Origin of the sequence: Magnetofaba australis IT-1 (assembly GCF_002109495.1) — a bacterium.
Taxonomy (GTDB): Bacteria; Pseudomonadota; Magnetococcia; order Magnetococcales; family Magnetococcaceae; genus Magnetofaba; species Magnetofaba australis.
In genome coordinates this window covers 162672-278014 of record NZ_LVJN01000020.1, presented here as the reverse complement: position 1 = coordinate 278014, position 115343 = coordinate 162672, and the positions used below count along the sequence as shown (strand labels likewise).

Sequence of the window (115343 nt, the reverse complement as noted above, 5' to 3'; positions counted from 1 at the left end):
GGCCCCAGTCGCATCTATCAAATAACTCATCCACCATCTCTCAAAATTAGCAATATGAGAATGATAAGAACTATCTGCAAACCAAGCGACTTGAAAAACAACGCACTCCTCAAGCTTCTGTTTTCATGTGAATCATCAAGCTCTCCAGTATGCGGTGAAAAAACTGTTAGACCAAACAAACATCGGAAAATATAATTCAACTGGTGAGTGCTCGCATAAATTATTCCTGAAAGAGCAAAGCTCTCAGACAGATCCATCTGAGAGCTTTGCGCAACCAAAAGTCCCAAAACAGCTAAGATGGTACTTAAGGCTATAAGAAGTCGATTAGCGGGCATTTTTATTTACGATCGCTCTTTCGGGGATTTTTCTATTGCTTGGAGGGAAAAACATCGATCGAACCGCATTTTTTGTAGACCAGATGAGGCCAGCCTGAGGCGCTCCGTGATGCTGTAAATTACCGATAACAGAAGGCGCTATTTGGTCGGCCACTTCCATAGGGCTTCCTCCGCTGGCGTGTGTACGAGCTGCGGATGCGCTATCCGCTGCTAAAGACTGCATCGCACCAGCAAGCCTTTTTGCTGGCTCTTTTGCAAGAATCGCAGCTTTTGATCCACCTAAACTAATTGCAGAAAGCGCTGCATCAACAGCCCCTCCTCTTATTCTGCTCCACTCGGCTTCATTCTTCAAGTCATCCATGTAGGCGCGCGCGGAATCATCATCCTTAAACGTCTCATTAGTGAAAGGGTTCTTCCAGCTTTTATCATCCTGTTGCTCCAGGACAACGTACTCTTTGCCGTTATCATCAATCCAGTTGAATTGCGCCTGACCATTGAGTCGGCTGAAGAAATATGGCTCTCGCTCCCCTGGATGATCCAGAATCTCTTTCCGCTTCTCTTCATGCCAGCGATTTCCCCGTTCGATACGCTCCTGCTCCGGGGTGAGCGGCGCTTGAGGAACTACGGTCTGAGGTGTGCGCTTTGGCGTTGGCGTAGCACGAACTGGCCCCTGACCTTGAGCCTGACGCTGCTGCAATTGATGGAAATTGTTCAGTTCGACCTTATTTGTCCCATTCGGACGCTGCAATTGCCAGGGCGATCCATACAAGGGATCCGCAGTCTCTTGTGCAGGCGTCACAGGCGATTGCGGGACAGCTTGGGGTTGTGGAACGGCGCGCGGCTGGGTCACCGAGGCAAACGGTAGGGGCGGTTTGCCATTGGGATTACCCGCTAACGGATTCCCCGGCATGGGCGCATCGGGCAGTTGCGTTCGCGGGCCATAGGCTGAAATCGGCCCGGCTTGGGGTTGTGGCGTATTAAGCAACGGCGTTGACGGTTGTGCTTGGGGCCAGGCGGGCGAGGCCAGACCAGGGGTCAATGGCGTGGGCTTGGCCATTTGATTCGGAATCGTGGGAAGACGACCAGGCGCATTGGCGTAGCCGTTCACGCCACCGGTGTCTGGCTGTTCAAAGCCCATCGTGACCGCCCCATCCGGATTCATCCGCAGACCCGAACCAGCCGATGGGGAAGCCTGCCGCCCCTCCAGACCGATGATGCTCAGAGAATCTTGCGCCGTGGCCTGCGGCATGAGGTTGTTAGTCGGCGTAATTGTGAGGCCAGAGGGCGCGACTCCCGCCGGGCGCCCACCATTGACTTCAAATCCACCACGCACAGCGCCTTGCAGATTCAAACCCGGATCGCGCATTTGAGAATTGGGCGCAGCGTTAATCCCCAGACGTTCTGGCGTGATGTTTACATTGGGGGCAGAACGCCCACTGCGCACCACTGGGGCCCACTCGCTATCGAAATCCTGCTCCAATGCGCCATACCCTCCGACGCCTGGCATCATTCCAGGTTGCTCATAACCGACCCCGCCGCCGCTGAGCCCCGTTTCCCCGCCGATTGCAGCGCCGCCGCCTTGGTCACGACGATCCGAGCCGCCAAAGCCTCCTCCTGCTCCCATGCCGCCGCCAGCCTCGCTATCGGACGCATAGGCAATACGGTTATTTACATCATCCCGCCCAATCCGATAATCCATGGTCTCAGGCTTGGCGTAATCCCGCTCTGGGTAATACTCCATGGTCTGCCTGAAATCCCGTCCCTGCGGATCATTGGGATTCATGTGACCAAGCGCCGTCATGGCATGGGGCGATTGACTTTGCCCCGTCACCGACGCAAACGGCAGCGGCGGCTTATGGGCTTGGTGCGGACTCACGCCCAGATTGGATTGCGCGCCGGGGAACCCTTGCGCCATGCCCGGCTGAATCGCGCCGGGTCGCACGATGGAGTCATAGTCCGGCACATGGTAGCCGCCGGTTTCCAACTGCGTCTTGGCGGCGGCGGGGTGCAGGCCCGGGGTGAAAGTCGAAGCCCCCACCTGTTGCAGAAAACCGCCCATGCGGTCCAGCGCCTCGGTCCCGGCCATGGGCGGCGCGGTCCCCTGGTCATGCAGATTGCTGGGGATCATGCTGGGATCCCACGGCGCGCCGGTCTCTTCATCCAAACCGAAGGTGTTGCTGATGAGGCTGCGATTGTGCGCATCCTGCTGCGCCCACTGGGTCTGACGCTGGGCCAGATCGTTCAGCGTGGGCGTATGCCAGTTGCCGGTGAACCACTCCTCACGCGCCTTGGAGCCTGCGCTCATGCGGTCGTGGGGCGTGGTTCCATAGCGGTTCTCATTGGCCATGAGATCGTCGCGGCGCAGGTCGATATATTTCTCCCGGTTCTCCGGGTTGACCACGTCGCTCACTGAAAACGGCGCGCGGGCGCGCGGCTGGCCCAGATAGCTCACCGCCTGATTGATGGTGTTGCGCGCCAGCCGATTGGCCATGGGCTCCACCAGGTATGGGTCCGGCTCATCGTCGGGCGCGCGATAGCCCGGCGCCGCCATGGGGTCGCTCTCCATGCGCTCAGCGATCACCTGCCCCATGTAGTCGTCGGGGCCGTTCATGGCGGCGCCGTTGTCAGAATCCCATTGCCAGCGGCGTTCGGCCTCCCGCCGATTCTCCCAATCCCATTGATTGCTTTTCTCCTCGTTGCCAACCCCCCAGGTGTCAAAGGGGTTTTCAAACGAGAAGTGATCGCTGAGCGAGGTCAACCAGTTGCTCATTGTGCACACTCCTATTATTGGGGAAAAACATGCGCGCTGGAGAGACCCGAGGCGCGCCATTACACAGATTTATATCACATCAATACTTATCTTTAAATATCTTTATGATTTGCTTGCGCCGGGCCGACTCTGGACCTCTCCGGATATGTTTGGCACAATTTGAATGGAGTTGAGCGGTTGAAAGCGTAAAGAGACTGGGGCGTTGCCCCAGACCCCACAAGGGCGCCGCCCTTGACCCGCCAGGGCTTTGCCCTGGACCCACCAGGGAAATGATTTCCCTGGACCCTCGTAAGTTGACACAGCGCATGCTGATAAATTTGAGCGCCAAGGCACATTCACCCGAGCGTTAACAGCTCTTACCCCTACCCAAAGCGCTATTCCCATGGACCACACAATCCTCGTCGACATCACCCTCATCTTCACCTTCTCGGTGTTTGGCGTGTGGCTGTGCCATGCGCTGCGCATCCCCACCCTGCTGGGGTTCCTGGTCTCCGGCGCGGCCATGGGCCCCCACGGATTCGGACTGGTGGCCTCGGTGCACGAGGTGGAGCTGCTGGCGGAAGTGGGGGTGATGCTGCTGCTGTTCACCATCGGCCTGGAGCTGTCGCTGGGCAAATTGATGGAGATGCGGCGTCTGGTGCTGGTGGGCGGCGGCGCGCAGGTGGGGTTGGCCATCGTCGCCGGCGGACTGGCCGCGCTGGCGCTGGGGCTTCCCATGAACAGCGCGGTGTTCATCGGCTTCCTGGTCTCCCTCAGCTCCACCGCCATCGTGCTCAAGGTGATGCAGGAGCGCGGCGAAATGGGCGGCCCCCACGGTCCGCCCACCCTGGGCGTGCTGGTGTTTCAGGATCTCATCGTGGTGCCCATGCTGCTGATGATCCCGCTGCTGGCCGGACAGGCGCAGGACCCCATCAAAGAGCTGGGCATGTTCGTCATCAAGGCCATCGGCATCGGCCTGCTGGTGTGGTTTGGCGCGCGCCGCTACGTGCCCATGGCGCTGGTGCGGGTGGTGCGGCTGCGCGACCCGGAGCTGTTCCTCATGACCCTGCTGATGCTGGGGCTGGGCATCGCCCTACTCACCGCCCAAGCGGGGCTGAGTCTGGCGCTGGGGGCGTTCCTGGCCGGATTGGTAGTGTCGGAGTCGGACTACGGCCACCATGCGCTCTCCATGGTGATGCCGTTCCGCGACGTCTTCACCAGTCTGTTCTTCGTCTCGGTGGGGATGTTGATGGACGCCGGATTCTTCGCCGCGCACCTGCCCCAGGTGCTTATCGGCGCGGCGCTGCTCATCGCCATCAAGGCGCTGCTCACCGGCGGCGCATCGCTGCTGGCGGGAACCACCGTGGCGGCGGCGGCGGGCGCGGGCATCGCCCTGGCGCAGGTGGGCGAATTCTCCTTTGTGCTGGCGCAGGCGGGCATGGACGCCGGTTTGATGGATGACGAAGGCCGTCAATACTTCCTCGCCATCTCGGTGGCCACCATGGCGGTCACCCCGGTGCTGGTGGCGCTGGCGGGCGGCTGGGGGCGCAAAATCGCCAGCATCCCGTTCCTGAAAACCCAATTCGCCGAGCGCGAGGATGATATCGACGCCCCGTTCTCGCCGCTGGGGCACCTGCTGGTGGTGGGCTTCGGCGCCAATGGGCATGCGGTGTGGGAGTTGGCGCAGCGGCAGGGCATCCCCTGCCGGGTGCTGGAGACCAATCCCGACACCGTGCGCCGGGAGCGCGCCAACGGGGTGGACATCCACTTTGGCGACGCCTCCCGCGAGGATGTGCTGCACCATGCGGGTTTGGACAAGGCCCTGGCGCTGGTGGTGACGGTGCCGGCGGCCTCCGCCACGCAGCACGTGGTGGCGGCGGCCAAGGCGGCCTGCCCGGATATCCCGGTGGTGGCGCGCACGCCCTTCTTCACCGAGGGCGAGACGCTGCGCGAGTTGGGCGCCGAGCACGTGGTGGTGGTGGATCGCGAGGCCTCGGTGGCGCTGATTACGCGCATCCTCAAACTCACGCGCGCCACTCCCCAGGAGATCGCCGAAGAGACCTTGTGGGTGCGGCGGCATGAGGACTATGACGCCTAGCCCCTCCCCCCGCCGCCGCTGCTGACAGGCTGGCGCGATGTGGCGCTGCTGCTGGGCATCGTCGCCTTTGGCGTGATCATGCGACTGTGGGACGCGCCGCATCTGGCGCTGCCCACGGAGCAGACCCATCTGCATGGCGAACCGATCATTCACGCCGCCGACGGCTACTACCTGCTGGATCTGGCGCAAGCCCTGCGCGAAGGCGACTACCCGGGCGGGCTGGAGGCCTCCGGTCCGCCGCTGACCATCCCCGCGCCCACCGTGGCGCCGCTGTCGGCGCATCTGCTGAATCTCCTCTCCAGCGCCCTGGATATCCCCCTGATGCGGGCAGGATTCCTGCTGCCTGCCCTGCTCGGTCCGCTGCTGGCGATTCCGCTGTTCCTGTGGGGACGCGCCCTGGGCGGATCGCTGTGGCTGGCGGCGGGCGGCGCGCTGCTGGGGATGGAGGCGCCGCGCACCTTCATGCGCAGCGGCCTGGGCTGGTTGGATACCGACCCCCTCAACGGCGCGCTGCTGCTGGGATTGGCGCTGACGCTGTTTCAATTCGTCCAGCGCAGACACGCGCGCGCGCTGATCGTGGCGCTGATCCTCTATTGGTTGTTCCTGTGGTGGTGGCCCAACGCCGCGCTGGCGGTAACAGGCGCACTCCTGCTGTTTATGCTGGCGGCGTGGCGCAATGACCGACGCCAATGGCGGCGACTTGGGGGCGCGGCTCTCATCGCCCTACTGGGCGCGACGCCCTGGCTCCCGGCCCCGGCTCACCTCTTGGGAGAAACGGCGCAACTCATCCAACTCATCACCCAGAGCCACGCCGCCGACATCCCGCCAGCAGCGGCGGGCATCGCCGAATTCTTCCCCCCGGACGCGGAGCTGTTGCTGTATGGAACAGTTGGGCATCCGCTGCTGCTGGGGCTGGGCGCAGTGGGCGCAGTGGGCTTGCTCATCACGCGACGTCGCGCGGCGCTGTATCTCTTGCCATGGGTGACGCTGGGGATGTGGGGCGCAGTGGGCTCGCAGCGCCTGCTGATCTTCACCGCGCCGCTGTTGGGCTTTGGTCTGGCGGCGTTGCTGGAATTTTTCTGGCGCCGCTGGGGCCACGCCTCGCCACGGGGCGCTGGGGTTGGATTGGCCGTGGCGCTGTTGCTGTGCGCGGCGATTGAGCATGAACATCTGTTGCGGGTGGCGCGGGCGCCCACCTTCGACGCCCGCGAGCTAGCCGCCTGGGAGCAGGTTGCCCACCATACGCCGCCGGATGCGCTGATCTGGAGTTGGTGGGATATCGGCCACGCGCTGCGCCATATGAGCCGACGCGCGGTGGCGGCGGACAACCATGTGCACGACGCCGACGCCGGAGGGCGCCTAACGGCGCTGGCGCGTCCGCTCTACCATGCTGATCCGCAAACAGCGGCGCGATTCATGCGCTTTTACGCCCACAACGGCTATGCCGCCATCGACGCATGGCGCAAGGCGTTGAATGGCGAGTTGGCGGCGACCTTTGCCCTGCTGGAGCAGAGCCTGCGCGCTGGCCCGCCGGACGCGGCGGCTCTATTGACGCAAGCGGGGTTGGATGCTGGCGAATGGACGCCGCGACTCTTTCCCCAAACCTCCCGTCCGCTCTATCTGCTGATCCGCGACAGCCTGGCGTGGAATCCCGATGCGTGGCAACGACGCTATGCAACGTGGGATTTCGCCGCACAAGCGTTTGGACAGGGCAAGGGGATGGTTGTTGCCAACGTCACCCCCCAAGGCCAGAGCTGGCGCGGCGGCGGCTGGTTATTCGATTTGAGCCGAGGAGAGTTGCAGGTCAATGGCGGCGGCGCGCCGCTATCGACGAGCGTGGTGATCTCTGCGCGGCATGCGCCGCAGGTCAAACGCTTTGGCGCCGACGGCCCGGCGGTGATGCTGGACGCCGCGCGCCATCGGGCGTTGGTTCTGCCCGCAGCGGAGATGGACGAGCTTACCCGCCGCCTGTTCTTCCTCAACGATGGCGGCGGCGCATTTGAATTGGCGCATCGTGCGCCGGGTTCTTATCAACTCTGGCGCGTCATCCCTGAATCCGACACAACACACTCGCGGTGAACAGGACGCAGAATACTATAGTCGCCGCAGAAGAGAATGAGACATTTGAAGCGAGAAGATATCGAGGGCTCCGCCCTCGAGCTCCTAAGATCAACAGCTACACCGTGATTCGGACCATCCCTGGTCCTCACCCTTCGGGCTCGCTGCGCGAGTCCGATTTGGCATTCCTGCCAAATCGTGGGCTCCGCCCATGTATGGTCCGCTCCGCCACGGCAAGAGAAAATGTCCACTGATGTGTGAGGCTTAGTCGCGCCCATGTATCCGGCCTGTTGATGAGGGGCTTGTCGCCCTCTGGCCCTGATGGAATTTGCGCGTGGCCCTCCTCAACACACCCTCGGCCTCAATGGGCCCTTGGGCGAAACAGGTTCTTGACCACGCAGGGCTATGCCGTTTCACGCCATCAATCTCGACTCTCTCTCGCAACCTGGCTGGTGGGATCTCTTTCTCTTTCCTTATCGGCCTGTTTTTCTTTTAGAGTTGTATTGCGCTCTCTCTACACAGCGGCGCTGGCCCCATAGGCCTCCTGCTTCACCAGCATCGCCCACGCGCTGCGCGCCATGCGGTTGGCCAGCGCCACCACCGCTTTATTCGCGCCGCGACGTTCCGACACCGACACTGCCCACTGGCTGCGGCGGTCCGGCTTTTTCTCCGCTACACGCAACACCGCCCGCGCCCCATGAATCAACAGGGTGCGAAGATAACCGTTTCCCCGCTTGCTGATCCCCGTCAGCCACGCCTTGCCCCCTGTGGAGTTCACTCAAAATCAGCACAATCGCCCGCCGCGCCTGTTTGATGCTCTTGGGAAAGACAATCCCATACTCGGCAAGCAGTCCGCGAATCTGGTTCACCAACGCCGTGCGGTTCTTCACCGCCAGACTGCGTATCCGATGCAGCGACAATATCTCTTGCTGGGCAACGCTTTTGATCCCCACAAAACGCATATTCGGACGCTGTACCGCTTCACATATCGCCTCAGCGTCCACGCTGTCGTTCTTGTGCCGCTTCACGTAGGGCTTCACATATTGCGGCGCCATCAAACGCACATCATGCCCATATCCCTGAAATTTCCGCGCCCAATGGTGGGCGCCGCTACTGGCTTCCATCCCCACCAGGCGCGGCGGCAGTTGCGCCATGTACTCCAGGAGCTCGTCTCGTTTCAGTCGCTTCTTGAGAACGCTTTTGCCGCGCGCATCGACGCCATGCAACTGAAACACGCTCTTGCCCAGATCAATCCCCAGTACCCGTACCTGTCCGTTTTCGATATGATTGCTCATGGTCCGCTCCGACTCCGTTTAGATGGAAAAACACACCACCATCTTGGCCCATTGCGAGGCCGTTTGGGTAGCGGAGCGGACCATTCCATTACACACCCGCTTAAGGGTCACAGACCCTATGACGATTTGGCAGGATTGCCAAATCGGACTCGCGCAGCGAGCCCGCAGGGTGAGGGCCATGGATGGCCTGAATCAATCCCGCCTCCGGCTGGCCGGAGGCCAATAGTCAGCGCAAGCTTTACCTGTGTCACACAAACATTGAGGAGCCTGTGCAATTCCGAATTGCGGTGACTATATTGCCAGTTGAATTCATAATTGGGCATTGGCGATTTTGGCGATGAAAGATATCGAGGGCTACGCCCTCGAGCTCCCAAGATCAAAAACCACACCGTGGGGCTCCGCCCTGAATTGCACACCTTTGGCCGCTGGGGGCGCGGCCCCCAGACGATTCGGCAGGATTGCCGGATCGGACTCGCGCAGCGAGCCCGAAGGGTGAGGGGGCCGGCGGGGTGGATGGCCCGAATCACCCCGCCGCCGACCAGTCGGCGGCCAATAGTTCGCGCAAGTCGGCTCTACGTCACGCAAACATTGGCCGTTCTACGCCATTTTGGTTTCCCATGACGAGACCAAGAGGCTGGAGCCACGCTCCAGCCTCTTGTCCCATACCCAGGCGTCAATATCAGGCGCAATAATCCACAGACTTGCCCAAACGCATGCCGCGCGCGCTCATCTCGCCCACGAACGCCTCGCCCAGCGCCTCAAAGGTGGGCACATTGCTGGCGGTATCCTCCAGCAGCACCAGTTTGCTCACCTGATCGGCGCCCAACGCATCGGCGATGTCGCGCACGGTGTTGGCCACGCAGTGGGAAAGCGCCTGTCCGCTCACGGCGATCTCATCGGCGGCCGACAGCGCCTCGATCAGCTCGCGGTTGACCATGGTGTGCGGGTCCGCCGGATCCGCCACTTCCGCTTTGACCGCACTGTAGTGCTCGGTGCGCCGGTTCATCCCCTTGAGGACTTTGTGGGCGCGCTTGCCCGTGGTCAGCTCCCAACGCGCCACCGCTGCGGCCACTGGGGCGTAGATGGTCCCGCCCGGCTCGCCAATCAAACAGTGGTAGGGCCAGATCACCGGCGCGTAGCGATTGCCCGACGCCAGCGTGTGCACATACTCCAACGCCCACGCGCGCATCTCAGGGTCAGCAGGAGTCCAGCGCCCCTCCAGCAGATCCTCCTCGCTCAACACCACCGGGAATTTGCCCGCCGGAATGTCCACCTCCGGGTGGTTGCCCTGGGCGTCCACCCAGAACAGCGGGTGGCCGATGTCGTCACGATAGTGCGCGTCCATGGTCACATGGATGGAGTCGAAGCCAGCGCCGACGCGATCCAGCAGAGCCGCGAGCCGCTCGGAGTCGTTCTCGGCGCCCGGCACATACAACGAGCCGGTTTGCGCATCGCAGAAGTCCGTCTGTGGGTCGATAATCAGCAGAGCGATTTTTTTGTCCATAACGTTCTCGCTGTGTCAGTTCTTATAGAGACAGGGATGATAAAAGAGACTGGGCCTTCGGCCCAGACCCAGCCAGGGCTCCGCCCTGGACCCTCGTGAGTTTTAGTCCGCGTGTAGCTGCGCCTTTATTCAGCGCGTCAACTCTATAGCGAGTCAAAACCAAAACTGCACAGAACGGCCAATGTTTGCGTGACATAGATTGAGCTTGCGCTGACTATTGGCCGCCGACTGGTCGGCGGCGGGGTCTGGGGGCCGCGCCCCCAGCGGGTGTGGGCGGAGCCCACGATTTGGCAGGATTGCCGAATCGGACTCGCGCAGCGAGCCCGAAGGGTGAGGGCCATGGATGGCCCGAATCACGGTTTGGATTTTGATGTTGGGAGCTCGAGGGCGGAGCCCTCGATATCTTTCATTACCAATACCCAAACTGTCCGATTCTGATTTCAACTGACAATATTATATGGCCACGCCGATGGGCTGACGCACATCGAACGCCTGCGCCAGTTTTTGCAGATATCCCGCATCGTCGCACAACGTCTTGCCCGGCTCGTCGGAGAGCTTGGCCACAGGCTGACCATTCAAACGCACCATCTTCAGCACAATGCGCAGCGCCTCCACCCCCACATCGTTGGTCAGGCTGGTGCCAATGCCAAACACCACCTGCGCCCGTCCGCGGAAGTGATCATAGATCTGCAGCGCCGAATCCATGCTCAAGCCATCGGAGAACACCATACGCTTGGTGGTCGGATCGATGCCAAACGACTCATAGTGCGCAATCAGCTTCTCGCCCCACTCGATGGGGTCGCCGGAATCGTGCCGCGCCCCCGCATAACGCCGCGCCAGATCGGCGTCGAAATCGCGCAGGAAGGCGTCCATGCCGCACACGTCGGACAGGGCGATGCCCAGTTGCTCGCCATACTCCTCCAGCCAACTGCGCAGGGCGTAACGCTGGCTTTCAGCCAATGACGGAGCCAACGCCTGACTCCCTTGCAAAAACTCATGCGCCATGGTGCCGATGGGGGTTAACCCCATCCGCCGCGCCATATCCACATTGCTGCTGCCCACGCATGATTGCGGCAGATGCTGGGCAAAGGCGGACACCACCTCCTCCTGCCACTGACGCGACAGACGACGGCGGGTTCCGAAGTCGCTGAAGTGAAAACCGTCGGCATGGGGGTGGCTCTTGACCGCTTCGATCTTCGCCTGCAGCCGTTTACGCCCTTCGCTCAGATCCGGCGACTCGCCCAGCATCTGGCGAAAGTGCAGTTCGTTGACCACCGCCAGCAGCGGCGTCTCCCACAGGATGGTGCGCAACCAGGGGCCGCGAATGGTCAAGCAGAGTTGATCATCAACGCTCACATGCACATCGCTGGGCTTGAGCTGAAACCCGCGCAGCGCATCGATGAAGTCGGCCTGGAAGAAAGGCAACCCGGCCAGATATTCCAACTCCGTATCGGTGAAGCGCAGATCGCCCATGGCCTCCGCCTGCGCCCGCACCTGCCCGGCAATGGGGCGCAGATCCACGCCGTGTGAACGATTATGAAACCGATACTCGGCCTGGGCGTCGGCAAAGCGGTGAAACACCGCCTGCATCATGGTGAGTTTGTACAGATCCGTATCCAGCAGCGATGGGATCATCATCGTTCGGCTCCAAATTGAGGGCGGCGCCCACTTAGTGTTCCTGTACCACTAAGTTATCCTTGACGCGCGGCTTTGCAAAGTAAAAAATCAATCCAGCCCCACACAGCGATGCATTTAGCGATGAATTTTAAATTGCGCGAAACGAGTTGGGCTTTCGCATTCCATTCGTTGCGCGCGCAAAACCAAACTAACGAGGGTCCAGGGAAATCATTTCCCTGGCGGGTCACGGGCAGAGCCCGTGCGGGTGCAGGGCAACGCCCTGGCGGGGTTTGGGGCAGCGCCCCAACATCTTTCATCTTCAGAACGATGCCACTCCAGGAACAAGAGAGCCGTGATGGATGAAGCCGCATTTTTAGAGCAGTACGACATCACCGCCTACCGCGCGCCCATCGCCACGGTGGATATGGCGATTTTCACCGTGCTGGAGGAGCAGTTGCAGGTGCTGCTCTACCGGCGCGGCGAGCATCCGCACAAGGATCGCTGGGCGCTGCCGGGAGGGATTATTGATGTGGGTGTGGACGTCGACCTGGAGGCCGCCGCGCGGCGCAAATTGCACGGCAAGACCGGCGTGGCCTCGCCCTATCTGGAACAAGTCGCCACGGTGGGCAATGGCGGTCGCGACCCGCGCGGCTGGTCGTTGAGCGTGCTTTACTTCGCCCTGCTGCCCGCCGAGGGGGTGACCCTGAGCCACGGTTGGGGCGCGGCGCAGGCGCAGTGGCGGCCGGTGACGGAGGATGGCGTGGATATGCCGCTGGCGTTCGACCACACGGAACTGCTCACGGCGGCGGTGCAGCGCCTGCGCGGCAAAGTGGCGTATACGGCGCTGCCCGCGCATCTGCTGGGGGAGGAGTTTACCCTGTCGGAGCTGCAGCGGGTGTATGAGATTCTGCTGGGCCGCAAAATCGAGAAGAGCGCGTTTCGCAAACGCATACTCGACGCCGGGGTGGTGGAGAGCGCGGCGGGCCGCAAGCGCACTGGGGCTAATCGTCCAGCGCAACTCTATCGCCGCCGCCAGAGCGCTTCGTCGCATCTGTTCCCGCGCAATCTGGCCACCGGCGATCTCTAAACGCGCGGGATCTTTTCTCTCCTCCACCGACTCCAAGCGCCATGTTCGAACAACTTCCCCACGACGAGCGCGAGGCGTTGGCGCGCATCCGCAACAAAACCTGCGTGCCCAGTCTGTTGTGGCAGCGCATCGCCGCCGCCGCGCCCGATGGCGACAGCGAACCGCTGCTGCTGCGCCGCGCCGTGATTGCGCGCCTACAACCGGCCCTGGATCTTCTGCAAACGCGCGGCTACTTCCAGCAGGTGCGCATCAATGCTGAACCCGGCAAACCGGGCTGGGCGCAACTGACCCTGCAAGGCGTCTCTCCCCGCTTTCTCCTGTTGCACTAAAACGCCGCGCCTCCTGGTCAAGCGCCGCGTCGTGCGCTAGGGTGATTTTTTCGTTTACTCCAACGCAAAGCGAAACACTCCCCAGGCATGGCGCACTCCGCTGACCGCATGGACGCCAACTATGGCGTGCTGATTCAGAACGAACCCACCAGCTATCTGGTCGCGCGACTGGCCGCCTTCGCCGCTGCGCCCGGATTCCCCAACGTGCGCGTCTTCTTTATCGGCGCCAATCTGAGCCAGAATTGGGGCATCGACCTGCCTGAAGAGATCGCCCAGGTGTTGCCCAATCGCCGCAGCGCCGCCGTGTGGCGACTGGCGCAGGCCATCTTTGACCGCCGCTGCCGATTCATCCACATCGCCGGTTGGGGCGGCTCGGCGCTACACCTGCCTGCGCTGCTGCTGATTCTGCTGTCGGGCAAGCCCTTCACCATGGAGTCGGACACCCCGGAGATGGGCGAGCGGCGCCATTGGCTCAAAGCGCTGCTGCGCCGCGCTTGGTTGCGTCTTCTGTTCGCTCGCGCGCTCTGGCTGCTGCCCGCCGGTTCGCCCCAGGCGCGCCTGATGCGCAATATGGGCGCCGATCCGGCGAAGATTCACCCATCACAATTGACCGTGGACGTGGCCGCCATCCGCCAGCGCCGGGAGGCGTTCTCCAGTGAGGATCGCGCGCAGATCCGCGCCCGCTACGGCGTTGCCGACGCTGATCCGGTGATTCTCTACGTCGGCAGGCTGGAACCCTATAAAGGGGTAATGCTGTTATTGGACGCTTTCGAGCAGCTCGCCGCCCAATGGCCCAATGCGCGCCTGCTGGTGGCGGGCGGCGGCTCATTGGAGGCGGAGGTTCAAGCGCGCGCACAGACCAATCCGCAGCTTATCGCCCTGGGCCGCGTGCAACCTCACGAGGTGATGATGCTGATGTTCAGCGCCCACATGCTGGCGATGCCCTCGCGCATCGAGCCGTGGGGGTTGGTGGTCAACGAAGCCATGGCCGCCGGATTGCCGGTAATCGCCTCGGAGTGCGTGGGGGCGGTGGAGGATCTGATCAGCGATGGCGTCACCGGCCTGATCCGTCCTCACCATGACGCCGCCGCCTGGGCCAACGCCATGGCGCAAATGGCTCGCAACCCCCAGCTCCGCGCGCAACTGGCGCAAGCGGCCGACCAGCGCATCGCTCACTGGACGCTGCAGGATCAGGCCCGCATCTTCCAGGACCATTGGAGCCCGCTTCTCCGAGGCGACGCCCCATGACGCCCCCATCCCGCCACGGTATGCTCAGGACCATGTGCCGCCAAACATCGCCCGCTTGCGCCCACTCTGGGGCCTCCGCCCGTTTTCTGTCCGCCACGCTCCTGGCGTTGACGCTGCTGCTTGGCGGTTGCGCCTCCCTGCCCGGCAATATCGACGACGTCTGCTCCATGTTCCGCCAAAACGAGGATTGGTACGACGCCGTCAAGGCCAGCCAGAAGAAGTGGGGCGCGCCGATTCACGTGCAGATGGCCATCATGCACCAGGAGTCGAAATTCCAGCACGATGCGCGCCCGCCCAAGGAGTACATCCTGTGGGTTATCCCCTGGGGTCGCGCCTCCTCGGCGCTGGGCTACGCCCAGGTCCTCGACAGCACCTGGGCGTGGTACAAAAAATCCACCGGCAACCGCTGGGCCAGCCGCACCAACTTCGACGATGCGGCGGATTTCATAGGCTGGTACATGAATCTCACCCACAAAAAGAACGGCGTCTCAAAATGGAACGCCGAGCATCAATATCTCGCCTACCATGAAGGCCACGGCGGCTACGCCAAGAAGTCCTACCGCAAGAAACCCTGGCTCATGCGCGTAGCCAAAAAGGTGCAACGCAACGCCTCCCGTTATCGCAGCCAACTCAAACGCTGTGAAAAAGATCTCGATAGCGGCTGGGGCTGGCTGCCGTTTTTCTGATTCCCGCCCGTTCGCGCCGCAACGCCCTCGCGCAAGCAGTTGAAACGGAAATTGTTCACTGCCCTGATGAAAAAAATGTGATAGCTTGCATAAGCGCGCATAATGGTGGTGCGCAATTGCTGTCTAACCACAGCAATAAACCCATAAATCCCATCCGTTCGGAGCGCTTGCGTGAAAGAGGGTCTGGGAAAATTCGATTTGAACCTATTGGTGGCGTTTGACGCCCTCATGACCGAACGCGGCGTGACCCGCGCCGGACGGCGTCTGGGCATCACCCAAGCGGCCATGAGCAATACTCTGCGCCGTCTGCGCACCGCCTTTGATGACGCCCTGTTCGTCAAGACCGGCGCGCGCATGGAGCCAACCCCGCGCGCCCTGGAGCTGGCGGGCATGATCGAGTCGGCTCTGGATCTGGTGCATGAGGCGCTGGACCAGGATAGTTTCGACCCCGCCACGTCGCGCTACGTGTTCCGCATGGGCATGGTGGACTACACCGCGCCGCTGGTGTTTCCGCCGCTGCTTGAGCAGATGGAGCGCAACGCCCCCAACGTCACCCTTGAGGTGGCCAACACCGGCGACTTTCACGGTGAGATGATCGAAAGCGGCGAAGTGGATCTGATCCTCTCCCGCGTGGAGGATCTGCCGCCCAACGTGCACCATCGCCTGGTGCGCGAAATGCCGTTTGTGGTGCTGTTCCGTCCCGACCATCCGGTGTTGGCCCATGGCGGCGCCACCCTCAAGAACGTGCTGGCGTGCAAACATGTGCACTACTACCCCCCCGGCATCGAAGAGTCCTTCATCGACGTGGCGTTGGATAAAATCAACGCCCATCGCGACATCGCGGTCAAACTGGAGTCCTTCGGCATGCTGCCGACGCTGGTGTCGCAGACCGATCTGATCGCCACCATCAACAAAGCCGCCGCCGACGTGGTGGCCCCGGCCATGGGTCTGACCAGCGCGCCGCTGCCGTTCCCCTGCCCGCCGCTGCAGTTGGCCATGGCATGGCACGATCGCACCGAACACAGCCAACCCAATATCTGGTTCCGCGAACAGGTGCAGCAGGCGCTCAACGCGCCGCGTCCCCAGTGACCCGACCCCAGCCGCGGGAAGATCGCCGATGAAGCGCAATCTGAACAAGTTCGATCTCAATCTCCTGGTGGCGTTCGACACCCTGATGATGGAGCGGGGCGTCACCCGCGCCGGGCGCGCCCTGGGCATCACTCAGGCGGCCATGAGCAATACGTTGCGTCGCCTGCGCGAGATCTTTGACGACCCCTTGTTCGTCAAAAGCGGCGCCCGCATGGAGCCCACTCCGCGCGCTTTGGAGTTGGCCGAACCGGTGGCCCTGGCGCTGCAGAAGATCCGCGTGGCGTTGGACCAGGAGCGTTTCGACCCCTACGGCTCCAAGCGCACCTTCCGCATCGGCATGCTGGATTATTTCACCGCCATGTTGATGCCGGAGTTGACGCAACTGCTCAGTCGCGTGGCCCCCGGCGTGGTGGTGCGCGCAGTGGATGTGGGCGGCGAAGATGAGATCAGCGCCCTGGAGCGCGGCGATGTGGACATCATCTTCTCGCGCTTTCAATGGGTGCCTCCCAAGGTGACGCTGAATCGTCTGCTGGAGATGGAGTATGTCTGCCTGCATCGCAAAAACCACCCTTTGGTGGGCGATGGCAAGCTGACCATGGAGGCGCTGCTGGAGGCGCGGCATATTCAGTACTACCCGCGCGGCATGGATAACACGGTGGTGGATGAAGCGCTGGCGGAGCGGGATCTGCATCGACAGATCGTCTGCCGGTTGGGTTCGTTCGGCATGCTGCCGGCGCTGGTGGCGGGCAGTGATTTGATGACCTGCATGCCCGAAGGGGCGGCGCGGGTGATGGCGCGTCAGGCCAATCTGCAGGTCTCGCAACTCCCCTTCCCCACCGCCAAATTGCGTCTGGCCATCGCCTGGCATCCGCGCACCGAACGCGATCCGGCGCACATCTGGTTCCGCGAGCAGGTCAAGACCACCATTGAACGCTCGGAGTGGCGTCGCCAGCCGGAGTAATTTTCTGACCCACCTGACCGCCCAGCCCACACGCTCTGCGGGCTGGTGACGCGTGTTCCCGACACACAGCTATAGCCAGTCAAACCGAGAATCGGACAGGCTCGGATTTTGGATAATGGAAGATATAGTCGCTAGCATTCAAAAGTGCACATATAGGCGCTGAAAGATATCGAGGGCTTCGCCCTCGAGCTCCCAAGGTCACAAAATCCAAACCGTGGGCGCTGCCCACACCCGCTTAAGGGTCACAGACCCTTAAGAATCCCGCCAAATTTCCGTTGGAAATTTGGCCCATAGTCAGCGCAAGTCCGGCCTACGTCACGCAAACATTGGCCGTTCTGTGCAGTTTTGGTTTTGACTCACTCTACAACTTTACGGGTTCTGCGCGCTCTCTCCCGCATACACGTAGGGCGCCCAGTAGTAGGGATGCTCGTAGCCTGCGGCGCGCATCTCCTGCTGGGTGGCGCGCAGCGCCTCCTGCGGCGTCATGCGCGCCAAGTTGGCGTAGTAGGCCAAGATGAACTGTTGCGTCGCGTCTGGCTCGGTGCGCCACAGCGAGGTCAGTACGCCGCGCGCCCCGCCATACAACCACCCCGCCTGAAACGCCGCCGCCTCCAGCCCCGTATCGGCGCCATCCCGCCAAGGGAAATAGACCCCGGAGAAGGTGGCCACGCGCCAACGCCAGGGGTGCTGGAACAGCTCCGGCAGCAACAAACGCCCATCCTCGCCGCCGCCCGGCAGCAGATTCAACCCGGTCTTGCGCCACTGCTCGGCGTCAAAACGCCCATCCAGCGCCACATGCAGATAGCGATAACTCTCGCCTGCGCGCACCAGCCCCGCTTCGGTGGCCTTGGCGCCGGTGAGCACCCGCGCCTGATCACGCACCGGACGTCCCGCCATGGCCAGCGCCACCGCCTCCTGCCGCGCCAAAGCCAGCGCCTGACGCTGCGCCGCGCCCTCCTGCCCCGGATCCACATCGGGACCAGCGTGCCCCACCGCCAGCAGTTGCCCCTCAGGCTCAGGGCCGGTTTGCTGCTGATTTAGCCACACTGCGGCGTAGAAGCCCGGCAAGCGACGCATGGCGAAGCGGCTCATGAGCGGCTCGGCGCTGCTCTGCGGGTCGATGAGCGCCCCTAGAGGCACCCCGTGAATCGCCCCCGAGGGGATGGTCAGCAGCTTATCCGCCCCCTTCAACTCATCGGCCAACGGCCCGATCAGACGTTGATAGAGCGCCTCAGCGGCGTCCTGATAGCCGGACTTGTCTGGATTCTCCAAAATCGAGCGGAACAGCGCCGCCAGTTTCTGTAGATTGTCCCCACGCAGCGCCACCCCTTTGACCCGACCATCGGCATAGGCCACAAAGCCCCACAACTTGTCGCCGTCGCGGAAGTAGACCAAGAGACGCTCGCGCGGACTCAACTGCGCCAACAGCGGCGCCAGAGAGGGCTTGCCCGCCCCCACCAACGGGGCCATGCGCGGGTACTGCTTGGCGATGCGCGCGCGGATTTGCGCCGGTTCGGCGGCCTTAGTCTGCACCGCAGCGCCGTCGGCGAGAAAATCCCGCTCCAGCAGACGCGCCTCGGCTTCATCTAACGCCTCCACCAGCGCCGCGCCCGCCTCGTCCACACCGGCAAACGACTGCTCCTTGGCCAGTAACGACACCAACCGCCGGTGCCGTCCGCGTTCGGCGGCCAACAGCGCCTCGGCGTCGCGGTGCTGTTCCAGCAGCAGCGCCACCAGATCCTTATATACGGCGCTGGGGTCGCTGGTGGCGAAGCCGGTCTGTGCGGTTTCGCTCTGAATCAGCGAGCGGCGCGACTCCCCCGCCGCCATGGCGCGGGTGAAGAAGTCGATGGCCCCGGCCACATCGCCCGCGCGCTGCGCCAGACGACCGCGATCATACAGCGCCGCCACCTCCAAACTGGGGTAGTTGACCCGGTAGGGGTTGGCCAGGAACAGATCATAGCTGGCCGCCGCTTCGCTATCCTGCTGGGTTTCAAACAGGGTTTTGGCGAACATGAAGAGCTGCGGCAAATAGCTGGCGGGAACCGATTTGATGCGCTCGGTGCGCTCAATGGTGGAGAGCGCCTCCATGGCGCCCTGCACCGGATTGATGAAAGAGACCGCCACCATCACCACGGCGAAGGGGTTGAGGGTGGTCTGTTCGCGCACCAACTCCAGCGCGGCTCGATAATCCTTCAAGGCGATGAGAATCTGCACCTGCGCCAAGGCGCGCAGGCGCGAAAGCTCTTGCATATTGCTGGGGCCGAACACCTCATTGGTGCGCTGAATGAATTGATAGGCCTGCTCGCGTTTATCCAACAGGGCGTAGGCCAAGCCCGCAGCACGATAGACATCCAGCGTCAGGAAGGCCCACTCGTCCACCTCTTTTTCGATGCCGACCCACTTGTCACGCACCTTCTGCAGCTGCGCATTGGCCTCCAAGGCGTCCTTAAGCGCCGCCTCATATTCGCCCAGATCGATACGCATTAGGGCGCGCCAGGCCAGCACCGGCGCCACTTTTTCGCCATAGGTGACGGGAATTTTCTCTTCAGTGAAGTATTGCGTGGTTTTGTCCGCCGCCACGCTCTTCAGATAGTGGTCGGCGCAGCGCATGAACTGCGTATAACGGCGGGTTTCGAAGTAGGCCTTGCACAGGTCCTGCAACGGCTCGTAGGAGAGCTCATCGGAGAGTTTATACTGGGACTCGAAGAAAGCGATGGCCTGATGGTGTTGGCCTTTGAGGCGAAAATGGCGCATCTCCCAACTGGGGTCGCTGGCGCACCCGGCCAACAACAGCGCCATCATCCACACCGCCGCTCCGAGCAGCGCGCGTTTAGCCATTCCCACCGCCATTGGCGTAGCGTCCAATCAACTCCAGCAACTCCTTTTTGCGCACCGGTTTGGGGATGTGCGCATCACATCCGGCATCGACACAGCGTTCGATATCTTCGGGGAAAGCGTGGGCGGTCACCGCAATCACCGGCGTGGGCGCAAGTCCCTGCTCAGCCTCCAGCTCACGAATCTCCCGCGTGGCGGTAAAACCATCCTTAACCGGCATCTGAATATCCATCAGCACCAGATCAACCGGTTGTTCGCGAAATGCGTCCACACCCTCTTGACCATTGCGCGCAATGATCAGTTCCACCGGCTGTTTGCCCAGATAGGCGCGCATCAGCGAAATATTATCCTCGGCGTCCTCCACCAGCAGTAAGCGCGCCGGTTGCGCATCAGCCTGAGGCTGCTGCGTTGGCGTGGCGGTCACGATCTGCTCGCGTCTCGCCTCAGCCGCGCTCGCCTCCACCGCCAGTTCCATCACCGCCTTGGGCAACGGAACAGTGAAGGTGAACACGCTGCCTCCGTTCGTCCCACCGCTCTGCATGGCGAGCTCGCCGCCCATCATCTCCACCAGACTACGACAGATGGAGAGCCCCAGTCCGGAACCGCCATAACGCCGCGTGATCGACTCATCCTCCTGGGCGAAGGGGGCAAAGATCTCCTGCTGATGCTCCTCCTGCACGCCGATGCCGGTATCACGCACTTCAAAGCGTATCAGATTGGCCTCGCCCGCAGCGCCGTCTACTTGGGCCGCGGACACGGTAATCTCGCCTTGGTCGGTGAATTTCACCGCATTACCCAGCAGATTACTGAGCACTTGGCGCAGTTTGTGGGTATCTCCCAGCACACGCTTGGGCGCGTTCTTATCCAGTCTCAACGTCACCGACAAGCCCTTCTCCTGGGCCAGATCCGCAATCAAACCAATCTCCGCGCGCAGCATCTTCTCCAGATCGAACGGGCGCAGCTCCAGCTTCAAGCGACCCGCCTCCACTTTGGAGAGGTCCAGAATGTCGTTGATCAGCCGCATCATGGACTCGCCAGCGCGGTGCAGCAGATCCAGACGCTTGCGCTGTTCGTCGTTCAGTTCGCTCTCGCTCAGCACCTCGGTCATGCCCAACATGGCGTTGAGCGGAGTGCGAATCTCGTGACTCATCACCGCCAGGAATTCGCTCTTGGCCTGGGAGGCCTTCTCGGCGTTATCCCGCGCTTTGGCCAGAGCAGCCTCGGTCTGTTTGAGTTCGGTGATGTCCAGGAACAGACCCACCATGCCTTCCGGCTTGTCATCAGCGCTGCGCCACACCCCCTTATGGAACACCACGTTGCGCTTTTGCCCATTGGCGTAGCGCACTTGAGCCTCATACTTCTGGCTCTCACCCGCCGCCAGCAACTCTTGATCGGCCTGGTGGTAGGTGATGGCCAGCTCCTGTGGCGCGATATCGAACACACTCTTGCCAACCAGGTCCATCTCACGCAGACCGATGTACTCGGAGAACGCCTGATTGCACCCCAGATAGCGCCCTTCGGCATCCTTGTAGAAAATCGGCGCGGGGATGGTTTCGATGAGAGTCTTGAGGAGGTTACGGCTCTGACGCGCGTGGGCGCGTTGACGGTGGGCGCGTTGCAGCACATGGCGTGTGTGTAGCCGCCAGTCCAGCAGACTCAGCGCACCGCCTACCAACAGCAGCGCCAAGCTGGCGCTCCCTGCATAGCGCGCCACATCGCCCAATGCGAACAGCCCGGCGGTGAGACCCGAACCCAGCAACACCCCGCCAACCAGCAAACGCCACCGATGGCGGCGCGGGTCCGGCGCGTAAGCTTCGTCTAACGGGAACATGGGTTGGGCCACCCTGACATTGGCGTCGGTTATGATATTCTACCAGTGGGATTGGTCTTGGAAGCAGCGGAATGGGCGCCCCCTCCAGAATTCACGCATTCTGACTGCTAAAGCGCTTCCAGGCGGCAACACTTTACCACGGAATATCCGAGTAGGGAAAATGTTCAAGAGGATTCTGCCCCGCGCGCTGCTGCGCGATGATGGACGGCCCCATTGGCGGCAGATCGCCGCCCATGGGACGCAGGCGATTTTTCTCCTGGCGGCGCTGGCGGCGGTCATCGTGATTCTGATTCTGGGCCTGCCCACCACGCCGGGCGCCGCGCTGCTGGCGGCGGCGATGGCGGCGACGACTCTGGGCATGATCGGCTGGGCTTTGCGGCGTATTATCCAAGGCCCGGAGCATACCCCAAAACCGCTCCCTTTTGGCCCCGACAGCTCCTTGCGCCAAGGTTGGAACTGGGCGATCAATCACCTCGTCCTACGCCTGCGCGCCTATCAACCGGGCTATTTTCTGGAGCCTCCCAAAGCGCAGACGGAGGCCAGTCAACGCAGTGGTTTTGCGCGGATTTTGACAGCGGAACTGGCCCAGGTTCGGCAACCGGAACTGGCCGCTGATCAGGAAGAGGCGGACTATTATGAAAGCCTGGAGCTGCTGGCGGCGGCGCGTGAGACCGAAGCTGACGAAGAGTTCCTGGCGGCGATGAATGGCGCATCGGAGGCGTTGCAGGAGTCTACATCAGAGCCGGGGCCAGAGCAGAGCCCCGAACCGCCGCTTGAGATCCCATCCCCACCGGCGCCGAAGCCACCGCCACCGCCGCAGGACGACTTCCAGGAGAATCCCGACTGGATGCAGCGGAAACAGGCGTGGTTGGAGCGGCAGTTGGAGAGCCGTCAGGCGCAATACGATGAGGAGATTGAGCGCGTCTACGCCGAGCCGATCAAGCCGCGCGCGGTGGGCGCCGCACGTCAGGAGGAAGCCCCGCCCTCGCCGCTGGAGCGGCTGCGCGAGGCGGGCATGACCCAACGTGATGAGGAGAGGCAAGCGCCAGAGCCCCCCACTGAGGCCGAAGCCTGGGACGATGAGGCGCTGTGGGAGGAGGATCCCGAGGATTGGGATGAATATGACGAACTGGCCGAGGCCAACACGCCGAAGAAGGGGTAGCGCACAAGCTTAGTGCGCCGAGCCGTTGACCTCGTCGTTGTCGGCGGCTTCGGCCTCCTCCTCGGGGTGGGCCACACGCATGATGTAGGCGGTCTGCGCCATCACGAACAGCAGCATCAACCCCATCAGACCGAAGAGTTTGAAATTGACCCAGGTTGCTTCCGAGAAGCTGTAGGCCACCAGCAGGTTCAACCCACCGGAGAAGGTGAGAAACAGCGCCCAGGCCACATTCAAGCGCCGCCAATGGATCTCATCCATGCGCACTTGCGCGCCCAGCATGCGTTGCGTCAGCGGCTTGTCGGTAAACAGCCCGGTGCCGATGAAGCCCAGCGCCAACAACCATTGCAGAATGGTGGGCTTCCACATGATGAACTGGGGATTGCGCAGAATCAGCGTGGCGCCGCCAAACCCCAGCACCAGCCAAAAGGTGATCTTCAGCATCGTCGAGACCTGTCCATGGCGAATCCACTGGAACAGGCACTGCAGCGCCACCAGAATGATCAGCGTCAAAGTGGCGGCATAGATGCCGTAGAGTTTATACACGCCGAAAAACGCCGCCACCGGCAGCAGCTCAAACAGCATACCCATGATTTTCCAAAGCCTTCCTTGCCATCGGAGTGGGAGAGCGCCATCCCTGGGCCAATGCGCGATTATTTCCTGCACAACAAGATGCATCCAACAGGCCAACGCATCCTGCCGCCTTATGCGCCAAAAGGCGAGGGTTGCTCGGGCGGCGCCCCGCGCAGCGGGTTGGCCAGCGCCCATATGCCCTGCGCCAGGAACCAGGCCACCACCAGCGCGGCGCCCAGACGCGCGGCCTCCACGCCGAATCCCGCCAGCACGCCGCAGAGCAGAAAAGCCAAACCGCGCCAACCGCCGCCCAATCCCAGCAGGCGTTGCGCATTATGACGTTTGGGCATGAGCGGGAGTTCCGTCCAGATCCATAGCGGGGCCAGAAACGCCACTGCGCCGGTGACCAACGGGAACAGAAATGCGATAAAGAAGTAAGGCAATAGGTTAGTGGGATCCACCCAGCCGAGCAGGGTGAACAGCCCCATCAGCGCCAACCCCGCCAGCCCGCCCACCGCGCACAGCAGCGATTTGGCCGCGCCGCGCCAGCCGCCCACGGCGGCGCGTTGCGTCCACAGGGCGCGAGCATAACGAACCAATGGCGCCAGCCAGAGAATCAATCCCACCACCGACAGAATCCGCCCCCAGTGGCCGATCCCCTCCACATGGGCCAACGCCCCGCCCAGCGCCATGCCAAGCACGCCGCCCGCCGCATAAGGCCAATCCCGTTGCAGCCGCGCCAACGCCCCGGCATCGCTATACCCCGCTACGGTGGGCAGCAGCACCTGCACAGTGCCCAGCGCGGTCAGGCCGACGAAGCCCAGCAGGTTCATATGCAGGTGCAGACTGCGCATGGCGTCCCAGCTCTCAGGCCACAGATGCCCCACGGTAATGGCGACAAGCCCGATCAACAGGCTGGCCAGGGCCAGTTCATACCAGCGCAAACAGGGGTTGGGCGCGCCCAGACAGGCGCGACGACTGCGCAGCGTCCAGTTGAGCGCCCCCAGCACGGCCAAAACGCCCACACCGGTGGCCATGGGCAGCAACAGGCGCTCTTCCGCCACCACATAAAACGCCAACGCACCGGCAATCAGCGCCAAAGCCGGCCAAACCAGCGTGCGCGACGCAGGCGGGGCGCTGCGGGTGAGCGTGGGGGCGAAGTAGAGGATATTGCCCATGATGAGAGGAAAGATCCCCACTGCCAGCACCGCATGGGCCAGCGCGGCGGGGGCATAGGCGTCGGTGAGCGCGCCATGGGCGATGAACGCCATCAGACAAAGCAGCGCCACGAAAGGCAGAGTACGATTGAGGAGTGCGCCTGTGTGCATCGGATTTATTTAAACGTTGGAGAGGGCTGATGAGAGGCGTTTAAAGATACTGGGGCTTCGCCCCAGACCCCGACCAGGGCTTTGCCCTGGACCCATGAGGGCTCTGCCCTCAACCCGCCAGGGAAATGATTTCCCTGGACCCTCGTGAGTTGGCTCCGTGCGCGCCGGAATCTCTGTGCGTGTACTTGATGGCCCGCGTGACGAATTCGTGATTATTGCTGAGGCTGCTCCGCACCTTCATTGCCAGACACAGCCTGGGCAATATACGCCACCAGCTGCGGCCCCCAGGCTGCGGGCAGATCCGTCGCCGCCAATTTCAGGCCATCGAGCAGCGCCGCACCCTGCTCCACCCGCAACGCCGCCCGCGCATCCAGCAGCGGCGCGCGATTGTGCTGCGGATCGCTCTCACCACCGCGCACGTCCAGATGCTCCGCAGAGCGCTGCCCGGCGCGCCACACAAACGCCCGCTGCTTGCCCAACGCCTCATAGGAGAGGTGAAAGCGAACCAGCGCGCCCGCATCATCCAGCCACACGAACAGATCCACCGAGCGGTTGCGCCACCACTGACGCTGGCCATTGGCTTCATCACGACGACCGCCAGCGATCTCCCGCAGTCTATCCATGCGTCAGCGTCCGCGCGTTGATGCGCATCAAGGTGAAGGGAAATTTACAATTTAGTGGAGATTGCCATCGCCGCCTTGAGCAGAACGCGGCTTTGCGCCACCGCTCGGCGCCGACGGCTCCAAGCCAGGAAAACGCAACTGCATGTCCCAATCGGCCTTGGCCACGGAGTCGCCAAACAGTTTGCACACATTGTGGAACAGCGACACCGTCATGGTCAGGCTGATCCCCTCCCCCTCTTCGGGATTGAGGGTCATGCGCACCGAGCCATCCTCCATATTCTGCAACGCGCAGGTCGCCACCAATGGAATCACCTCGCCCGCCTCGCGCTGACGCGCCTCCGGGGCGGCGTCGGAGGAGGCATTGGCCGCGTCCGCCTCAGGCGCAGGCGCGGCATCGCGCTCCTGATACGGCGTGGCGAAATCCCCCGCCGCATTGGCCGATTCATGACTGAACGCCATCATGGCGCGGCGCGACACCGGATCCACCGCGCCGCTCTGAGCCGCGCGCTGATCCAACAGCGACACAAATCCGCCCCACAACCGTTTGACCATGCGCCGGGTGAACCAGAACTTCAGCTCTTCGCGATCCGGCGAATTGATGCGCAGCAGCAGGCGATCCTCCAGCGGCGCATAGCGCAGTTGAATCTGCTGTTGCGGCGACTCGCTCATGCCGTGGCCTCCTTGGCGGCGCGGCGCAGAGCGCGGCCTTCGCTCCAGCGCATAAAGGTCAGATAGAGCAGCGGGGTCAAAAACAGCGTCAACAGGGTGGAGAAGGCCAATCCCCACACGATGGCGGTGGCCACCGGCCCCCACAGCAGCGACTCCCCGCCCAATCCGGTAGCCAGGGAGAAGAGACCGGCGATGGTGGTCAAACTGGTGATGAGGATGGGGATCACCCGCCGACGCGCCGCATAGACGATGGCGTGGCGCGCGCTCATGCCCAATTCGCGCCGGTCATTGGCCGCCGAGATCAGCACAATGGCGGAGTTGACTGCAATGCCCGACAGCGCCACCACCCCATAGAGGGTGTAGAGGCTCATGGGGTTGCCGCTCACATAGAGGCCGAACACCACCCCGGAGAAGGCCATGGGCACGGTGATGAGGATCAAGAACGGCTGGAAGTAGCTGCGGAACTGCGCCCCCAGGATCATGTACATCACGCCGATGCCGAACAGGAACAGCACGGCGATGTCGTTCTGGCTCTCGGTGATGTCGTCGAGAATGCCGGAGAAGTCCAAGTCGATGCCCGGATGGCGCGACTGCATTTTGCTCCAGGCGGCGCGGATCAGGTCGGCGGCCTGGGTTTCGTTGGTCAACTCCTTGTCCAGATCCGCCTCCACGGTGACCGCGCGACGATAGTTGAAGTGGGCGATATCGTCCACCCCGCGCTGAATCTCCGCCCGCGCCAGGGTTCCCAGCGGAACCGAGCCGCCGCCGGGCAGGGCGATGGGCGCGGCCAGCAGCGCGGCGGCGTCGGCCCAGTGGCGCTGGGCGGCGCGCACCCGCACCTCCACCTTCTCACCCTGATGCTGGAAGCTCACCGGGGTTTCGCCATCGGCCAGCAGACGCGCCACGCGCAGGGTCTCGGCGGGGGAGAGCCCGGCGCGACGGATGGCGTCGTCATCGGGAACCAGGGTCAATTGCGGACGCCCGGGCACGTAGTTGTCGGTGATGTCGCTGGAGCCGGGGATGGTTGTGATCATCTCCTTCAGGTCCGCCGCTGCGGCGAGAATGGCGTCAAACTCATCGCCGCGCACCTTCACCGACACCGGCTTGGTCACCGGCGGCCCGCCTTTGAGAATAAAGAAGGTCAGCTCCTCCGGCCCGGGGGTGGCCTCCACCGCCGCGCGCATGCCATCGACGATGGCGTCCATGCCGCGCTCACGCATGCGTTTGGGATCCAGCGACACCAACACCTGGGCGAAGCGGTCGCCGAAGAAGGGTTTGGTCTCGGTCATCATCAGGCCGGCATAGGGCACCGCCGCCACCAACTCGCCGGGTTCGGCGTTGGCCACCACGCGCCGCGCCGCCTCTTCGGCCACCGCCTGGCTCTGCGCCAACGAGGCGCTGGGGGGCATTTTGACGTTGACGTAGAACAGCGGGAAGGCGTCGAATGCGAAGAACTCCATGCGCACCTGCTGCGAGGCCACCAGACCGATGGCCCCCACCAGGGGCAGCAGACAGATGAGCAGAAAGCGCAGCGGACGCCGCAGCACATAGACCAAGCGACGGATATAGAACAGCCGCAGCTCCTGCATGATGCGCGAGCGGGCGCGTTGAATGCGATTGGGACGGGAGAGATTCAAACGCATGGCCGCCACGTGGGCGGGCAGCATCCAGTAGGATTCCAGCAGACTGAAGGCCAGCGCCAGGGTCACCACCATGGGCACCACCTTCATGAAGTTGCCCAGAATGCCCGGCAGCAGCATCAGCGGCATGAACGCCGCCATGGTGGTGAGCACCGAGGCGGTGACCGGCGCGAACACCTCGCGCAGACCATCGACGCAGGCGGTGAGGGTCTCGGCGCCGCGCTCGATGCGCACATGGATCGCCTCCACCACCACCACGGCGTCATCCACCAGCATGCCCAGGGCGATCACCACCCCCAGCAGCGCCATCACGTTGAGGGTCTCCCCCATCACAAACAGGGAGGCGAACGCTCCAGCCAGAGTGAACGGGATGCCCAACCCCACCAGCAGCGCAATGCGCCCGCCCAGGAAGATCCAGGCGGCGATCATCACCAGCACCAGACCCAGCAGCGCGTTGGTCTGCATCACCGACAACACGTCGCGCACAAAGTAGGTGGAGTCGTTGGCCAGGGTGAGTTTGACCCCGGTGACGTCGGTGAGCTTATTGTACTCCTCAACGTAGTCGCGCACCCGTTCGGTGAGCTCCAGCACGTTGACGTTGGCCTGTTTGGTGAGGTTGAGCAGAATGCCGGGCTGGCCGTTGATGCTGGCGGTGGCGGTGCTCACCGAGCGCGCGCGGCTCACGGTGGCCACATCGCCCAGGGTCAGCGCGCCCAACTGCGGCGCCGCGCCGATGCGGCGCAGGGAGTCGGGGATCGGCCAGCGCGCCAGGGCGTCGGGATCGCTGCTCACCCCGTGCAGACGCAGCACCCAGCTCTCAGAGCCAATGCGCGCGGAACCGGCGGAGAAGTCCTTGAAGCGCGCGGCGATCAGATCCGACAGCGTGCTGGGCGAGACCCCGGCTGCGGCCAGTTTGTGCACATCGAACTCAATGTGCAGCTCGGGCTCGTCGAGGCCCATGGCCTGCACCGCATCCACCCCGGACAGCCGCTCCAGTTGGCGCACAATGCGACGGGTTTCACGGCGCAGGTTCTCCCCCCGCGCCTGGCCCGAAGCCACCAGCGAGACGGTGGGGAAGCCGTTGGAGCTGGTGATCTCCAGCAGTTTGGGATCCTCCGCCTCCTCTGGCAGCTCGCGCTCTTTGTTCTGGATCTCACGGCGCAGGTCGGCCAGCCGCTTGTTGTAGACCAGGGGGTCCAGTTCGCGGAAGCGCACCAGAATGTTGGAGACCGAATCCCGCGAGCTGGAGATGACGAAACGGATGTCATCGACGCCCTCGATGGCCTCCTCCAGCACGTCGGTAACCAGCTTTTCGACGTCTTCGGAGGCGCCGCCGGGCAGCACCGTGGTGATGTCGATCCAGTTGAAGTTCATCTCCGGGTCCTGCTGACGCGGCAACAGGAAATAGGAGATCACGCCGATGATCAGAATCACGGCGAAGGTGAGATTGGCGAAAACGTGGTTGGAGAGAAAACCGCGCAGCATGGCCCGGACCTTACATCATCCCGCCTGCAGCCCCGCCCAGCGGAGCTGCGGGGGGTTAAGAATCATTTGAAAGGGTAATCGCGGCGCCATCGTGCAGCGCCTCACGACCGCGAATAATCACGTGTTCGTTTAACAAAGCGTCGGGGATGCGCGCCATACGCCCCTCCTCCGCCTGCGGCAGCGCATGAAACCGCGCCTGCTCGCCACTCTGGAGAAACACGCCCAATGTCCCGTCTCGGCGGGTGAGCAGGCGCGCAGGCAGATGCGGCGCATCGGCCTCCCAGGTCAGCACGCCGGAGGCCCCGGCCACCGGCGCGGCGCCATCAAAGCGCAGACGCACGCTCTGGGCGCGGGTGGCGGCGTCCTGTAGGGGCGTGACCGCGCGCAACGTCACCGCATAGGTCTGCCCTCCGCTCTCAAAGCGCAGCGCGCGACCAGAGCGCAGCAGCGCCAGTCGTCCGCTCTCCAACTCGGCGGTCAGCTCCAGCGCAGTGGGATCCACCAGTTCGAACTGCGGCTCGCCCGGCGCCGCCCACGCCCCCGCCTGCGCCATGCGCGCGGTGATCACGCCATCAAACGGCGCGCGCAGGGTCATCTTGCGCAAACGCTCGCGGGCGCTGCGCAGCGCCGCTAGCCCTTCGTCAATGCGTGCGGCGGTGACACGGCGTTCGCTCACCCGCTGATCCAACAACTCGGCGCTGGCCTGCCCCTTGGCTTTGAGCTGTTTGGCGCGGGCCAACTGCTGGTCGGCCAACTGGAGTTGTGCGCGCAGCACCGCCACCGCCGCTTCGGCCTGGCGCGCCTGCAGCTGAATTTCCCAGTCATCCAGTTGCGCCAATGGCTGCCCCTGTTTGACCGCATCCCCCACTTCAACCAACGTCTGCGCCACCGCGCCGGCCACTTGAGCGGTGAGATTGGCGCGACGCAGCGCCACCGCCTGAGCCGGAGCGCGGTAGGTGGGGGGTTCGATCAGTTCGCTGATGGCTTGGGTGGTGACGGCGACGGCGGCGGGTTGGGTCTTGGCCACGCTCGGCGCCTCTTCGGCGTGCGCGGCAAGGGGAGTCAGCAGCCACAGCGCGGCGCACAGCAGAGCAGCGAAACGTGACGATCCGGTTGCAGTCAGCGGCGCCGCCATGGCGACTTCTCCCTGTGGCCCGTAGGCGCTTAGTTGCCCGGCGTCAGCACGCCCGGTTTCAGACCTTCGAAGAAGCGCGCGAAGAAGGAGCCTTCATCCACTTCGGTGCGCAGACTGGCCAATTGGCTCTTGGAGATGCCGCCGCGCCCCTCCACCAGCGGCGGCGCCAGCGGGTAGAAGCGGCCATTGGGGAAGTTGTGTCCCAGCACCGCCGCATAGTTGCGCGCTTCGCCGTCCAGGCCGAGCTTTTTGGCGATCACCAGCAGTGAGAACAGCGCCTCCTCCACCAGCGGCGTGGCGCTATACTCCTTGGACTCCACCACCGCCGAGAAGCGGTTGTAGGCGGCCAGCCAGTTTTCGCGATCCAGATAGTAGCGCGCCACCACCATCTCCTGTTCGGCCATGCGATAGATGCAGTGATCGAGCATCTGCTTGGCCTCCCAGGCGTAGTCGGAGGTGGGGAAGCGGTTGACCACCTCGCGGAAGGCGGCGGCGGCTTTGCGGGTGCGATCCTGGTCGCGGTAGGCGTCCTTCACCTGACGATAGTGCGCCAGACCGCGCATATAGTAGGCGTAGGCCGCTTCCGGGTGACGCGGATGCAGGCGGATGAAGCGTTCGGCGTGGCTGATCGCCTCGGCGAACTCTTCGCGCTTGAAGTCGGCGTAGATGAGATTGATCTGCGCGCGCACCGCCCATGGCGAAAACGGATGGCGCTGATCCAGATCGCTGAACATGCGCGAGGCGTTGGTGTATTGGCCCTGCTTGAGCGCCTCGGTGGCCTGCCGGTAGAGGGTTTCCGGCGGCAGGTCGGGGGTGACGTCCTCATCGGGAGTGGAGCTGCACGCGGCGAGGGTGAGCAGAAGCAGAGCCGCCAACAGGGCGCGAAGGGTCATGGTCATCGATTCCTGAAAGCCAAAGGCGCGGCAAACCCGCGCGCTGTCATCAATCCGGCCAATCTACACGATGCGCCCGCCAGCGACAATGCGCCATGGGGCGCGCTCACCGGCTCCTACGCGCCGCCTGCTCCCCGCTGATCACCGCCCCCTCAATGGTGGCGGGCAGGCCGGTGTCGGTCCAGTCCCCGGCCAGATGCAGATTCTCCCACGGCGTGGCGGGGTCGGCGCGCGGCGCTTCGGGCCAGGCGCAGAAGGTGGCGCGCGCCTCTTTGATCACCCGCTGGGCGCGCAGCGGCGGCGGCGCGTCTCCGGTCACAGCGGCCAGATCCGCCAACACCGCGTCGACAATGCGCGACGACTCCCAGTGGACTTCACGATAGGCGGCGCTGATGGCGGCGCTGATGCGGTCCGGCGCCGGTTGGAACAGCCATTGGGAGACGCAGCCCGGCAGCCCCAGCATGGGCGCAGGCAGAGCCACCGGCGCGGCAAAGCGCAGATGAACCGACACAATGGGACTCTCTTCGCCCTCGGCCCAGGGTTGCGCGGCGCTCCAGGGGTTGAGCAGCTTCACCGCCGCCCGCCGCGGCGTGGCCACAATCCACGCGCCGTCATGGAAGATCGGCCCACGCGCCGTCATCGCCCCGCGCACCCGCTGGCCGCCCAGATCCAGCGCCATCACCCGTGCGCGGGTTGTGATGCGTCCGCCCAGACCTTCAATGGCCTGCTTGAGCGGCGCGATCAATGTGGTGTTGAGATCAGCGGCGGGAATCAGCGGCTGCGCGGCGGCGGGACCGGCCAGGAACAGTTCGCGCATCACCCGCGCCAGCAGCACGGCGTCGGCGGAACCGGGCGGTTCGTTGAGGGTGGCCAAACACAGCGGCTCCCACAAACGGCGGAAGAGCCCCTCCCCCTGCCCGGCGTTCTGCAACCAGTGGGTGGCGCTCAAACCGTGCAGCGCCCAAGGCCGCAGCATCCCCGGCAGCAGCCGCAGCGCCGCGCGCAGCGCGCCCCAGCCCATGCCCGGCATCCCCAACAGCCCCCCCGCCAGATGCGCCGGTGCGGGCCAACGCGCCAGATCCAGCCCATGCAAGCCGTGTTCGACGTCCCACAGCGGATAGCGGCGGCCCAGACTCTCATCGCATCTGAGCGGCGCGCCCGCATCACGCAGCAATTTGCGCGTCTGGCGATAGGCCCCCACCAACAGATGCGGGCCGTTGTCCAATGGCTGGTCGAAGTCGGGATCGTCAAAGCTGCGCGCGCGGCCGCCCAGTTGCGGCGCCGCTTCCAGAACCCACGGATTGGCGCCCCGCTGGGCCAGGCGGAGTCCGGCGGACAGACCCGCCACGCCGCCGCCGATGATGATGCAGCGGCAGTTTTCCGGGGGCGTGAAATGGGAGTTGGTGGACACGGAGGGAGACAACTTCTGCATGCTTTGAGATATTGAGGGCTATGCCCTCAAACTCCCAACTGCCAAACCGTGGGCGCCGCCCACACCCGCTGGGGCCACAGGCCCCAGACCCCGCCTCCGGCCAGCCGGAGGCCAATAGTCAACGCTAGCTCGCAGGCTTTCCCACACACACTTTTACTTTTGCGCGCGTTTTTCCTGCCGCCACGTGCGGAACGTGATCCACAACTTCTTCCACGGCGAAAACTCCAGCCGCCTGGAGAACACGTCATACTCCCGCGCCCGCAGCTCGCGCAAATAGGCATGGTAGATGCGGCTCATCACAATGGCCGGACGCAACGCAACGCGCTGATCCGGCGGCATCATCGCTTCCGCCTGCTCATAGTGGGCCTGCGCCACATCCGCCACCCGCGCCATGGCCGTCGCCACCTGCGGGGTGAACCGCCCCTCCAGCAGATCCTCCGGGCTTGCGCCGCACTCCAGCAAAATCCCCAGCGGCAGATAGACCCGACCCATAGCCGCATCTTCCCCCACATCGCGCAGAATATTGGTGAGCTGAAACGCCCGCCCCCAATGCTGCGCGCTGGCCGCACAGCGCACCGGATCAGCGCCGAAGATCGGCAACGCCGCCTCCCCCACCGCCGACGCCACCAGATCGCAATACTCCTCCAGCGCCGCCATGTCCGGATAGCGCGCCTCCTCCAGATCCATGCGCATGCCGTCCAGTAATTTGACGAACGGCTCTATGCGCAACGGGAACTGCTGCGCCGCCTCCTGCAGGGCCCGCGCCGCCGGATGGCGGGGCGCGCCGCCCTCGAACGCCTCTTTGAGTTCACCGCGCCAGAACAACAGTTTCAGATTGGCCGCCGCCGGGTCGCCGCGCCGGTCAACGATGTCGTCCACCTCGCGGCAATAGGCGTAAAGCGCCAACATGGCGTCACGCTGGGCGGCGGGCATGAGCAGCATCGGATAGTAAAACGAGCTGCCCGATGCGCGCGCCTTATCCAGGCAGTAGCGCTGTGGCGTCATAAGCTGGCCACGCGCCGCACGGCATTGAACAGGCAGCGGATTTTGGCTGCGCCGTCCAGCGAGGGCCGGGAACGCAGGGTGTTGCCGCCCATGGCCTCGATGCGCTCCAGAATCGCCACGCCCCCCTCCCAAGTCACCGCCAACTCCATGTTCAGCGGCCAGGCGACCCGCTCCAGCAGCGGCAGGCCGTTATCGAACAGCGCGCGGGTCTCGGCGGTGAGCGACAGCATCATCTCGGCGGCGGCGGCGGAGAAGCGGCGCTGCAGGATCATCGACTCCTCCACCCCAAAACGCGCCATCTCTTCACGCGGGATGTAGAGCGGACGCCCCTTCCAGGGATCCTGACCCAAATCCTGCCAGTGGTTGGTCAGTTGCAGCGCGGTGCAGATGGCGTCGGAATAGGGCAACAACTCCGGGTCGGTCTCACCCGCCAGGTGCAGCACGATGCGCCCCACCGGATTGGCTGAGAAGCGGCAGTAGTCGTCCAACTGCTCAATGGTGTCATACCGCTTGTTGGTGACGTCCATGCGGAACGCCACCAACAGATTACGCAACAACTCCGGCGGCAGCTCGGTCTCTTCCAGGGTGTGGGCCAGGGCGCGGAACACCGGATGATCGGCGCGCCCCTCGGTGGCGGCCTCCAGGCGGCGGTCCCAGTCGTCGAGCAGTTGCAGCTTGTCGTCGTCGCTGTGGCCGGGCATGTCGGCGAAATCATCGGCCAGACGCGCAAAGGCGTAGACCGCGTGCAGATGGTGGCGAATCGACTTGGGCGCCAGCATCGAGCCCACCGGAAAGTTCTCCGGATGGCTCTTGACCACCTGTCGGCAGTAGTCGAAATCCCCCGCCACCGCCGCCGGGATGCCGCCCCATGTACTCATGTCGCAACGGCCTCGGCGGCGGCGCCGCCATCCACGGTAACCTGATTGCGGCCGCCGCTTTTGGAGCGGTAGAGCGCCTCATCGGCGCGTTTGAGCAGCGCGGCGGGGGTGATCTCCCCATCCAGCAGCGCCAATTCGCTCACCCCAAAGCTGGAGGTGACGGTGAGCTCCTGCGCATTGGTTTTGAAGCAGAGCTTGGCCACGTCCTGGCGCACCTTCTCGGCGATGGCGGCGGCGCCGTGGGCGTCGGTCTCCGGCAGGATGATGGCGAACTCCTCACCGCCATAGCGGGCCAGAATGTCCGATTGGCGGATCATCTTGCCTGCGCGTTCGGCCACGGTGATGAGCACCTTGTCGCCCACCAGGTGGCCGTAGTTGTCGTTGACCTTTTTGAAGTGGTCCAGATCGAACAGAATAACCGACAGCGCTTCGCCATGGCGCTGGCAACGGGCGAACTCCCGCGCCAGATGCTCATCCATGGCGCGTCGGTTGGCCGCGCCGGTGAGCGGATCCTTCAAGCTCTCGGCGCGGGTGCGCTCCAGCTCCGCCTCCAACTCGCGCATGCGGTTTTGGGTCTCCACCAGATGCGCCTGATTGATGGCCAACTCGTCGGTGAGCGCCTCGGTCTCGCTCATCAGCGACTCGGCTTCGGAGAGCAGCACATTACGCAACTGCTCCAGATCGCTCACCTCATCGCTGCCGCGAATGCGGCTGATGGTCCCGCCCAGTCGACCGGTAAAGCCGCCAGCGGTCTCATGCAGCAGATCCAGCCGATCGGCCAACTCCGCCAGCAGCTCCAGCAGCATGCGCCGCTCGGCGCGGCGCTTCTCACGCAGAGCGTCGCTCTCTTCAAGCAGACGCGTGCAGAACGCCGCCAGTTGCAGATCCGCCGCCGCCGGATCACTGATCTCCAGCAGCGCCGCGCTCTCGCGCCCCACCCAGGTTTCGTCCCCATCCAGGGCCGCCAGGCCGCGTAGCAACTGCTCGATGCGTCCCCGCAACGCCTGCGTCGCGCCGTCAGAAGCCGATTCGCCGCCGCCTTCGGCCATGCGCGCGCGCAACCGCTCCGCCAGGGTCAGCAGCGTCTGCAGTTGTCCATCCAACTCTTTTTCAGCGCGCGCTTTGCGCAGCGTGCACGCCAGTCGGTCGGCCTCCGCCTGCCCCTCGTGGTCGCCGCGCAGCAGCGGCTTAAAACCCTTCTCCAGCGCCGCCAACAGCAGACGCCCCAGCGGCTGGGCGGCCACATCGGCCCCCAACGCCTCTTTAAAGATACGATCCTTGAGCAGGCGACGAGCGCGATCGCGATCCGAGTGCTTGCCGTCAAAATAGTCCAGCACGAACCCCAGATCGGCGTCTGCGCTTGCCGGCTCTTCCTTTTTGCGCCGCAACTTCAGAGGGAATTCCATCTCGCCAACTGCTCCCGCCACACAGCGAATACGCCGCTGCCGCCAAAATGAAACATCAACCACTCCAGCGGCGCATCGGGCCAACGCGCGCGCATGATCTCTTCCACATCATCGCCCACTTCGCACACCAGCACGCCGCCTTCGGTGAGATAATCCGGCGCTTGGCGCAGAATCGGCTCCACCAGCCACAAACCGTCCGCCCCCGCCTCCAAAGCGATGGCCGGTTCGCGCTTGAACTCCGCCGGCAACCCCGCGTACACCGCCGTGGGCACATAGGGGGGGTTGGTGACGATCAGATCGTAACATGCGCGGTGGGCGGCCTGAAACAGATTCGACGCCATCACCTGCACCCGCTCGCCCACGCCGTGACGTTCACAGTTGATGCGCGTCACTTGCAACGCCCCGGCGCTGATATCCAGCGCATCCACCTGCGCCTCAGGAAACGCATGGGCCAGAGCGATGGCCAGACAGCCGCTGCCGGTGCACAGATCCAGAATGCGGCGCGGTTTGCGTCCGTGGGTCAGCGCCAGGAACCCCTCGTCGTCATCCAGAATATTCTCAATGCGCGAACGCGGAATCAGCACGCGCTCATCTATATAGTAAGAGCGCCCGGCAAACCACGCCTGTTGCAACAGATAGGGCATGGGGATGCGCTCATCGATGCGCTGGCTCAGCAGCGCCTGCACGCGCGCGTCGGCGGCCGCATCCGGCGCCTCGCCCAGACGCGCATCCAGTTCGTCGAGGGTCAGCCCCAACACATGCGCCACCAACAGCTCCGCCTCCGCCAACGGCTCCTGCCAGCCATTATCGAAGCTCAGATCCGCCGCGTCCAACGCCTCAGCCACTGCGGCGACCCAGGCGTCCACCCGCGCGGCGCGCGGCTGAAAACGGAGAGAGGACGATGAATTATTGTTCAATTTACCCATAATGGCGCGCTTTTTGTATTTAACTTAATGTTGACGCCGTGCGGCCCCTATCATGGCCCATGCGCCAGGATGCGGGCAAGCGCTGGTCGACAACCGCGCAAACCCCAGCAAAACCGGGGCGGTTACGCAGTATGCGAAAAAAAATGCGTGTCTGCGTAATGAGCGGTTGCCGCAGTGGGCGCCGTGGCGTACTCTGGCGTTGGATTTTTGACAGCTACGCCATAACAAGACACAACAAGACACATTCTGGATGCAATGACGCCGTGCTCAGGGAACGAGCGTTGAATTCTTGACAAAACTGCGGCGTCCACGCCACTCGGCGATTTGGACCCATCGGGGGGATAACGTGTACGGCATTATCGGCAGCGCGCCCAGCATGCAGCAGCTCTTCAAACTGATCGAACGGGTCGCCATCAAGGACTCCACCGTTCTGATTCAGGGCGAATCCGGCACCGGCAAGGAGCTGATCTGCAAGGCGATTCATCAAGCATCCCCACGCAAGGACCAGCCTCTGATCGCAGTCAACTGCGGGGCCATCCCCGAAGATCTGCTCGAATCGGAGCTGTTCGGCCATGTGCGCGGCGCCTTCACCGGCGCGGCCAACACCCGTCCAGGCCGCTTTGAACTGGCCAATAACGGCACCATCTTCTTAGACGAAATCGGCGACATGAGCCCCAAGCTGCAGGTCAAGATGCTGCGGGTGCTGCAGGAGAAGGTGATCGAGCCGGTGGGCGCGGTGCAGTCCAAGAAGGTCAATGTGCGCGTGGTGGCCGCCACCCACAAGGATCTGGAGAAGATGGTCGCCGACGGCGACTTCCGCGAAGACCTCTTCTATCGCCTCAACGTGGTGCCCTTGCACGTGCCGCCCCTGCGCGAGCGTCTGGACGACCTGCCCGCCCTGATTGACCACTTCCTGGCCAAATGCGCCAAGAACCAGGGCCATGAGATCAATCTCGCCTTCGGCAAAGAGATCTACGAGGCCTTCAACCGCTATGAGTGGAAAGGCAACATCCGCGAGCTGGAGAACCTGGTGGAGCGCCTGACCATCCTCGCCGATGACGAGGTGGAGTTGACCGACCTGCCGCAGAAGATCGTCGGCGGGCAGGCGCGCCCGGCCAGTTCTGATGACCGCATCCCCGCCTCGGCGTTCAAGATTCAGTATGAATCCGACGGCAGCACCGACTTCAACCGCGAGGTGGAGTCCTACGAAAACCGCTTGATTCTCGATGCCCTGAACCGCACCGGCTGGAACAAGAACAAAGCCGCCCGGCTGCTCAATCTCAACCGCACCACCCTGGTGGAGAAGATCAAGAAAAAGGGGTTGGAGCGGGAAGAGGGCGCCCAGGAGAACGCCTGACATGCGCGCCCCTTCCGTCATCGCTGTGCGTTGGCCCCTGCTTGCGCTGCTGACGCTGACTCTGTTGTGCGCGCCGAGCCCGGCCTGGGCGCTGTTCACCAAACTCAGCCATACGCTGCTGCCCGGCGGCGCCGGCGACCAACTCAGCTTCCGCATTCCCAACGGCGCCAAACCGCCCAAATGGGAGTTGCTGCGTCCGCGCACCCTGCGGGTGGAGATCGCCGACCTGCTCTCCCTGCCCCACACCGAGGTCAACCCGGCGCGTTCGCGCTACGTCAACGGCGTGCGCATCGAACCGATCCCCGGACGTATGGGCATCTACCTTTATATCGATCTCAAAGCGCCGTTTCTGCTGTTCCGCGATGGCGTCGTCCAGCCCAAATTCGGCGCTGGCTCCCTCTACCATCTGACCATTGAGGCCAATCCCAAGCCCAATCCTCAGGAGGCCACCCGCCTGCTGGGCGCGCGTATTCTGCCCGGTCGCGACGGCACTTTGCTGGTGATTGAACACACCGGCTCAGGAAAATTGGCCGCACAGGAGATGGACCAGGAGAAACATGTCGTGCGCCTGCGCTGGAACGGCGCCGCTATCGACCCGCGCTGGCGCAATCTGGCTCCGCAGGGTTTGATCCAATCCGTCAGTCTGTATGAGTTTGCGCGCAATCAGGTGGAGATGGAGCTGGCCTTGGCGCCGGAAGCGGTCAAAACGCTGTTCCACGCCGACCCGGCCAGCGGCACATTGATCGTGGAGATGCGTCGCGAACGCTCATTGGGCCGGGATGAGGACGCCAAGGCGATTTTGGCCCTGCGCCGCTCCTCCCTGGAGCGCGGCGCGGCCCTGCCGCTCAACCGTCTGACCCCGGTGTTTCAGGTCACCGAAGAGCCGGTGGACGTGGGCGGGCAGATGCTCGACGAGGGCTTCTTCTACGACAACGCCGAGACCGCCGCCAAGGATCTGCGTTTTGACAAAGCGCGCGCGTTCCTCGACAAACTCACCGAAGTCTTCCCCAACACCGCCAACCGGGAGTTGATCGACTTCCGCAAGGTGGAGTTGGCGCAGCGCATGAACTGGCGCCCCGGCTGGCTGCTGGACGAGCTCAACACCGCCATGGCGCGCCACCCCAACAACTACCGCTACCCAGAGTTTCGTCTGCTGCAGTTGCAACTGCTCAATGACGCGCACCAGTACAACTCCGCCAAAGCGGTGGCCGACGACCCCAACCTGCCGCAGAATGATCCGCGCGTCACCTTGGAGCGCGGGCGCATCCTCATGGGCATGGAGATGCTCGAGGAGTCCGAGCGTTTCTTCAATCTGGTGGCGCGGGATCCGGACGCCTCCGACGCCACCCGCGCGCGGGCCAATCTGTATCAGGCCCTGGCCGCCAACAAGAGCGAAGAGTTCCACCGCGCCAGCATGATCGTGCGCGCCATTCCGCCGGAACAGCTCGCCCTGCTGAATAACGATCCGGTGGACGCCCTGGCGCTGGCGGATATCTACTACGCCAACCGCGACTATGGCGATGCGCTGAGCCTCTACACCCGGCTGATCACCACCTATCCCGACACCGACGCCGCCACCCCGTGGGCGATGCTGCGTGCGGCGCAGAGCCACCGCTATCAGAAGCGCATCCCCGATGCGTTGACCATGCTGGATGTGCTGGAGACCCGTTTCCCCAAATCCGGCGCCGTGCCCTGGGCGCGCATCTTCCGTATTCAGATTGACGAAAAGCCCTCCATTGAGGACCGCATCAAAGCCATCGACGAGCTGGTGAAGGATGTGCCCATCAGCGACGCCATCGCCGAGGCCTACCTGACCAAGGCGCAACTGCAAGGCGAAGGCGGGCAGTATCTGGCCAGCCTGGAGACCCTCAAACGACTGCTGGTCTACACCTCGCGCAAGAGCCATCTGCAGAAGGCCGACCGCCTCAAGCGGCTCTATTTGACCGAGGGCATGCAGCACGCTTTGGACAATCGCCGCCCCGAATACGCCCTGCTGCTGGGCGAATCCCATGGGACCGATTGGCGCGGTTTGAAATCCTATGAGCAGGCGCGACTGCTACTGGCTGAAGCGATGTTGCGCATGGGTCTGTATAGCGATGGTCTGGCCGCTCTGGGCGGCATGGTGCGCCCCCCAGCCCCGCAGTTGAGCAAGCTGGGCGAGGAGTTGCGCGCCAATCAGTTCATCCCGCTGATGGAGGATGCGCGCGGCCAGGTGGAGGTCGCTCCGGCGGCGGCGCGGGTGCGCTTGGATGAAGCGGCGCGTCAGCTCTCGGCGCAGAACTGGAAAGCGGTGTTGATGCTGCTGGACAAGATTCCGCCGGAATCGCTCAATCAGGATGAGCGCGCCGATCGTTTGCGCTATCTGGCGCGCGCCGAAGCGGAACGCGGTCGTTTCCCCCAAGCGGTGAACGCTCTGGAGCGACTGCTGTTCGGCAAGCCTGTGGGCGCTGGTCATGACGCCTATCAGTACGCCACCGTGTTGCAGGCGTGGAAGGGCGATGATAAGGCTCTACCCGCCTTTCAGGAGGCGGCCAAGGGCGAAGACAATGAGGTCCGCGCCTTGGCGCGCATCCGCATTGGCGATATCCTGCAGCGACGCGGCGACTTGGCGGGAGCGGAAGCCTCCTACCGCGAGGCGTCGCAGATCGACCCCAACGCCCCGTGGGGCAAGATGGCGCTGGAAAACGCCGATCAACTCAAACTGGTGTTACAGCAGGCGGCGCGTTAAGCCATGAGTATGGGAAGCGACACAATTTTGATGGTGGGCGGCGCCAACGCCGCCATGAACGCCCTGGCCGGGCAGGTGCGCGGCGCGGGCAAGAGCGTGGAGAACGCCGCTGACGGCGATGCCGCCAAGCAGAGCCTGCGCGGGGCCCAGAGCGGTCTGGCGGTGGTGTGTCTGGATACCGTGCCCGATGCGCTGGATCTGATCCGCGAGCTGACCTTCCTGTTCCGGGGTCTGCCGATTCTGGCCGCCAGCGCCGAAGCCACGGTGCATCTGGCCAAGGACGCTATCGACGCCGGCGCGGCGGATCTGCTGGTGCTGCCGGTGGATGCGCCCACTTTGAGCGCGGCGCTCAAACAGTACGCCGGGCGCTTCTTCGATCCCGAATTGGGTCGGGGGCGCAAGTTGGCCACCGCCGACCCGCAGATGCAGAAGATGCTCACCCAGGTGCGTCGGGTGGCCAAATCCAAGGCCACGGTGCTGATTCAGGGCGAATCCGGCACCGGTAAGGAGTTGATGGCGCGCTTCGTCCATCAGGTTTCCGACCGCGCCGAGCAGCCGTTTATCGCCATCAACTGCGCCGCCCTGCCGGAGAACCTGCTGGAGTCGGAGCTGTTTGGTCACGTCAAAGGGGCCTTCACCGGCGCCACCTCCGACCGCAAGGGCAAGTTCCTGCAAGCCAATGGCGGCACCATCTTCCTGGACGAAATCTCGGAGATGTCCCTGCCCCTGCAAGCCAAACTGCTGCGGGTGTTGCAGGAGCGCGAAGTGGATCCGGTGGGCGGCAAATCCCCCATTGAGCTGGATGTGCGCGTGGTGGCCTCCACCAACCGCGATCTCAAAAACTACGCCGCTGATGGCAATTTCCGCGAAGACCTCTACTTCCGTCTCAACGTCTTCCCGGTGCAACTGCCGCCGCTGCGTAAGCGTCCCAAGGACATCCTGCTGCTGGCCGAGGTGTTCCGCAATCGCTTTATTGAGGAGTTTGGCCGCAACGATATCACCTTCTCCGACGATGCGCGCATGGCTATGGCCAGCTACCCCTGGCCGGGCAATATCCGCGAACTGGAGAATGTGATTCAGCGCGCCCTGTTGGTGGCTGAAGGCAACCACATCAAGGCTGCGGACTTGATGATCGACTTCGAAGTCGCCACCCCCATCCCAGTAGGCGACACTTCGCCGATCCCGGAAGATCTGATCAGCGTGCCGGTGGGCGCCACGGTGCGGGAGATGGAGGAGATCCTCATCCGCCGCACTTTGGATGAAGTGGATGGCAACCGCACCCGCGCCGCCGAGATCCTTGGCATCAGCATTCGCACCCTGCGCAACAAGCTCAACGAGTACGCTGCGCGTCTGCCCGACGGCGCTGTAGACAACTACTATTGAGCGGCGTCGCGCCGCTCCGGTTTTTCGGGACGATGAAAGAGACTGGGGCTTCGCCCCAGACCCCGACCAGGGCTTTGCCCTGGACCCACGAGGGCGCCGCCCTCGACCCGGCAGGGCTCTGCCCTGCACCCGCCAGGGAAATGATTTCCCTGGACCCTCGTTAGTTTGCCTTGGGAGCATACTTGGATATTGTGTGCTAAATTTTGATATCCAATTCTCTTTTCCACAGGCTTTCAGGGACGCATTGCATGAGCGGCTCCTCCTCCCCCAGTAAGACACAAATTGCTTGTCGTTGCGCCGGTCGTATGGCCATCGGCGCGGTGGCGGCTGTTGTGGTGATATTCCTGCTGCAGTGGCTCACCTCCCCCGCCCCCACACTGGACCCGGGTTTGACCGAACGCGACAGCGTATTGCGCAATGCCCAACGGGTGCTGTTGCCCACCTCCTATTGGAACTGGAAGACTGAGAGTCTTGACGACCAGCTTGCGGCGGCGAAGGCGGAGTTTGAGTCCAAGCAGGCGGCCTATATAGCGCAAGCGCGTGAGCAGCGTGCGGCGATTGAGGCGGTGCGGGCCAAGGGGGCCAGCGCTGAGGAACGGGCGGCGCGCAAGGCGACATTGGCTGAGAATCGTGAGAAGACGACCAAGTTGCGGGATGCGGCGAGGGAGTCGGAGTTGATGGTCAGGGCCCTGGTGAAGCGGACGAGGCAGGCGAGCCAGGCGCTAAACGAGGCCAGATGGTAGGCAAAGGGCCAAAAGTGTTTGCGTGACAGACGAGACGCCAGCGCTATGTAACGTGCCGCCGACTGGTCGGCGGCGGGGTCTGGGGCCTGCGGCCCCAGCGGGTGTGGGCGGCGCCCACGGTGTGGCAGTTGTCTTTGGCCGTTTCCCCACAGAACAAACCGCGAGCCAGTACGCAGTGTGAAATGGGCGCGGAACGTGCAGCCAGCAAGGAGGTCGTCGGGGAAACGGCGGTGAGCGATATGTCGGCGCAGCCGACAGGAGCGAATGCCTTAGGGCTTTATATACAGGAAATACTTTGTGCTTATTTATAGTATCTTTTCACCACATTGAGACCATGAGCGCAATAACTGAAACAGACAATCCAAGAATCGATATTACTAAAGCAATATTGCTGCGCTTAACATTTGCTCTATAATCCTTAATAGCCCAGTTTCTTTCCGCCAGTGCGACAGGGTCAACAGAAGGACCCATACTGCTTATATACGGGTCGTCCCTATCATTCTTTGATCTAACATAGGCGCTTTTACAGTGCTTCCTTGATATACCATCCTTCTCTTCCTCATCATAAATTACCCATCCCCAATAAACACAGTATGAATTATGTCCATTAATTGAGCTCTTGATGCGGTAATGGCAGATTCGACAAGGCGGACCGCTACTATTCTTTTTTACTGCTTTCATATTATCATCCGACCTCATATTAATATGTTCAGATTTTAACAAGACTCACTTTTCGGAATTCGCTGGAATTCCGGGGACGAGTTCGCTGGAATTCCGGGGACGAGTTCGCTGGAATTCCGGGGACGAGTTCGCTGGAATTCCGGGGACGAGTTCGCTGGAATTCCGGGGACGAGTTCGCTGGAATTCCGGGGACGAGTTCGCTGGAATTCCGGGGACGAGTTCGCTGGAATTCCGGGGACGAATTCGCTGGAATTCCGGGGACGAATTCTCTGGAATTCCGGGGACGGGCGCCTAATTCAACCCCCGCCCGCAAACACTTTTCAACTTTTCCAAGCTTCGAGTCTTAGGGCAGTTCGCCGTCCTGCGGACGACGGCCCCTGCGGGGCCTGCTCACCTGCCGTTTCCCCATTTGCCTGCCTACGGGCTCCACGTTTCGCGCTTCACATCGAACTCTCTGCTGGCGCCAGCTTTGTTCAGTGGGGAAACGGCAACTGCCAAAGCAACTGCCACACCGTGGGCGCCGCCCACACCCGCTGGGGGCAGCGGCCCCCAGACCCCGCCGCCGACCAGTCGGCGGCCAATTTTACTCCGTTCTGGCCCGCTCACTGTCCCTGAAAATAGACCGGCGGCGGCGGCTTCTGGAACGACACCGGCGGCGGCGGCGGACTATCATTCCACCGCGTATAGGTCACCACCGACTCATCCAACACAGGCTCCCGCATAATCAAAATCACCGCCTCATACTTGGGCACATGGAACTCACTCTCCACCTTCTTACGCAGCAAGCCCTTTTTCACATGCCGCTCCACCAACGGCTCTTGCAGGATATAGCCATAGCAGCGGTCGCCCGCATCCACGCAGGTCAAAATGCCGTCCGGCTGCTCACTGCGCGTGCGCGGATCATAGTCGAAATAGGCGCGAATCTGCGCCTGATCAATCCGGTGCACGCTATTGCTCAACTGCGGGTCGATGCCCAGATTGTGCAGCTGCGCCAAGGTGGTGCTGAACGGAATCACGCGATCAAAATTACCCTTGCCGCGCCCGCCCAGATCCCACGGTTGAATGACCTCTTTTTCCACAGCCGTATCCTCGGACTTTTTCGAACCGCCGGTCATGGCGCAACTACTCAGCCCTAAAGCCAAAGCAGCCAGTGCAATCATTCGGCTCTTTCCGCTGATCCTCATAGAAATGCTCCATCCAAAATTTCATCATCCTCGACGTCATCACCTCCTGCCCACAATGGGGCACAAAGCTAAGCTAACGAGGGTCCAGGGAAATCATTTCCCTGGCGGGTCGAGGGCAGCGCCCTCGCGGGTCCAGGGCGGCGCCCTGGTCGGGGTCTGGGGCGAAGCCCCAGTCTCTCCACTCTTCTCAGCATTTCACTGCTTAATAAACGCAAACGTCCGCGCCAGTGTAACCGGCGCGGACGTCATGTGACCAGCGGGATTGCGTGGAATCAGCGCGCTTGCGCCGTCATCGCGGCGGGCGGCGGACCGACGCGCACCAGTCGGAAGCCCAACGACGCATGCTTCAACTGCGGCGGCAGACCGTGGCGACGGCTGGCGCGCAGCGACTCATCCCCCTGACTACGCCAGCTACCGCCACGCACCGCGCGGTTGGGGCTGTCAGCGTCGCCATGGGGGTTGCGCAGTCCGTCGCGACGACTGGCGATCTTGTGGAAATTCTCGCGGTAGCCGTCGGCGGTCCACTCCAGCACATTGCCGGACATATCATACAGACCCAACGCATTGGGGGCCTTGCCGCCCACCGGCTGGGTGCCCAACGGGGCATTGCCATTATGCCACGCCACCACATTGCTGGAGCCGCCGCAGGGACGATCCGCCGGACCGCCCGCGCGGCAGGCGAACTCCCATTCGGCTTCCGTCGGCAGACGATAGCGCGCGCCATCCGTGGACGCGGCATTCAAACGCCGCACGAACTCCTGCACGTCGCTCCAGGAGACCTGCTCCACCGGGTAGTTGGGACCGTTGCGAAATTGCGACGGGTTTTTCTTCATCAAGCGGGTCCACTGCTCCTGAGTCACCTCAAACCGCCCCATCCAGAAGCCATCCACACAAACGCGATGGGCAGGGGTCTCGGCGCGGGTGATCTCCGCGCCATTGGCGCCCATCTTATAGCAGCCGCCCGGCGCCCAGGCGAAGGTGACGCCCGAACGCGGCTCCTGGAATAGCGCCGCCATGGCCGCGCGCGGCGACGGCGCGGCGGGCTTGCTCTGCGCCACGGCCTTTCTCATCGGCGCAGGTTGCACGCGCGACGGCGTCACGCGCTGGGCGCGCGCCTGCTGCACTGGCGGCGCAACGTGGGTGGCGCGCGGAAATGAAAACGCCCCCGAAACGGGGGCGGCGGCGGCTTGCGGCTTGAGCGGAGCGGACCGGTTATGCCCCATGGTGGGCGGCGTAACCGATTTGCTCGGCGGCGCCGATCCCGGCGCGGCTTGCGCGGCGGGGATCGGGCCATCATAAGCGTCCGGCGGCGTCAAAGCGCCTTCGATGTTGGCGGCCGGGGCCGGCGGAACCGGCTCCATGGGCGCGGTGGGAACCACCGGCAGCAGCACTTCAGGCGCCGGAGCCGGAGCAATAGTTTCCGTCGGCGAGGAGACTTCCAAAGTCACCGAACGACCGGCGCGCAGCAGTTTCGATTCCGCCGTCTGCGGATCCCAGGAGCGCAGCGCGCCGTCAGGGCTCAGAGTCAGCGGCATGGCGGTCTCTTGTGCATCAAAGGCGACCACCGCCACACCCTCGGGAGGCGCTTGCAGGCTATACCAAGGCTGCCCGGTTTCGGCGTCCCACAGAGTGATGGCGTGATCACGATCGGCGGAGAGCAGACGCTTGCTATCGCGGGAGAAGGCCAGCGAAGCCACCGGGCCGTTGTGGCCTTGCAGCACGCTCACCGGCTCACGAGTGGTGGTGTCCCACAGGATGATGGCGCCCGCGCCGTCAGCGGAAGCCATGCGCTTGCCGTCAGGCGAGAAGATCAGGCGGGTGATGTGCCAAGTGTGGCCTTCGAACACGCCCACCTCTTCACCGCTCACCGACTCCCAATGGTGGATCAGGCGCGGATCGGCGGTATCCACCGACACCGCATAGCGGCGGTCGGGGGCGAAGCTGATCAGACGGGTTTCACGCGGTTGAATGCGCAGAATGCGACCGGACTTGGCGTCCCACAGACGCACCGTGGAGTCGGCCCCGCCGGTGAGCACAAAGCGCCCGTCCATGGAGAAGCTGACCGCCTGCACCACCCCGCCATGACCGCCCAGAGTCGCCTCCAGTTTGCCGGTGGCGGCGTCCCACAGACGCGCGGTGCGGTCGTTGCCGCCAGTCACCACGCGGCGACCGTCGGGGGAGAAGCTGATGGAGGTCACGCCGCCTTGATGGCCGCGCAGACGCGACAGCAATCCGTTGTTGGTCAAATCGCGCACCGCCACCGAGCCGTCGGGTTCGGCTTCGGCCAGCAGACGACCGCCGGGAGAGAAGGTGGCCGGGATATGCGCTTCCACAGGAACCATGGGCCCCAGGGGCGCTAACATGGAGGTCTGCTGCTGCATGCCCGCCGGGGCCAGACCATTGACCGGGGCCAGACCATTGGCGTGCGCCATCGGCGCGATAAGGGCCGCAGGCATCACTGCGGCGGCCACCAGAGTAAACAACCGTTTTAAGCTGACCATGGCGTCATGTTCCGGGTTGGTGGGCGCAACGTTTCGCGGACATTGCGCGCCGTTTTTACCGCGTTAACACGCTATCTGAGTGCGTCAGACAAGGCTCGTTTCGACACTTTTGCCGTCGAACTTGACGCATTTTTCGCATCTTATGCAAATCCGCTGGCGACCGCAGCCTGAACCGGCAGCCGCAAAATATTTAGCATATCCCATAAAATCATAAACTTAAACATATTCACTACAGGCGAACAGCGCCAATGCACCGTGCGCCTCGTCATATTGCGTATCAAGGATTGTGCCGATTTCTCATCGCTGGGGGCAAGCGAATTTTCCGTTACAGCATCGCCACAGCCTGTGCGCCACAAGACGCCATGCCTTTGGCGATGATTTCTGGCACACTGTGGCGCGCCATGACCGCCCTGTTTCCACTTGATGCGGCGCTGGCGGGGCTGTTCGCCTCCGCCTTCATCGCCGCCACCCTCTTCCCCGCCTCCTCAGAAGCGCTGCTGGCGGCGCTGCTGCTGCAGGACGCCCACAATCCGTGGCTGCTATGGGGCGTGGCCACCCTCGGCAACGGCCTGGGCTCGGTGGTCAACTGGATGCTCGGCGCGTGGCTGATCCGCTTTGCCGACCGGCGCTGGTTTCCGGTCTCGCCGCAAGCGCTGGCGCGCGCCCAGGAGCGCTTCGCCCGCTATGGGGTGTGGAGCCTGCTGTTCGCCTGGGTTCCCCTCATCGGCGACCCCCTCACCGTGGCCGCCGGCGCCCTGCGGGTGCGGCTCTGGCTATTTTGCGTGTTGGTATTTTTCGGCAAAGGGGCGCGATATGCTATCATTGCCGGTCTGTTCCATCCGGATGTGTCGTCCGGTCTGTTTGGCGCCTTCTGGTACTGAGCGCCGCTGAACCGTTGGGGAGTATCTTGAAGATGTCCGTCACCATCTATCACAATCCGCGCTGCTCCAAGTCGCGCCAGACGCTGCAACTGCTGCAAGAGCGCGATGAAGAGATCACCGTGGTTGAATATCTGAAAACCCCGCTGGACCGCGCCGGGCTGGAGCAGGCGTTAACAATGCTGGGGGAGGAGGATCCGCGCGCCATGATGCGGGTGAAAGAGGCCGAATATAAGGAGCAGGGGCTGGGCGACGCCGCAGTGACCCGCGAGCAGCTGCTCGACGCCATGGCCGCCACCCCCAAATTGATGGAGCGCCCGCTGGTGGTGAAGGATGGCAAGGCGGCTCTGGGACGCCCGCCGGAGAAGGTGCTGGAGATCCTGTGAACGCACGGCCCCACTGGCGCCGCCGCTGGACCCATGTGGGCGGCGCGCTGCTGCTGTGCGTCACTCTGAGCGCCTGCGGCAATATCAAAGAGGGCATCGTCGGCGTCGGCAAAGGGGTGGGTCGGGTGGCCAACTGGCTGCACCCGGACCAACCGCCCCTGCCCATCTCCGTCGATATTCCCCAGGAGTTGGCGCAGATGCCTCGCGCCATGCTCAAGCTAGGCGACAGCTCCGAATATGAGGGCACGGTGGACGCGGACGGGCTGCGCCACGGTTACGGCATGCAGGTTTGGCCCGACGGCGCGCGTTACCAAGGCGCGTTTGAACATGGCGAACGCACCGGCAACGGCGTCTTCGTCTGGCCCTCGGGCAGCCGCTTTGAGGGCGGTTTCCTCAATGGCAAGCGCCATGGCCCCGGCGTGTTCGTGTGGCCCAACGGCTCGCGCTATGTGGGCGAGTACGTCAATGGCAAACGCCACGGCCAGGGCAGCTTCTACCCGGCGGGCGAGACCGTGGTGGTGTGCCAGGAGGCCCCCCGCGAGGAGACCCAAACCTGGAATCGCGGCCAACTGGTGGCCCGCGCCCCCGCCGCCACTCAGCGCAACGCCATCGATCCCGAGCAGATGGGCCAGGCCGACGCCATGGGCTCGGCCTGGAGTCAGCGGGAGTTGACCCTGCCCCCACCCCGCCTGCGGTGATCGCTCTGCGCACCGAAGGTGAAACGGTGGAGCAACTGCCCCACGACCCCAACGCCTCCGCCCTGCCCATCCCGGCGCAAACAGAGATGCCCAGCCAATCGGCCCATGACGTCACCCGCCAGCCGCAACCGGCGCAGTCGCTGGGGATGCAGGCCAAGCGTGACGCCGCGCCGCAAGCGCAACCAGCCAGCGCCCCCGCATCGGGCCTGCCGGCGCAATCCGACGCCGATGCCTCCGCCAAACGCCCGCAATCCGAACAGGAGGCGGAGTTCGTCGCCTCCATGACCGCTGGGGATGAGGCGCTGGCGCAGCGCCCGGCGGCGTCGCTGGAGGAGCTGATGCAGCGCGCCGGTTCGGTGCAGGTGTCAGCGGCGCCCATCGCCACCCGCCCCCATGAGCGCGACGCCGCCAAAAGGCAGTCCAAAATGGTCGCCGATGCGCCGGATATCTCTGGCGTGTGGCGCTCCGGCCAGGATACAGCGCAGCCGCAGCAGCGCAATCTGTGGCACGACCCGCTCATCGCCATGGGCTATGTGAAGATCCCCGGCGGCTGCTACCCCATGGGCGACATCAATGGCCAAGCCAATGAGTTGCCGGTGCACGAAGTGTGTGTGGACGACTTCTGGATGGCGCGCCATGAGGTGACGCGCAAACAGTGGACCCGCGTGATGGGCAAGGCCCGCGCCAGCGATTCGGTGATTCAGAATCGCCAACAGAGGGAGAATGACGAGCAGGGCGACCACCCGGTCACTCAGGTCTCCTGGCACGATGTGCAGACCTTCATTGACCGTCTGAACAACTCCGGCGCCGGGCATTTCCGCCTACCCACCGAGGCCGAATGGGAGTACGCCTGCCGCGAGGGGGGACGCAAGCAGACCTTCTGCGGCGGCGAGGATCTCGACTCCCTGGCGTGGCACAGCGGCAACAGCGGACGCGAGAGCCACCCGGTGGCCACCCGTGCGGCCAACGCCTTTGGCCTGTTCGACATGACCGGCAACGCCTGGGAGTGGGTCAACGACTGGTACGCCAAGGACGCCTATCGGGTCTCGGCGCGACGCAACCCCACCGGTCCCGGCACAGGGCGCGAAAAGGTGTTTCGCGGCGGCGGCTATCTGAGCAACGAACGCTATTTGCGCGCGGGCGTGCGTTACTATTTCCCACCGGATCGCCGCTTCAATCTGCTCGGTTTCCGCTTGGTGCGCATGGCGGAACCGTTTACCGGGCAGTCCAAATATAGTCGCTAGCATTCAAAACTGAACATTTGGGCGCTGGAAGATATCGAGGGCTCCGCCCTCGAGCTCCCAAGATCAACAGCCACACCGTGATTCGGGCCATCCACCCCCGCCGGCCCCCACCCTCGGGCTCGCTGCGCGAGTCCGATTTGGCGTTCCTGCCAAATCGTGGGCGCCGCCCTGGATTGCACACCATTGGCGCTGGGGCCGCAGGCCCCAGACCCCGCCGTCGGCCAGCCGACGGCCAATAGTTAGCGCAAGCTGTACCTACGTCACGCAAACATTGGACGTTCTGTGCAGTTTTGGGTTTGACTCACTATATATCAGCAGAGCGCGCGCTGACTCTATTGTCGGAAAATTGACGAGTTCTCTCCCGCCATAAAACTGGCGCCGAAAAACTCTTCGCCACCGGTTGCGCGCCACGGGTATTTGCCAGAGTTTTGACAAACCCAACACGCCACCCGCTGCTTGTGTAGTCATTACGTCAAAGAGCCCCCATTTCTTGCGAGATGGGGGCTTTTTTATCCCTGTGCGCGAATGGATCAGAGACCCATCAGGCTCACAGCAGTTGGGCGCTCTCATCGGTCAAATTGCCCGCTTGAGTCTGCAGGGCTTGACCGCTGTTATTGAGCAGTTCATTAAGCACCTCATCCACCAGATCATTGATGGCGCGATTCACCGGTTCGCCACTGCTGATGGAGACGGTGTCGCCCGCCGCAGCGTGGGCCTGTTCACTGTCACGGGCGCCCATGGTCATGGCTTGAGCCTGGACGGAAGCGCTTTGCGCGGCGCTACTGCGCGGTGCGGTTTGCGGAATAACGGACATGCTTCACCTCGTCGTGTGCGTCATCAAATTAAGTGTGCGCGATCAGGCGTTGCGGCCATCGCCGGAGAGCTGCTGCAAACGCAGCGCGGCGGCTTGGAAATCGTGCAAGCGCAAACGCCAGGCGCGATAGTCGGCGGGCGCGGTCTGTTCGCGGCCGCTCTCCAAAGCCTGCGTCAATTGACGCGAGATGGCGGTTAGATCCAGTCCACGCGGGGCCGCCTCGGGCAGCGCGCCGCCCAGCATGCTCTGCATGGCTTGAATATCCGCCGCATCCATGCGGCTGGCCATCTCATCCAACAGCGATTTCACGCCTTCCGGGGCTTGGGAAAAAAATGGCTCCCGGGTCGAGGCGTCGTCCACAGCGGACGGCCCGGACACGGACCCGGAAGCCCCCTCGGAGCCCACTTCCGCGTCCCACGACGCGGTCAGTTCCTGCAACATCGCCATCTCCTCGCGATTGAGCGCCTGTTTCAGGTGTTCCGGCGCAAACCCCAGCGGACGCTCGCCAGCGGCGCCCAGATTGGGGTGGTAGGCGACCGAACGCCCCATGCCATTGGCGGCCATCATTGCGGAGGCCGCATTGAGGCTGGGATAGGCGGTATTGGGCGCAGACGCGTCACCGGCGGCGCGCGCCAACGCCTGGTCGAAACCGACCTGGGAAGCGGCGCCGTTCTTGACGGTGGCGGCCTCTGTGGGCCGGGGGCTTTTGTGCGCCCCGTGGGCGATGGTCAACATGTGCAACCTCCAGTGAGGCATCAGGTTTTATGGCGTTTGCGGCGTGACTGACTCAACGTCAGTTGGCGCCCGCTTCGCCCAGAGCCGCTTCGAAAGCTTCGAGCAGCATATGTCTTTGAATGTAGTCGCCGGGCTTGATCTGGCTACGCGTGTTTTCCAACTCGCGTCGCATGCGGGTCACATGGGCCCGATAGGCGAACTCCGGATTGCTGAAGTCAACGCTGGCGTCACGTTCGGTCCCGTTGATGGCCGAGGCGTAGAACAGACCTTCGAGCATCTTCATTTCGGTATCGGTGAACACCGAGGCCATGCGCTCCCAAGCCTGATGCGCCGCCGCTTCGGCTTGTTGCGGCGGAAAGCTCCATGCGTGTACCGTGCCAACCTCAAACAGCGAATCATCGCGGATCTCATCCACGGTCTGTTGCAGATCCTCATCGACCGGCGCCATGGGCTCGAAAATCCCGCCCGCCAACGGATTGCGCGCATTGATTGCGTCCATCGTGCGTACTCCCTGCTTCATCTTGTTGCCCTCGCCCAATGCTGCGGCGAGGCGGCCAGCCAGTGCGCTCGACTCTCTGGATTGGTCGCTTGTGCGCACGGCCTGTCGGGGAACGGAACGGATTAACAACACCGCCGTCAGCCCTGACAAAGCAATCGTGGCGCCACTCAAATGATCATTCCCGGTATATGAGGGTTATACATTGTTAATCAAAAGGTTTTCCAATCATTGGAATCTGTGTGCCTGCCCCTTGCGTCAAACTTCCGCCATCCTTTCCACAGCGGCGAAATGGCGCGCCACGGCCCCGGCGCAAGCGCGCCCCATCCTGGCCGCACAGCGGAAAAAGGCCGCAGATTTGGGAAAAAATGGGGGCGCTGCTGTCCAAAGTATTGAAGAATGATCGCATCAGAACCGATGCATGGAGGCATGATGCGTCACTTTGCGCGCGCTGAGGGCTGTCCGCGAAACGCCCGCCGCTGCGCCAGTGGCGTCACGCATAGACCAGGAGAGGTCGACGGCGCGCCGCGATGCGCCATCGGCCAATCGACGCCAGCCGCAGTGCGCGCTGGGGTCGCTCGGGAAGGGCTTCCCATGACCGTATGGTACTGTTTAAGCTGCGACTACACCTACGATTCGGAGCAAGGGTCATCCTCCGTCGGCGCGCCGCCAGGCACTGCGTTCGACGCGCTGCCGGACGATTGGCGCTGCCCGCTGTGCGGCATGTCCAAAGAGCATTTTCTCAAAGAGGGCGCCGCCTGCCCCAACGAACTGCCGGAGCTGCAGTGGGATGATTCCGAGGATGAGCCGGTGGATTTGCAAGAGGCCGACGAGGGCGAGACCAATGCGCTGCTGGCGCTCAGAGACGACGAAAAGGAGGAGTGACGCCATGAAGACGCCACTGACCCGCGCCCGCCTGCTGGGACTCATCGCCGCACTGCTGCTGGCGGGCTGCGGCCCCACCGAGATGCACGAATTGGAGATCCGCGGCGGGCTCTACTACAAGAAGGGCGAATCCTCCCCCTACTCCGGTCCGGCGGTGGCCTACTTCCCCACCCGCGACGAGGATGACGACAAGAAGATCTACAAGGAAGCGTTCTTCGCCAATGGCAAACCCGACGGCACCTGGGTGACCTACTTCCACAACGGCGGCCGCAAAGAGGTCAAATACGCATTTGGCAAGATAAACGGCCAAGTGCGGGTGTTTGACGCGCGCAGCAAGGTTCGCGAGGAGACCACCTACGTCAACGGACGCCGTCATGGCGGCCAGACCGCCTTCAACAAAGAGGGCAAACCGGTGGAGAACCACTTCTATAAAGACAACATCCGCCGCCCCTATCTGCAGCCGGGCGAACGCACCGAGTTCAAGGAGTCAGTCAAGGCGGAAATGGAAGCGACCGCAATGGAGAATCAGTAAAGCGCGCGCTCAGATCCAACCCGGCGCAGGGCGTACGGGTCGATCTGATGGCGATTTAGAGCCTCTAAAAATAACGCGCTGCTGGCGCGACCCACGCACCGCTGGGCCGTCGCGACGCCTTCATGTTGCTAGAGATTCTTAGAGGCTGAAGGAGGTGGAGCCGCCTTTTTTGCCCAATCCCAGCGCCTCGCCGCGCAGACGCTTGAGCCAGGAGGACTCATCCTGACGCATGCGCAGGGCGTATTCGCGCTGAAAGTCGGCGAACTCCTGGCTGTGGAAATTGAGGATGCGATAGCGCCCGTCGCCGCAGTGACGACACTGGGTGCCGGAGCTGGCCCAACCGGCGTCGCCGCCTTCGCTGCCGGTGCAGTTGGTCTGTCCGCAGCGCACTTCGCCGCAGTGGCTGCAAACGTAGATGTGCGCGGGGCGACCCCCGCAAATGGGGCAGCGCAGATTGGCCGAACCCAGTTTCTTCTCTTCGCTCATGGTGTGTGCTCCCTCTGGCCGGATTGAACCGGTCTTGCTTTCGGCGCCCTGTGGCGACGCCGTTTGGGATGAATATATAGGACGCGCGCGCGCGCTGGGCAAGGGGCAAATCCCACCTGGCCAGCCTGCGCGCCCATTTTTTGATGCAAAATGCATGCATAAGTTGCATGTTGTGAAAAAACAGTAAGATGGCGCAATCTTACCGAATCTATTCGGACAAATTTTCCGATCTTGCCCACAGTTTTTCCCACCTGTACGGCAAGCTTTGCGCACGATCCCGACCATCTGGGGCAAAACCCGATAGGATGGTTGACGAGGAGACGACGCCTCGCCAAAATGGAAAGGCTGTGGGCGTCCCTATCGGGAACCTCGCGCCACATTATGCTGTCCCTGTGTTACAGTCGCTTTTGGAGGCGATTTTCTCCGACAAAGCGGCATCCATCATTGCCGATGGCCACTTCTATTATTCGCTCAACGCTGAAGGCTGCGCGTCATGATCAAAAAAATTCCGGTTGAGAGCCTTGAGCCGGGCATGTTCGTCCACGATTTCAATAATCAATGGGACGAGAGCCGCGGCGTGGCCCCCGATGGTCTGGACGGTCCCAAAATGATGGCCAGCGATGCCGACGTGCGCGCCGTGCTGGCCCACGGCGAAATTCGCGAACTCTATATCGACACCGACCGCGGCGCCGATGTGGAGGGCGGGCTCTCCCGCGAGGAGATCGAGGCGGAGTTGGCGCAACAGATGATGGAGTTGGGCGACGACGATGACGATTTCGTCCAACCGTTCCAGCCCGACGTGCAAGAGCGCCCCATGGAAGAGGAGATGGAGCACGCCGCCGAGGTCAAGACCAAAGCGCGAAAACTAGTGGGCAATCTCCTCGACGACGTGCGCCTGGGCAAAACCATCACGGTGGGACCGGTCAAGGAGATGATGAAGGAGATGGTGGAGTCCATGTTCACCAACAAGGACGCCATGCTCTCCCTGTCGCTGATCAAATCCAAAGATGAATACACCTTCATGCACTCGGTCAACGTGGGCGTGTTCCTGGTCGCCTTTGCGCAATCCATGGAGCTCTCTCCCGAGGAGATCGTGCATGTGGGCGTGGGCTCCATGCTGCACGACATCGGCAAGATGAAGACCCCGCAAGAGGTGCTCAACAAGCCGGGCAAACTCACCGACGACGAGTTCCAGATCATGAAGGACCATGTGGTGTGGTCGGCCAAGATCCTCGGCGACACCCCGGGCATCCATGAGATCAGCATGCACATCGCCGGACGCCACCACGAACGTTGGGACGGTTCCGGCTATCCTCATGGCCTCAAGGGCGAAGAGATCGGCCAGTTCGGACAGATGGCCGCTATCGTCGACGTCTATGACGCCATCACCTCGGACCGCTGCTACCACAAGGGCAACGACCCCCACCAGGCGCTCAAGCGTATGATGGAGTGGAGCAAATTCCACTTCAACGGGGAGCTGTTCCAGAAGTTCGTGCAATGCGTGGGGATCTACCCCATGGGCACCCTGGTGCGACTCAACAACGGCATCCTGGGGGTGGTGGTGCAGTCCAACCAGGGCAGCCTGCTGCACCCGGTGATCAAAGCGCTGATCGACTCCAAAGCCAAGAAGAAGCTCAAGCCCACCCGCGTGGACCTGCTGCAGAAGAAGGACGCCGAGGCTTGGAAGGTGGTGGGAGTGGAGCCGCCGCGCAAGTGGGGCGTGGATCCCAAAAAACACATGGACAAGCCGGAGATGTATCAATAAACCCCACAGCCATCCGCACTTGTCGCCCTTTTCTGCGCGCGCCGTGAGCACTCATTGGCGCGCGCTGTTGTGATGCGCACTATCTGTTTTTCCAACTGAGGTTATCCCATGCGCCATTATCAGGTCACCGTCATCGGCAGCGGCTTTGCCGCCCTGGCCGCCATCACCGCCCTGCGTCAAAAATCCGCCAACTGCCGCTTGGAGATCACCATGATCGCCCCCAAGCGCAACTTTCTGCATCTGCCCAGCTTGATCTGGATCCCCTCGGGCATGCGCAGCGCCGACGAGATCAACCTGCCGTTGGACGACTGGCGCGAGTCCCTCTCCATCCAGTATGTGCAGGCCAGCGCCCAGACCCTGGAAGAGGGCGGCCGCGTGGTGGTGACCACAGACGGCCAACGCATCCGCAACGACGGCCTGATCATCGCCAGCGGGGCCGCTTACATGGCCAAGGCGCCGGGCATTGAACACACCCTCAACCCCTGCGCGGGCCTCAATCCCACCCAAACCTTCGCTCGCCGTCTGGAGAAGATGGGCGGCGGCAAGCTGGCGTTTGGCTTTGCCGGCAACCCCAACGAGCCCACTGCGGTGCGCGGCGGCCCCATGTTCGAATTCCTGTTCGGGACCCACACCCTGCTGCGCCGCCAGAAGCGGCTGAAGGATTTTGAACTCACCTTCTTCTCGCCCATGCCCAAACCGGGGCAACGGTTGGGCGAAAAGGCGGTCACCGGGCTGTTGGCGGGCATGGACCAGCGCGGGATCAGAAAGCATCTGGGCCACAAGATCAAAGGCTTCACGCCCAATTGCGTGAAGACCGAAGGCGGCGAGGTGGAGGCGGACATGATCCTCTTCACCCCCGGCGCGTGCGGTCAGGCGTGGTTCAAGAACACCGGCCTGCCGCTGTCGGCGGGGGGCTTCATCATCGGCGACGCGGGATGCCGCGTGGAGGGGGTGGAGCGGGTCTACGTGGCGGGCGACGCCGGCTCCCTGCCTGGCCCCGATTGGCGCGCCAAACAGGGTTATCAGGCGGGTCTGCAAGCCGAAGCGGCGGCGGTCAATCTGCTGGCCGAACTCAAGGGCCACGAGCCTACCGCTCAATTCAAGAATGAGTTGATCTGCATCGTCGACACCCTGGAGAGCGGTTCGCTGGTGCGGCGCACCCCCGGGCGCACCTGGATGGCCCCGGGCGGACGTCCACTGCACTGGCTCAAGCGCTTTTTGGAGTGGCGCAACCTGCAACCCTATCGTTTCTAATCATGTCGGCGCGCGCAGGGGATCCTCTTCGCCTGCGCGCGCCACACACCATCACGCCGCCTGAGTCGCGCCAGATTGCTCCGCCAGCCAGTTGATCTCGTCGATCACCCGCCCCAGCAGCATGAACACCAGCACCGAGTTGACCAGCGCGAACAGCACGCCGACGGTGGGCAGAATGGTCAAAATCCAGGTCACGCAGGCGCCCTGCATCAATGATTCGGAGAAGCGGGGCCGACTCCAGCCCCGCGCATCCAGCAGTTGGTTGTAGCGCCGCACCCAGCCCAATCCGGCGCGAAACGTCCAGTAGAAGTTGAACACCGGAATCAACAACAGCAGCGCCATGCCCCACGGCGACGGCGCTTCGGCGTCCCCCGCTTCACGCAGCGCCGCCCAGCTCGCCTGCACCAATTTGATGAACAATCCAATCACCGCCAGCCAGCTCAACGCCATCAGCGCCAGACCGGGCTTCATCTGCTCGATGAGCGGATCGAACAGCGATTCGAGCATCTCCGGATTGATCTGCGATCCGCCAAAGGCGAGGGTTTGGATCTGATCCTGCAGATCCAGGAACGGTTGCGGATTGCTCTCAATGGCGCTCACCGCCTGCAGCGCAAAGGCGATCATCCCCACCAGCGGCAGCCCCAGAATGCCGCCGATATAGAGCAGTTTGGACGCGGGTTTCGCCGCCTCAGAAGTCACGGTTTGCATGATGGATGTCTCTTTCATGAGCTTAATAGTCGTGCGAAATCAAAAGGCGCAGGCGGGACTAATGTTTGCGTGACGCTGGCCCGGCTTGCGCTGACTATTGGCCGCCGACCAGTCGGCGGCGGGGTCTGGGGGCCGCGCCCCCAGCGGGGTGTGGGGCGGCGCCACACGGTGTGGAAGTTGGGGAGCTCGAGGGCGCAGCCCTCGATATCTCCCATTTCCTCGATAATACAATGTCCGATTTTGGCTTCCCGTGACGATATAATGCCCGCTGCTTGGAGCAATCACCCCGGGATATCCAGTTCGCGAATATAGGTGGCCAGCTTGTCGCGGGCGGCCTGCTGCTCACCGGCCAGCTTCTGCTGCGCCTGACTCTCCTGCTCAATGCGGGTCTCCAGATCGTCCAACTTCTGCAATGTGCGCTCGTAGAAGCGGCTTTGACGCGGCGCGGCCTGCAGATTCTCGCGCACCCGCGCCTGATCCTGCCGATGCTCTTCGGCGCGATCGCGCGACTCCTGCATCGCCTGCTCCAGGCGCGCCTCCTCCCCCTTGAGCTGGGCGGCGCGACGCAGCGCCGCGCGCAACGTCTCGGAGAAGGCGCCGTCGGTAGCCCACGCCAGCAGACGGGAGGGCGCGCCATTGAGTAGAGCAAAGCGTTCGCTCTCGTCACGCTCCTCCACCACCTCAAAGCGTCCGCTGCTCCCCGCCGCCAACGGCCAGGAGAAGGCCAAGGCGCCATCATCCAGCGTGGTGGGGGCGCTGCTGCTGTGGGCAATGCGCCAGCCCGGGCGCAACGTGCGCTCAATGACCAGCAGACGCTCACGATCGTCGTCATTGCGCGCCGTATAGCTCTCGCTGCGCTGACGCTTGTGGCGAATCCACAGCGCGCCATCGACGATGCGCCCGCCAGTGATGCGCCGCTCGCCGCTGCTCTTGGGCGGCTGTAGCGTGACTTTCATATCCAGACCGTGGGTGAGCAACTGCTCGCCGCCGGGAATCAGATCCGGCAACTGCGCATCGCCCGCATAGAGCCCGGCGCGCCAGACGGTGACCGGCCCGGCGGGCAGATGGGTCCCAAAGCTATTCTTCAAGCGCAGCCCCAGCCAGGGGTGGTCGCGCCGCTCATCGCGACGAATCACGCTCACCGCCTCGGCGGGGATCTCCTGTCCGATGATGGGCAGCATGGCCGCCTGACCGCGCATCAGCTCCACATGCGCCACGTCAAAGCGATAAGCGGGGCCCGCGCGCAACGCCTGCGCCACCGGCGTAATGTCCGCCACCGCTGCGTCGATGGCGGGGGCGCCCGCCATGGCCTCATCGGCCATCATCTCCATCTGCGGAGCAAAATTGCGCGCCCGCATGGGCTTGGCGTTTTTGGCCATCATGCGCAGGGGCGGCGGCGGCGGTTTGGGCGCGTCAATGCGCGGACGCTGGGCGTATTGCGGAGTGTAGAGATCCTGAATAAAGGAGATGGGGCGTCCACTCACCAGCGAAAGGGAGACGTCGCGCCAGTCGCTGTCGCTGGGGTTCTCCACCATGGCCCACCCTTGCAGATAGGCCTGTCCATCCTCCCTCGCCACCAGCCGGTAGCTGGTCTTCCAGATCGGCGCCTCGGTCACATAACCGATGCGCGCGCGCCGCGTCCCGTTGCCGGGAAAGCGCAGGGTCAAGGTGTGGGTTTTGCGCGCGCGGGCGTCATCCAGCAGCGCCAAACCGCGGGTCAACTGATCACGCAGGGCGGCGTCCTCCAGACGGATCTCGCGCACATCCAGCAGCGGCACCGCGCGCAACGCGCCGGAGACCGATAGATTGACGCTCCAATCCTCCACCGTCTGCGTATCGCCCGGACCAGGCAGGGGACGCTTATCCACCCCCAGCAGCCGACCGCTCACGCTCTCGGGGCCATAGGTCACCCGCACCGGGGCGCCGCGCAGTTGGTTGAGCAGATCGGCCAACCCGGTCAACTCCTGGGGATTGATGGGCAGCGCCTCCAGACGCCGCGCCAACGGCTCCTTGGCCGGATAGCTCACCGCCCCCACCGGGCCGCCATCAAGACTCTGCAGCAGCAGGGATTTGAGCACGTCGTTGATCTGGTCGCGCTGGAACTTCAGGGCGATGGGCTGCCCGGCGGGGATCTCCCCTTCACGCTCGAAGTAACCCACCCCGCTGGTGAACAGCGCCACTTTGGAGATGGGCGGCGGCGCGGCGTCTGCCCAAGCGGTCGCACTGATGCACAGACTCCCCAGCGCCGCCAACGCGCCCCGTTTGAAGCTGCGGGCGGCGCTCATGCGGCCGCTCCCAACACTTTTTCCACCACCGCGCTGCGCGCCACCGCCATATCCGCGCCCTCGGCCTTGGCCTGCTTGAGACCATCGCCATCCACGTGGGGGCCAAAGGCGATAATCTTGGCCGCCGGGTACTGCGCCCGCAGCGCGGCGATCTGACCGCCCTTCTCACGCAGGTCCACCACCACAATCTCCGGCGCAGAGGCGGCCTCCGGCTTGGCGCAGACCCGATGGCCCGCCTTCTCCCACGCCGAACGCAGCGGCATGTTGGTCATCAAGTTATCGCACAGCAACAGGATCTCCATGAGATGTCCTTCTTAAGCTTGGGTTGTGGCGCTGCTCCCGCTATCCTAAATGGGTTCTTCTTCTGACGCCAACCAGGATCATGCCCGCGCCATGTTCGCCCGTCACGCTGGAGCCGACGCCCAGGCCCGCTTCTCCCCGCCCCATCTGACGCCTGCGCCCCATGCGCAGGACGCCGCCCGTGTGGGTCCACAGGTGGCGGCGGCCAGCCTGATGGTGTGGGATGAGCACTGCCAGGAGTGCGCCGCGCCCGCCTGCTACGCCAGTTGCGACCTGTATGAGCCCCGCGCCGATGGGCGCTGCCGCCTGCTGGAGGGGGGCTTCGCCGCGTTTGAACTCAACCCAGGCGCCGCACGCGACGGCGCGGCGGCGCGCTTTAAACGCTGGGGCCGATTGGAGGCGCGCGGCAACACCCATCTGCAACCCATCGCCCGCATCGCCTGGATGGAGCGCTGGCTCAACCGCGCCATTGCGCCGCTCACCGGCCTCGGCCATCTGCTGGCGCGCCTGACCGGCCAGGCGCGTTTCCACGGTCTGGCCTACGCGCTATTGGAGAAGTTCAACCGCTGGCGCCACGCCCACCGTCACGGACCGCAACCCGACGCCTTTCTTATCGAGGTGGAGAATCCCACCGATCGCGCCTTGGGCTTCACCCTGGGCATGAGCGTCTCGGCCAACAGCCTGACCCCAGCGCAGCGTCAGCAGTCGCTGCCCACGCCATTCGCCGTGGCCATGCCGCTGCAACCGGGCTTCAACCGCTTTGTGCTGGAGGCGCGGCTGTTTCTGGACATTCTGGAATCGGGCCTGCCGTTTGACGTCGCTCTCACCCCTGACGCCGACGCCACCGGCCACACCCTCTATTGGCGGCGGCTGGATTTCGTCCGCTTCGCCCCAGCCCCGGCGGACAACGCAACAACCTCCGGCGCGGCGCCGGAGATCAAATGCGTGGTGTGGGATCTGGACAACACCCTGTGGGACGGGACCCTGGTGGAGGAGGAGCCGGACGCCATCCGTCCCGAGACGCTGGCGCTGATCCAGCTGTTCGACCAGCGCGGCATTCTGCAATCCATCGCCAGCAAGAACAGCCACGACCACGCCTGGCCGGTGCTGCAACGCTTGGGCGTGGCGGAGTACTTCCTCGCCCCGCAGATCCAGTGGGGGCCAAAGTCCAGCGCCATCCGCCACATCGCCCAGCGCTTGAACATCCACGTCAACACCTTCGCCTTCATCGACGACTCGCCGTTTGAGCGTCTGGAGGTGAGCGAAACGATTCCGGAAGTGCTGGTGATTGACGCCCATGAGCTACACGGGCTGGCCGACCATCCGCGTCTGCAGGGCGGCGGCTCGGCGGAGTCGAGCATGCGCCGCGCGCTGTATCAACAGGCGTTTGAGCGAGAGGCGGCGCAGAGCGCCTTTGGCGCCGACTACACCGCGTTTTTGGCGGCGTGCGACATCACCCTGACCATCGCCCCCTACGCTGAGGCGGATCGCCAGCGCGTGGGCGAGTTGATGCAGCGCACCAACCAGCTCAACTTCTCCGGCGCCAAGTATGGCCCCGAAGCGCTAACGGCGCTGCTGGCGGATGAGGCTCTGGAGAAGTGGACCCTGCGGGTGGCGGATCGCTTTGGCGGCTACGGCCTGGTGGGATTCAGCTTGGTGCGGCGCAGCCCCGAGCGCATCGCCATTGAGGAGTTCATGCTCTCGTGCCGGGTGCAGGGCAAGTTCATCGAAGCGGGCTTCTTCCACTTCCTACGCGCCCCCGCGCCCAAAGCGGAGCTGTGGACGCGCTTCACCCCCACAGGGCGCAACGAACCGGCGCAGAAGATTCTGCGACATTTGGAGTTTGCGCCCATGCAGGCGCCGTGGTGGCGTCATGCGGGCGACGTCAGCCTGCTGCAGTGTGATTTTCTGCGCGTGCAAAACCCCGAGGAACTCCTCCCACAGCGCCAACAAAAAGGCGCTCAAGAATAGCTCCCGAGCGCCCTTAAGCCGTCTGGCTGGACTCCAGCTTTGCCCGCGTCTGTCGCAGTTGGGTGACCGAGTTGGCCACCGCATCGCTGCCCAGAATATCACTGACGCGCTCGCTGAGCTTGTGGTGCAGATCCTCCAGCGGCGCGCGAATCGCTTCCGCTTGCGCGGTAGGAAACACCAACTGTTCTCGGCCATCGTGTTCGGCCTGTTGGCGGCGCACCAAACCCTTCTTTACCAACGCATCCACAAACCGCGTCACCGTCGAGCGCGCCAGCCCCAACTGCTGCGCGATGCGACGTTGCGGCATGCCCGGTTCGCCCAGCACCACCCAGATCAAATACGCATGCGCCGCCGACAGTTGCACGGCGTCCTGATATTCTCGATCCCAGATGCGGTTGATGCTGCGTGATAAGGCGTTCACGTTAAAATAGAGGCACTGATCAAACATTCTGTAAATATCCCAATTATGCGCCGAAGCGTGTTTTTTTCGCCGCTACGATCCCCCAACCGCAGAAGCGTCACAAACTTTAACAAACATAACTGCCTGTTGAATAGCACTTTTTTACACAAGTTTCACAGAATGTGAATTTTCGTCACAAACAATTGCACACGCAACATGTTGTAATGCAAATAATTCTTTCTTACGTCGATTAAATAAACAGCGAATAGGTGTGGTTAATGGCGGGATTTCCCGTGGTGAATCACGATTTTGACCGTTTTGTTAACAGAATATTGCGCGCCCATCGCTTCACCTGCGCCTTCACATCATGGCGGGCCAAGGTGTCCGAGAGCAGTGAAGTGGAATAGTTGAGCGCGGCGTGGGAAGCGGCGCCCAGCAGGTGGCGGGGAGTGTAACTGAGATAAAAAATGGTGGCGCAGGGGATGGCGTCGGTGGACCACAGGCGTTTGTGGGCCCCCTCTCCTTCGGTGAAATCGAACCAGCGCGCCAGCCCGGGGTTGTCGAACAGATAACGCATCACATGGTGCTGCAACACATGACCCACGGAGAAGTCGGCATAGTCGGGATCATAGCCCAGATAGCCGTAAATCATGGCTTCATCGCGAATGGGCGCGTAGAGATAGGCCACCGGCGTATTGCCATGGAACAGCAGAAAACCGCGTACGCTGTCGGCGGCGGCCAGGGCGTTCATTTCGTGCAGAAACGCTGGGCTATCGGGCAGGCCGGCATCCAGCAGGCGTCCCTGATAGGTGCGTTCTGACAGACGCAACGCCATGGCGTGGAACAGCGACATCTCGCCCACGCCGCGATAGACCTTGAAGTGCGCTGCGCCTGCGCAGTGGGAGTCGAAGCGTTTCAGACGCCGCTTGATGCTATTGCGAGTGCGACTGGAGAAGCTCCGCCAATAGCTGTCGAAATCGCTTTCCAGGCGCGCAAAATAACGATTGTAACGATCGGCGATGTAGCGCAAGCCGCGGCTGTTCACCTGCAGCGCCGCCGCGCCGTCGTCGTCGAAAGGGAAGCTGCGCGCCAGCACCCCGGGCTCGCCCGCCTGGGGCCACGGCTCGGCGGGTGCGGTCTCGGCCAGCAACTCGGCCAGAGTATAGCCGCGCGGGGTCGCCTCCAGCATCAGCGAGGCGATGCGCCACTCACCCACATAGTAGTTCAACCGACTCTGCCCGCTCATGTTCACCCTCTCCACAGACGCCGCGCGGCCTGCTCCACCATGCGCCACGCGGTGCGCCCCCGGTGCGAACGCAGCGGCGGCGGCTGATGCGCCCAATCCTCGGTCTGCAACTGGGCAAAGCCCACGGTGTGCATCCGCTCGCGATGGCGCGCCAGGAATGCGCACACCTGGTCAAAACGCCGCAACATGAGCGGATCGACCCGCGTGCGCATCCCGTTCATCAACTCAAAACTGTGCGACAGCGTCATCACCCAACGCCAGCCGCTGCGCTGCGCCTGATCCAGCATCGCCGTCATCTCGCCCGCGCTACAGGCGGTCAGTTGCAGATGACGCCAATGGCCGGGCCGGTCTTCAAAGCCATTGACCGGCGCTTCGATCACGCCACTGGGGTGAACGAAGGGCGCGCGGGCGTCGGGCGGCGCGCTGACGACGCAATCGCGCCCCAGATAGGCTTGATCCAAACTGCTGTCCACGCCCACCCCGCGCGCGGCCAGTAGCGTCAGCGTATGATCGTCGGCGCCAAAACTACCGGCGCGAAACGCCGTTACCGGGGCCGCCCCGGCGTCGCGCAGCAGCGCCAAGCCGCGATCGAGAATCTCCCCCTGCTCAGTGGCAGAGAAGTGGTGCAGACGGCAGCCGCGCACAAATTCGCCCGGCTGCGCCAGACGCGCCTGGCGCACCGGCTCCAACCATTCGGTATGCGGATGCAGTTGCACCTCGTGTCCGCCCGCCTGAATCGCATCGACGATGCGCCTCAGCGCATCCAGACCCACGCGCTCGGCAAACAGCGGCTCCACAAAGAACACCGCCGTCAGGCCATAGTGGGCCAAGCGCGCCAATTGGAAGCCCAACCCCACCGGCTCGCCGGAAACCCCGCGACCCCATACGCAGCGCTCCACATCCTGCAACCACTGGGCAGCGTCGGCGCGCCAATCCAGCGGCCAGCTCTCCACATCCACGCTCAACACCACTTTCACCGGCTCCGCGCTCCCTCTCCACGCCGTCCAAATCCCGCGCCGCCAGGACTTGCCACGTTGTCGTTCAATCCGATAGTGTGACGCTCGGTCGTCACTCCCGGCGTCCGCGCACCCGGAGCCCTTTCGTCATGTCGCAAGACGCGCCCGCCGCCTCGCCGCTACGCCAACTGCTCGTGCTGGCGGTGATTCTGGTGATCTACATCGCCCACGGTTGGGCCATCATCAACAAACAGACGCCATGGTTCGACGAGGTGACGCTGTCGGCCCACGCCAACAGTCTGGCCATCCACGGCGACCTGGGCAGCCGCTACTGGAGCATCCCCACGCTGCCCAATGTGGAGGCCTACGCCTACCATATCATGCCCGGCTATCTGGTGACGCTGGGCGGCTGGATGGGCGTTGTCGGCAACGACATGGTGAGCGTGCGCGCCTTTAGCATCTTCACCGGGGCCCTGGGCATCGTACTGTTCTTCCTGGCCATTCGGCGATTGACCAATGCGCCCACACTGGCGCTGCTGGCCACCGGCGTACTCTCGGCGGACATTCCGTTTATTCAGTACACCACCTATGGCCGTCCCGACTCGCTGGCGTTTCTGCTGGCCATGGCGGCGCTGTGGTCGGCGCTGCGCTTTGGCCAGACCCGCGCCCCGCGACAGCTCTTTTTCACCCATCTTTTTACCTGTTTGGCCGGTCTGACGCATCCCCTGGCGGGGCTCTCCGCGCTGGCTTGGGTGTTGATCACCCACTGGCGGCAGGACGATTTCCGCCTGCCCGGCCTGCTCAAACTGGCGGCGCTGGCGCTGCTGGGCTACCTGCTGCCCGCGTTGGCGTGGTTGGGCTACATTCTGCAAAGTCCGGCGGACTTCATCGGTCAGTTCATGACCAACCAGGGCCACCACACGGCCAACGAGGGCAACTTCCTGGTCAAAGTGATCACCAACGTCCTCGGCAAATTCGCCCTCGCCTATGGACTCTCCGGCGCCGTGACCGCCGCCTCCTGGATCAAAACCCTGGCCCTGGCCAGCTATCTGGCCCTCAGCGCCACGGCTTTTGCGTTGGCGCTGCGCCAGCGCGCCTGGCGCACGCTGATCGCGCCGGTTCTGTTTGGCGGCGTCAGTCTGCTCATTATCGGCGCCATGAGCAATCCGCACAATCCGTTCTATCTGCTCTATGTGCTGCCGTGGATTATCCTCTTGGCCGCGTGGGGAACGTTGCAGTTGTGGGGCGGCGCGTGGCGGGTGAAAAACCAGCGCGTCGGGCGCTTCATCGCGCTGCTGATTCTGGCCGCGCCGCTGGGGTTGAGCGCAGCCTCGCAAGCGCGCTGGCGCCTTTCGGAGGCCATGGACAGCCATGCGCTGCTGCACAAACCGGTGGTGGATTCCGTCCTGGCGCTGCCGCTCCAGCCGCAGGACAAGGTGTTGGGTCCGGCGGCGTTCTTCTACGGGCTGGGCTTTGAAGGCCGACTCATCGCCGATGAGTGGTTTGGGTATAAGAGCGGAATCCACTATCCGCTGATCATCATTGACGCCAAGCAGTTCGAGCCGGGAACCCCGCAACCGGCGCCCAATTCGGAGGTCGCCCACGCCTGGGCCCGCCTGCGCGATCAATTGAGCCAGTACCGCCTGCTGATGCAGACCCCCGCCTATAAACTCTACGCCGACCCCGCCTGGCTGCGCCAACGGGGCGTCGCCGACCCCAATCCCGAGCAGGGCGCCGCCGATCCGGCGCCTGCTGAGGCCAACGCCGATGTGGAGGCTGAGTCCATCGCCCCCCCGAACGTCGCCGATCCCGCCGCTGCTCAGGACGCCGCCGACGCTGCGCCCGCCGAAGCGGAGTGAGCGGCGCGACCACGCGCGGCAAACAGACGCCTAGAGATCACTGAGCAGACGCCGCGCCAGTCGCTCGGCGCCGCGCCCATCCAGACGCTGGGCCAATCGCGACGGCGGCCCCATGCGACGCTCCTGCGCCATCATCTCGGCGATGGCGTCGGGGTCCCAGCGCGAGAGAATCCGCGCGCCGAACTGACCAAACGCGCGCACCGCCAGCGCCCGCTTGGGCGCGGGGTCGTACAGCAGCAGACTCATACCCGCCGCCGCCGCCGCCACCGCCGCATCGTCCGCCGCGCCGATGTAGCAGCAGGCGCGATGCATCAGATCCGGCGGGTGCGCGCCATAGTGCGCATGGCGTCGATCGCTGCCGCGCTCGGCCACGTGGGGCGCCCACCCCGCACGGGTGAACAGCGCCTCGGTGAGCAGATCCACATGGACATCCGGCAGTTGCTGCAATAGCGCATCCACCAGCTCCCCGGCCTGATGGTCCGGCGCGCAGCCGCGTAGATTCACCAACACGTTTTTGCGATTGAGAATTTTGCCATAGCGCGGCAGACGCGGATCCAGCAGCGCATAGTCCGGCCCCGCCAACAACTCGCAATAGAGGGAGTCGGCGTAGTCCACCTCTTCGCCAGAGATGTTGGGATTGATCAGAAAGTGGGCGTCCACCGGGGTATCGCCATCATCGACGATGGCGGCGCGGCGCGGATGGCGCGCAGCGTCCCAAGCGCGGGAGGCGTCCCAGTCCACCAACACGCTGTCGCTGAGCAGCAGATGCGCGCCGGGCAGGTCAGCCAGCGGGTCGGGCCAGGGTTCGACATCAAACCCGCGTTTGCGCGCCAGCGGGGCGGCATCGGCGTCGGAGAGGTGAAACACGCAGCGCGCGCCGCGACGCTGCAGCGCATCGGCCAGAATCATACAGCGCCGGAGGCGCTTTAATCCGGTTAACGGGCCGCAGTCAACCAGCACGCGAACTTGAGGCAGTTGCACCATGCCGGTCAGAATAGACCGCGCGCCAATTGGCGTCTACTTCTGATTGCATCGCCAATTGAAGGGCGCATGCGCCTCCCCCCATATCTCACGCCGTCGCCTTGGGCAGCGCCGCAATCAACTGCATATCCTCATGCAAGGTGTGGCCAATAAACCAGAAGTAGAGAAAATCGATAAAATCATCCGCCGACATCTGGCCCGATTTCAGTTTCTCGGCGTTATAGCGGCTCTCCGCCAGCAGCTCCGCATGGCGCTCCTGATGCAGCAGCCACGCCTCGTGGGGCGCCGCACGGGTCAAATTCTCCTCCGAGGTGAAATGGAAATCGGCGTACTTGATCAACTCCCGGACCAGATGCGCCTGATGCTCCGCGCTGGTCGCATCGTTCAACTCCGCGTGGATGCGCTGAATCAGATCGACAAAATAGTGGTGCTGCAGATCGATCGCTTCATGCCCGGTCTCGAACCGCTTTTGCCAGAGAATTTCCATGGGATGACGTCCTGAAAATAAATGAGAATGTCATCTCAGACTATCCGATCGCACCGCTTTGGGCACGCGCAATTCCCAAACACAGGCCGATGGAAAACAAAAAAACGGATGGGCGTCGCCCATCCGTTGATTCAGAACCTTTTGTGCGCATAGGCGCCTGACGCAGGTGGGCCCTACTCCACAGTCACCGATTTGGCCAGATTGCGCGGCTGGTCCACGTCGGTGCCTTTATGCACGGCAATGTGATAGGCCAGCAGTTGCAACGGCGTGACGTAGAGAATCGGCGCAGCGAATTCGCCGCACGGAGCGATGCCCACTTCAAAGTCCGCCGCCACCCCGGTGGACTCGCCTGCGGTGTGGATCATCACCACGCGGCCGCCGCGCGCCTTGACCTCTTCAACATTGCTGATGGTCTTCTCATGCAGACCATCCTTGGGCGCCACCACCACCACCGGCAGCTCCTCGTCGATGAGCGCGATGGGGCCATGCTTCATCTCGCCGGCGGCGTAGCCCTCGGCGTGGATGTAGGAGATCTCCTTGAGCTTGAGCGCCCCCTCCAACGCAATGGGGAACTGGGCGCCGCGCCCCAGGAACAGGAAGCCGCTGGCGTGCATCAACTGCCGTCCCACCTCCTGCAGCTTGTCATCGTGGGTCAGCACCTGCTCGATGCGCGCCGGGATCTGCAGCAGATCCTCCACATGGCGGCGCTCATCCTCCGGGCTCAACTGCCCGCGCGCCTTGGCCAGCGCCAGCGCCAAACAGGCCAGCACTGTCAACTGGGTGGTGAACGCCTTGGTGGAGGCCACGCCGATCTCCGGCCCGGCCAGAGTGTAGAGGGTGGCGTCGGCTTCGCGGTCGATGGTGGATTCGGGCACATTGACCACCCCCAACACTTGTTGCCCCTGGGCCTTGGCGTGACGCAGCGCCGCCAGGGTGTCGGCGGTCTCGCCGGACTGGCTGATGACGATCATCAGGCTACCCGCCGCCATGGGCGTATTGCGGTAGCGATACTCCGAGGCCACGTCCACATTGACCGGCACCCGCGCCTGCTGCTCGATCCAGTATTTGGCCACCATGCCCGCATGGTAGGAGGTGCCGCAGGCAACGATAGTCACCGCCTGCACCGCCGCCAGATCCAACCCCACCGCTGTCTGGCTCACCGAGATGGTGCGATCGGCCGCATGGATGAGATTCTTGAGGGTCTCGCCCACCACGGTGGGCTGCTCGTAGATCTCTTTTTGCATGTAGTGGCGATAGGGCCACTTCTCGGTGACGTCGGCGCTGACCTGGGATTGCTTGATCACCCGCTCCACCGGATTGCCATCCAGATCGGTGACGGTGACGCCATCCTTGGTCAACACCGCCATGTCATCGTCAAGCAGATAGAGCATGCGACGGGTATAGGGCGCCAGCGGGGTGGCGTCGGAGGCGATGAAGTTCTCCCCCTCGCCCAGGCCGATGAGCAGCGGACTGCCGCGGCGGGCGCAGATGAGCATATCCTCACGGCCCTGGATCAGAATACCCAGGGCGAACGCGCCGTGGAGCTGCTTGATGGCCGCGCGCACCGCCGCCACCGGATCATCCGGCTGCGCCGTCAACGCCTGCTGAATCAGGTGGGGGATCACCTCGGTGTCGGTCTCCGACTGGAAGGTGAATCCATCCTGCTGCAGTGCGGCGCGCAACTCCTGATAGTTTTCGATGATGCCGTTGTGCACCACCGCCACGCTGCCGCTGCGATGGGGATGGGCGTTCTGCTCGGTGGGGGGCCCGTGGGTGGCCCAGCGGGTGTGGCCGATGCCCACATAACCGGTTTTGGGCGAAGCTTTGAGGCTCTCTTCCAGATTCACCAATTTTCCCATGGCGCGGGCGATATGCACAGCGCCCTGATGCCCCACGGCGATGCCTGCAGAGTCATAGCCGCGATACTCCAGGCGTTTGAGCCCCTCCACCAAAATGGGTGTGGCGTTGCGTTCGCCAATGACGCCGATAATCCCACACATACATCGCTCCCATCGAAATAGTGCGCCGCCACATCAGATGCGGCAACGGTCCTGGCGTGCGCCAATATGCTGCTGTTGTCTCGTGCAAGGGGGGTTGTGTCAAGGGTGGCGGGCATTTGCGACGGAGTTCTACGCCACTGCTTGGTCCACGAAAATCAATCCGTCAAATATTCGGACAGATCCACGCCCAGATAATCCGACGCCGCCGCCACCGTGCAGAAGTAGTTCATGGGGTGTTTGTCATCCTTGACCTGTTCATACTGCGCCGCCAACGCCGCCTCGCGCGGCGTCTCCACCAGCAGCGCCCACCTGCCGGTGACGATGCGCCGGTCTGCATTGAGTTTATCAATGCGTTTCAGATCGGCGGGGCTGATACGCATTTTGGCCCGGCGCATGTCGCCCACGCCGGAGTAGTCCGGCGCATAATCGGGGTTGGCGGCTAACCCCAGATGCCACCCTTCCAACTCCGCGTAGTCAATTTCGCCGATAAAGTGCGCAATAACCAAACGCTGGGAGAGATCAATTTCGTAGCGAATCACACCGCACCCACACAATGAATTGTTGAAGTGTCAACAATTTACCAGGATGACATCTATGAGAAAAGGTAAAACGCCGGATTTGATTTCGCGCGGTCAGAAGCGTCGCCGCCCCCCTTGGTTAATCGCGCAGATACTCAGACAGATCCACGCCCAAGTACTCCGACGCGGCCCTCACGGTGTTGAAATAGCTCAAAGGATGCTTGTCATTCTTGATGTGGATGTACTGCGCCGCCAACGCCGCTTCGTGGGGAGAGTTCACCAACAGCGCCCACTTGCCGCTGGGCATCAGCCGCTCGGCGCTGATTTGATCAATGCGCTGCAGACCTTCCGTAGTGATGCGCACGCTGGCGCGGCGGAAGTCCGCCACACCAAAAAAATCCGGCGCGAAATCAGGCGTGGCGGAGAGGCCCAGCTGCCACTCTTGCAACTCTGCATAGCCGATTTCGCCGCTGAAACTGGCGACGATCAGACGCTTGGAGAGATCAATTTCCGTGTGAACCATGCCGCCCCTGAAAGAATAATTGTTATTTCAACAATAATCTAACAGAATGGGGGGGTACATAGGAAAGAGAATAATGCTGGGCTCCGCTCCAGATTTTGCCGAAGCGGAGCCCACATTGTGTCGCATTAAAGCGTTAAGCGCGCGCAGGGGATTTGCGCGAACGACGCGTGGTCGTGGTGGTTTTCGCCGCAGGCTTGGCCGCAGTCGCGGCGGGCTTGGCTGCCGCTTTGGCCACAGGCGCGGCGGGCTTGGCTTCCGCTTTGGCCGCAGGCGCGGCGGGCTTGGCTGCCGCTTTGGCCGCAGGCGCGGCGGGCTTGGCTGCCGCTTTGGCCGCAGGCGCGGCGGGCTTGGCTTCCGCTTTGGCCGCAGGCGCGGCGGGCTTGGCTTCCGCTTTGGCGCTGGCGGCCTTCTTCGCCGGAGCCGCCTTGGCGGTCGTCGTTTTCTTCGCCGGAGCCGCCTTGGCGCTGGCGGCTTTTTTGCTCGGCGCGGCTTTCTTGGCTGGAGCCGCCCTCTTGGCGGCGGCCTTTGGCGCCGCCTGCTGAGGCTTCTCCTCCTCCACTTTACGCAGGGAGGCTTCGGCTTGCGCCCAAAGCTCGGCGTCGCGCCCGTCCGGGCAACCCGCCTCCTGCCAAAGATAGTAGGCGGCCTGTTGAATATCTTCGTGTGTAATCGTGCCTTGCATCGTCCGCAACTCCCAGTGGCGACCGTCCGTCCACGCTCATCTCCGGCGCGGTTTGCGGAACAGTCAGTGACCAGATCAATGGCCGCGTCCAGCTGCGCCCCCCAGCGCATCGCCTTGGCTAACCAACTCGCATTTTGCCTGAGTTAACGCCCCCAATGGGAGGGAATAATGTCGCTCAGGAAAAAAAAGCGTCACAAACGCACTCGGCCAGTGCATTAAGATGGCGCAGTGCTGTGCTTGGAGAGGACTGTACGCTGCAAAAGAATCCAGGAGAAGTAATATTCTACGAATTGATGTGTATCATTCTCTATTCCACACATTTATCTGTAGAATAGCCTCCCGTGACTGATTGCCATCGTGTCAGGCGCCCACGGAGCCCTGCACGCTTGGGTGCGGCCACGCTACATCAAGTCGTCGCCCAAACGCTCAAACAGCTTATTGATGTAATCACGCGGGTGCGCCCCTTCGGGCCGGTAGGAGACGATGTGCGGCAGCACCAGACCCGATTTGCGGTTGATGCGATTCATCACCACCGCGTTGGCGGGCACCAGACCGCGAATCACCCGACCACGGCTCAAATCGAGGATGGGCGTAGCGCGTTCAATGGCCACCTGATTGACCAGAATCGCCCCGCGCTGCACCACCACCCCCGCCGCCACCTTGCAGTGGGAACCGATGTAGGCTTCATCCTCGACGATGGCCGGGAACATCTCGATGGGACTCAAGCCGCCGCCCACATGGGCGTTCTTGGAGACGGTGACGCGGGCCCCCACATAGGCGCAGGCGCCCACGGTGGACCAGTCGTCCAGCACCGACTTTTCGCCAATCTGCGCGCCGATCTCGGCAAAGCAGGGGTTGAGCACCGCGCCGGGAGCGATGTAGCACCCCTTCTGCGCCATAGCGGGCGGGGTGACGCGAATGCGCGCCTTCTCAAAACAGGTTTGGGTGAAGTTGGAGAACTTCAGCGGCCAGTTGTCAAAGTAGCGTCCGCGCCCGGGGACCACCTGGAAATCCTCATCGCCGGGCAGATCGCCCATGAGCTGATTGGGCATCAGGCGACCATACAGGATGATCGCTTTTTTCAGCCACCAGTGGGTGATCCAGCCATGATGCGCCTCCGGATCGCGCTCGTTGCGCTCCACCACCCGCAACACGCCGTCATCGAGCATGGGGATGATCTGCCGAATGGCGTTGGGGGTCCCGCCAATGGCGTCGGGGGTGATGCGCTCACGCACCGGCCACGCCGCCTCGATCTGCTGCTTGAGCGCGGTAAAATCGGGCTCAGGCGGATTGGGCGGGGAGAGATCGAATTGCGCGAGGGATTCAGACATAAGTGGGTATCCATACAACGGCTGGCGGCGCCGCGGGTTAGCCTGACACGCACACAGGCGTGCGGTCGGTTACCGTCCCGGGCTCTCCGGCGCGGCGTGGTCACGAGCGATATTGAGCCACCGCTCCATGGCTTCGATTAAGGTTTTCTTGCCGATGGGTTTGGTCAGATAGTCATCACACCCGGCGGCGAAGCCGGCGGCGCGATCCTGCTCCAAGCCATGGGCCGAGAGCACCAACATCGCCTGTCGCGCCCAACTGCGTTCGCTCTCAATCCGGCGGATATGGCGCATGGCGGTCAGACCATCAATCACCGGCATCTGAATATCCATCAGAATCAGGTCGAACCCCTGCGCCTGCTCCACCTGCTGGAGCGCCTCCTCGCCATTGTAGGCCAGGGTCAGCTTGCAGGGGAACTTGGACAGATACGCCTTCATCAGGAAGATGTTCTCTTTGCAATCCTCCACCAGCAGCACGTTGGGCAGCGTCGGCTGCGCTTCGGGTTCACTCGCCTGTGCGCGACACTCTGGCGTAGACGGTTGCGGCGGCGTATTGGCGGCGTCCGCTCCCGTTCGCTCGGCGGCTATCCGCTTATCGGCCAGCATATAGGGCAGCGCCACGCGGAACGCGCTGCCCTGGCCTGGTTCGCTATTGGCGGAGATCACCCCCTTCTGCCGCTCCACCAGACTGCGGCAGAGACTCAAACCCATGCCCAAGCCCTGAAAATTGCGCGTCAAACCACTCTCAAGCTGCTGCAACGGCTGGAACAGGGTGGCCAGGGCTTCGCGATTGATGCCGATGCCGGTATCGCGCACGCTGAGGTTGAGCACGCCGCGACCGCCCTCCTGGGGGCGCCAGTTGAGCGTCACGCCCACCGCGCCAGAGTCGGTAAACTTGATGGCGTTGGAGAGCAGCCCCTTGAGGATGATGTAGAACACCCGCGAATCGCCGCTCACCAGGGCTGGCGCTTCGCTGCTCCAGAGGACGGAGAAATCCAGCGACTTCTCGCCCGCCCACGCTTGAAAATCCTGGTGAATCTGCCGCGTGATCTCAGCCGGTGAGAAGATTTTGGGCGGCGCATTGGGATCCTCACGTCGGGCCACATCTTCATCAGTGAAGATGAGGATGCTCTCGATCACCTCCAACAAGGTGCGACACGATTTGCGTTGCGCATCAATCCACGCCATCTGCTGGTCGGACTGCGTCTGCTCAGCCAGCAGATCCGCCATGCCTTGGATGGTGTTCATGGGGGTCAACAACTCGTGACTGACCATGGACATGAAGCGGCTCTTGGCCATGCTGGCGCGCTCGGCGCGCTCCTTGTGCACCAGCAACTCGCGGGTGCGCTCAAGCACGCGCTGCTCCAACTCAGCGTTGGCGCTCTCCAGGCGGTGGCGCTGCTTGTCGGCGTAGGCTTTCTGTTTGGCCAGCTCCTGGGCGTAGTCGTCGCTCTTGCGCCGCCGCATGTCAATCTCAAACAGCGTCTCGCTGAGCATTTTCGAGCGCACCTGCGACAGGTAGCTCTGCGCGCGCATGTAGAGGGTCTTCTCCATCAACTTACGGTTGACCTGGCGCACCGAGAAACCCGCCGCATGGGCCCAGCTGTAGTCTGTGCTCTCATTGATGAACTGAGGCTTGTCGTCGCGCCAAGTCACGGGTCTACTCCAGAATGTCCAGACCGCACGGCAGGTCGGTCAAAAAGTCGATGGCCGCCTGCACGTTGTCCACCCCGTCAATCACCGAACCGTGCTGCGGACAGATGCGCTGGGCGTGGTACTGCCCGAGGATCTGCATGCCGCGTTTGAGGGTGGCGTTGTTGGGCATGGTGGTTTGATGCCAGGGGGCCATCAAATCATGGTAGTGCGCAGGAGCAAACAGGCTCCAGGCCGCGCCGCCTGCGCCGTCAACGCCGCCGAACAGATCGCTGGAAAAGAGCGTGTGCGATTTATGGTCATACAGCACCGCCGCCCCCGGCGAGTGCAGATAGGGGGTGGGGATGAATTCAAGAATACGACCGCGCTCGGTGATGATGCGATAACCGATATCCTCAGCAGAGACGATCTGCGATTTAACGCCGTAGTATTTGATCAACCACGCTGTGGTGGGGTGGGCGGCGATGATCAGATCGGAGCGTTCAATGACGTCCTCCATCACCGGCAGATTGCCGCACACGTCGGGATCCTGATGGGTCACCACGATGGTGGAGATGCGATGGGGATCGATCACCTCGATGATTTTGCGCGCCACCACCGGAAAGTGGGGGATGGAGCCCGGATCGATGAGCACCGCCTCCTCGCCATCGAGGATGAGGTAGGAGTTACAGTGCACCGAGGCGGCCTCATCGTGGATGCCCACCCAGATGATCTCATCGGTGACCGGAACTGGACCATTGTAATCAAATTGGCTCACGCCCCGACTCCCTCTGACGCGACAATGCGTCAACAGCGTGTTGGATCCTGCGTTTCAGCTGAAAAAATCGGAAAATTGCGGCAAATTCTATCACGCTCCTTGGCGCAAAACCATCACTGCCCCGGCTTGTGCAGGAGCATTTGCGCTGATTGTGCAAAAGTGTGACAGCGCAACGCCGAACCATAGCGGCGACGCAACCCCCGGTGGAATCTCTCCAACGCGCGCAGATGGCGCCCATGCAGCCCTTTGGGGTGGCAATTGAGGGAGAGGAAAACCGGCTCCTGCGCCCAATTGCGCGTCGCCAAATAGGCTTCCGTCACCGCCAATAGCAGCTCGGGATTCTCCTTCAACTCCAAGCGGGCAAAACGCTGATTCATCACGGCGTGAAAATTCCACCATGCCTGTTTGAGTCGTCCCGGCGCGGCGCGTTCCGCTGCATCGCCCTGGGCCCCGCCGCCCACTGGCCAGCCCCGAGGCGAATCCGCCTCTTGTCCGCCCAAGAGCGTCTGCATGGCGCGCCGCAGCGCAGCGCGCCACAGCGCCCGGCGCGCCACAGCATCGGGCAAGGTCGCCGATGCGATGGGGATCTCAAATAGCCCCGCACCCGCTTCGGCGGCGCTGTTCAGCCCCGCTTCGGGATCGACCCAATACCCGGCCTGGTCGGCAACCTGGCGAAAATCCACTCGCGCGTCGCGATAGCCGGGGATGACGCTGGAGTCGATGCGCAGCCCCGCTTGCGCCAGCAGCGCCAGGATCTCCCGTTCGTACGGTTGCAGCGCATAGCCGCCAGCGCGAAACGCCACGCAGGCGTAATCGGGATTCACCGGTTTGAGCAGGCTCTCCAGGTCGTCGCGACAGCGCGCAATCAGCCCGCGCGCCTCCTCCAGAGCAATGGCGGAATCGTTATCGAGAGTTCCCAGGGCATAGCGGTGGGGCGGAAAGCGGAATCCAGGCCCGTCACGCTCAGTTTGCGACCAGTGGGGGTGCAGATGGGCCTGGGCGTCGTGTCCGGCGGCGACGGCGGCGCGCAGTTGCGCCTGCACGGCGTCCACAAACGCCGTCTCGCCCCACTGGGCGTGGCGACGCAGACATTCGGTATCCACGAACAGGGTTAGGGGGATATCCAGATCGTCACAGCGGGCCAACAGCTCAGCGGTGGGCGCGACCATGACCTGCTCGGGCGGCAGATGGTTGCCGCCGAGAAAGAGTTCATAGTCCGCTGAGTAGTGAAAATAGATCACGCCAGCCCACCAGAATCACGATCAACGTTGCTCCCGTACAGAGCGGGATGCGCGCACGGAGCCAACGAATGTCAGTTGAAATCAGAATCGGACAGTTTGGGTATTGGTCATGAAAGATATCGAGGGCTCCGCCCTCGAGCTCCCAAGATCAACAGCCACACCGTGATTCGGGCCATCCATGGCCCTCACCCTACGGGCTCGCTGTGCGAGTCCGATTTGGCAATCCCGCCAAATCGTGGGCTCCGCCCTGGATTTGTCCCCATTGGCGCTGGGGGCCCAGCCCCCGCCGCCGACCATTCGGCGGCCAATAGTCAGCGCAAGCTCCACCTGCGTCACGCAAACATTGGCCGTTTTGTGCAGTTCTGGTTGCGACCCGCTCTATTCGACTCCCCATGCGGGAAGTTACTGCGTCCCCGCCATCCAGAAGCGATCCCGCGCATCGGGCCGCTGGGCGCGCAGACGCACGCCATGCAGCTGCATCGGTCCCTTCTTCACCGTCAACTCCACCGCGCGCATCTGTGTGGGATCGGCCAGCAGACGCCACAGGGTGATGCGGCTGGGCTGTTCATCGGCGTAAGCCAGCCCCAACGGCGTGGCGCGCCCCTGGGCATCAATCAAGCGCGCCTCAAGGAATCCGGTGAGCTGGCGCTTGTCCGACCCCGGCGCCGAGAGACGGAAAGTCCAGGTCAGCAACGCGCCGCCGCCCTGCGCGCCATCTGGACTCCACGTCGCCAACTGCCGCGCCAGCAACAAGGGGTTTTGCGCATCATCGCCCACCGCATCGATGCGCAGCGTCTCCCCCCGCTTCAGCGTCAACGGCGATAGCGCCGTCGGCGTGCGCAGAGTGCGCAGCGCGCCCTCCGGCGATTGCAGAATCCAGGCCGCGCCCTGTCGGCTGTTGAGCGCGGCGTTTAATGAAACCTCTTTGCGCGCCAGCGGCTGCGCATCACGCCAGAACACATCGGTGAAGCGTCCATGATTGACATGGCGCTGCACCATCGCCTCGTTGTTGATGGTCTGCAGCGGCCACTCATAGAAGGGGTCGTGGATGAACTTGGGCTGACGCGCATAGTAGTGGATGCGCCGCCAGTCGATGATGCGATAGGCGGGGGCATCGGTCTGTTGGTCGATCTTCAGATGCCGCCACCCTTCGCTTTGAGGCAGAAACAGCTTGGCCATGCGCGCGCTGGAGGGGGCCATGATCACGTTCTTGGGCGCGCCGATCTCGGCTTGATGGCGTTTGATGGCCGCCGCGCTGGCGGTGTAGTAGTCGGCGCCGTTGCGCGCCAGATGGCGGTGCTGGCTGATCACGGTGAGGTTGAACAGCGCCAGAATCGCCGCCACCGCCGCCACCCCCTGGCGCAGCCGTCGCCAGCCCAGCGCCCACAGCGCCAGCGCGCCTTCGACAGCGGCCAGATAGAACAGCGGCGCGCAGGTGGCGTAGTAGCGCACCTTCTCCTGCATGATGGGCGCGGGCGGATCAAACCGCGTCACGCCAAAGGCGATGCCGCCAAAGGCGAAAGCCAGCGCCGCCGCCTTGATGCGCGCCGCCGGGTCGCCGCGCCAGCGCCACAGCCACCACAGCCCGCCCAGGATCCCCAACAGATGCCAGAACACCTCCGCCGAGCCGGTGATGCGCAGCATCCACGGATAGCGGATCAACATGGAGGCCCAGGTCTGCTGCTTGAAGAAGACGTTGGAGGCCACATCGCCGCCATAGCCCAGCACCACCTTGAGGCGGATCAGCGGATCGCCATACTCCCACTTGAGCCACAGCGCCTCCGCCGCGCCGCCGATGGCCAGACCCAACAACAAGCCCAGCAGCAGACGCCACGGACGCCCCGCCACCCAGAGGATGAAGGGAACCGCAAACCAGTAGAATACGAAAGTGACCCGCGCGCTCAGAGCCGCCCACAGCAGCAATCCGGCGAGAATGCCCATGGCGCGGGTGGTGCACTCGCACTCCGGGTCACGCCCGGTCTGGCCGCTGCGGATGCCCGCGCCGTAGCCCAATGCGCCCAACGCGCCCAACGCCAGGCCCATGCCCATATTGTCGGGCAGCAGGCGGGTGTCGGTGAGGATGAAGATATAGCTGCCCGCCCACAACGCCAGAGTCCACGGCAGCGCCGCCGCCGGGGCGTAGACGCGGGTGAACAGCACCAGACCGAAGTAGCCCAGCGCCGCCATCAGCGCGGCGGCGGCGTAGAATCCGGTGAGAGTGTAGCCGGTGAAGTGGGCGGGAATTTCAGCGACCAGACGCACGATGCCGCGCAGGCTGTTGTGGCTGGTCTCCGCCGGACCCGGCGTGTTGACCATCTGCCAGTAGCTGACGTCGTCGCTGTTAACCGGCTCCTGATAGAGCCAGATGCGCAGCCCGGCGCCGACAATCAATATCAGCACAATCCAGCCGATCTGGGCGGCGCGGCTCATGGCGCGGCCTCGCCGCGCAGGTGGTCGGCGATCCACTGCGCGGTCATGCGATTGCCAGCCGCGCTCATGTGGTCGTGGTAGAGGGCGGCGATGGCGCCCATGCCCTGTTCGCGCCACACCTTATGCAGCATGGGGTAGCTATCGAGCACATCGGCGCCGGTCTCGGCCTCTTCCACGCAGCTCATCACCCGGCTCATGGCGGCGACGGAGGCGGCGTCCTGATCGGCGTCGGCGGTGGTGGCGCCGCGTTCGAGCTTGTCGCGCAGGATCACATCCTTGAGTTTGTACTGCACGATCAGATGGAAGGTGCGTCCAGCCTGTTTGGCGGCGCGGGCGGCCTCCACGATCACCGCACAGGCCACCTCCGGCCCCTGCTCATGGGCGTTGGCGTGGGCCTCGCCCCGCTGCAGGGCGATGCGGGTCTGAATCTTCTCCCACAGCGCCGTGGGGCTGGGCAGCGCGCGCCACAACAGGCTATGCCGATCCATAAAGCTCAGCGTCTCGGTGGGATGGGTCGGCGGCGGGCCGACGTTGAGCGCCTCGGCATGCCACGCCAGTTGGCCGTTTTCCAAGCTGTAGTAGGGTTTGGGACGCCCATAAAAGGCCTTGGCCTGAGTGCGCCACAAGTCGGTGGGGATCACGCCGAACAGAATCCCCTGCGGCGCCGCGCCATCCTGTTGCAGCAAGCTCTGCAAGCGACGCCCGGCCTGCCCCACGCCATAGCCGCACACGCCGCCGTTGCCCACTCGCTGGCCCAACAGTGTCTCCAAATAGGCGGGCCATGACTCACGATCGCCCACCTGATCGCCAAACGTATAGCTGTCGCCCACCGCCAGATAGGCGGGGGAGCGCTCATCCCACCCGCCCTCGTTGCGGCGCAGGCCGTCGGCGCCAATGGCCACCGGCGCGCCCTCGCCATTGATCCCTTTCAACCCGGGCAGAGGCTTCCAGCCCAGGTCGGGATCAAAGCGGTTGCCGCAGTCGATGCGCGGCTGCGCCGCGTCGTCGCCCACGCCCCACAGCGGCGCGCCCTTCCACAAGCGATAGGCGCCTTCGGCCAGCAACAACGCGGCGCTCAGCGAGATGCCGATGGCCACACCAGGTATGATCGCACGCGGGTTCAAATCGTCACCTCTGGCAATGCTTCCTGAACAAAAGATCCCCTCTGCAAACGCCTCCAGTATGACCGGGAAATCCCTCTCGGGCAAAGCGTGGGGCGCAATCCCTATTGACGCGCCTCCCCAATTCCCGTCAAATACGCATTTTTCGCGCATTTGTTGCGTCTGAACACTGGCCGTCCATAAGGATATTCCCATGGAATTACAATTTTACTACACCCTCATGGCGGGCGCGGGCATTCTCCTGAGCGTGCGCCTGATCTCGCGCTATATCCGCGTGCCCGAACCCTTGCTGTTCATGATCGTCGGCGCCGGCTTCGCCGCCACCGGCGTGATGAACAAGGACAATCACACTTTGGAGGCGCTCTCCATGGTGGCCATCACCCTGGTGATGTTCCACACCGGCTTGGGCGAGTCCAGCGTTTCGGAATTCTTCCGCAGCGTGGTCAAGAACATGCGCGTGGCGGTGGTCGCCGCCATGGGGCCTTGGATCGGCGCCTTTGTAGCGGTCAATTTCATCCTCGGGCTGACCATGCAGGAGGCGGTGGTGGCGGGCGCGGTGTTCACCGCCACGGCGCTGCCGTTCACCCTGGGGCTATTGCGTTCGCGGCGACTGATCAGCAGTCCGGCGGCCAAGTCCGCCATTGCCGCGGCCACCACCGATGACGTGCTGGCCTCGCTGGTGGGCACTTTCACCGCCATTCTGCTGGCGGCGGCGGCGGGCGGCGGCGAGAGCGCCAGCGCCAGCGCCGTGGCCATGGAGGTGGGCAGCAAAGTGGGCATGGTGCTGCTCTTCTTCGGCCTGATCTTCCTGCTCTCCTGGCTCATCGACCCCAAGCCTCACCGCGACGGTTTTGTGGATCTGCACAATTTCACCCGCATCTTCTATGAGCATGGCATCACCCCCTCCTTCATCATTCTGATTTTGGCGGTGGTGATCTTCTTTGGCGAGGTGGTGTTCCACGTCCACTACGCCATCTCCGCTCTCATGGTGGGGATTCTGTTCAAGCGCGATCTGTTCTACAACACTGAGAAGTGCCGTGAGGATCGCCACGCCCCCACCTTCGACAACTTCGAAGCCACGTTGCACCCCATTGTGCACAACATCGAGCCCTTCTTCTTCCTCTATCTGGGGCTGCATCTGGACGTCACCCTGCTCACACCGGCGGCGATTTGGGCGGGCTTTGTGATCTTCGCCCTGGTGGCGGTGATGCAGTACATCTCGGCCTACTCCTCGGGCCGCTGGGTGGGGTTGGATCACGCCAATGGCAAGTTGCTGGGGGTGTGCATGATGCCCCGGGATGTGATCGCCTTTGTGGTGCTCTCCATCAACGCCGATGCGTTGCCGGATGATTCGGTGCTGTTCTTGGCCTGCATCATGGCTATTGGCTTGTTGAACCTGGCCACGACCGTTGGCTTGCTGCTGTTCAAGCCGGGGGATGACGCCCCGGACGAGGCCCACGGGCACTGAGTACACAAGGGGGCGGCTGAAATCAGCCGCCCCTTTTTCGTTTGCCCGGGCACGCACGATGGAAAACTTGGCCGCCGACTGGTCGGCGACGGGGTCTGGGGGCCGCTGCCCCCAGCGGGGTGTGGGGCGGCGCCCCACGGTGTGGCAGTGTCTTTTGCCGTTTCCCCATTGAAGAGAGTGTGAGCCAGTAGGAAGTTAGAGAAAAGCACGAAACGGTGAGCCAGCAAGGAGGCCGTCGGGGAAACGGCAGGTGAGCAGGCGCAAAGCGCCGTCGTCCGCAGGACGGCGAACTGCTGTAGAATTCGAATCTTGGGAAAGTTAATAGAGTCTTTGCGGGCGGGAATAAAATAAATCCTCCCTGAATTTATTATTATTTTTCACTCAAAGATGTATTTACTGACATCTGCGACATCCCCTTCATAACAAATGAATTCTGCATTGCTTTGCATGAAGTGTATTTTACTTTTCGTATTGCATGCTTTCGTGAGTGCTTCATTCGATCTTGCTTTAGCGCGCTTCATAATTTTTTCTTTATTTAGATATCTTGTGTAATTCACATCATTAAATATATCACGTGACCATTTCTTCCAGTACCTCTCGTACTCACTTTCAGCAGCCAGATAACGTGCATACAGCCTATTATAATTGTCCAAGTCTTTTCTGAATATTGCCAGCCAGTGATTTGCTCTCAATTTCATTTTATTATATTCACTTTTCATAACTCTTTTATTATGTTCAAAATCCGCCTGATATTTCATTATCTGATCAGTCAGATTATCTAAGTCAGACGTTTCTCTTACAGGGATCTTCTGATCTACTTTCCTTGTATTACGTTTTGGCGTTTCACTTGATTTACAACGATCGCTTCTCCAAACGACTTCACCTGTCGCCTTGCTCTCGCATTCAACAACTATTGCCTCTGCTGACTTCAGAGGGAAGTAAATATAAATCATAATATCAATAATTGTCTTCATTACCATCTACCCCTGAATAGCACTCCTCCTATCAGCATTTCAATTATTTATAGAATTATTAGATTATATTGAGAATAATTTTTCGAGCTCGTCACTTATTTTCTTCGGTGGGTGCTGAAATCTGCAAATCAGGGAACTCCCTAAAATTAAACTAAAATTCGATATTTAGTCACTACCACTGTAACATTTAACTCAAACACTTTTTGACTTTCTCATGCTTCAAGTTTTAGAGCAGTTCGCCGTCCTGCGGACGACGGCCCCTCCGGGGCCTGCTCACCTGCCGTTTCCCCGACGGCCTCCTTGCTGGCTCTCTGCTTCGAGTGTCCACCCACCACCACTGGGTCGCACTCTTTTTGCGGGGAAACGGCAAAAGACTACTGCCACACCGTGGGGCGCCGCCCCACACCCCGCTGGGGGCAGCGGCCCCCAGACCCCGCCGCCGACCAGTCGGCGGCTACCTTGGCGGCTCCGTGCTGGCCTTGAATTCTGCTCTTATCCGCCGCTTGTGGGCTGCGGGCTTGTCGTCGCCTGCGCCTCGGCTTTGGGCTTGGCGGGCGCATCCAACGGCGCGATCCCCTCCTCCTCCACCTGATACAGCGTAAAGTCCCGCGCGCTCCGTCCATCCGCGCCAAAACGCAATCCGCCCAATGCGCCGCTAAAGCCCGCATCGCGCAACAATAATCCAGTCCAGCCCTGGGTGGTCTGGGCCTGCGCCATGCGCAGTTCGCGGAAGCTCTGCGCCGCCACCGCCACCGCATCATACGCCAGCGCCGCCAGATTCGACGGACGCTCGCCCCACGCTTTGCTATAAGCGGCGTGGAACGCCCCCGCACGCGCCTCATCGGCGTCAGGGAACACCGCGCCCTTCAGATACTCCGCCCCGGCGCTCAAAAGATGCGGACTGTTCCACCCCACCGCGCCCAACAGCGCCGTCTGCGGAATGTGAATGTCGTAGAACGCCAACTGCGGCGCCATCAGACGCCCATGGGCCGCAGAACCGGGCAGATAGAGCGCGTCAAAGGCATACCAGGGCGGAATGTCGTCAACCTCTTCCGTCTGCGCCGAATCCGCCGGATCCAGCGCCTGGGCCTTGCGCGCTGTGCGCATGCGCCGCGCGATGGCCTCTTTATCAATATGGCCCAACTGCTTGAGCCACGGTGAGAAGTCACGGGTATCGCGGGGAAAGTAGTCCGGCCCCACCACACCCGCGCCCAGACGCTTGGCCTCATCGGCAAACGCTTCAGCCAGCATGCGACCCTGTTCGCTGTCCGGGGCGAGAATCGCCACGCGCCGCCGCTTATCGCGCTCGATGGCGTAACGGGCCATATCCCGCGCCTGCTGCTCGGCGTTAAAGGCGTTCTGATACAGCAGACGTTGGGTCTCGGGATTGTCATCATCGAACACGGTCAGATCAGGGCGCGGGTTGAGCGGCATGATGGGAATCGCGCTATTGACCGCCAACTCCACCGCCGCCCGCGCCGGATCGTGGAACAGCGGGCCGACGATGGCGTCCACCCCGGCTTCGATCAACTCCGTGGCGGCGGCCTGGGCGGCCTGGACATCGCCAGCGGTATCCCGAATCAACAAACCAATGCCCGCATCGGCGTAGTCCCGTTGCGCCAGTTGCGCCGCGTGCAGCAGGTTGCGCCCCAGCGCCTCATACTTGCCCGAGAGCGGCAGCAGCAGGCCCAACGTGATGGCCGGTTTGCCCTCGGGCGGATTCAACCGTTTGCGCGCCTCGCGCTGGAGCGGCGTCCAACCGCTCTCCTTGGCCGCCTGTTTCCACATCTGCTGCGCGCCAATGCCATCCTGTTCACGCCACAGGGCGTCACCCAGCGCCAACGCCAGATAGGGGCGCAGCAACGGACGTTCGCCGGGCTGAATCGACATCAGATGTTGCAGCCGCTTGGCCCCGCCCTGAGCGAAGACGCGCACGGCGGCGGCGGCCTGGGCGTCGTTGAACTGGGCGTCGGTGGGGTAGCTGTAGAGCAGCGTCATGGTGTCTTCGACGCCGCCCCGTTGCAGATATTGGCTCAGATAGCGGCGCCACGCCTCGTCTTCGCCCAACACCTCGGGAATGTAGGTGGGCGGAGCCGGAACCCGGCGCACGCCGCCCTCTTCAGCAGGCTGTTCTGCGGCGGCGGCTTCGGCGGCTTTTTTCTCCTCTTCGATCTTCTTGGCCAGCTCTTCGGCGGCTTTTTTCTTCTCGGCGGCCTTCTTCTCCGCCGCCTTGTCGGCCTCGGTGCGCACTGGGGCGGCTTTCTTCTGCTCCTCGCTGCCTGTGCCGGGGAGTTTCACATTGACGCAACCGCCCAGCACAACGATGCTCAGGAGCACGATGGGGACGACAATCAGGGTGCGCGCGCGCGACAAGCCCATGGCGTTGACCAATCAATAATAAAGAGAGTTTGGAATCGGAGAGCCGCACCATTATGAACGACGCCCCGCAAGAGGGGGAAAATCCCCGCCTCCCTGCCATTTTGTACCTTGTTCCGACCCCCATCGGCAACCTGGAGGACATCACTTTGCGCGCTTTGCGCATCTTAAACAGCGTAGATCGCATTTTGGCCGAGGACACGCGCCACACGGCGCGCTTGCTGGGTCATCACGGCATCGCCACGCCCATGAGTCCGTTTCATGAGCATAATGCGCAATCGCGCATCGGCCCGGCATTGGCGGATTTGGCTGCGGGGCGTTCGTTGGCGCTGGTGAGCGATGCGGGATCGCCGGGCATCAGCGATCCGGGGGCGCCGCTGGTGCGTGCGGTGGTGGATGCGGGTTATCGGGTGGAGGCGCTGCCGGGGGCGACGGCGTTGATTCCGGCCCTCACCGCCTCGGGATTGGATGCGCGCCGATTTGCCTTTGAGGGCTTTCCGCCGCGCAAGAGTGGTCAGTTACGGGCTTTTTTCGCCGATTTGGCGCAGGAGCCGCGCACGTTGATTCTGTATGAGTCGCCGCGCCGCTTGGCGGATACGTTGAACATTGCTGCGCAAGAGTTGGGGGCGGATCGACCGGCGTGTGTGGCGCGGGAGTTGACCAAGCTGTATGAGACTCTGCATCGGGGAACGTTGGGTGAATTGGCGGAGCAATTCACTGCGGAGGCGCCGCGTGGGGAGATTGTGTTGGTGATTGCGGGCGCGGATGTTGAGGCGGCCAGGCAGGCGTTGGACCCGGAGCAGGTGGTCAGGGAGCTGTTGGAGAGTGGCCTTTCGGTAAAGGAAGCGGCCAAGGAGGCGGCCAAGCAGACGGGGCGCAGGAAGTCGGAGATGTATGATGTGGCGGTGAAGCTGAAGGGCTAAGAGTGTGTGCGGGAAAGTGGCGGTCCCAGAGGTGTGTCAAGGTGGCCGCCGACTGATCGGCGGCGGTGTCTGGGGGCCGCTGCCCCAGCGGCCATAGGCGAAGCCGTATCAACAATCAAATGGGCGGCGCCCCACGGTTCGGCAGTAGTCTTTGGCCGTTTCCTTATAGAACAAAGTCCGAGCCCGCAAGAAGCTGGGGAAGCACTCGAAGCAACGAGCCCGCAAGGAGGCCGTCGGGGAAACGGCGGTGAGCAGGCCCCGGAGGGGTCGTCGTCCGCAGGACGGCGAACTGCTCTAAAACTTCAAACCAGGGAAACTCAAAAAGTGTTTGCGGGAGGGGATTAAATTCAGCAGCAATCCTTGGAAGCCGCTCTGTATTTGTTTCCGGCGTCTGTTGCGAGTGGCCGTACTGGAATTGATCTCCAGAATTCGAAAGCGTCCAGGATTAATCCTGCGCCGCCTTAGCCTTCGAGGCGCACTGCGCCTGCAACTCCTTTATTTGACGCTGCATCGCCAACTGGTCCGAGATATCTTTAAAAACCAGCACAAAACCTGCTCCCTGCCCGGCTACAGACATTAACGATAGAGTGAAATCAACCGGGATCGGCGCACCTTCATACGGGGAGAGCTTCAACTCCTCAAAGCTCACTGGCTGGCTGTGCGCCTGTTGCATGATCTCCTCAATATGAAACGCCTGTGCGGTGTGATACGGATGGCAAAAACGCTCCAGAATCATGCGCCCCATCAAATCGTTCTCCTTGCGGCCCAACAGCCGCTCAGCCTCGGTGTTGAGCACCTCAACACGCCCTTCCAGATCCATAGCGCAGATGCCTTCGCGTAACGCGCCCAGGATGCAGGTGAGACGTGTTCTCGGCGTTGCCGTCACAAACCGCAGCAGGTCGCAGTCAACGGCGAACTGGCGCACCTCCAGATGCAGCTCACACGGGGTCGCCTTGCCGGCGCTGCTGATGAGATTGGCGTCATACGTTATGCTTTGCTGCGAATCCAGCAGGGAAAGAAAGTGCTCCTTGGCGGTGCGACCCAGCACCAATTCGGTAAAAAGCTGACCTTGGAGCGCATCCGCCTGCGCTCCCAGAATGGTATGCAGAGCCGGATTGGCATCGATGATCACGCCCTGACTATCCAGGCGCGCAAATCCCTGACTCATGTGCTCAATGATGGCCTGAAAACGGATTTGCGAGGCGTCCAGTTGGCGTTTGACAAAGGTGGAGGCCATAGCCAGCAGGATAATCAGACTGGTGGCCAGCGCCACGCCCCAGGCAAGCATGGCGGGATTGCTCGGGGCGATCGAATGCTGGCCGCCGCCTGGGAGGAAATAGGCCGCCTCCATAGCGATATAGTGCATGCCGGAGATGGCGCTCCCCATCACCACGGCGCTCGCCAGGGTTTGTGCCTGATCCGACCAGCCCCATTGGGTCCGACGCACCAATAAGCGGATCGACAGCGCCAGAATCGCCAGCAGCACCGCCACCACGATAGAGATCAGAAACAGTGGGAGATCATAGCGCAGTATGCCATTCAGGCGCATGGCTGCCATGCCGGTGTAGTGCATGGTTCCGATGCCGCCGCCCATGATGAGGCCGCCGAAGAACAGGTGTGAACGCGTGAGCGTCGGGCGGTTGATGAGCTTGAGCGCGACTCCGGCCGCCATCACTCCTGGCAGCAGGGAGAGGAAGGTGATGGCGGGGTTGTAATAGACGCCGCAATCGAGCTTGAAGGCGAGCATGCCGATAAAGTGCATGGCCCAGATGCCCACTCCCAAAGACAGCGCGCCGAAACTGTGCCACAGCAGCCCCCCGCTGGGGCTGAACCCGCGCTCGCTGAGACGCGCGGCCATCTGGAAGGAGACCCAGGAGGAGAGGATGGCGATCAAAATGGAGATAAACACCAGCAGCGGATCATATTGGCTACGATAAGCCTGTACGATCTCTTCAGGACCAGAGAGAAACGCCAGGAGTCCGCTTGATTCCACGTACTTCTCCAAACAGTGTTCCGATCATTATCGTAGGGTGTAATATGACATGGTATTGTTATTTGAATAATTCACCAAATAAAATCGATAAATTTATAGTGGAAACTATAATAAATCCAAACAAAACGACACAGAACAACCAATGTTTGTGTGACGAAGGTACGGCTTGCTTTGACTATTGGTCGGAGCGGGCGTGAGGCGGGCCCCACGATGTGGATTTTATAGTCGTTAGCATTCAAAAGTGCACAGATGGGTGCTGAAAGATATCGAGGGCTGCGCCCTCGAGCTCCCAAGATCAAAATCCAAACCGTGGGCGCTGCCCATACCCGCTTAAGGGTCACAGACCCTTAAGCGTCCCGACAAATTTCCGTTGGAAATTTGTCCCCTAGTCAGCACAGGCTGAATCAACGTCATGCAAACATTGAGCGCTTTGGATGTGTGTCATTCTGGATTCAAGCGGCTATAAGAGCTTGAGGGCGGAGTTCTCGATATCTTTCCATCGCCAAAATTGCTCATATTCACTTCTGATTTTACTGAGTATATGATCAAATGGCGCCTCTGAGAGAGATCTGATGGGGAGGCTTATCTTGGTGGGACTTTGGCAATATTGACCAGAATTCATGAGGGGAGAGTTTTGTTGCTCTATACGACCAAGAAGATGCCGACAGACTCGCCCTCACGGAAGTAATATACCAAGAGGACTAAAACCTTAAAGGTCAGAAGTTTCTGGGAGTTCAGGAGGATTCCCGAGTATCAATAGACAGTTACTGCATTCAGTTTCTTCTACAAACACTTTTGACTTTCCCAGGCTCCGCGTTTTCGAGCAGTTCGCCGTCCTGCGGGCGGCGGCCCCTCCGGGTCCTGCTCACCTGCCGTTTCCCCTTTTGCCTGCTTACTGGCTGAACGTTCCGCACCTCGCATCAGACTCTCTGCTGACGCCGCCTTTGTTCAATGGGGAAACGGCAAAAACACTGCCAAAGCCACACCGTGGGGCGCCGCCCCACACCCCGCTGGGAGTAGCGGCCCCCAGACCCCGCCGCCGACCAGTCGGCGGCCAAGTTTACTCCCTGCGCTCTGGACGCCTACGCCTTCCCATTGCGCGTTTTTAGCCACGTCTTCTGAATCAGATACGCATCGTTGCTGGCCCGGTGACGTTGCACGTCCATCTCCTCCTCAATGCGATCCTTGGTCGCGTGCCAAATCTCCATCTGCTCCTCGGAGAGAATCATCTCCAAACAACTCACCGTAAACTCCGGCCTGATGCGACTCTCATAGAACAGTTTGTCCAGCCATGGCTTGTCCACCACCCAACCATCCGTGTAGACAATCTTGTTCTGCAACAGACGGTTCAGCTCTTTGGCGACCGCTTCAATGGGCTTGCCATACTCCCGCAAAATGTCGCGCGAGACGTGATGCACGCTCTCCGCCTGCTCATCCCAATGGGTCCAATCCGGCGCCGGAATCACCAACGAGCAATATTTCTGACCCTGATCCAACGCCAGCCCCACCTCAATGGGATAGCTGAACGGACCAAATCCAGAAGCCTCGACATCAACAATCAAGGGGGTCTTAAGGTTTTTCATCACCATCACGTTGGCGCTTCGTTGAAAAGTTGATCTTAACCCTATCTTTCCCGTCGCCTCAATCCAACCAAATTCCGGGGCTTATTACTTTGGTTTTGATATTTTCCGCAGACACTTTGAGGTTACCCCAGACTTGTCGCTCCACTGCAGTTCGCCGTCCTGCGGACGACGGCCCTGCCGGCCTACTCACCCGCCGTTTCCCCGACAGCCTCCTTGCTGGCTCGTTGCTACCAAAGTCTCTCAAGCTCCCTACTGGCTCCCACTCTGTTCAATGGGGAAACGGCAACGGACAAAGACAAACCGTGGGCTCCGCCCTTTAATTATCGATACGGCTTCGCCTAGGGCCGCTGGGGTCACGGACCCCAGACGATTTGGCAGGATTGCCAAATCGGACTCGCGCAGCGAGCCCGAAGGGTGCGGGCCATGAATGGCCCGAATCACCCCGCCGCCGACTGGTCGGCGGCCAATTTTACTCCGTGCGCGCCGTTCTCTTAGCGCAGCGTCACCATGCCGCGCAACAAGCTGACGGTGGCGAAAATAAACGGCGGCGCATACCACCAGGCGGAGAAATCCGCCGCCGCCAAAATCGCCCCACCCAAGAACAGCGTGCCGCCCATGGTGGCCGCGCTCTGGCGCGCAAAGCCCTGACGGATCTCCTGCTGCACCGATTCAAACGACGATTGATGCACCCGCAGCCACAGACGGTCGTTGGCCAGACGGTCCAATGCGCCCAAGGCCAACTCCGGCGCCGACGCCAGCGCCTGCCCGCTCTCCTCCAGCGCTTTGCGGAACTGTCGCATGCGCCCCTTGGGGCCGAGTTCTTCCTGCATCCACTCCTTGACCAGCGGCTTGGCGATCTCCCAGGCGTTGAGCGGCGGATAGAGCTCGCGCCCCACCCCTCCAGAGTCAGCAGGGTCTTCTGCAGCAGCAGCAGTTGCGGCTGCGTCTCCATCTGGAACTCTTCGGTCACCGCAAACAGCTTGGCCAACAGCCGCGCCACGGAAATATCCGCCAAGGGCTGGCCAAACACCGGCTCGCCCACCTGCCGCGCCGCCTCCTCGAAGGCGTCCAGATCGGTGTCCGGCGGCACAAAACCCGCCTCCAGATGCACCCGCGCCACTTTGCGATAGTCGCGGGTGAGGAAGCCGTGCAGCAGATCGGCCAGATAGCGCCGCGAACGTCGCGTGAGCTGCGCGGTGATGCCGAAATCCACCATCACCACGGTGCCGTTCTCCTGCACCAGAATGTTGCCCGGGTGCTGGTCGGCGTGGAAATAGCCGTCGTGGAACACCTGTTTAAAGAAGGCGGTGAGCAGCGTCTCCGCCACCGGTCCGCGAATGGCGTTATAACTGTCAGGGTGGGCCGTCAGTTCGCTGAGTTTGACCCCTTCCACCCAGCTCATGGTGAAGACCTTCTGCCCGCTCAGGCCACCGATCACCTCCGGGAAGCGAATGCGATCGGGACGGTTCTGGAAGTTGCGCCCCAACTGCGCGCAGTGGCCCGCTTCGATCTGGAAATTAAGCTCATTGCGGATGGTCTGGGCGAACTCCTCCACCACCTTCACCGGCTTGAGGCGACGCCACTCGGGCATCACCCGTTCGGCCATGGCCGCCAGCATCGCCAACATGCGGATATCATCCTCCACCTGCCGATCGATGTTGGGGCGCATCACTTTCACCGCCACCTCGCGGCCATCCTGGGTCACCGCATGATGCACCTGAGCGATGGAGGCGGAGGCCACCGGCTGGGGATCGAAGCTGGAGTAGAGCGTCTCCAATGGCGCGCCCAGCTCCAGCGCCACGGTTTCGCGCACCTGATCAAACCCAAACGGCGGCACCGCGTCCTGCAGGCGTTTGAACTCCTGCCCCACATCGTCGGGCAGCATGTCCAGGCGGGTGGAGAGCATCTGCCCGAATTTGATGAAGGTGGGCCCCAGCTCCTCGATGGCCAGACGCAACCGCGCCGCCTGGGTGGTGCGTTTGACGTGGCGACGAAAACCCGGATGCAGCTTGACCAGCCAGCTCCAGATGCGCATCAGGGTATAGCGATGCGACAGCGACGCCATCACATCGTGGCGCGCCAGAATGTGGGTAATGACCGCCATCCGCCACAGCGAGCGGGGCGCGTGCAGCCAGGAGTTGATCACGATGACGCCGACCCAGCCTGACGCACTTTGAGGCGATTCTCCAGACGGCTGATGCGCCGCGCCAGCGCCTCCATGGGCTCCTTGAGCCCTTCGGCGCCGCTGCTGAGTTTATCCAGCTCATTGGCGCGCGGCGCTTCGCGGATATCCAGCCACTCCTCCATGCCGTTCTCAAAGCTCTGTTTGCCCGCATTGGCCTTCTCGGCGCTCCAGGCGGCCATCTTGGCGGCCAGTTGCGCGCCGGGAGCGCCAAACAGCGAACCCAACTCCTGCGACCAATCGATCTCCACGTTATCGAGAATGTTCTTGAAGTGCAGGCCGGTCTCGGTCTCGCCGGACATCTTCAGCTTGCGCGCAAAGAACAGCGAGTCGGGATCTTCGGTGTTGAACAGCAGTTGCAGGAACGCTTCGGCGTCGCCGTTCATGGTGACGTTGGGCGCCTCGTCGCTGTAGGTGTGGATGCGCACGCGGCCATCGTCCTCCACGCGCATGTAATAGGACTGACCCAGATCCTCCACGGTGAACTCGAACACCTTGCCCGCCAGTTCGCTCAGACGCCGTTTCAGGTCGGGATAGCGGGTGAAGAAGAGATTCAGCGTCACCCCCAGCCCCACGGCGGTGGCCGGTTGCGGCAGCAGTTTCATCGGCGCGGCCAGCCAGGACATTTTCATGATCATGACGCGCGCTCCTTAAACTTTGAAACCGACGTGAATGGCGGCGATGCCCGCCGATAGATTGTCATAGCGCACCCGATAGAGCCCGGCGGACTCCATCATCTCCTTGAAGGTCTCCTGGTCGGGGAACTGACGGATCGACTCCACCAGATATTGATAGGAGTCGCGATCCTTGGTCACGATCTGGCCGATCTCCGGCAGCAGATTGAAGGAGTAGGTGTCGTAGATGGGGCGCAGGAAGGGGATGGCGACTTTGGAGAACTCCAGCACCAGCACCTGTCCGCCCGGCTTGACCACCCGCTGCATTTCGTCCAGCGCGCGCTGGATGCGGGTGACGTTGCGGATGCCGAAGCCGATGGTGGCGGCCTGGAAGCTGTTATCGGGGAACGGCAGCTTTTCGGCGTTGCCGCAGACCCAGTCGATGCTCGACACCATGCCTTCGTCGGTCAGCCGCTTGCGCCCCTGCTTGAGCATGGAGAGGTTGATGTCGCACAGGGTCACGCGGCCCTGACCTTCCATCTTCTTGTGCATGAGGATCGCCAGGTCGCCGGTGCCGCCGGCCAGATCCAGGCAGTGGTCGCCCGGTTGCAATTTGAGCTTGGCGATGGCCTGACGCTTCCACAGGCGATGGATGCCCAGGCTCATCAGGTCGTTCATCAGGTCATATTTTTCCGCCACCGAATCGAACACCCGGCGCACTTGTCCCACCTTCTCGCCGACGGGGATATCGCGAAAGCCGAAGTGGGTGGTTTCCTGGGAATCGGACATGTCGCCGCTCCTTGATGTGTGTCCATGCAAACGCCCCATCTGTGGGGCGATCGGGCATTGTACGTCATCACGCCGTTTGGGGAAACCGTCCGCCATACCCAGGCCCGCCAGCGGCCTGAATTTCCAGCAACTGTTTGTGAAATCACTCCCGCGCCCCGCCTGCGCCCTGGGGGAGCAGAAAATTTCATCTGTGGCGTCGGGGGCTTACCCTGTTTACCCGGAAGCTGGCGCGCAAAACGTCTTGCAGGTTGCGCAGGACAAACGCATCATATCGCCAGGGAGCCAAGACCCACACGCCGCATTGGAAACATCAAAAAAAGCTGGATTTATCAAGGCCAAGCGCGCTTTGCGACATTGGAGAGCGTTGCTGTCGCCGCAGTTTACCGCTGCGCGCCGGGGCCACTCAGCCAGGCTGTGGGACGAGCATTTTGGGGGAGGCGCCCGCGTTTTCGCGCGGGTCGCGCACATTCGGGTCATAAATAAGAAACACCGCGCGCCTATGCCGCTGGAGCGCGTCGGTCAGGGATTGGGGTGAAGGCATGTCGAATCGCGCCGAACGGGTCGCAGGGAGCGCCGCCAACGAGCAAATTCCGCTGCAACCAGCCTCGTGGGACATCTGGGATAAGAAGTACCGTCTCAAGCGCAAGGATGGCGAAGCGGTGGACGCCGATATGGCGGGCACCTATGACCGCGTCGCCCGCGCCCTGGCCGATGTGGAGCCCGAAGAGAATCGCCAATACTGGCATGAGCGCTTTGTGTGGGCGCTGCAGAACGGCGCCATCCCCGCCGGACGCATCGTCTCCAACGCAGGCGCGCGTGAGCACAAACCCGCCACCAGCACCATCAACTGCACCGTCTCCGGCACGGTGTACGACTCCATGGATGAGATCCTCGCCTCAGTCCACGAGGCGGGTTTGACCCTCAAAGCGGGCTGCGGCATCGGCTACGAGTTCTCCACCCTGCGTCCCAAAGGGGCGTTTGTGGCGGGCGCCGGGGCCAGCACCTCCGGGCCGCTCTCCTTCATGGACATCTTCGACGCCATGTGCCGCACCATCTCCTCGGCGGGCGGTCGTCGCGGCGCGCAGATGGCCACCTTCGACATCACCCACCCCGACGTCGCCGACTTCATCCGCGCCAAACGCGAAGATGGCCGCCTGCGTCAGTTCAACCTCTCCTGCCTGATCACCGAACCCTTTATGGAAGCGGTGAAATCCGACATGGATTGGGAGCTGCTGTTCCCGGCCAACAAGTATGAGTTGGAAGATCCCACCATGGAGATCGTCTACCGCCCCTGGCCGGTGGAGAACGGGTATAAGACCAACGATAAGGGCGAAGTGGCCTGCCGGGTGTGGAAGCGCCTGCCTGCGCGGCGGTTGTGGGACGTGATCATGTCCTCCACCTACGACTACGCCGAACCGGGGTTTATTCTCATCGACAAGGTCAATGAGATGAACAACAACTGGTATTGCGAAGAGATTCGCGCCACCAACCCCTGCGGCGAGCAACCCCTGCCGCCTTATGGCGCCTGCCTGCTGGGTTCGGTGAACCTGGCCAAATTCGTCAAGGACCCCTTCACCGACCACGCCGAGTTCGATTGGGAGCGCTATCGCGAGGTGGTGTGGGTGTTCACCCGCATGCTCGACAACGTGGTGGAGCTGCACGGTCTGCCGCTGGGCAAGCAAGCCGAGGAGATCGAGCGCAAACGCCGTCACGGCATGGGCTTTTTGGGTCTCGGTTCGACCATCTGCATGCTCAACATGCGCTATGGCGACTCCGCCTCGGTGGCCTTCACCGAGCGCGTGGCCCGCGAGATGGCGCTCACCGGTTGGGAGTGCGGCGTGGAGTTGGCCAAGGAGAAGGGCCCGGCGCCGATTCTCACGGAAGACGTGATTCTCAACGCCACCCACTTCGCCAAGCGTCCCGAACTCAAACAGGCGGGCCATGAGCCGGGCGACGCCGTGCCCGCGCGCACCTTGATGACCCGTTACAGCCGCTATCTCAAGCAGTTCCCCGCCGAACTGCTGGACGCCATCGAGGAGCATGGGTGCCGCTTTACCCACCACTCCTCCATCGCCCCCACCGGCACCATCTCGCTCTCCATGGGCAACAACGTCTCCAACGGCATTGAGCCCAGCTTCGCCCACAAGTACAGCCGCAACATCATTCGCGAGGGCAAGAAGAGCAAGGAGAAGGTGGACGTCTTCAGCTTCGAGCTGCTGGCCTATCGCGAACTGGTCAATCCCCACGGCGACCCCTACGCCACCGAGGAGGCCGACCGTCTGCCCGAGACCTTTGTGGATGCCGGCTCCATCCCCCCCACCGCCCATGTGGACATTCAGGCGGCGGCGCAGAAGTGGGTGGACAGCTCCATCTCCAAAACCATCAACGTGCCCACCGAGTTCCCCTACGACGCCTTCAAGGAGATCTATCTCTACGCCTACGACAAGGGCTTGAAGGGCTGCACCACCTTCCGCTTCAACCCTGAAGCGTTCCAGGGCGTGCTAGTCAAGGAGGAGGATCTGGCCAACACCACCTATCGCTTCCAGCTCGAAGATGGCTCCACCCTGGAGGTGAAGGGCAACGAAGAGGTCCACTACGACGGCGAAACCCACACCGCCGCCAACCTCTTCGATGCGTTGAAAGAGGGTTACTACGGTAAGTATTGAGTCTTCGTGACGCTGGGCTTTTGATGATTTTGGGATGATGAAAGATATTGGGGCTTCGCCCCAAACCCCGATCCAACTTTCATGACTTCCCCAGTTGGGTTTGCTGGAAGATGAAAGATATTGGGGCTTCGCCCCAAACCCCATGAGGGCGCCGCCCTCAACCCGCCAGGGCTTTGCCCTGGACCCGCACGGGCGCTGCCCGTGACCCGCCAGGGAAATGATTTCCCTGGACCCTCGTTAGTTTTACTCCGTGCTGATTCCAACATTATGCACGGCATCTCATAGATCTAGGAGTTCCGCCATGGCGGTGAGTATTGAAAAGAAGATCGTCGGCTTTGAAGTGGTCTCCAAAGATGCGGAGGCCGCCGCCGATATCCCGACGGAAACCACCATGGCCGAAGTGGTGCGCATGCAGCCCGCGCTCAAGCGCCCGGCGGCCCTGCACGGCTCCACCTACAAAATCACCACCCCCATGTCCGAGCACGCCCTCTACATCACCATCAACGATATGGTGATCAACGAAGGCACTGAGTTGGAGTATCGACGTCCGTTCGAGATCTTCATCAACTCCAAGAACATGGAGAACTTCGCCTGGATCGTGGCGCTGACCCGGGTGGTCTCGGCGGTGTTCCGCCATGGCGGCGACGTCTCCTTCCTGGTGGAGGAGCTGCGTTCGGTGTTCGACCCCCGCGGCGGCTATTTCAAGCCCGGCGGCAAGTACATGCCGTCACTGGTGGCGGAGATCGGCGAGTGCATTGAGAACCACCTGCGGGAGATCGGCATGATCCGCGCCCCGGAGGTCTCCCCGGAGTTGGAGGAGAAGCGCCGCATGGCGGAGGATCAAGGCTTGGCGGGCTCCCAGTGTCCCAAGTGCGGGCAACTGAGCGTGGTGCGATTGGATGGGTGCGAGACCTGTTTGGAGTGCGGCCACTCCAAGTGCGGCTAATTGGCCAAAGCGACGATGAGCGCGCCGGACTTAGCAGCCAGCACAAACCGGCAAGCACTGCGCGAAAGTTTGTGGTCCAAGAGGTCCAGGAGGCTGGCCTCCTGGTGGGGTTTGGGGCGAAGCCCCAAGGTTTGGCTTTTGCTCTTGGGAGCTCGAGGGCGGAGCCCTCGATATCTCAACGCGCCAATGAAATGTTTCAACCAACACCCAATGAAATGTTTCAACCAACACCGATGAGCGCGCAGGACAAGTCGCCCGCACAAACTGGCAAGCACTGCGCGAAAGTGTGTGGTCCAAGAGGTCCAGGAGGCTGGCCTCCTGGCGGGTCGAGGGCGGCGCCCTCGTGGGGTTTGGGGCGAAGCCCCAAGGTTTGGCTTTTGCTCTTGGGAGCTCGAGGGCAGAGCCCTCGATATCTTAACCCTCCCCAGAAAACTCTTTAGAATTCAATAAACTTCCCAATTCACGGATTTGACGAGGATCCCGACATGCGCAAATTGATCGCTATCCCCGCTCTGACCGCGCTGCTGGCCGCCCCTGCTGTCTATGCCGAAGGCCCCATGGCGGTGCCGGTGAAGAAGATGACTCTGGAGAGCGCCCAGGCCATCGCCATGAACACCATCAAGGCGTGCCGCGCCAAAGGGATTCAGATTGGCGTCACGGTGATGGATCGCGACGGCATCGTGCAGGCGCAACTGCGCGATACCGTGGCCCCGCCCATCACCCTGCCCATCTCCCAGGGCAAGGCGTATGCGGCGACCATGTTCCGTGTGCCCTCTTCGCAGTTGGTGGATCGCGCCAACACCGCCGTGGGTCGCGCGCCGGGGGTGATCATGTCGGCGGGCGCGGTGCCCATTGATGTGGGCGGCGAGTTCCTCGGCGCGGTGGGCGTCTCCGGCGCTCCCGGCGGCGATATCGACGAAGCCTGCGCCGCAGAAGGGCTGGCGCCGGTTAAGGAAGAGTTGGAAATGTCCATGATGTAAGCCACTGGACGGGGCCATCGTGATTTATCGGTGGCCCCGTTTTGGTTCTCTTTTTTGAATATTCTTCGCCTCTTTAGTCACGTAGACTTTCCCGCACACACTTTTGCTCTTTCCCCGCTTGCCGCTCTACTGCATTCGCCGTCCTGCGGACGACGGCCCCTGCGGGGCCTGCTCACCGCCGTTTCCCGTTTTCCCTCCGTGCCCGCTTCTTGCTCTCAGCTTCTCTTGCCACTTGGGAATGGCTCTCTCTTTGTTCAGCGGGAAACGGCTGAAAGATTGAAGATATTGGGGCTCTGCCCCAAACCCCGGTCGGGCTCTGCCCGACACCCGCAAGGGCGCCGCCCTTGACCCGCCAGGAGGCCAGCCTCCTGGACCTCATGGACCACACGCTTCGGCGCTCCGCCCGCCTGCCCTGCCAATGGCCGTCGCCCCCTCACCCGTTCGCGTAAAAAACCGTTTGACCTGTCTACTACCTACAGGTTGAGGATGCCGTTCAACGACGTCATACCGACGTTGCCAACACACGCAAAGGAGGCAATCATGTCCGCAACCGTCAATGTCGAACAGTGGGTGGCCATGTTCCAGCAGATCGGCCTGAACGAAGCGCAAATGCAGCAGTGGCACGAGATCTTCGAAGCCAACCACCCCGAAGCCCACGGCGCATTCCTGAACTGGCTCGGCATGCCGCAGGAGCAGATCACGCAGGTCCGTCAACACAGCGCGTCCAAGAACTGGTAACTGAGAATCGGGAGAGGTCGTCATGCACACCATCGGCAAACTGGCCAAGCGCTTCGGCCTCTCCCGCTCCACCCTGCTGCACTATGAGAAACTCGGCCTGCTCAACCCCGCAGGACGCTCCTCCGGGGACTACCGGCTGTATGATGATGTGGATGTGGCGCGCCTGGAGTTGATCGTCGCCCTGCGCGAGGCGGGGCTGTCCCTCAAACAGATTGGCGAGGTTGTCCATCAGGACGAGGACTCCACCCTGCGCGCGGCGCTGGAGGAGCGGCTGCGCAGCATCCATCAGCAGATCGGCGCACTGCGTCAGCAACAGAAGCGCGCCGCCGCCCTGTTGGCGCAACTGGGCGCGCATCCGGGCGAACGGGTGATCAATGTGGAGAGCTGGGTGTCATTCCTACGCGCCGCCGGGTTGGATGAGGCGGCCATGTGGACCTGGCATGCGGCGTTTGAGCGCGACGCCCCCGAAGCCCACGGCGACTTCCTCGCCTCTCTGGGCATCGACCCAAAGCGCGCCGAGGAGATCCGTCAGAGATCGCGGGCGCTCTTGCAACCCTCCCCTGGTGGGGATTCATGACAGTCGCGCACATTTGATTCACTCATATGGCAGCGATGGGCGGCGCAACAACGCCGCCCTCTTCAAGCATATGCGACTTCGCGTTGACTACGCCACGCAGATACCGTACTCCGGCAGCAATTCATGGATAATATGAAACCGGTGCGCCAAAAGCGCATCGTGGAACAGCTTCCAATGGGATGTCAGAATCTCTTGCTTCCACTTGTAGTAATCTTGCTCGCCGTTAGACATAAGCGGACTGCCGATGGCTTCATATTTCCATGCCTTACGACCATCGCCATGATAGGTCAGTTCAACTGCGTCAATGCCCTCAAAATAGTTGCCGCTGGCAAGTCTGTTCAGCCACACGGCATGACGCCCATCGGCGTCACGAGTGCGCGTATCCTCATGCAAAAACAGAGCGCGAATCGCATCCAAATTGCTCTGTGAAATCGGCTCGACCTCCGCTATTGGGTCGCCCGCCAAGAAGCGCGACATTGCTTTGTGCATGGCAATGACGGCTGACAGGAACAGATCGGTGTTGTCCCTTTCGATTTGCACGGAATTCCCGTCTATATCCTTCCGCGTATATTGCCACTTCAGATAAGGCAAGTCGGGATAGGAGAGCGCGGCGCCATGCCCCAAAGGAAGAGTCTCTTCAACAAATGTGCTAGTAATTTCGTCGACAGCGCCTTTAAAGAAATTGCTGAGGCGCTCCTTGAAACTTGTTGGCGGCTCATCATTTTCGCAGACAACATCAAAAATTTCGTTGTACTGATGGCTCACCCCCGCAAACTGTTGGTGCGAAAAGGTGTCGGCGTACACATGCATGGTTATGCCTAGCCGGTACAGCGCAAAGGGTTTATCCCGCTCCCGAATGCATTCAGCCACCATATCCCGCGCAACAGGACTATCGGGCTTGCAGACAATTTTCTCGAAAAACTTCAACTCAGACGCCTGCGATTTTTCCTGACCATCGTTTCCCGGCAGAAAATGGAAGGGAATCCATACCTGATGGTTCTTTAACTCCTTGAAGTTGCGATAGTCCATCATACGGTGCGCTGAGGCGTGGCGCTGAATCATCGCGCCATTGCCAAAATTGACTGCGCCAGAGCCTGTTGCGTCATCCACATACTGTGCGCTCTTGGCAATAATTTCAGCCTCCTGTGTAGAGAACTTCTTGCCCTGATAACTTGCCAAACGGGCCGCCACGTAGGTCACAGTATGATGAAAATCAATTTGCATAATCACCTCCATAGATATTCCAAAATATTATAAGGCTAAATGAATAATAATATATTAAATCAATCATTTCAATCTATTATCATTGCTTTTTGTGGTTTACGCCAAAAGTTTGATTTTTTACATCGTTTTTGTCGCCTGAAAAAAAACGCCGCCCGAGGCTTCGGGCGGCGTGAATTTAGGAGATACTACTGCGTTGTGAAATCGGGCTTACTGCACCGAGCCCTTGCCATAGCGCTTCTCGTACTCGGCTTTGATCTTCTTCAGCGCATCCTTGTTCATGCCGTTGAAGTACCAGTCGTGGCCGGGGTGGGTGAAGTGCTTCTTCACCAGTCTCTTGGCCTCTTCCTTACCGACGATGTGCTCCAGTTCAGGGATGAACTTGAAGTAGGTGTGCTGCGCCACTTCATACAGACCATGCCACCAGGCGTAGTCGGGACCCATCATGGCCGCGCCGTGACGCGCCACACGCCCTTCGTGGTGCCAAATCTCCCACCAGATCCACTCGATCTTGTCGTCGAAGGGGCTGGGGGTGATTTTGCCCATCTTCTTGAGCTCGCCCATAATCGCCTTGACCGGCTTGGCGAACTTCTCGTTGTAGAGCTCGACAAAGTCGTCCAACTGCTTGTAGTGGCCGGTGACGAACTTCTCGCCATGGCAGGCGTAGCAGACCGTCTCCATCATCTCGCGACGGTTCTCCCAGGTCAGCACTTCAATGACCTTGGCGCCGCGCGCCTGTGAACCCACCTTGGGCACCGGCTTGCCTTCGGGCACGTCGAACGACTTGCCGTTATCCAGACGCACCAGATTGATCTTGTTGGAGACCGGCGAACGCAGGTTCCAGGAGATCCGCTCGCCCACGTCGTGGGTCTTGGCCAAGCCCTGCGCTTCGCTCATGTGGCAGGTGGAGCAGGTCGGCGCGATGGGGTTGTCCACGCCCGCGACCCATTTGTCGGAATGCAGATTCAGTTTCGAAGGATCGGTCTCGGTCTGGGCGCGGTACAGAATGCCGTGCTTGGACTCGTTGTAGACCTCCAACTGCGGATGGTCGGGACCGATGTGGCACTTGCCGCAGGTGTCCGGGGTGCGGGCCTGGGCGCGCGAGAAGGTGTGGCGACCATGGCAGGCGGCGCAGGAGCCCCAGGAGCCGTCGGGGTTGATGCGGCCGATGCCGGTGTTGGGCCAGGTGTCCATGGTGGGACGGCCTTTGGCGTCGATCTCGACCTTGCCGCCGTGGCACTGACGACAGCCGACGACCACCGCAGCCGGACCGCCGATCACTTCGCCCAACAGGTTATCCAGCGAGTTGAGAATCTGGCCGGCGGTGGCGTGGTGGGAGCGCTGCTGCTCTTTCACCTCAGTGGGGTGGCAGCGCGCACAGTCCTTGGGCGTAACCAGAATGGAGATCAGTTGCCCTTTATGGGTAAAGGCGTCCGGATCGTTCTTCTGCGCCTGGTGACAATCCAGGCAGTTGATCCCGTTTTGACCGTGTTGCGACGCGTTCCACTCCTGCCACAGACCAAAGTTCTCCTTCATGTGACACTCGGCGCACTCCTTGCCCGCCGGGTTGCCCCAGTCCTTGCCGGGTTGCCCCTGCACCCGGGCGTCTGCTGGCGTTGATAGCAGCAGCGCCACGGCGCATACCATCAGGTATGCTCCTGCGATGATGAATCGTTTCATGTTCCCCTCTCCTCGTGTTTGAAACCGAATCAGAATGTATAGCCTGAAATATACATTTATGCACTGTAGTATGTCCATAGCTTGCTAACCAACCTATGGGATTGCAAGCGAAATAATCATTCAGCAAAAAATATAGGCACGCCTTGATCTGGATCAATGCGGGTTGAAAAAATATGGCGCTGGAGCGCGGCGCTGAAGGCGAGCGGCGCCGAGGATCGAATATCTATTGTATTATCAATAATAATGTGAGGATTTCCCACGCCGACCGCATGGGCGATACTGGCCGTCAGATCCCTTTTCAGGAGACGCACAACATGATCCATCACTATGTGTTTTGGGAGATTCAGGGCGAAGGTGAGGAGAAGATCGCCAATGTGCGGACCATCAAGCACGCACTGGAGAGTATGGGTCATATCCCCGGCGTGCTGTCGCTGGAGGTGTCCCTCAACGCCAAAGTGGACGCGCTCTCCAAAGAGATCGACCTGATGCTGTACACCACCCATGTGGACTGGGCGGACCTGGAGGCGTACCAGGCCCACTCAGAACACAAGAAGGTGATTGAGATCGTGCGCCCGCGGCGCAAAAACCGCTGGGCGGTGGACTATGAGACGTGATTGTTGATGGCGTAGCCATACAGCGCGCCGATGGGCAGATGCAGCGCGCCCTGGGCGTCGGCCAGTGCGCCGACCTCGGCCAGATGCTCGGCCTTGAAGCGTTCCAGCGCGTCCGGCGCCAACTGCGCCGCCAGTCCGCGATAGCCCGCATACCACACAATCTCCCACCAGTGGTCCGAGTGCTCCAGGCTGTAACTCACATCGCGCAGGTGCGCCTGGGGCTGATTCAAGCCCGCCTCCGCCAGCAGCGCGGTCACCTTGTCCGCATCGTCCACCCTCCGCCAGGTCATGGGCGGAATGGCGATGCCGTACTGTTCGATGCGGGTCATGAACAGATCGGCCATGGGATGGAACAGGTCCGGCTGGAAGCTGCTGAAGCAGAGCCGCCCGCCCGGTTTCAGCACGCGCGCCGCCCCGCGCAACAACCCCGCCATATCCTCCACGAAGAAGACGCCGAAGGCGCAGGTGATGGCGTCGAAGTGGTCATCGGGAAAGCTGAGCGCGGTCATGTCCATGGCTTCGAAGCGCGCGTTGCGTATGCCGAGGGCTTCGGCTTTGGCTTGCGCCTGGGCCAGCATGCCGTCGGAGAGGTCGATGCCCACCACTTCGCCCTCGGGCAGGCGTTTGGCCAGCTCCAACGCCAGGGCGCCAGTACCAGTGGCCAGATCCAGCACGCGGGCGTGAGGCGGCAGGTCGATAATGTCGGCGTGGTGGCAGGCGCTGTGGTGGAAGAAGCGCAATGCGGGGCGGTCGTAGCCTGCGCTTGCGGCGTTAAAGCCTTTGCGCAACATCTCTTTACGCGCTTGATCGTCCATTCAATCAATCCTTTTCAGGCAATGCGAAAACAAAACTGCACAAAACGGCCAATGTTTGCGGGAAACAGTCTGAGCTAGCGTTATCTCATGGGCCGCCGACTGGTCGGCGGCGGGGCCTGGGGGCCGCGCCCCCAGCGGGTGTGGGCAGTGCCCACGGTTTGGTTGTTGGGAGCTCGAGGGCAGAGCCCTCGATATCTTCCAGCACCCCTATCTTCACTTTTGCATGCTAGAGACTATAAATTGATCAATGGCGCAGGAAATTCACCAGCCAGCGCGCCACGACGGCATTGTCCGGCTCCATCTCCAGGGAGTCCTGCGCCTGCCGCTTCACCTCGACGGGCAAGCCCCCCTCTACCCGGGCGTCATACAGGTCGAGAATGTCGCCGCTATAGGCCCGGGGATATTCAGGGTGGCCCTGGAAGGTGAGAATATGATCCCCCACCGTGACGACCCCCGCCGGGCAGTGATCATTGCCCCCCACAACCTCCGCCTCCGGGGGCAGACGCACAGCCTGATCCCGATGGGAGTGCCCCAGATGGATCGCATCCAACTCCGGGATCATCCACGCCCGACGCTGCGTCACTTCGATGCGCTTAATTCCCATGCCCCAGCCGGTCGGGGCCTGACCGACGCAGCCGCCCAACGCCTGGGCGATGAGTTGATGGCCGAAGCAGATGCCGATCAGCTTGCGCTTGGACTCATGGAGTTGGCGAATGAACGCCTGGGTCTGCAGCATCCAGGGCAGGTTTTCATATACCGAATTGTCCGAGCCGCAGATCAAATAGGCGTCCGCCGATTCCACCGAAGGGGGAAATTCGCCATCCTGGAGCCGGTACGGGGTGAAGCGAATCGTCTCATCCTCGCCCGCAAACAGGTTCCTGAACAGAGTAGGATAGTCTCCATGCTTGCGCGCCAAAACGTCCGGGGCGTAGCCCGCCTCCAGATAACCAATCTCCATTTCAGCCGCTCCCGATTCCGCTGATTCAGGCCGTCATCCCGCCAACTCCAAGCCGCCTATCCTTACCCCTGCTCAGACGCCTGCCGTATCCAGCATCTCCACATAGTGTTGCGCCACACCGGTCAAACCGATGCGCTTGTAGAAGCGGTGCGCGCCGGATCGTTGCAAGCCGCAATCCAGATGCAACTGGCCACACGCCGCCTCCCGCGCCAATCGACGCAGTTCGTTCATCAGCGCGCGGCCGACGCCTTCGCCACGCGACTCCGACGCCACCGCCAGATCATCCACGTAGAGATGTCGCCCCCACGCCAGATTGCGCCCCAGGCGATACCCGGCCACGCCGAGAATGGTCTCACCCGCGCGCGCCAGCAACAGGCGATAGCCCTGCTCTTGCATCAATTGGCGGCAGGTGGCGACAAACTCGGACGCCTCCAACTCCGGGCGCAACTGGCGCATCAGAGGAAAACAGGCGGCGATTTGCCCCTCATCCTGCGCCAACGTGACAGTGACGGATTCTCTCATCTTACTGCAACCCTGCCAAAAACGCGGAGACCAACGCGGCGACCAGCAGCAGCAGCACAATTTTCACCACGCCCAACCAGCAGGGCTCCTCCACGCACACCCGGGGCGCGCCTTGGGCGGTCCCGTCGCTGCGTTCGGCGGCGATCAGTTTTTCCAATATTTCCAGAGTGGTGAATGTGTGGCTGCTATGGCTCATGGCGCCGCCTCCATCAATAAGAATTTCGAATGGTTCTTATGCTAGGCGATCAGCGAGATGCGAAACAGCCGCACAAAACAGAAATTTTCACCAGTACAGATTATTCTTGACGCTCCGCAAAATGGCGGAGAACCTATCCTTTCAGCAACGCAAAGCAGCGTGTCAGACGCCATCAGACCGGCAGAACAGAGACAGATTATGGACATTTCGACCAATACAGATTTGGACCGCGACGCCACGCCGCGCTATCGCCAACTGGCCGATCACATTCTGGCGGGCATCGATGACGGAACCTATGCCCCCGGCGACAAGCTCCCCTCGGTGCGCAGGCTGCAACGCCGCTTGAACCTCAGCGCCGCCACCGTCACCAGCGCCTATCTCACCTTGGAGCGCGAAGGCGTGGTGGAGGCGCGACCACGCTCGGGCTACTTCGTGGCGCGGCTGGAGGCCAAGAGCAAACCACCGCGCCGCGAAACGCTGCCCACCACCCCGTCACGCATCGCCATCAGCCCCATGGCGCGCACGGTGGAAGCCAGCGCGCTGGATAACCGGCTGGCCCCGTTGGGCGCGGCGGTGTTGGACAGCAGCTTTCTGCCCATTGAACAGATGGCCAAAAACACCCGCCTGCTGGCGCGCACCGAGATGGCCGACGCCCTCTCCTACGGCCCGCCCAACGGCGCGCGGCGTCTGCGCCGGGAGTTGGCGCGCAGCCAATGGGGCTTCCCCGACCCGCCGGGCATGGAGGAGATCATCCTCACCAACGGCTGCATGGAGGCGGTGAGCCTCTGCCTGCGCGCCACCACCCGTCCGGGGGATGCGGTGGCGGTGGAGTCGCCGGTGTTCTTCGGCTTTCTGCAGATGATCGAGAACCTCGGCCTCTACGCCATGGAGGTTCCCACCGATCCGGTCACCGGCATGGATCCTGACGGCCTTGCCCGCGTGCTGCAGGATGATCGCGTGCGCGCCGTGCTCACCATCCCCTCGTTCCAGAACCCCACCGGCGCCTTGATGCCCATCGAGAACCGCCAGCGCATCTGCCAGATGGTCACCAAACGCCGCATTCCCCTCATCGAGGACAATATCTACGGCGACCTGCACTATGGCGAAACCCGTCTGCCCCCCATCAAACATTGGGATCGCGACGGCTGGGTACTCTATTGCTCCTCCTTCTCCAAAACCGTTGGCCCCGGTCTGCGCGTGGGCGTCACCATCCCCGGTCCCCGTTTCGCCGAGCGCGTTACCGCGTTGAAGATGGGCAGCACCCTCACCTCCGCCCAATTCACCCAACTCGCCCTGGCCAATTTTCTCGAAGATGGCGGCTATCAGCGCCATCTGCGCAAACTGCGCGTCGCCCTGCAGGAGAACATGCGTCAGCTCCGCCAGAGCATCGCCCGGCACTTTCCCCAAGGGGTGCGTATGACCGATCCCAAAGGGGGATTCATTCTGTGGGTGGAGTTGCCCGCCGGGGGCGATGGGGTGTCGCTCTACGAAGCTGCGGTGGGCGAAGGCATCGCCATTGTGCCCGGCAGCGTCTGCTCCCCCTCCGGCAGTTGGCGGCGCTGCATTCGAGTCAGCGCCGGATCGCCCTGGAGTGAACGGTTGGAAAACGCCGTGGCGCGTTTGGGGGAGCTGGCTCGGGGGGGATGATAGGATGAAATTTTGTGAGAATTGCTTGGGGAAGATGAAAGATATTGGGGCCTCGCCCCAAACCCCATGAGGGCTCCGCCCTCAACCCGCACGGGCTCTGCCCGTGACCCGGCAGGGCTTTGCCCTGCACCCACGAGGGCTCTGCCCTCGACCCGCCAGGGAAATGATTTCCCTGGACCCTCGTTCCCCCAGCCTCCTGCCCCCTTGCGGCTTCCGAGCAAGTTTGTGGGGTTCGTGCTTCTATTCCAGCTAGGACCCTTTTTTCTTCTTCTGGTAACTCTTGCGCTGGAACAGGTCGGACTTTCTCGACACCAGCCGATCAATGAACAGCCTGCCATCCAGATGGTCCATCTCGTGCTGCACCGCGCGCGCCTCGAAGCCCTCAAACTTCACCACATGCTCCGAGCCGTCGCGCTCCTGATACTGCACCGTGCAGGTCACCGCGCGCATCACGTTGCCGGTATAGTCCGGCAGCGACATGCACCCCTCCCGCGCCGTCTCCATGCCGTCCCACTCCAGAATCTCCGGGTTGCACATCACCATGCGCCCATGGTGATCCGGCGGCGGCTTGCGCAGCAGCCCCATATCCACCACCGCCGCGCGAATGGGATTATCCACCTGGGGCGCCGCCAACCCGCAACTGCCCGGCCCCGCCTCCATGGTTTCGATCAGATCATCGATGAATTGCTGAAATGCGGGATCGGCGAAATCGGTGACGTCTGCGCAGTCGCGGCGCAGGCGCTCGTCGGGATAAATGAGGATGTCGAGAACGGCCATGGGGAATGATCCTGTTGCGGCAGGGCAAAAACCCGTCCATTGTGCCAGTTTGCGCAGAAGGATTCGACAACAAAATAAAATCAAATTGCTTTTTACCCTGACGCAATGATCTGTCCGCTGAAAGTTCATCAAACGACGATGAGCGCGCAACAGGCAGAGCCAGCACAGGCAGGCAAGCACTGCGCGAAAGTGTGTGGTCCAAGAGGTCCAGGAGGCTGGCCTCCTGGTGGGTCCAGGGCAAAGCCCTGGCCGGGTCTGGGCCGGCGGCCCAGCATCTCAACGCTTCACAACACAACCTTCCCAATCGCAGAAAACGGACATCGCGTGCAAACCTATCTCCAACCCATCGCCACTGGCCTGGCTACACTGATCACCATTTGGGCGTTTTCCACCTATATATTGAAGATTGTGGGGGGGAAGACGATTCCGCATGTGTTTTCGTGGGTGGTGTGGGGGGTGACCACGTCGATTGTGTTTGTGGCCATGGTGAGCGCGGGCGGCGGCATGGGGGCGTGGCCGGTGGGGTTGTCGGGGGCGATGACGCTGGGGGTGGCGTGGCTGTCGTTCAAGCGGCGCGGCGACATCACCATTACGCGGCTGGACTGGGCGTTCTTTCTGGCGGCGTTGGGGTCGATTCCGCTGTGGCTGGCGACGCACGATCCGCTGTGGGCGGTGGTGTTGCTGACCACGGTGGACATTCTGGGCTTTGGCCCGACCATCCGCAAAGCCTACGACAGTCCGTTTGAGGAGACGCCGAGCTTCTATCTGATCTACGCGGTGCGCAACGGGTTGGTGCTGTATGCGTTGGAGGAGCGCAATCTGGCGGGGACGCTGTTCCCGGCGGCCATCGGCATCGCCTGCGCGGCGTTGGCGCTGCTGATTGTGTGGCGACGGCGGGTCATCGGCTCTATTCCAGCACAGTAAAAAACCACCAATTTGCACCCAACTGCGTGCAACTCTCCACCGGTATGCCGCCTGTGATCTCTGTGATCTCTGCGCCACAGTGGGTGAGCGGGGGATTGGCGTAGTGATAATTATGGAACCCAGCCAATTTTCTCTCAGCAACGAACCAAATTTGTTCCGGGTCCTTGCGCAGCGGCCCAACGGTCTCAACACCGACTTCACGCATTTTCCCCACATACTGAGTAAGACGCGCCTCACCCAACTCCGTGCTGGAACGGCTGCTCCATGGCTTATCCCCTGAGGAGTCGAGGAAAACCCAGCAACAGTTCGCGTTCTCCCCATTGGGCTGTGATCTTGTTTGATGGATATCCCGTTGCGCCATCTCTGCCAACGCCATCAAAGTCGGCTGTTTGTCTGCAAATGCGTGAAGATATTACGCCTCTGGCCAAAGAAAGAGATATTTGCCTGAAAACCAAAACAGGCCAAGGAGGAACGCTATCCAAACGGGATGCCTTTTGATGAACCTCTGAACAAGCATGTGAAACCTATCTTTTCATATTGATATTTAGAAACACCCCCGGATGCGCTACTCCGGGGGTGTTTAGAAAATTACTGGCCGAGTCGCCTCCTCCGAGCAACCTCTTGGCCATAGCGGATGCCCTCGATCACCTGCTTGCAGTCATCATCGGGCTCTCCATAACAGCTCTCAGGATTTTGGTCCCAGGGCCTGCCTGAACTATTGGGATACCACCCCTTGCCACGCACCAAGTCCATAGCCCCCTGGAACACACCACCTGCTCTCAAACACGTCGCCGGGGCATAACCGGCAGCAACGCATGTCGCTCCATAATTTATGTTACCCGCTCGCTCTCGTTGCGCCCAAGAGTGATTTTTTGGATCACTGTTCTTAAAATCCCATTCTCCGTTATCCCGCACATTGTTGATCCAACTCAGATCACTACCTTGACGTGTTGTTTCCATATTCTGGTCCACGGAATCCCACCCATAAACAGGTGGATTCTGCAAATCCGGTAGCTGATTATAGCGCTCATGCGGCCTCGCCAACCCAATTTGCTGGAACAATTGTGGAGGTGACTGCTGCCCCGGTTGAGGCGCCGGCTGCTGTCTAGGCTGGGGCGCTTACTGATACATCTGAAAAGGGCGCGGAGTTGACGGTTGCGCCGGTTGAGGCGCCTGTTGATACGCAGGATTCTGCGTCGGCTGAGGCTCGGGTTGAAATACTGGATTCCGCATAGGTTGATACGCCGGGTTCTGTACTGGCCGCTCTACGGCGTTTTGCGCTTGTTGATACACAGACTGTGACGCATAACGTTGCGCTGGTTGCTGCGCTTGCTGCTGCGCCATCCTCTCCTCTTCCTCCTTCTTCGCCATGGACTCGCGCATCCAGCCGCCGACGAGGTTTCTCCAATCTACGTTTCCCATACTCCTTCTCCTACCATTCTGTTTGGGTGGTGGCGATATCTCGCCAGAGCCCAAATTATATCATATTAATATAATACCATGTTGGTTTTTTGCTATACCCCGCGTTTTGCGCTCCCCCATTGCAACCATTCGGGGTACAATCCAAGCCCCCTCAGTATGCGAAAACCCGGAGCGTGCGGCGCAATCCAACGTCGCGCCGAACGTCGACGGAGTGTGCATGGTCCGCCTGCAAGTTCAGGGAATCCATTACGGTTTTGGCCGTCAGAAGGTGCTTAACGGGGTCGATTTGCAGGCCGCCGAAGGCGAATGCGTGGCCCTGTTCGGCGATAACGGCGCGGGCAAATCCACCCTGCTGTCGATCCTGGCCACCCGCTATAAACCCCATAAGGGCGCGTATCTGCTCAACGGAACCGACGTCCTCAAGCAGGGCGAGTACGCCCGTGAGAACCTGATCTTCATCGGCCACCACACCCATCTGTACGGCCATCTGTCGCCGATGGAGAACCTGCGCTTCTCCGCCGACCTGCGCGGTTTGCGCCCGTCGGACAAGGCGCTGCGCAAGATCATTGACGAGGTGGGACTGGGCCGCTTCGCCCATCGCCCGGCCAAAGGGTTTTCCGCCGGCATGCGCAAACGTCTGGCGCTGGGCCGCGCGCTGCTGTTCCACCCGGCGCTGCTGCTGCTGGACGAACCCTATTCAGCGCTGGATTCCAAAGGGGTGGCGTGGCTCAATCGGCTGCTGGCCAGCTATCTGGAGCACGGCGGCACGTTGATTCTGGCCAGCCACGACCCCGAACGGGTGGCGGCGCTGCCCAACCGCGCAGTGCGCATGACCGGCGGCAAACTGATTGCCGAGAGCAAACACGCCGACGATCCGGTGGAGGAGACCCAACCGTGCTAAGAGCCGCCTACCGCATCGCCTGGAAGGACGTGGTGGGGGATCTGCGCCGCCGCGCCACGCTGTCGTCGATGCTGTTCTTTTCGTTATCCGTGCTGGTGATCTTCCAGGCGGGCCTTGAGCCCAACCGCAGCGAAGCGCTGAAATTGATGCCCGGGCTGCTGTGGATCACCCTGCTGTTCACCTCCCTGGTGGGGCTGGGTCGGGTGTTCCAGGCCGAAGAGGAGGATGGCGCGCTGGAGGGGCTGCTGCTCTCGCCCATGCCGCGCGGGGTGATCTTTCTGGGCAAATGGTTGGGCAATCTGGTCTTGACCGCGCTGGTGGCGCTGCTATTGTTGCCGCTCATGCTCATTCTATTGAACGTGGACGCCTGGGGCGCGCTGCACCTGATCATCGGCGTGGTGCTGCTGGGCATCCTCGGGCTTACCGGGTTGGGGGTGCTGCTGGCGGCCATGACCCAGGCGGCGCGCGCGCGCGAAACCCTATTGGCCCTGCTGCTGATTCCGCTGGTCTCGCCGCTGCTCATCGCCGCGGTGCAAGCCACCAACGGCGTTTTGGGTCTGACGACGGAAATCGCCGCGTGGATCCGTTTGATGCTGGTATTTGACGTCGTTTATTTAGCCATGGCGCCGTGGGCGTTCGGCTGGTTCGTGGAGGATTAAAGTGAACTTTCTGACTGCCCGCGTGGATCTGATACAGAGACTGCTGGGACTGGCGGCGCTGGGAACCCTGTTGATCGGCCTGGGGCTGGTCTTCACCGCCCCCGTTGATTTCCAGCAAGGGGACTCGGTGCGCATTCTGTACGCCCACGTCTCCTCAGCCAAAATGGCGCTGCTGTGCTATGTGGCGCTGACCATCTGCGCCATCGGCGTGTTGTGGAAGAAGTCCGAAGGCGCCGATGCGGCCATGGAGGCGTTGGCGGTGGTGGGGGCCTGCTTTACCGCCGTCACCCTGGTCACCGGGGCGATCTGGGGCAAACCCATGTGGGGCACCTGGTGGGCGTGGGACGCGCGCCTGACCTCCATGCTGGTGCTGCTGATCATCTATGTGGGCCTGGTGGCCCTGCGCAGCTCCCTGGACAACCCGCAAAAGGCCGCCAAGGCCACCGCCGTGCTGGCCATCATCGGCGCGGTGGATCTGCCCATCATCCACTTCTCGGTGGTGTGGTGGCGCACCCTGCACCAACCGGCCATGTTCAAGGGCAATGGCATGATCACCATGGCCCCGGAGATGCGTCTGCCCCTGGCGGTGATGGCCATCGCCTTCATCCTGATGGGCGCCTATATGACCTTGATCAAAACCCGCGCCATCCGCGCCCAGCGCCGTCTGGACGCGCTGGAGGACGAGGCCCTGGCGCTGGAGGCGGAGAGCGACCATGCATGAGATGCCCAGCTATATCCAATATGTGGTGGCGGTATACGCCATCGCCACCGTCGTTTATGGCGGCTTTACCCTGATGACCCAACGCCAGCTCAAGCGTCTGCAGCAGCGTCTGGCGGAAGAACAGGAGCGCGGCCATGGCCAGTAAGAATAAAAAGCCCCTGATGTTGGTGGCCACCGTGGTGGTGGTGGGCGGCGCCCTGTTGGCGCTGGTGTTCACCTCGTTTACCGATTCGCTGGTCTACTTCCACACTCCCACCGAGATCGCGCAGAAGCCGCAGTTGGCGGGCAAGAAGGTGCGCATTGGCGGCATGGTGCAGACCGGCACCCTGATGGAGACCCCGGGCACCATGAAGATCGCCTTTGAAGTCACCGATGGCGACAAGCGCCTGCAGGTGAAGTACGACGGCATCAAGCCGGATCTGTTCCGCGAGGGTCAGGGCGTGGTGGTGGAGGGGATTTATCGTCCGGGCCAGACCTTCGAGGCCGACACCATTCTGGCCAAGCACTCCGAGGACTACATGCCGGTGGAGATGTCCCAGGAGGGCATCGAAAACTCGCGTAAGAACATCTTGAAGTCCATGCAGTAAAATCCTCTTCGCATGGCGCGCAAGAGCCGCAGAGTTCGCAATATTTCAGGCGCGCGCGCGGAGATAAACTCACCGAGGTCCAGGAGGGCGTCCCTCCTGGCGGGTCCAGGGCGGCGCCCTGGCGGGTTGAGGGCAGAGCCCTCATGGGGTCTGGGGCAACGCCCCAGTCTCTTTCATCGTCAACAAAAGACCACGCCATCCATTCGGATGATGCGTTCTTCATACACTTGGTTGGAATCCATCCATGTTGATTGAAATCGGCCACTTTGCCGCCATTGTGGCGTTTGTCCTCACCTTCGTGCAGATCGCCGCGCCCATCGCCGGGGCCAAGCTGGAGCGCCCCGCGTGGATCCGCGTGGGCCGCCACGCCGCATTCCTGGTGTTCGGCCTGCTCACCGTCGCCAGTTTGTCGCTGGTCTACGCCTTTGTGGAGCACGACTTCTCGGTGCGCTACGTGGCCACCAACTCCTCGCGCAACACGCCGCTGATGTACCTGATCACCGGCATGTGGGGCGGCCATGAGGGCTCGCTGCTACTGTGGGGCTGGCTGCTCTCCATGTTCGTGGCGGTGGCGGCCTGGATTCACTGGCGCCCGCACCCGCGCTCCATCCCCTGGGTGCTGTCGATCCTCGGCGCGGTGGTGTGCGGCTTCCTGATGCTGGTGCTGTTCCTCTCCAGCCCGTTTGAGCGGTTGATTCCCGCCGCCCCTATGGGCCGCGATTTGAATCCCCTGCTGCAAGACCCCGGCATGGCGTTCCACCCGCCGTTCCTCTATCTGGGCTATGTGGGCTTTGCCGTGCCTTACGCCTTCGCCATGGCGGCGCTGATCACCGGCTCGTCGCGGGAGGAGTGGATTCTGGCCACCCGCCGCTGGACCCTGTTCGCCTGGGCCATGCTCACCACCGGCATCGTCTTCGGCGCCTACTGGGCCTACTATGAATTGGGCTGGGGCGGCTACTGGGCGTGGGATCCGGTGGAGAACGCCTCCTTCATGCCGTGGCTCACCGGCACCGCCTTCCTGCACTCCATCATGGTGCAGGAGCGTCGGCGCATGTTCAAAACCTGGAACCTGTTCCTCATCATCACCACCTTCGCGCTCTCCCTGCTGGGCACCTTCCTGGTGCGCTCGGGGGTGTTGTCGTCGGTGCACGCCTTCGCCTCCGACCCCGGACGCGGCGTGTTCATCCTCATCTTCATGGCGGTGATGCTGCTGTTCTCCTTCGGCCTGCTGGCGTTCCGCTCCGATCACCTCAAGAGCGACGTGCGCATGCAGGGTCTGTTGTGCAAGGAGAACGCATTCCTGTTCAATAACCTGTTCCTGCTGGTGGCCACCGTCACCGTGCTGCTGGGCACGCTGTTCCCGCTGGCGGTGGAGACCTTCACCGACGATAAGGTCACCGTCGGCCCCCCCTACTTCAACAAGGTGTTCATTCCGTTGATGCTGGGGCTGCTGTTCCTCATGGCCATTGGCCCGCTGATCGCCTGGCGTAAGGCCAATCAGCGCGATCTGAAGCACAACTTCATGATCCCCGGCGTGTTGGGCGCCATGGCCATCCCGGTGGGCTGGTTCATCGGCGTGGATCACCCTTACGGCCTGCTCACGGTGGGCCTGGGCGTATTCGTCTTCGCCACCCACTTCTGGGACGTCTATCGCGGGGTGATGGTGCGGGTGCGTCAGGGTCAGGGCAATCCGCTGCTGGCGCTGGGCAAGATGCTGCTGCGCAACCGCCGTCGTTATGGCGGCTTCATCGTGCATCTGGGCATTTTGGTGATGTGCGCGGGCTTTATCGGCACCGGTCTGTTCCAGACCGAAAAGA

General features: G+C 62.4%; 99 protein-coding genes and 1 pseudogene (1 of these 100 only partly in view). 39 read left to right on the top strand and 61 right to left on the bottom strand.

The genetic code is table 11. The features are described from left to right. Nucleotides 1–324: 324 nt before the first annotated feature. Nucleotides 325–3105: a hypothetical protein gene (locus tag MAIT1_RS13490; protein WP_085443450.1), complete on the bottom strand. Its 2781-nt coding sequence runs from the start codon at nt 3103–3105 to the stop codon at nt 325–327. Nucleotides 3106–3487: 382 nt separating this feature from the next. Here MAIT1_RS13490 and MAIT1_RS13485 point away from each other — a divergent pair, with 382 nt between their 5' ends. Both MAIT1_RS13485 and MAIT1_RS13480 read left to right on the top strand, forming a co-directional pair. Then, complete coding sequence (locus MAIT1_RS13485; protein ID WP_085443449.1) at nt 3488–5182, top strand: cation:proton antiporter; 1695 nt, start codon at nt 3488–3490, stop codon at nt 5180–5182. Nucleotides 5183–5221: 39 nt separating this feature from the next. Further along, nucleotides 5222–7261 (top strand): STT3 domain-containing protein, encoded by a 2040-nt coding sequence (locus tag MAIT1_RS13480; protein WP_085443448.1) that lies wholly within the window; start codon nt 5222–5224, stop codon nt 7259–7261. A gap of 493 nt (nt 7262–7754) precedes the next feature. Here the strand turns inward: MAIT1_RS13480 and MAIT1_RS13475 are convergent. From MAIT1_RS13475 to pncB, 3 genes and pseudogenes are all read right to left on the bottom strand, one after another. Continuing rightward, nucleotides 7755–8535: pseudogene (locus MAIT1_RS13475) on the bottom strand (IS110 family RNA-guided transposase). A gap of 679 nt (nt 8536–9214) precedes the next feature. Then, on the bottom strand, nt 9215–10039 hold the full coding sequence (locus MAIT1_RS13470) for a cysteine hydrolase family protein (protein WP_085443447.1): 825 nt from the start codon (nt 10037–10039) through the stop codon (nt 9215–9217). A gap of 453 nt (nt 10040–10492) precedes the next feature. Next, on the bottom strand, nt 10493–11677 hold the full coding sequence (gene pncB, locus MAIT1_RS13465) for a nicotinate phosphoribosyltransferase (RefSeq protein ID WP_085443446.1): 1185 nt from the start codon (nt 11675–11677) through the stop codon (nt 10493–10495). A gap of 334 nt (nt 11678–12011) precedes the next feature. Between pncB and MAIT1_RS13460 the strand changes: the two genes are divergently transcribed. The 6 genes from MAIT1_RS13460 to MAIT1_RS13435 all read left to right on the top strand — a co-directional run bounded on the left by MAIT1_RS13460 (nt 12012) and on the right by MAIT1_RS13435 (nt 17056). Further along, nucleotides 12012–12743 (top strand): NUDIX hydrolase, encoded by a 732-nt coding sequence (locus MAIT1_RS13460; RefSeq protein ID WP_085443445.1) that lies wholly within the window; start codon nt 12012–12014, stop codon nt 12741–12743. Between the two features lie 41 nt (nt 12744–12784). Further along, complete coding sequence (locus MAIT1_RS13455; RefSeq protein ID WP_085443444.1) at nt 12785–13072, top strand: hypothetical protein; 288 nt, start codon at nt 12785–12787, stop codon at nt 13070–13072. An 87-nt stretch (nt 13073–13159) separates the two neighbouring features. Next, nucleotides 13160–14320 (top strand): glycosyltransferase family 4 protein, encoded by a 1161-nt coding sequence (locus MAIT1_RS13450; protein ID WP_085443443.1) that lies wholly within the window; start codon nt 13160–13162, stop codon nt 14318–14320. Then, nucleotides 14317–15006 (top strand): transglycosylase SLT domain-containing protein, encoded by a 690-nt coding sequence (locus MAIT1_RS13445; protein ID WP_241893480.1) that lies wholly within the window; start codon nt 14317–14319, stop codon nt 15004–15006. The genes MAIT1_RS13450 and MAIT1_RS13445 overlap by 4 nt, the downstream gene beginning before the upstream one ends. 171 nt (nt 15007–15177) lie before the next feature. After that, nucleotides 15178–16095 carry a LysR family transcriptional regulator gene (locus tag MAIT1_RS13440; protein ID WP_085443441.1) on the top strand — a complete coding sequence of 306 codons (918 nt, stop codon included), beginning with the start codon at nt 15178–15180 and terminating at the stop codon, nt 16093–16095. Between the two features lie 28 nt (nt 16096–16123). Further along, nucleotides 16124–17056, top strand: coding sequence for a LysR family transcriptional regulator (locus MAIT1_RS13435; RefSeq protein WP_085443440.1), 933 nt, complete (start codon nt 16124–16126; stop codon nt 17054–17056). Between the two features lie 369 nt (nt 17057–17425). Here the strand turns inward: MAIT1_RS13435 and MAIT1_RS13430 are convergent, their stop codons facing one another. Together MAIT1_RS13430 and MAIT1_RS13425 are read right to left on the bottom strand one after the other, a co-directional pair. Beyond that, nucleotides 17426–19897 (bottom strand): CHAT domain-containing protein, encoded by a 2472-nt coding sequence (locus tag MAIT1_RS13430; RefSeq protein WP_158089492.1) that lies wholly within the window; start codon nt 19895–19897, stop codon nt 17426–17428. Further along, on the bottom strand, nt 19890–21725 hold the full coding sequence (locus tag MAIT1_RS13425) for an ATP-binding protein (RefSeq protein ID WP_085443438.1): 1836 nt from the start codon (nt 21723–21725) through the stop codon (nt 19890–19892). The genes MAIT1_RS13430 and MAIT1_RS13425 overlap by 8 nt, the downstream gene beginning before the upstream one ends. A gap of 160 nt (nt 21726–21885) precedes the next feature. On the opposite strand from MAIT1_RS13425, the gene MAIT1_RS13420 reads away from it, so the two are divergent. Further along, the gene (locus MAIT1_RS13420) at nt 21886–22887 is read left to right on the top strand and encodes a hypothetical protein (protein ID WP_085443437.1); all 1002 of its coding nucleotides are present in this window, start codon (nt 21886–21888) and stop codon (nt 22885–22887) included. 9 nt (nt 22888–22896) lie between these two features. On the opposite strand, the gene MAIT1_RS13415 is transcribed toward MAIT1_RS13420, so the two are convergent. The 12 genes from MAIT1_RS13415 to prmB all read right to left on the bottom strand — a co-directional run bounded on the left by MAIT1_RS13415 (nt 22897) and on the right by prmB (nt 36877). Continuing rightward, nucleotides 22897–23475, bottom strand: a complete 579-nt coding sequence (locus MAIT1_RS13415) for a septation protein A (protein WP_085443436.1) — start codon at nt 23473–23475, stop codon at nt 22897–22899. A gap of 113 nt (nt 23476–23588) precedes the next feature. Continuing rightward, nucleotides 23589–24728 (bottom strand): hypothetical protein, encoded by a 1140-nt coding sequence (locus tag MAIT1_RS13410; protein ID WP_085443435.1) that lies wholly within the window; start codon nt 24726–24728, stop codon nt 23589–23591. A 269-nt stretch (nt 24729–24997) separates the two neighbouring features. Beyond that, on the bottom strand, nt 24998–25408 hold the full coding sequence (locus tag MAIT1_RS13405; protein ID WP_085443434.1) for a hypothetical protein: 411 nt from the start codon (nt 25406–25408) through the stop codon (nt 24998–25000). Between the two features lie 51 nt (nt 25409–25459). Further along, nucleotides 25460–26077, bottom strand: a complete 618-nt coding sequence (locus tag MAIT1_RS13400) for a hypothetical protein (protein WP_085443433.1) — start codon at nt 26075–26077, stop codon at nt 25460–25462. Beyond that, nucleotides 26074–29202 (bottom strand): efflux RND transporter permease subunit, encoded by a 3129-nt coding sequence (locus MAIT1_RS13395; RefSeq protein ID WP_085443432.1) that lies wholly within the window; start codon nt 29200–29202, stop codon nt 26074–26076. The genes MAIT1_RS13400 and MAIT1_RS13395 overlap by 4 nt, the downstream gene beginning before the upstream one ends. Before the next feature lie 55 nt (nt 29203–29257). Next, the gene (locus MAIT1_RS13390) at nt 29258–30337 is read right to left on the bottom strand and encodes an efflux RND transporter periplasmic adaptor subunit (RefSeq protein ID WP_085443431.1); all 1080 of its coding nucleotides are present in this window, start codon (nt 30335–30337) and stop codon (nt 29258–29260) included. A 29-nt stretch (nt 30338–30366) separates the two neighbouring features. Next, nucleotides 30367–31230: an outer membrane protein assembly factor BamD gene (locus MAIT1_RS13385; protein WP_158089491.1), complete on the bottom strand. Its 864-nt coding sequence runs from the start codon at nt 31228–31230 to the stop codon at nt 30367–30369. 106 nt (nt 31231–31336) lie between these two features. Then, nucleotides 31337–32653, bottom strand: coding sequence for a hydroxysqualene dehydroxylase HpnE (gene hpnE, locus MAIT1_RS13380; RefSeq protein WP_158089490.1), 1317 nt, complete (start codon nt 32651–32653; stop codon nt 31337–31339). Nucleotides 32654–32815: 162 nt separating this feature from the next. Further along, entirely contained in the window at nt 32816–33667 is an 852-nt protein-coding gene (gene hpnD / locus MAIT1_RS13375) for a presqualene diphosphate synthase HpnD (RefSeq protein WP_085443428.1), read from the bottom strand. Continuing rightward, nucleotides 33664–34545, bottom strand: a complete 882-nt coding sequence (gene hpnC, locus MAIT1_RS13370; protein WP_085443427.1) for a squalene synthase HpnC — start codon at nt 34543–34545, stop codon at nt 33664–33666. The genes hpnD and hpnC overlap by 4 nt, the downstream gene beginning before the upstream one ends. Next, on the bottom strand, nt 34542–35951 hold the full coding sequence (locus MAIT1_RS13365; protein ID WP_085443426.1) for a GGDEF domain-containing protein: 1410 nt from the start codon (nt 35949–35951) through the stop codon (nt 34542–34544). Before MAIT1_RS13365 ends, hpnC begins: the two co-directional genes overlap by 4 nt. Beyond that, nucleotides 35936–36877: a 50S ribosomal protein L3 N(5)-glutamine methyltransferase gene (gene prmB / locus MAIT1_RS13360; protein ID WP_085443425.1), complete on the bottom strand. Its 942-nt coding sequence runs from the start codon at nt 36875–36877 to the stop codon at nt 35936–35938. The genes MAIT1_RS13365 and prmB overlap by 16 nt, the downstream gene beginning before the upstream one ends. A 346-nt stretch (nt 36878–37223) precedes the next feature. Between prmB and MAIT1_RS13355 the strand changes: the two genes are divergently transcribed. From MAIT1_RS13355 to MAIT1_RS13340, 4 genes are all read left to right on the top strand, one after another. Continuing rightward, nucleotides 37224–38234 (top strand): sigma-54 interaction domain-containing protein, encoded by a 1011-nt coding sequence (locus MAIT1_RS13355; RefSeq protein WP_085443424.1) that lies wholly within the window; start codon nt 37224–37226, stop codon nt 38232–38234. Nucleotide 38235: 1 nt separating this feature from the next. Beyond that, complete coding sequence (locus MAIT1_RS13350; protein WP_085443423.1) at nt 38236–40962, top strand: tetratricopeptide repeat protein; 2727 nt, start codon at nt 38236–38238, stop codon at nt 40960–40962. 3 nt (nt 40963–40965) lie between these two features. Next, a complete protein-coding gene (locus MAIT1_RS13345) occupies nt 40966–42345 on the top strand; it encodes a sigma-54-dependent transcriptional regulator (RefSeq protein ID WP_085443422.1) in 1380 nt (459 codons plus the stop codon). 248 nt (nt 42346–42593) lie between these two features. Beyond that, nucleotides 42594–43088, top strand: a complete 495-nt coding sequence (locus MAIT1_RS13340; RefSeq protein WP_143814839.1) for a hypothetical protein — start codon at nt 42594–42596, stop codon at nt 43086–43088. A 318-nt stretch (nt 43089–43406) separates the two neighbouring features. Here MAIT1_RS13340 and MAIT1_RS21565 read toward each other — a convergent pair whose 3' ends face one another. The 3 genes from MAIT1_RS21565 to MAIT1_RS13330 all read right to left on the bottom strand — a co-directional run bounded on the left by MAIT1_RS21565 (nt 43407) and on the right by MAIT1_RS13330 (nt 47454). Beyond that, the gene (locus tag MAIT1_RS21565; RefSeq protein WP_143814838.1) at nt 43407–43769 is read right to left on the bottom strand and encodes a hypothetical protein; all 363 of its coding nucleotides are present in this window, start codon (nt 43767–43769) and stop codon (nt 43407–43409) included. Between the two features lie 602 nt (nt 43770–44371). Next, nucleotides 44372–44929 carry a hypothetical protein gene (locus MAIT1_RS13335; protein WP_143814837.1) on the bottom strand — a complete coding sequence of 186 codons (558 nt, stop codon included), beginning with the start codon at nt 44927–44929 and terminating at the stop codon, nt 44372–44374. Nucleotides 44930–45225: 296 nt separating this feature from the next. Beyond that, complete coding sequence (locus MAIT1_RS13330) at nt 45226–47454, bottom strand: SUMF1/EgtB/PvdO family nonheme iron enzyme (protein ID WP_085443419.1); 2229 nt, start codon at nt 47452–47454, stop codon at nt 45226–45228. 374 nt (nt 47455–47828) lie between these two features. On the opposite strand from MAIT1_RS13330, the gene MAIT1_RS13325 reads away from it, so the two are divergent. From MAIT1_RS13325 to MAIT1_RS13310, 4 genes are read left to right on the top strand one after another with little or no spacing between them, the layout of a single operon-like run. Continuing rightward, a complete protein-coding gene (locus MAIT1_RS13325) occupies nt 47829–48335 on the top strand; it encodes a YqaA family protein (RefSeq protein ID WP_241893479.1) in 507 nt (168 codons plus the stop codon). Between the two features lie 32 nt (nt 48336–48367). Further along, the gene (gene arsC, locus MAIT1_RS13320) at nt 48368–48718 is read left to right on the top strand and encodes an arsenate reductase (glutaredoxin) (protein ID WP_085443418.1); all 351 of its coding nucleotides are present in this window, start codon (nt 48368–48370) and stop codon (nt 48716–48718) included. Further along, entirely contained in the window at nt 48715–49416 is a 702-nt protein-coding gene (locus MAIT1_RS13315) for an MORN repeat-containing protein (RefSeq protein WP_085443417.1), read from the top strand. The genes arsC and MAIT1_RS13315 overlap by 4 nt, the downstream gene beginning before the upstream one ends. Nucleotides 49417–49442: 26 nt before the next feature. Continuing rightward, nucleotides 49443–50660 (top strand): formylglycine-generating enzyme family protein, encoded by a 1218-nt coding sequence (locus tag MAIT1_RS13310; RefSeq protein ID WP_143814836.1) that lies wholly within the window; start codon nt 49443–49445, stop codon nt 50658–50660. Nucleotides 50661–51207: 547 nt separating this feature from the next. Here the strand turns inward: MAIT1_RS13310 and MAIT1_RS13305 are convergent. From MAIT1_RS13305 to MAIT1_RS13295, 3 genes are read right to left on the bottom strand one after another with little or no spacing between them, the layout of a single operon-like run. Beyond that, the gene (locus tag MAIT1_RS13305) at nt 51208–51474 is read right to left on the bottom strand and encodes a hypothetical protein (RefSeq protein ID WP_143814835.1); all 267 of its coding nucleotides are present in this window, start codon (nt 51472–51474) and stop codon (nt 51208–51210) included. A gap of 42 nt (nt 51475–51516) precedes the next feature. Continuing rightward, complete coding sequence (locus tag MAIT1_RS13300; RefSeq protein WP_085443414.1) at nt 51517–52209, bottom strand: hypothetical protein; 693 nt, start codon at nt 52207–52209, stop codon at nt 51517–51519. 58 nt (nt 52210–52267) lie between these two features. Next, the gene (locus tag MAIT1_RS13295; protein WP_085443413.1) at nt 52268–52708 is read right to left on the bottom strand and encodes a hypothetical protein; all 441 of its coding nucleotides are present in this window, start codon (nt 52706–52708) and stop codon (nt 52268–52270) included. A 591-nt stretch (nt 52709–53299) separates the two neighbouring features. On the opposite strand from MAIT1_RS13295, the gene MAIT1_RS13290 reads away from it, so the two are divergent. Both MAIT1_RS13290 and MAIT1_RS13285 read left to right on the top strand, forming a co-directional pair. Further along, nucleotides 53300–53590, top strand: a complete 291-nt coding sequence (locus MAIT1_RS13290) for a rubredoxin (protein ID WP_085443412.1) — start codon at nt 53300–53302, stop codon at nt 53588–53590. Between the two features lie 4 nt (nt 53591–53594). Then, nucleotides 53595–54122, top strand: coding sequence for a toxin-antitoxin system YwqK family antitoxin (locus MAIT1_RS13285; protein ID WP_085443411.1), 528 nt, complete (start codon nt 53595–53597; stop codon nt 54120–54122). Nucleotides 54123–54260: 138 nt separating this feature from the next. Here MAIT1_RS13285 and MAIT1_RS13280 read toward each other — a convergent pair whose 3' ends face one another. Next, a complete protein-coding gene (locus MAIT1_RS13280) occupies nt 54261–54608 on the bottom strand; it encodes a hypothetical protein (protein WP_198947892.1) in 348 nt (115 codons plus the stop codon). A 493-nt stretch (nt 54609–55101) separates the two neighbouring features. On the opposite strand from MAIT1_RS13280, the gene MAIT1_RS13270 reads away from it, so the two are divergent. Together MAIT1_RS13270 and MAIT1_RS13265 are read left to right on the top strand one after the other, a co-directional pair. Then, the gene (locus MAIT1_RS13270; RefSeq protein ID WP_085443409.1) at nt 55102–56373 is read left to right on the top strand and encodes a cyclic di-GMP phosphodiesterase; all 1272 of its coding nucleotides are present in this window, start codon (nt 55102–55104) and stop codon (nt 56371–56373) included. A gap of 108 nt (nt 56374–56481) precedes the next feature. Continuing rightward, entirely contained in the window at nt 56482–57627 is a 1146-nt protein-coding gene (locus tag MAIT1_RS13265) for an NAD(P)/FAD-dependent oxidoreductase (protein WP_085443408.1), read from the top strand. Nucleotides 57628–57678: 51 nt separating this feature from the next. Here the strand turns inward: MAIT1_RS13265 and MAIT1_RS13260 are convergent, their stop codons facing one another. The 3 genes from MAIT1_RS13260 to MAIT1_RS13250 form a co-directional block, all read right to left on the bottom strand. Beyond that, nucleotides 57679–58335, bottom strand: a complete 657-nt coding sequence (locus tag MAIT1_RS13260) for a hypothetical protein (RefSeq protein ID WP_143814834.1) — start codon at nt 58333–58335, stop codon at nt 57679–57681. Nucleotides 58336–58616: 281 nt separating this feature from the next. Next, nucleotides 58617–60620 carry a hypothetical protein gene (locus MAIT1_RS13255; RefSeq protein ID WP_085443406.1) on the bottom strand — a complete coding sequence of 668 codons (2004 nt, stop codon included), beginning with the start codon at nt 60618–60620 and terminating at the stop codon, nt 58617–58619. Further along, nucleotides 60617–60922 carry a hypothetical protein gene (locus MAIT1_RS13250; RefSeq protein ID WP_085443405.1) on the bottom strand — a complete coding sequence of 102 codons (306 nt, stop codon included), beginning with the start codon at nt 60920–60922 and terminating at the stop codon, nt 60617–60619. The genes MAIT1_RS13255 and MAIT1_RS13250 overlap by 4 nt, the downstream gene beginning before the upstream one ends. Nucleotides 60923–60971: 49 nt before the next feature. Between MAIT1_RS13250 and MAIT1_RS13245 the strand changes: the two genes are divergently transcribed. Then, complete coding sequence (locus MAIT1_RS13245) at nt 60972–62891, top strand: HAD-IIIC family phosphatase (RefSeq protein ID WP_085443404.1); 1920 nt, start codon at nt 60972–60974, stop codon at nt 62889–62891. A 13-nt stretch (nt 62892–62904) separates the two neighbouring features. Here the strand turns inward: MAIT1_RS13245 and MAIT1_RS13240 are convergent, their stop codons facing one another. The 3 genes from MAIT1_RS13240 to MAIT1_RS13230 form a co-directional block, all read right to left on the bottom strand. After that, nucleotides 62905–63339, bottom strand: coding sequence for a MarR family winged helix-turn-helix transcriptional regulator (locus MAIT1_RS13240; protein WP_085443403.1), 435 nt, complete (start codon nt 63337–63339; stop codon nt 62905–62907). 253 nt (nt 63340–63592) lie between these two features. Beyond that, on the bottom strand, nt 63593–64537 hold the full coding sequence (locus MAIT1_RS13235; protein ID WP_085443402.1) for a GNAT family N-acetyltransferase: 945 nt from the start codon (nt 64535–64537) through the stop codon (nt 63593–63595). A 2-nt stretch (nt 64538–64539) separates the two neighbouring features. Next, nucleotides 64540–65514: a polysaccharide deacetylase family protein gene (locus MAIT1_RS13230; protein WP_085443355.1), complete on the bottom strand. Its 975-nt coding sequence runs from the start codon at nt 65512–65514 to the stop codon at nt 64540–64542. Between the two features lie 128 nt (nt 65515–65642). Here MAIT1_RS13230 and MAIT1_RS13225 point away from each other — a divergent pair, with 128 nt between their 5' ends. Further along, the gene (locus MAIT1_RS13225; RefSeq protein ID WP_085443330.1) at nt 65643–67352 is read left to right on the top strand and encodes a glycosyltransferase family 39 protein; all 1710 of its coding nucleotides are present in this window, start codon (nt 65643–65645) and stop codon (nt 67350–67352) included. Between the two features lie 30 nt (nt 67353–67382). Here MAIT1_RS13225 and MAIT1_RS13220 read toward each other — a convergent pair whose 3' ends face one another. The 12 genes from MAIT1_RS13220 to MAIT1_RS13160 form a co-directional block, all read right to left on the bottom strand. Beyond that, nucleotides 67383–68261, bottom strand: a complete 879-nt coding sequence (locus MAIT1_RS13220) for a hypothetical protein (RefSeq protein WP_085443310.1) — start codon at nt 68259–68261, stop codon at nt 67383–67385. A 160-nt stretch (nt 68262–68421) separates the two neighbouring features. Further along, nucleotides 68422–68820 (bottom strand): bacteriohemerythrin, encoded by a 399-nt coding sequence (locus MAIT1_RS13215; RefSeq protein WP_085443210.1) that lies wholly within the window; start codon nt 68818–68820, stop codon nt 68422–68424. A gap of 173 nt (nt 68821–68993) precedes the next feature. Further along, nucleotides 68994–70820, bottom strand: coding sequence for a glutamine--fructose-6-phosphate transaminase (isomerizing) (gene glmS, locus MAIT1_RS13210; protein ID WP_085443182.1), 1827 nt, complete (start codon nt 70818–70820; stop codon nt 68994–68996). Between the two features lie 155 nt (nt 70821–70975). Further along, nucleotides 70976–71359 carry a hypothetical protein gene (locus MAIT1_RS13205; RefSeq protein ID WP_085443155.1) on the bottom strand — a complete coding sequence of 128 codons (384 nt, stop codon included), beginning with the start codon at nt 71357–71359 and terminating at the stop codon, nt 70976–70978. 118 nt (nt 71360–71477) lie between these two features. Beyond that, a complete protein-coding gene (locus MAIT1_RS13200; protein ID WP_085443110.1) occupies nt 71478–71861 on the bottom strand; it encodes a hypothetical protein in 384 nt (127 codons plus the stop codon). A gap of 133 nt (nt 71862–71994) precedes the next feature. Then, on the bottom strand, nt 71995–72543 hold the full coding sequence (locus MAIT1_RS13195; RefSeq protein WP_085443066.1) for a DUF2934 domain-containing protein: 549 nt from the start codon (nt 72541–72543) through the stop codon (nt 71995–71997). 401 nt (nt 72544–72944) lie between these two features. Next, a complete protein-coding gene (locus MAIT1_RS13190) occupies nt 72945–73874 on the bottom strand; it encodes a 2,3,4,5-tetrahydropyridine-2,6-dicarboxylate N-succinyltransferase (protein ID WP_085443047.1) in 930 nt (309 codons plus the stop codon). Between the two features lie 69 nt (nt 73875–73943). After that, a complete protein-coding gene (locus MAIT1_RS13185) occupies nt 73944–75527 on the bottom strand; it encodes a response regulator (protein ID WP_085442976.1) in 1584 nt (527 codons plus the stop codon). A gap of 4 nt (nt 75528–75531) precedes the next feature. Next, on the bottom strand, nt 75532–76281 hold the full coding sequence (locus MAIT1_RS13180) for an oxygen-binding di-iron domain-containing protein (RefSeq protein WP_158089489.1): 750 nt from the start codon (nt 76279–76281) through the stop codon (nt 75532–75534). Nucleotides 76282–76394: 113 nt separating this feature from the next. Further along, on the bottom strand, nt 76395–77522 hold the full coding sequence (locus tag MAIT1_RS13175; RefSeq protein ID WP_085442962.1) for a polysaccharide deacetylase family protein: 1128 nt from the start codon (nt 77520–77522) through the stop codon (nt 76395–76397). A gap of 402 nt (nt 77523–77924) precedes the next feature. Beyond that, nucleotides 77925–79952, bottom strand: a complete 2028-nt coding sequence (locus tag MAIT1_RS13165) for a hypothetical protein (protein WP_085442958.1) — start codon at nt 79950–79952, stop codon at nt 77925–77927. Next, entirely contained in the window at nt 79949–81049 is a 1101-nt protein-coding gene (locus MAIT1_RS13160) for an SGNH/GDSL hydrolase family protein (RefSeq protein WP_085442957.1), read from the bottom strand. Before MAIT1_RS13160 ends, MAIT1_RS13165 begins: the two co-directional genes overlap by 4 nt. A gap of 217 nt (nt 81050–81266) precedes the next feature. Here MAIT1_RS13160 and MAIT1_RS13155 point away from each other — a divergent pair, with 217 nt between their 5' ends. After that, nucleotides 81267–82541 (top strand): cation:proton antiporter, encoded by a 1275-nt coding sequence (locus MAIT1_RS13155; RefSeq protein ID WP_085442956.1) that lies wholly within the window; start codon nt 81267–81269, stop codon nt 82539–82541. Between the two features lie 377 nt (nt 82542–82918). On the opposite strand, the gene MAIT1_RS13150 is transcribed toward MAIT1_RS13155, so the two are convergent. Continuing rightward, nucleotides 82919–83515, bottom strand: coding sequence for a hypothetical protein (locus MAIT1_RS13150; protein WP_085442955.1), 597 nt, complete (start codon nt 83513–83515; stop codon nt 82919–82921). Nucleotides 83516–84007: 492 nt separating this feature from the next. After that, a complete protein-coding gene (locus MAIT1_RS13145) occupies nt 84008–85894 on the bottom strand; it encodes a penicillin-binding protein activator (protein ID WP_085442954.1) in 1887 nt (628 codons plus the stop codon). A gap of 53 nt (nt 85895–85947) precedes the next feature. On the opposite strand from MAIT1_RS13145, the gene rsmI reads away from it, so the two are divergent. Beyond that, entirely contained in the window at nt 85948–86814 is an 867-nt protein-coding gene (rsmI, locus tag MAIT1_RS13140; protein WP_085442953.1) for a 16S rRNA (cytidine(1402)-2'-O)-methyltransferase, read from the top strand. 445 nt (nt 86815–87259) lie between these two features. Here the strand turns inward: rsmI and MAIT1_RS13135 are convergent, their stop codons facing one another. The 5 genes from MAIT1_RS13135 to ubiE form a co-directional block, all read right to left on the bottom strand. Beyond that, nucleotides 87260–88807, bottom strand: a complete 1548-nt coding sequence (locus MAIT1_RS13135) for an MHYT domain-containing protein (protein ID WP_085442952.1) — start codon at nt 88805–88807, stop codon at nt 87260–87262. Nucleotides 88808–89889: 1082 nt separating this feature from the next. After that, a complete protein-coding gene (locus tag MAIT1_RS13130; protein WP_085445456.1) occupies nt 89890–90390 on the bottom strand; it encodes a 3'-5' exonuclease family protein in 501 nt (166 codons plus the stop codon). Between the two features lie 502 nt (nt 90391–90892). After that, nucleotides 90893–92536 (bottom strand): 2-polyprenylphenol 6-hydroxylase, encoded by a 1644-nt coding sequence (gene ubiB / locus MAIT1_RS13125; protein WP_085442951.1) that lies wholly within the window; start codon nt 92534–92536, stop codon nt 90893–90895. Continuing rightward, nucleotides 92533–93210: a ubiquinone anaerobic biosynthesis accessory factor UbiT gene (gene ubiT, locus MAIT1_RS13120; protein WP_085442950.1), complete on the bottom strand. Its 678-nt coding sequence runs from the start codon at nt 93208–93210 to the stop codon at nt 92533–92535. The genes ubiB and ubiT overlap by 4 nt, the downstream gene beginning before the upstream one ends. A gap of 12 nt (nt 93211–93222) precedes the next feature. After that, the gene (ubiE, locus tag MAIT1_RS13115; protein WP_085442949.1) at nt 93223–93975 is read right to left on the bottom strand and encodes a bifunctional demethylmenaquinone methyltransferase/2-methoxy-6-polyprenyl-1,4-benzoquinol methylase UbiE; all 753 of its coding nucleotides are present in this window, start codon (nt 93973–93975) and stop codon (nt 93223–93225) included. A gap of 539 nt (nt 93976–94514) precedes the next feature. Between ubiE and MAIT1_RS13105 the strand changes: the two genes are divergently transcribed. The 5 genes from MAIT1_RS13105 to MAIT1_RS13085 all read left to right on the top strand — a co-directional run bounded on the left by MAIT1_RS13105 (nt 94515) and on the right by MAIT1_RS13085 (nt 99882). Next, a complete protein-coding gene (locus MAIT1_RS13105; RefSeq protein ID WP_085442947.1) occupies nt 94515–96641 on the top strand; it encodes an adenosylcobalamin-dependent ribonucleoside-diphosphate reductase in 2127 nt (708 codons plus the stop codon). A gap of 301 nt (nt 96642–96942) precedes the next feature. After that, nucleotides 96943–97587: a TSCPD domain-containing protein gene (locus MAIT1_RS13100; RefSeq protein ID WP_085442946.1), complete on the top strand. Its 645-nt coding sequence runs from the start codon at nt 96943–96945 to the stop codon at nt 97585–97587. 485 nt (nt 97588–98072) lie between these two features. Continuing rightward, on the top strand, nt 98073–98567 hold the full coding sequence (locus MAIT1_RS13095; RefSeq protein ID WP_085442945.1) for a GlcG/HbpS family heme-binding protein: 495 nt from the start codon (nt 98073–98075) through the stop codon (nt 98565–98567). 540 nt (nt 98568–99107) lie between these two features. After that, nucleotides 99108–99305 (top strand): MerR family transcriptional regulator, encoded by a 198-nt coding sequence (locus MAIT1_RS13090; RefSeq protein ID WP_085442944.1) that lies wholly within the window; start codon nt 99108–99110, stop codon nt 99303–99305. Nucleotides 99306–99327: 22 nt separating this feature from the next. Further along, a complete protein-coding gene (locus tag MAIT1_RS13085) occupies nt 99328–99882 on the top strand; it encodes a MerR family transcriptional regulator (protein WP_085442943.1) in 555 nt (184 codons plus the stop codon). 87 nt (nt 99883–99969) lie between these two features. Here the strand turns inward: MAIT1_RS13085 and MAIT1_RS13080 are convergent, their stop codons facing one another. The 3 genes from MAIT1_RS13080 to MAIT1_RS21870 all read right to left on the bottom strand — a co-directional run bounded on the left by MAIT1_RS13080 (nt 99970) and on the right by MAIT1_RS21870 (nt 103094). Next, complete coding sequence (locus MAIT1_RS13080; protein WP_085445455.1) at nt 99970–101106, bottom strand: DUF6765 family protein; 1137 nt, start codon at nt 101104–101106, stop codon at nt 99970–99972. A 207-nt stretch (nt 101107–101313) separates the two neighbouring features. Beyond that, nucleotides 101314–102783, bottom strand: a complete 1470-nt coding sequence (locus tag MAIT1_RS13075) for a multiheme c-type cytochrome (protein WP_085442942.1) — start codon at nt 102781–102783, stop codon at nt 101314–101316. A gap of 116 nt (nt 102784–102899) precedes the next feature. Continuing rightward, nucleotides 102900–103094, bottom strand: a complete 195-nt coding sequence (locus tag MAIT1_RS21870) for a hypothetical protein (protein WP_158089488.1) — start codon at nt 103092–103094, stop codon at nt 102900–102902. A 3-nt stretch (nt 103095–103097) separates the two neighbouring features. On the opposite strand from MAIT1_RS21870, the gene MAIT1_RS13070 reads away from it, so the two are divergent. Then, nucleotides 103098–103397, top strand: a complete 300-nt coding sequence (locus tag MAIT1_RS13070) for a Dabb family protein (protein WP_158089487.1) — start codon at nt 103098–103100, stop codon at nt 103395–103397. On the opposite strand, the gene MAIT1_RS13065 is transcribed toward MAIT1_RS13070, so the two are convergent. The 4 genes from MAIT1_RS13065 to MAIT1_RS13050 form a co-directional block, all read right to left on the bottom strand. Next, nucleotides 103385–104212, bottom strand: coding sequence for a class I SAM-dependent methyltransferase (locus MAIT1_RS13065; protein WP_085442940.1), 828 nt, complete (start codon nt 104210–104212; stop codon nt 103385–103387). The genes MAIT1_RS13070 and MAIT1_RS13065 overlap by 13 nt on opposite strands. 244 nt (nt 104213–104456) lie before the next feature. Continuing rightward, the gene (locus MAIT1_RS13060) at nt 104457–105170 is read right to left on the bottom strand and encodes a glutamine amidotransferase-related protein (protein WP_085442939.1); all 714 of its coding nucleotides are present in this window, start codon (nt 105168–105170) and stop codon (nt 104457–104459) included. A gap of 72 nt (nt 105171–105242) precedes the next feature. After that, a complete protein-coding gene (locus MAIT1_RS13055; protein WP_085442938.1) occupies nt 105243–105692 on the bottom strand; it encodes a GNAT family N-acetyltransferase in 450 nt (149 codons plus the stop codon). A gap of 1 nt (nt 105693) precedes the next feature. Beyond that, nucleotides 105694–105888 carry a hypothetical protein gene (locus MAIT1_RS13050; RefSeq protein ID WP_085442937.1) on the bottom strand — a complete coding sequence of 65 codons (195 nt, stop codon included), beginning with the start codon at nt 105886–105888 and terminating at the stop codon, nt 105694–105696. 198 nt (nt 105889–106086) lie between these two features. On the opposite strand from MAIT1_RS13050, the gene MAIT1_RS13045 reads away from it, so the two are divergent. Further along, nucleotides 106087–107535 (top strand): aminotransferase-like domain-containing protein, encoded by a 1449-nt coding sequence (locus MAIT1_RS13045; RefSeq protein WP_158089486.1) that lies wholly within the window; start codon nt 106087–106089, stop codon nt 107533–107535. A gap of 249 nt (nt 107536–107784) precedes the next feature. Here MAIT1_RS13045 and def read toward each other — a convergent pair whose 3' ends face one another. Continuing rightward, nucleotides 107785–108312, bottom strand: a complete 528-nt coding sequence (def, locus tag MAIT1_RS13040) for a peptide deformylase (RefSeq protein WP_085442935.1) — start codon at nt 108310–108312, stop codon at nt 107785–107787. A gap of 324 nt (nt 108313–108636) precedes the next feature. Here def and MAIT1_RS13035 point away from each other — a divergent pair, with 324 nt between their 5' ends. Beyond that, the gene (locus tag MAIT1_RS13035; RefSeq protein ID WP_085442934.1) at nt 108637–109236 is read left to right on the top strand and encodes a hypothetical protein; all 600 of its coding nucleotides are present in this window, start codon (nt 108637–108639) and stop codon (nt 109234–109236) included. Here MAIT1_RS13035 and MAIT1_RS13030 read toward each other — a convergent pair. From MAIT1_RS13030 to MAIT1_RS21865, 3 genes are all read right to left on the bottom strand, one after another. Beyond that, nucleotides 109220–109612, bottom strand: coding sequence for a hypothetical protein (locus MAIT1_RS13030; RefSeq protein ID WP_143814833.1), 393 nt, complete (start codon nt 109610–109612; stop codon nt 109220–109222). The genes MAIT1_RS13035 and MAIT1_RS13030 overlap by 17 nt on opposite strands. A gap of 212 nt (nt 109613–109824) precedes the next feature. Continuing rightward, complete coding sequence (locus tag MAIT1_RS22670) at nt 109825–110196, bottom strand: polymorphic toxin type 44 domain-containing protein (protein WP_085442932.1); 372 nt, start codon at nt 110194–110196, stop codon at nt 109825–109827. Nucleotides 110197–110355: 159 nt separating this feature from the next. After that, nucleotides 110356–110658 (bottom strand): hypothetical protein, encoded by a 303-nt coding sequence (locus tag MAIT1_RS21865; protein WP_158089485.1) that lies wholly within the window; start codon nt 110656–110658, stop codon nt 110356–110358. Between the two features lie 217 nt (nt 110659–110875). Between MAIT1_RS21865 and ccmA the strand changes: the two genes are divergently transcribed. The 6 genes from ccmA to MAIT1_RS12995 form a co-directional block, all read left to right on the top strand. Beyond that, the gene (ccmA, locus tag MAIT1_RS13015; protein WP_158089484.1) at nt 110876–111559 is read left to right on the top strand and encodes a heme ABC exporter ATP-binding protein CcmA; all 684 of its coding nucleotides are present in this window, start codon (nt 110876–110878) and stop codon (nt 111557–111559) included. Next, entirely contained in the window at nt 111553–112218 is a 666-nt protein-coding gene (locus MAIT1_RS13010; RefSeq protein WP_158089483.1) for a heme exporter protein CcmB, read from the top strand. Before ccmA ends, MAIT1_RS13010 begins: the two co-directional genes overlap by 7 nt. Before the next feature lies 1 nt (nt 112219). Next, entirely contained in the window at nt 112220–112939 is a 720-nt protein-coding gene (ccmC, locus tag MAIT1_RS13005; RefSeq protein ID WP_158089482.1) for a heme ABC transporter permease CcmC, read from the top strand. Beyond that, nucleotides 112932–113084 carry a heme exporter protein CcmD gene (locus tag MAIT1_RS21560; RefSeq protein WP_143814831.1) on the top strand — a complete coding sequence of 51 codons (153 nt, stop codon included), beginning with the start codon at nt 112932–112934 and terminating at the stop codon, nt 113082–113084. Before ccmC ends, MAIT1_RS21560 begins: the two co-directional genes overlap by 8 nt. Continuing rightward, on the top strand, nt 113074–113526 hold the full coding sequence (gene ccmE, locus MAIT1_RS13000; protein WP_085442927.1) for a cytochrome c maturation protein CcmE: 453 nt from the start codon (nt 113074–113076) through the stop codon (nt 113524–113526). Before MAIT1_RS21560 ends, ccmE begins: the two co-directional genes overlap by 11 nt. 244 nt (nt 113527–113770) lie before the next feature. Next, on the top strand, nt 113771–115343 hold the 5' portion of the coding sequence (locus MAIT1_RS12995; RefSeq protein WP_085442926.1) for a heme lyase CcmF/NrfE family subunit. It continues 392 nt past the right edge of the window; only the first 1573 of its 1965 coding nucleotides appear in the window; the start codon lies at nt 113771–113773; its stop codon lies off the right edge, out of view.

Excerpts from the sequence above, each read along its gene's own strand:
- MAIT1_RS13245 (WP_085443404.1), top strand. The coding sequence starts at position 60,972 with ATGGGTTCTTCTTCTGACGCCAACCAGGATCATGCCCGCGCCATGTTC.
- MAIT1_RS13055 (WP_085442938.1), bottom strand. The coding sequence starts at position 105,692 with ATGAGAGAATCCGTCACTGTCACGTTGGCGCAGGATGAGGGGCAAATC.
- MAIT1_RS13455 (WP_085443444.1), top strand. The coding sequence starts at position 12,785 with ATGTTCGAACAACTTCCCCACGACGAGCGCGAGGCGTTGGCGCGCATC.
- MAIT1_RS13255 (WP_085443406.1), bottom strand. The coding sequence starts at position 60,620 with ATGAGCGCCGCCCGCAGCTTCAAACGGGGCGCGTTGGCGGCGCTGGGG.
- MAIT1_RS13165 (WP_085442958.1), bottom strand. The coding sequence starts at position 79,952 with ATGAGCCGCGCCGCCCAGATCGGCTGGATTGTGCTGATATTGATTGTC.
- MAIT1_RS13085 (WP_085442943.1), top strand. The coding sequence starts at position 99,328 with ATGCACACCATCGGCAAACTGGCCAAGCGCTTCGGCCTCTCCCGCTCC.
- MAIT1_RS13430 (WP_158089492.1), bottom strand. The coding sequence starts at position 19,897 with ATGGCTAAACGCGCGCTGCTCGGAGCGGCGGTGTGGATGATGGCGCTG.
- MAIT1_RS13395 (WP_085443432.1), bottom strand. The coding sequence starts at position 29,202 with ATGCTGCGCGGTTTTCTCTCCAACCACGTTTTCGCCAATCTCACCTTC.
- MAIT1_RS13235 (WP_085443402.1), bottom strand. The coding sequence starts at position 64,537 with ATGAGCGGGCAGAGTCGGTTGAACTACTATGTGGGTGAGTGGCGCATC.
- MAIT1_RS13265 (WP_085443408.1), top strand. The coding sequence starts at position 56,482 with ATGCGCCATTATCAGGTCACCGTCATCGGCAGCGGCTTTGCCGCCCTG.
- MAIT1_RS13220 (WP_085443310.1), bottom strand. The coding sequence starts at position 68,261 with ATGATTCTGGCCGATGCGCTGCAGCGTCGCGGCGCGCGCTGCGTGTTT.
- MAIT1_RS13240 (WP_085443403.1), bottom strand. The coding sequence starts at position 63,339 with ATGTTTGATCAGTGCCTCTATTTTAACGTGAACGCCTTATCACGCAGC.
- MAIT1_RS13485 (WP_085443449.1), top strand. The coding sequence starts at position 3,488 with ATGGACCACACAATCCTCGTCGACATCACCCTCATCTTCACCTTCTCG.
- MAIT1_RS13405 (WP_085443434.1), bottom strand. The coding sequence starts at position 25,408 with ATGGATAGACTGCGGGAGATCGCTGGCGGTCGTCGTGATGAAGCCAAT.
- MAIT1_RS13385 (WP_158089491.1), bottom strand. The coding sequence starts at position 31,230 with ATGACCCTTCGCGCCCTGTTGGCGGCTCTGCTTCTGCTCACCCTCGCC.
- MAIT1_RS13420 (WP_085443437.1), top strand. The coding sequence starts at position 21,886 with ATGTTCAAGAGGATTCTGCCCCGCGCGCTGCTGCGCGATGATGGACGG.
- MAIT1_RS13290 (WP_085443412.1), top strand. The coding sequence starts at position 53,300 with ATGACCGTATGGTACTGTTTAAGCTGCGACTACACCTACGATTCGGAG.
- MAIT1_RS13270 (WP_085443409.1), top strand. The coding sequence starts at position 55,102 with ATGATCAAAAAAATTCCGGTTGAGAGCCTTGAGCCGGGCATGTTCGTC.
- ubiT (WP_085442950.1), bottom strand. The coding sequence starts at position 93,210 with ATGATCATGAAAATGTCCTGGCTGGCCGCGCCGATGAAACTGCTGCCG.
- MAIT1_RS13200 (WP_085443110.1), bottom strand. The coding sequence starts at position 71,861 with ATGGTTCACACGGAAATTGATCTCTCCAAGCGTCTGATCGTCGCCAGT.
- MAIT1_RS13130 (WP_085445456.1), bottom strand. The coding sequence starts at position 90,390 with ATGAAAAACCTTAAGACCCCCTTGATTGTTGATGTCGAGGCTTCTGGA.
- MAIT1_RS13150 (WP_085442955.1), bottom strand. The coding sequence starts at position 83,515 with ATGAAGACAATTATTGATATTATGATTTATATTTACTTCCCTCTGAAG.
- MAIT1_RS13050 (WP_085442937.1), bottom strand. The coding sequence starts at position 105,888 with ATGAGCCATAGCAGCCACACATTCACCACTCTGGAAATATTGGAAAAA.
- MAIT1_RS13390 (WP_085443431.1), bottom strand. The coding sequence starts at position 30,337 with ATGGCGGCGCCGCTGACTGCAACCGGATCGTCACGTTTCGCTGCTCTG.
- rsmI (WP_085442953.1), top strand. The coding sequence starts at position 85,948 with ATGAACGACGCCCCGCAAGAGGGGGAAAATCCCCGCCTCCCTGCCATT.
- ccmE (WP_085442927.1), top strand. The coding sequence starts at position 113,074 with ATGGCCAGTAAGAATAAAAAGCCCCTGATGTTGGTGGCCACCGTGGTG.
- MAIT1_RS13070 (WP_158089487.1), top strand. The coding sequence starts at position 103,098 with ATGATCCATCACTATGTGTTTTGGGAGATTCAGGGCGAAGGTGAGGAG.
- MAIT1_RS13345 (WP_085443422.1), top strand. The coding sequence starts at position 40,966 with ATGAGTATGGGAAGCGACACAATTTTGATGGTGGGCGGCGCCAACGCC.
- arsC (WP_085443418.1), top strand. The coding sequence starts at position 48,368 with ATGTCCGTCACCATCTATCACAATCCGCGCTGCTCCAAGTCGCGCCAG.
- MAIT1_RS13100 (WP_085442946.1), top strand. The coding sequence starts at position 96,943 with ATGGCGGTGAGTATTGAAAAGAAGATCGTCGGCTTTGAAGTGGTCTCC.
- MAIT1_RS13305 (WP_143814835.1), bottom strand. The coding sequence starts at position 51,474 with ATGTCCGTTATTCCGCAAACCGCACCGCGCAGTAGCGCCGCGCAAAGC.
- MAIT1_RS13225 (WP_085443330.1), top strand. The coding sequence starts at position 65,643 with ATGTCGCAAGACGCGCCCGCCGCCTCGCCGCTACGCCAACTGCTCGTG.
- MAIT1_RS13105 (WP_085442947.1), top strand. The coding sequence starts at position 94,515 with ATGTCGAATCGCGCCGAACGGGTCGCAGGGAGCGCCGCCAACGAGCAA.
- MAIT1_RS13260 (WP_143814834.1), bottom strand. The coding sequence starts at position 58,335 with ATGCAAACCGTGACTTCTGAGGCGGCGAAACCCGCGTCCAAACTGCTC.
- MAIT1_RS13415 (WP_085443436.1), bottom strand. The coding sequence starts at position 23,475 with ATGGGTATGCTGTTTGAGCTGCTGCCGGTGGCGGCGTTTTTCGGCGTG.
- MAIT1_RS13450 (WP_085443443.1), top strand. The coding sequence starts at position 13,160 with ATGGCGCACTCCGCTGACCGCATGGACGCCAACTATGGCGTGCTGATT.
- MAIT1_RS13090 (WP_085442944.1), top strand. The coding sequence starts at position 99,108 with ATGTCCGCAACCGTCAATGTCGAACAGTGGGTGGCCATGTTCCAGCAG.
- MAIT1_RS21565 (WP_143814838.1), bottom strand. The coding sequence starts at position 43,769 with ATGAAAGCAGTAAAAAAGAATAGTAGCGGTCCGCCTTGTCGAATCTGC.
- MAIT1_RS13250 (WP_085443405.1), bottom strand. The coding sequence starts at position 60,922 with ATGGAGATCCTGTTGCTGTGCGATAACTTGATGACCAACATGCCGCTG.
- MAIT1_RS13075 (WP_085442942.1), bottom strand. The coding sequence starts at position 102,783 with ATGAAACGATTCATCATCGCAGGAGCATACCTGATGGTATGCGCCGTG.
- MAIT1_RS13300 (WP_085443414.1), bottom strand. The coding sequence starts at position 52,209 with ATGTTGACCATCGCCCACGGGGCGCACAAAAGCCCCCGGCCCACAGAG.
- MAIT1_RS13365 (WP_085443426.1), bottom strand. The coding sequence starts at position 35,951 with ATGGAATTCCCTCTGAAGTTGCGGCGCAAAAAGGAAGAGCCGGCAAGC.
- MAIT1_RS13215 (WP_085443210.1), bottom strand. The coding sequence starts at position 68,820 with ATGGAAATTCTCTGGCAAAAGCGGTTCGAGACCGGGCATGAAGCGATC.
- pncB (WP_085443446.1), bottom strand. The coding sequence starts at position 11,677 with ATGATGATCCCATCGCTGCTGGATACGGATCTGTACAAACTCACCATG.
- MAIT1_RS13295 (WP_085443413.1), bottom strand. The coding sequence starts at position 52,708 with ATGGACGCAATCAATGCGCGCAATCCGTTGGCGGGCGGGATTTTCGAG.
- MAIT1_RS13330 (WP_085443419.1), bottom strand. The coding sequence starts at position 47,454 with ATGGTCAGCTTAAAACGGTTGTTTACTCTGGTGGCCGCCGCAGTGATG.
- MAIT1_RS13470 (WP_085443447.1), bottom strand. The coding sequence starts at position 10,039 with ATGGACAAAAAAATCGCTCTGCTGATTATCGACCCACAGACGGACTTC.
- ubiE (WP_085442949.1), bottom strand. The coding sequence starts at position 93,975 with ATGTCCGATTCCCAGGAAACCACCCACTTCGGCTTTCGCGATATCCCC.
- MAIT1_RS13350 (WP_085443423.1), top strand. The coding sequence starts at position 38,236 with ATGCGCGCCCCTTCCGTCATCGCTGTGCGTTGGCCCCTGCTTGCGCTG.
- MAIT1_RS13325 (WP_241893479.1), top strand. The coding sequence starts at position 47,829 with ATGATTTCTGGCACACTGTGGCGCGCCATGACCGCCCTGTTTCCACTT.
- MAIT1_RS21560 (WP_143814831.1), top strand. The coding sequence starts at position 112,932 with ATGCATGAGATGCCCAGCTATATCCAATATGTGGTGGCGGTATACGCC.
- MAIT1_RS13285 (WP_085443411.1), top strand. The coding sequence starts at position 53,595 with ATGAAGACGCCACTGACCCGCGCCCGCCTGCTGGGACTCATCGCCGCA.
- MAIT1_RS13155 (WP_085442956.1), top strand. The coding sequence starts at position 81,267 with ATGGAATTACAATTTTACTACACCCTCATGGCGGGCGCGGGCATTCTC.
- prmB (WP_085443425.1), bottom strand. The coding sequence starts at position 36,877 with ATGGGTAAATTGAACAATAATTCATCGTCCTCTCTCCGTTTTCAGCCG.
- MAIT1_RS13445 (WP_241893480.1), top strand. The coding sequence starts at position 14,317 with ATGACGCCCCCATCCCGCCACGGTATGCTCAGGACCATGTGCCGCCAA.
- MAIT1_RS13400 (WP_085443433.1), bottom strand. The coding sequence starts at position 26,077 with ATGAGCGAGTCGCCGCAACAGCAGATTCAACTGCGCTATGCGCCGCTG.
- MAIT1_RS13080 (WP_085445455.1), bottom strand. The coding sequence starts at position 101,106 with ATGCAAATTGATTTTCATCATACTGTGACCTACGTGGCGGCCCGTTTG.
- MAIT1_RS13425 (WP_085443438.1), bottom strand. The coding sequence starts at position 21,725 with ATGTTCCCGTTAGACGAAGCTTACGCGCCGGACCCGCGCCGCCATCGG.
- MAIT1_RS13195 (WP_085443066.1), bottom strand. The coding sequence starts at position 72,543 with ATGCAAGGCACGATTACACACGAAGATATTCAACAGGCCGCCTACTAT.
- MAIT1_RS13065 (WP_085442940.1), bottom strand. The coding sequence starts at position 104,212 with ATGGACGATCAAGCGCGTAAAGAGATGTTGCGCAAAGGCTTTAACGCC.
- hpnC (WP_085443427.1), bottom strand. The coding sequence starts at position 34,545 with ATGAGTACATGGGGCGGCATCCCGGCGGCGGTGGCGGGGGATTTCGAC.
- MAIT1_RS13490 (WP_085443450.1), bottom strand. The coding sequence starts at position 3,105 with ATGAGCAACTGGTTGACCTCGCTCAGCGATCACTTCTCGTTTGAAAAC.
- glmS (WP_085443182.1), bottom strand. The coding sequence starts at position 70,820 with ATGTGTGGGATTATCGGCGTCATTGGCGAACGCAACGCCACACCCATT.
- MAIT1_RS13335 (WP_143814837.1), bottom strand. The coding sequence starts at position 44,929 with ATGATTGCACTGGCTGCTTTGGCTTTAGGGCTGAGTAGTTGCGCCATG.
- MAIT1_RS13030 (WP_143814833.1), bottom strand. The coding sequence starts at position 109,612 with ATGGCGTTGGCAGAGATGGCGCAACGGGATATCCATCAAACAAGATCA.
- ccmA (WP_158089484.1), top strand. The coding sequence starts at position 110,876 with ATGGTCCGCCTGCAAGTTCAGGGAATCCATTACGGTTTTGGCCGTCAG.
- MAIT1_RS22670 (WP_085442932.1), bottom strand. The coding sequence starts at position 110,196 with ATGGAAACAACACGTCAAGGTAGTGATCTGAGTTGGATCAACAATGTG.
- MAIT1_RS13060 (WP_085442939.1), bottom strand. The coding sequence starts at position 105,170 with ATGGAGATTGGTTATCTGGAGGCGGGCTACGCCCCGGACGTTTTGGCG.
- MAIT1_RS13280 (WP_198947892.1), bottom strand. The coding sequence starts at position 54,608 with ATGAGCGAAGAGAAGAAACTGGGTTCGGCCAATCTGCGCTGCCCCATT.
- MAIT1_RS21865 (WP_158089485.1), bottom strand. The coding sequence starts at position 110,658 with ATGGGAAACGTAGATTGGAGAAACCTCGTCGGCGGCTGGATGCGCGAG.
- hpnD (WP_085443428.1), bottom strand. The coding sequence starts at position 33,667 with ATGACGCCACAGCGCTACTGCCTGGATAAGGCGCGCGCATCGGGCAGC.
- MAIT1_RS13435 (WP_085443440.1), top strand. The coding sequence starts at position 16,124 with ATGAAGCGCAATCTGAACAAGTTCGATCTCAATCTCCTGGTGGCGTTC.
- MAIT1_RS13145 (WP_085442954.1), bottom strand. The coding sequence starts at position 85,894 with ATGGGCTTGTCGCGCGCGCGCACCCTGATTGTCGTCCCCATCGTGCTC.
- MAIT1_RS13410 (WP_085443435.1), bottom strand. The coding sequence starts at position 24,728 with ATGGCGTTCATCGCCCATGGCGCGCTCACCGACGCCTATGCCCCCGCC.
- MAIT1_RS13340 (WP_143814839.1), top strand. The coding sequence starts at position 42,594 with ATGAGCGGCTCCTCCTCCCCCAGTAAGACACAAATTGCTTGTCGTTGC.
- MAIT1_RS13095 (WP_085442945.1), top strand. The coding sequence starts at position 98,073 with ATGCGCAAATTGATCGCTATCCCCGCTCTGACCGCGCTGCTGGCCGCC.
- MAIT1_RS13045 (WP_158089486.1), top strand. The coding sequence starts at position 106,087 with ATGGACATTTCGACCAATACAGATTTGGACCGCGACGCCACGCCGCGC.
- MAIT1_RS13190 (WP_085443047.1), bottom strand. The coding sequence starts at position 73,874 with ATGTCTGAATCCCTCGCGCAATTCGATCTCTCCCCGCCCAATCCGCCT.
- def (WP_085442935.1), bottom strand. The coding sequence starts at position 108,312 with ATGGCCGTTCTCGACATCCTCATTTATCCCGACGAGCGCCTGCGCCGC.
- MAIT1_RS13460 (WP_085443445.1), top strand. The coding sequence starts at position 12,012 with ATGGATGAAGCCGCATTTTTAGAGCAGTACGACATCACCGCCTACCGC.